Consider the following 112,195-nt stretch of genomic DNA (forward strand, 5'->3'; position numbering starts at 1 on the left):
CGTCGCGCACCGGGTTTATCCGGTCACCGTCGCGCACAAAAGCGCCGGCCTTGGCAACGACGACGTCACCTTGCTGCAGTCCCGACTTCACCTCGATGAACGCGCCGTCCTGGATGCCGGTCTCGATTTTGATCTGCTTGATCACGTTGTCCGTGACCAGGCGCGTCGTCGTGCCTTGCTTGTCGGTCGTGATCGCCGACAGAGGCAGTGCGACGCCCTGGGCTTCCGCGATTATGATCTCCGCACTCGCGTACATGCCGGCGCGGGCGCCCTCGTCATCGTCGATGGCGATGTGCACCGCACCGAGACGTGTCTGCGGGTCAATCACCGGCGAAATTAGTCGGATGGAACCACCCAGCGTGGCAGCGCCGCCGGCAAGGTTGATCTTCGCCTTCTGCCCGACCCGTATCTTCAGGATGTCAGTTTCCGATACGTCTGCCACCAGTTCGATCTCGCCGTCGCGGATAATCGTGAACATTGTCTGCCCGCCGCCGCTGGCGATTGCGCCGACCTTGGCGTTGCGGGCCGCAATCAGGCCCGCGACGGGTGACTTCACATCGGTACGGGCCAGCTTAAGGTCAATGTCGGCAAGCTGGCTCTCGACCACCTTGATATCGGCTTCGGCGATGGCGATGGCCTGCACCGTGCTGTCAACCTTGGCTGTGGCGCTGGTCGCCGCTGTTTCGGCCTGTTCGACCGACGCCCTGGACAGCGTCCCGGACTTTGCAAGGGTTTCTGCGCGCTTGAACTGGCGCTGGGCCTCTGCGGCCCCGGACTTCGCGTCCTCGAGTTGAACCTTGTATTGGGCGAGCGAGGCTTCCGCCTTGGCCCTCGTTGCCACGAGCTGGCTCTTTTGCAGAAGCAGTGCGTCGTCGTTCAGCTGCGCCACCACCGTTTCCGCGGCGATCCGATCGCCGACATCGGCATTGAGGGAGCGGATCGACAAGCCCTCGACTTGTGGCTGGACATAGACCTCCTCGGTTGCCCGAATCGTTCCCGTCGCGACAATACGGTCGACGAGGCTGCGCGTGGTCGCCTCGGTCACGACGATGGACGGCAAGGATTGCGTCGACTGATCCGCCGGCGCGTCTTCGGCGGCGGCAGCAAGCGGGGATATCGCAATGGACAGAGCGATCAATCCGGCAGTGACGATCGTAAAGCGAACCATGTATCTCTTCCGAGGTTTCTGGATAGACTATCGAAAACAACAAAATGCAAGGCAGCGCGGCAAAAAGCATCCGCAACCTGCTCAGGTTGGCCGGTATAGCGCCTTTGCAACCGAACGACAATTCTGTGGTTCGTATCGGCTGGGACTTTAGTTGGTATCGGCGCGGTTTGTTACAAGTCCCAAGTGCGGATCTGAAGCGTTCTATTTTTAAGCTGCCGCGCCGCACAAATCAATGCGGCACGGCGCGCAACAATGCGCGATCCTCTCGGCAGCTTTCTAAATCGATACCCTGCGGCGTGTGATGTCAGGAAAACAAGAGGCGCCCGGACCGGGATCCGGGCGCCTCCGTTTCGAACCAGTGACCCGTTCTACTTGAGGGCTTCGTTGGTGATGTCGAGCGTGTAGGCGCCTTCCGGCTCCTTGGTGATGACCGGGTCGGAACCGCCGCCGAGAAGGGTCGCGACCGTGCGTTTGTAGTCGGCCTCGTCGAGCGCGCCGTTCGAGCCGGCGGTCAGCTTGGCCACTTCGCCCATCATGCGCTTCTGGTGGACTTCCGTCTGGGCGCCGGAGGCATCGTTCTCGAGCACGATTTCGGCTGCATCATCCGGGTTCTCTTCTGCCCACTTCCAGCCCTTCATCGAAGCGCGAACGAACTTGACCATCTTTTCCTTGAAGGCCGGGTCGTTCAACTTGTCCTCAAGAACGTAGAGACCGTCTTCCAGGGTGGCCACACCTTCCTTCTCATACTGGAAGGTCACAAGCTCGTCTTCCTTGATGCCGGCATCGATGACCTGCCAATACTCGTTGTAGGTCATGGTCGAGATGCAGGCGGCCTGCTTCTGCAGCAGCGGGTCGACGTTGAAGCCCTGCTTCAGCACGGTCACGCCTCCGTCTGAGCCATCCGTCTTGATGCCGAGCGTGCTCATCCAGGAGAGGAACGGATATTCGTTGCCGAAGAACCAGACGCCGAGCGTCTTGCCCTTGAAATCTTCCGGCTTGGTGATGCCGGTTTCCTTGAGGCAGGTCAGCATCATGCCCGACGCCTTGAACGGCTGGGCGATGTTGACGAGCGGCACGCCCTTTTCGCGGGTGGCGAGGGCAGACGGCATCCAGTCGACGATCACGTCGGCGCCGCCGCCGACGAGAACCTGCGGGGGAGCGATGTCGGGACCACCCGGCTTGATTTCGACGTCGAGGCCTTCTTCCTCGTAGAAGCCCTTGTCCTTGGCGACATAGTAGCCGGCGAACTGGGCCTGGGTGACCCACTTCAACTGCAGCGTCACCTTGTCGGCAGCGGCCGCCTGCATGGCCGTCAACGACACGGCGCCTGCCAGCAGCAGGGATGCGAGTTTCAATGTCATTTTCTGTTCCCTCTTTCTTGTTTACGCCTGTCCACCACGGACAGACGGATGCCAGAAGGTGACCGCGCGTTCTGCGAGTGCCACCAACCCGTAGAAGACCGAGCCGGCGAGCGCGGCAACCGCGATCTCGGCCCAGACCATATCGACATTGCTGCGCCCCACTTCCGTGGAGATGCGGAACCCCATGCCAACGATCGGAGTGCCGAAGAACTCTGCCACGATGGCACCGATCAGGGCCAGCGTGGAATTGATCTTCAGGGCGTTGAAGATGAACGGCCAGGCGGCCGGCAGGCGTAGCTTTACCAGCGTCTGCCACCAGGATGCCGCATAGGTGCGCATCAGGTCGCGCTCCATGTGGCTCGCGGCCGACAGTCCCTGCACGGTGTTCACCAGCATGGGGAAGAAGGTCATGATGACGACGACGGCGACCTTGGACTGCCAGTCGAAGCCGAACCACATGACCATGATCGGCGCGACGCCGACCATCGGCAGGGCCGAGACGAAATTGCCGATCGGCAGCAGGCCCTTCTGCAGGAAGGGCGAGCGGTCGACGAGGATGGCAACGGCAAAGCCGAGGCCGCAGCCGAGCGCATAGCCGGTCAGCACTGATTTCAGGAACGTCTGCTGGAAGTCGGCCCAGAGTGTCGGCACCGAACTGGTCAGGCGGGCCCAGATCATCGACGGCGCCGGCAAGAGGATGGAGGGAATACTGAAGCCATGCACCAGGCATTCCCAGATGACCAGCAGGGTTACGCCGAAGATCAGCGGCACGGCGATGTTGACGATGCGGCGCACCGCGCGGTCCTTGAAGGTCTGGCGCACCAGCCATTCGTTGAGGCCCCAGGCGGAAAGCCAGAAGACGAGGGCGAAGACGAGATAGCTGTTCATGGCTTGACCCCCATGCGGTTCAGCACGCGGGCGTGGGCGGCGCCGACGATAGAGACCAGTATGGCGGCAAGGCCGGCGGCCATGAACAGCGCCGCCCAGATCTGGATGGTCTGGCCGTAGTAGGAACCGGACAGGAGGCGGGCGCCGAGACCCGCGACCGCGCCGGTCGGCAGTTCGGCGACGATGGCGCCGAGCAGCGAGATGGCGATCGCCACCTTCAGCGAGGTGAACAGATAAGGCATGGACGCCGGCCAGCGCAGCTTCCAGAAGGTCTGGGAGGGGCTCGCATGATAAGTGTGCATCAGGTCAAGCAGGATGGTGTCGGGGCTGCGAAGCCCCTTCACCATGCCGACGACGATCGGGAAGAACGAAAGGTAAGTAGAAATCAGCGCCTTGGGCAGGATGCCCGAAATGCCGACCGAGTTCAAAACCACGATGACCATGGGCGCGATGGCGAGGATCGGAATGGTCTGGCTGGCGATTACCCAGGGCATCAGCGAGCGGTCCATCGCCCGGTTGTGGACGATGCCGACGGCGAGCAGGATGCCGAGCACGGTGCCGATGGCAAAGCCGAGCAGGGTCGTCGAAAGGGTAATCCAGGCGTGGTAGACGAGGCTTCGCTTGGAGGTCACCGCCTTGTTGACCGTGGTATCCCAGAGTTCGGCGAAGATCTGGTGCGGCGCGGGCAGCACCGGCCGCTCCTGGGCAAAGCTGCGCTCCACCACCTGGCCAAACGTAATGGTTTCATTCGCCCGCGCCGCCTGGTCGCGCACGAAGGGCGCGTTGAGATAGACGACGAAGACGTGCCAGACGACGAGAATGGCAACGACGACGGTGAGGATCGGCAGGATGCGGTCGCGGAAGAGGGAGGGGGAGGTCATGCCTGGTCCCCTTGCGAAGTCAGAAACTCCTCCAAGCTCTTCTCGAGACTGACGGCGACATAATCGGGGTTGTCGTTGACCTGATCATTGTCGAATCGAAGAACCGTGAAGCCTTGCTTGCGGAGGAAATCGTCTCTGCGCACATCATGGGCGCGGCCGTGGTCCGTCTCATGACTGTCGCCATCGACTTCCACGATCACGCGGGCGGACAGCCAGGCAAAGTCGGCGATGTATGGTCCAATGGGTGTTTCCCGGCGGAACCGAGCGCCACGGGGTCTCAGATCTCGCAAGAGATCCCACATCTCTCGCTCGGCCTTGGTCAATTCGCCTCGGAGCGTTCTGGCGCGCTTTCGAGTCTTCGGATCGATATTGGAATGCGGTATAGGACACTCCATCGAGAACGGTGGTTCCGGATTGCGAACCCCCTCTGGCCTGCCGGCCATCTCCCCCACAAGGGGGGAGAAGACTCGCGGCAGCGCCTTGCCCCAGACTGAGCGTTGGAGGTGCGCAGCCGAGCCCCTCCCCCTTGTGGGGAGGGGTTGGGGAGGGGTCTTTCCATTCAACGAAACACTATTCCTCATAGCTATGCCCCGCCTTCAGGCCCTCGCGGACGCGGTGGGCGATTGCGAGGAATTCCGGTGTTTCGCGGATCTCCAGCGGGCGTTCCCTGGGCAGGGTCGATTCGATGATGTCGGTGACGCGGCCGGGGCGGGGGCTCATGACGACGATCTTGGTCGAGAGATAGACCGCTTCGGGAATGGAATGGGTGACGAAGCAGATCGTCTTGTCAGTGCGGTCCCAGAGCTTCAGCAGTTCGGAATTGAGGTGGTCGCGGACGATTTCGTCGAGCGCACCGAAGGGCTCGTCCATCAACAGAAGGTCAGCGTCGAAGGCGAGCGCCCGGGCGATTGAGGCGCGCTGCTGCATGCCGCCCGATAGCTGCCAGGGGAATTTCTTGCCAAAGCCAGTGAGGTTGACCAGTTCCAGCGTCTGCTCGACCCGCTTCTTCTGTTCCTCCCTGGAGAAGCCCATGATCTCGAGCGGCAGGGCGATGTTCTTCTCGATCGTGCGCCAGGGATAGAGCGCCGCCGCCTGGAAGACATAGCCGTAGGAACGATCCTTGCGGGCGTTTTCGGGCGTCATGCCGTTGACGGTGATCGTGCCCGAGGTGTGTTTTTCGAGATCGGCGATGACGCGCAGGAAGGTGGTCTTGCCGCAGCCGGAGGGACCGATGAAGGAGACGAAGTCACCCTTCTTCACCTCGAGGTCGACATTGGACAGTGCATGGACCGGCCCGTCTCCCGTCTGGAAGGTGAGACAGAGGTCCTTGGCGGACACGACGGAGAAGGGAGCGGTCATCGATGGGAACCTATGGGCTTTCTTGCAAAGGCGCCAAGCCTCTTGCACACTGTCAATACATGGCAGGCGCGGGCCGGCCTATCGGACTTTACGGGAATTTCGGAGATCGAGGAGGAGTGCCAGAATGGATACGTCATCGAAACCCACCTGCCGGATCGTTCGGCCCGGAAGCACCTATGACGGCAAGCAGGGCCTGAGCTATTTTGCCGGCATTTCGGCGGAGACGGTCGGCTCGAAGGGCATCTGCATGCACCTCCTGACCATGCCGCCGGGTGCGAGGGCCAAGGCCCATCTGCACGAGAACCACGAGACGGCGATCTACTGCCTGTCGGGCCAGGCGCATACCTGGTACGGCGACCGGCTGGAAAACCATGTGATCCTGCATGCCGGGGAACTGATGTACATCCCGGCCGGCGTGCCGCATCTGCCGGCCAACCTCTCCAACGCGCCCTGCACGGCGCTGATCGCCCGGACAGATCCCAACGAGCAGGAAAGCGTCGTGCTTCTGCCGGAGCTGGACGGGCTGGTGGAGGTTTGAACCTCCCCTTCTCCTCAGCGGGGAGAAGGCGGCCCGCAGGGCCGGATGAGGGGGAGCGGAGCTGCATTGGGCTTGGCGCACTTGGCCCCCTCATCGCCTCGCTGCGCTCGGCACTTCTCCCCGCTGGGGAGAAGAGGGTTTCGGCTGTGGGCGCTTTACCCCCCTCTGTCCTGCCGGACATCTCCCCCTCAAGGGGGGAGATCGGATCACGCCAGCCGTTTGCCGAATGGCCAAGATGGGGCACCATGCGCGTGGTGACTGAAATTGCCGGCGATCTCGTATCTCGTTCGAGCGCATGGCTGGCGGTCAATGGGCGGGTTTCGCCAATCACGGTTCCTTCCGGCGGTCGAGCGGCCAGCCGCACCCGATCTCCCCCCTTGAGGGGGAGATGCCCGGCAGGGCAGAGGGGGGTGGATCGCACAGAGAACGCCATCCTTCGACTTACACCCCCGTCGCTGGAATTCCGGTGCGTTCCACCTTGCGCGGCGCGACCAGTTCCTTCCAGGTGGACAGCGCCTTGTTGACGGCCGGGAAGGGCTCTCGGCTGACGAACTGGCCGTGGCCTTCCTCGGTCTTCACCGTCGCTTCCTCGATCACCACCTTGCCGCGCGACAGGGTGAAGCGCGGCAGGCCGGTCACCTGCTTGCCCTCGAAGACGTTGTAGTCGATCGCCGATTGCTGGCTTTTGGCCGAAATCGTCTTGGAGCGCTTCGGATCCCACACCACGAGGTCGGCATCCGCGCCGACGAGGACGGCACCCTTCTTCGGATAGATGTTGAGGATCTTGGCGATGTTGGTCGAGGTGACGGCGACGAATTCGTTCATCGTCAGGCGGCCGGTCGCCACCCCATAGGTCCACAGCATCGGCATGCGGTCTTCGAGACCGCCGGTGCCGTTCGGGATCTTGGCGAAGTTGCCGACGCCGAAACGCTTCTGCTCGGTGGTAAAGGCGCAGTGGTCGGTGGCGACGCAGGAGAGCGAGCCCGACTGCAGGCCGGCCCACAGCAAATCCTGGTGCTGCTTGTTGCGGAAGGGGGGCGACATGACGCGGCGGGCGGCATGGTCCCAGTCCCTGTCGAAATATTCGCTCTCGTCGAGCGTCAGGTGCTGGATCAGCGGCTCGCCATAGACGCGCATGCCCTTCTGCCGCGCGCGGCGGATGGCTTCATGGGCCTGTTCGCACGACGTGTGCACCACATAGAGCGGCACGCCCGCCATGTCGGCCAGCATGATGGCGCGGTTGGTCGCCTCGCCTTCCACTTCGGCGGGCCGCGAATAGGCGTGCGCCTCCGGGCCGTTGTTGCCCTCGGCCAGCAGCTTCGCGGTCATCGCCGCCACCACGTCGCCGTTCTCGGCATGGACGAGCGGCAGCGCGCCCAGTTCGGCGCAGCGCGAGAAGGAGGCGAACATCTCGTCGTCGTTCACCATCAGCGCGCCCTTGTAGGCCATGAAGTGCTTGAAGGTGTTGATGCCCTTGTCCTGGACCACGGTCTTCATCTCGTCGAAGACGCGCTCGTTCCAGCCGGTGATCGCCATGTGGAAGGAATAGTCGGCATTGGCGCGGCTGGTCTTGTTGTGCCACATCGAGAGCGCGTCGAGCAGCGACTGGTCCGGCGCCGGCAGACAGAAGTCGACCACCATGGTGGTGCCGCCGGCAAGGCCCGCGCGCGTGCCGCTTTCGAAGTCGTCGGCGGAATAGGTGCCCATGAAGGGCATTTCGAGATGCACATGCGGATCGATGCCGCCCGGCATGATGTAGCAGCCGGTGGCGTCCAGCGTTTCGTCGCCCGAAAGGTTCGGCCCGATCTCGACGATCACGCCGCCGTCGATCTTCACGTCGGCCTTGTAGGTGAGATCGGCGGTGACGATGGTGCCGCCCTTGATGACCTTCGACATGATGCACTCCCTCTGATCGATTTATGTTGTTCTTACAAAACCTTGGTCATGAACAGGCTGTAGGGGTTGTCGGGATAGTCCGCGAAGGGACCGCACTCGACGAACCCGAACCGCCGATACATGGCGACCGCCTCCCTATTGAGTGGTCCGGTCTCGAGATAGAGGCGATGAAGCCGCCGCTCCACCGCCATCGACACCAGCCGCTCCATGAGCGACCGCCCTATTCCCTTTCCGCGCCCTGCCTCCGGAACGAAAATCCGCTTCAATTCACCCGTGCCGTCTTCAAACCACTTGATGGCGCCGCACCCCGCGACGACGCCTGCCCAACGTGCCACCAGAAAGGTGATATCCGGCTGGCAGAGTCCGGCGACATCGGTTCCAAAATTCCCTTCTGAGGGATATAGCGCCGCTGCATAGGCGTCCGAGGCTTCGATCAGCGCGATTACATCCGGTTGATCGGGGCTCTCGCACGCGATCTCAAGCATCACGCCACAATCTCCGCCGTCTCCAGCACGGCCTGCAGCAGCACGTCGGCGCCGGCGGTAGCCCAGTCCTTGGAGATGTCCTCGGCCTCGTTGTGCGACAGGCCGCCGACGCAGGGGCACATGATCATGGTGGCGGGCGCCACCTTGGCGGCCCAGCAGGCGTCGTGGCCGGCGCCGGAGATCAGGTTCATGTGGCTGTAGCCGAGCCGCTCGGCGGCGTTGCGCACCGTTTCCACCAGCTTCGGGTCGAAGGTGACCGGGTCGAAATGGCCGACGGCCTCGACCGAACAGCCGACGCCGAGCGTTTCGCAGATCGCGGCCGCTTCCTTCTCGATGCGGGCGCGCATGGCGTTGAGCTTGGCGAGATCCGGCGTGCGGATATCGACGGTGAAGATCACCGTCCCGGGCAGCACATTGCGGGAATTGGGCGAGAACTTCACCTGGCCGACGCCGCCGACCGCACCCGGCTGGTTGTCCATGGCCACCGTCTGGACCATTTCCATGATGCGGGCCATGGCAAGGCCGGCATTGACGCGCAGATTCATCGGCGTCGAGCCGGTATGCGCCTCGCGGCCGGTCAGCGTGAATTCCAGCCACCACAGGCCCTGACAGTGGGTGACGACGCCGATCTGCTTGTCCTCGGCCTCGAGGATCGGACCCTGCTCGATGTGATATTCGTAATAGGCGTGCATCTTCCGCGCGCCGACCTCTTCGTCGCCCAGCCAGCCGATGCGCTTCAGCTCGTCGCCATAGGTCTTGCCGTCCGGATCCTGGCGGCCATAGGCATAGTCGAGCGAATGGATGCCGGCAAAGACGCCCGAGGCGAGCATGGCCGGGGCAAAGCGCGCGCCTTCCTCGTTGGCCCAGTTGGTGACGACGATCGGGTGCTTCGTCCGGATGCCGAGATCGTTCATCGAGCGGACGATTTCGAGCGCGGCCAGAACGCCGAGCACGCCGTCATACTTGCCGCCGGTCGGCTGGGTGTCGAGATGCGAGCCGACATAGACCGGAAGGGCGTCGGGATCGGTGCCGGGACGGGTCATGAACATGGTGCCCATCTTGTCGACGCCCATGGTCATGCCGGCCTCTTCGCACCATGTCTGGAAGAGCTTGCGGCCCTCGGCGTCGGCGTCGGTCAGCGTCTGGCGATTGTTGCCGCCGGCTATGCCGGGGCCGATCTTCGCCATGTCCATCAGCATGTCCCAAAGGCGGTCGCCATTCACGCGCAAGTTTGCGCCGGGTTGAACCGTCATTTTGATATCCTCACCTGTTCTTCGAGGGGTCATGCAAGAGGCATGCCCGGTAGTTCCCGTTTTCGTTACCAGCCGATCTTTTTGCTTTTCTGACTGGCGAATTGGCCGGTTGTCTTTATTTGACGTCTGTCGGATAATTTGACCGGCTGGTAAACATTACAACTTCCGCCGCGGCACTCAAGACGCAAAGACGAAAAAACCAAGACAAAATAGCGGGCATTTGCCCGGAAAAGATGCAGCGATAAAAATGATGAAGATCAAGCCGTTAGGCTTGTCGGGTGAGGATGGGCACGCGCGAATGGCAATACCGAGAGCGGCGCAGACGCAAAGGCGGACGCGGATCCAGGAAGAGAAGGAGGAGGTTATCCTCGAGGCGGCACTCGACGTGTTCTCGCTGCGCGGTTTCCGAGGCTCGACCATCGACCAGATCGCCGAGGGGGCCGGCATGTCGAAGCCGAACCTGCTTTACTATTTCCGCACCAAGGAGGGCATGCATCGGGCGCTGATCGACCGCGTGCTGGAGAATTGGCTGGAGCCGTTGAAAGCCTTCGATGCCGACGGTGATCCGGAAGAGGAGCTGCGCTCCTATATCCGTCGCAAGCTGGAAATGGCGCGCGACTTTCCCCGCGAGAGCCGGCTGTTTGCCAATGAGATTTTGCAGGGGGCACCGCATATCGAAGACATGCTGAAAGGACAGCTGAAGGAGCTGGTCGACGAGAAGGTCGAGGTCATCCGTTCCTGGATCCGGGTCGGCAAGGTGCACGAGTGTGACCCCTATCACCTGATCTTCTCGATCTGGTCGACCACGCAGCACTATGCCGATTTCGACGTGCAGGTGCGGGCGGTGCTGGGCGACGGCAAAAGCACGTCACGATTCGAGGATGCGGGGCGCTATCTGGAAGAGCTGTTCGTGCGCGGCCTTATTCCGCGAGGAACCGCCGGCGCTTGATCAGTCCGGCAAAAATGCCATTACCAGCAGGCCGCAGGCCGTCACGAGTGCGCCGAGGAAGACGGCGGCGGAGGCCCAGCCGTGGCCGATCAGCCCTTCAATGACGATGATGAAAGTCGGCGTCAGGTAGCCGTAGGCGAGCACCTTGGGCGCCGGCAGCCGAACCGAGGCATATTGCAGCAGGAAGAAGGTCACGGCCGTGGCGATGACCGAAAGATAGAGCACGGCGATCCACACGAGCGGTGGAAGGTTCAGGTAGTCTACCGTGACAAGGCGCGGCGCCGCCGGCACCAGGATGAAGAAGAAGGTTGCGATCGCTGCCCAGAAGACGAAGGCAAGCGGCGCCTCTTTTCGATTGAACAGCCTGAGCAGCGGCACATAGGCGGCATGGCAGAGAACGCCGACGAAAAAGATCATCTCGCCCCGGCCGACGTCGAAGGCGAGAAGCGCATCGAGATCGCCGCGAAAGATCACCCAGATCGCCCCGCTTGCGGCGATCAGCAGGCTGACAAGCACACCCGGGCGGGTATGCTGGCGCATCAGGAACCATGCGAAGACGGCACTCAAGAGCGGCATGAGGGTGAAGACCGCGCCGGTCGCCACAGGCTTGGTGTACTGAAGCGCCACGAACATGGTGCTCATGTAGACCGCCATCAGCAGGCCGAGCACACCAAAGCGCCAGGGTTCCTTCGGCCATTTCAGCGAAATTCCCATCTTCAGGCAGAGGAGGGCGATCAGCACCACAGTCAGTGCGTAGCGCAGCGCCTGCAGGGCGAGAGGGTCGATCAGTTGCGTGGCGATGCCGCCGAAAGAAAAGGAGCCTGAGATGAGCAGAGCGAAGAGCAGGACCGCGAGATGGGCCTTGAGCTTTTCCCTCCCCCTGGCATGCGTATTGTGGCGGGTTCTGTCGGTCGCTTGCTCGGTCACTGGATGCTTCGGCTGGCTCGATGGACGCCGGCTTGCGGCATGGGTTCTGCCTAGCATGGCCGCAACGGCGAAGGAAAGGCGCAAGAGAGCCTGGTGTGAGATCTCAGCCTGTTTCGGCGGGCCTGTGCTGCATCCAAGAGCGCCCGCGGGCGAAGTCGATGAGGGCATTGCCGTCCATCGGCCGGGCGAGCGCATAGCCTTGCAGCGTCTGGCAGCCGAGGTCGCGCAGAATTGCGGCGTGGTGCATGGTCTCGACGCCTTCGGCGACGATCTCGATGCCGAGCGAGCGGCCGATGTCGACGATCGAGCTGATCAGGCGGCGCTGGGCGGCTGAGACAATGATCGGGGCGGTCAGTTGGCGGTCGATCTTCAGGCGCCGCGGGGACAGTTTCAGAAGGCTGAGGATCGAGGCATAGCCGGTGCCGAAATCGTCGATCTCGATATCGATGCCGTGGGCCTTGATCCGTTCGATACTGTCTGTGACGGCGGCGCCCTTGTCGTCGAAGGAGATGGACTCCAGCAGTTCGAACGACAGGCTGCCGGGTACGATGTCGAGCTGTTCCAGCCGCTGAAGCAGGCTTTCGTCAAACAGCCGCTGGGCGGAAATGTTGACGGAGACCCGGTCGATGGCCAGGTCATTCGCCTGCCAGCGGATGCGTTGCAGCAGCGCCTGTTCGAGGATCGCAGCGTCGATCTGGGACACGACATTCAGGCTCTCGGCGATCACCAGGAAGCGGTCGGGAGTAAGGATGCCATCCTCCGGATGTTGCCAACGTGCCAGCGCCTCGACGCCATTGATCTCCAGCGTATGGGCGTCGAACTGTGGCTGGAAGTAGGCGACGAAGTCGTTCTGCTCCAGGGAACGCAGGATCGCGTCAGCGGTCTTCTTGGTGTTGATCGTCAGGGACTTCAGTTGGTCGGTGAAGCGCTCGACACGATTCCTGCCGTGCCGCTTCGCCTCGTAAAGCGCGATGTCGGCGTTGACCAGCAGCTGCTCGGCCCTGACATCGGCCTTTTCCCGCATGGCTATGCCGATGGAGGCGCCGACCCGGCATTCGTGCCCGGCATAGGTGATCGGCGTATTGACGGCGTCGATCAATCGACGGGCAAGCTCGCCATACTCGCTCTCGGTCATGCTGTCGGCACAGACGACGACGAATTCGTCGCCGCCGATGCGGGCGACAAAGTCCTCGATGCGGGTATTCTCGCGCAGTTTGGCTGCGACATGCCTGAGGATGGCGTCGCCGGCACCATGGCCGAGCGTATCGTTGATGTCCTTGAACCGGTCGAGATCGATATGCAGCACGGTTGCGCTGGAATTCGTCGCGGCCGCGGTGTCGAGCCGCATCAGGTGCTGGTCGAGATATCGGCGGTTCGGCAGATTGGTCAGCGCATCATGCAGCGAATTATGCTCCATGTGCTGGCGGGCTTCTTCCAGCTCCAGGTTCTGCAGTTCGGCTTGCAGCTTGGCCTCGCGCAGTTCCTGCTGAAGGCGAACATCGGCGGTGACGTTCCAGTTGACCCCGACCAGCTTCTTGCGGAAACGCGAATCGCGGTAGGTCGTGCCGAAGGCGCGGATGTGGCGCACCTCGCCGTCACGCATCACGATCCGGAATTCTGTGACGTAGTCCTTGCCGGACTCGATCGCCCTGTTGAAGATCTGTTCCGCTTCTACGAGATCGTCGGGATGGAGGGTCTCGCGCCAGGTCTGGTAGCTGTAGTGACCCGCGGTTTCGACGCCATAGAGCTGCTGCATGCGGGTGTCCCAATGCAGTTCACCGCTCCCGATGTCGAGTTCCCAGACACCGATGCGGGAGGCCTCCAGCGCGATTTCCAGCCGATGCGAAATGGCGCGCAGTTCCTCTTCCTGTTGGCGAAGGGCGGCAATGTTGGCCTGTCGTTCGCTCAGCAGCCGCGCGATCCAGGCAACGGGAGCGACGATCATGGCGCCGACCAGAAGCATCAGGATGCGGGAGACCCAGAGATCCGGCGCCGGTTGGTTCCAACCTCCCTTCGGCGCCGCGGCGATTTCCCAGCTCTCGGCGCCAAAATTGATCGGCATGGCGACGGGCGATCCCTCAAAGATCGCGGCATCGCCGAAGAACGGTTTGCCGAGGCTACCGTCCCGTTGCTTGCTGGCGATCGACACGTCGATGCCGAGACCGTCCGAATTAAGGCCGCCATATTCATAGAGCTTGTCGATGTCGATGACGGCGGCGATCAGGCCCCAGAAGGTTCGGCCCGCCTTGCCGTTGGCGATAACCACCGGATAGCGGGCGATAAGGCCGCGTCCGCCCTGGACGAGGTCGACCGGTCCGGTGACCACAATTCGCCCGGTTTCCCGGACGAGGAGGGCGGCTTCCCGCTGTGCTTCGCTGCCGCGGTAGTCGAAGCCGATCAGTTGCTCATTGCCGCTCAACGGATATGCGAGGCGTATGACCAGATTCGGAGCGGCGGCAAGGTTGCGCAATTGATGGGGCGTGTTGAAGATGCGCCGTGCGAGGGTGGAAAACCGCTCCTGGGTAATGTTCGGCTCGGTCTCGATGACCGCGACCATACCCTGCACCAGCTGGATATTGGCGTTGATGCCGCCCTCGAGGCGGGCCCGGATCAGTCCGAGATCTTCCGTAACGCGGTTGCGGAGGTTTTCCTGATGGATGCGGTTTTTCTGGTGATCCGCATAAACGATGGCGATACCGATGGCGACGACAACGATCAGGGCGGGAAAATAGTACTGAAGAGCCAGAACGAGCGCTCGCCACCCATCTTTCCCGCTGTTTCCTGTCATGCCCCGCTCTCCATCGTCGGCTGAAACAATTTTGGGTTGTGTTTCGGGCCGCACCAAATCAGAACCTTTTCATGAAACCCTTGAAAATTGTTAAATCAGCGTTCGATAGTCTCGTTGGCCGTCTTCCTGGCTCATTCCTCCAGTCGTAGCTGTTAGCAAAAAAAAGCCCCCTTTCGGGGGCTGCTGGAGGAAAGCTGTGGCCGATTTATTCGGCGGCCTGGACCGCGGTCGGATTGTTCGGATGGGTCGTCCAGTTGGCGTATCTCGGATCGACCGGCTTGCCGGTGCGCTGGTCGAGCGTTCCGGGTTCGAGGCCAACCATGGTGATGCAGTTCTCGACCGGACAGACGTTGACGCAGAGATTGCAGCCGACGCACTCGTCCTCCATCACCTCGAAATGGCGCAGACCGTTGACTTCTGCCGTGATCGCCTGGTGTGAGGTGTCCTCACAGGCAATGTGACAGCGGCCGCACTTGATGCAGGCATCCTGGTCGATGCGCGCCTTGGCGATGTAGTTGAGGTTCAGGTATTTCCAGTCGGTGACATTGGGCACGGCGCGGCCGGTGATGTCGTCGAGGTCACGGTGACCCTTGGCGTCCATCCAGTCGGACAAGCCGGTGATCATCTCCTCGACGATCTTGAAGCCGTAGGTCATGGCGGCGGTGCAGACCTGCACATTGCCGGCGCCCAGCACCATGAATTCGGCGGCGTCCCGCCAGGTGGTGACACCGCCGATGCCGGAGATCGGCAGCCCGTAGGTTTCCGGGTCGCGGGCGATCTCGGCGACCATGTTGAGGGCGATTGGCTTCACCGCCGGGCCGCAATAGCCGCCGTGCGTGCCTTTGCCGTTGATCGAGGGTTCCGGCGAGAAGGAGTCGAGATCGACCGAGGTGATCGAATTGATCGTGTTGATCAGCGAGACGGCATCGGTGCCGCCGGCCTTGGCGGCGCGGGCCGGCTTGCGGATGTCGGCGATGTTCGGCGTCAGCTTGGTGATAACCGGCATGCGGCTATACTGCTTGCACCAGCGCACGACCATTTCGATATATTCCGGCACCTGGCCGACGGCGGCGCCCATGCCGCGCTCCGACATGCCGTGCGGACAGCCGAAGTTGAGCTCGATGCCGTCGGCGCCGGTCTCTTCCACGAGCGGCAGGATCGCCTTCCACTCTTCCTCGACGCACGGGACCATGATCGAGGCGATCAGCGCCCGGTCCGGCCAGTTCATCTTGACCTGCTTCATTTCCTGAAGATTGACCTGAAGCGGGCGGTCGGTGATCAGCTCGATGTTGTTCAGACCCAGCAGTCTGCGGTCGGCGCCCCAGATCGCGCCGTAGCGCGGGCCGTTGACGTTGACGACCGGCGGGCCTTCCGAGCCCAGCGTCTTCCACACCACGCCGCCCCAGCCCGCCTTGAAGGCGCGCTCGACGTTGTAGGCCTTGTCGGTCGGTGGCGCGGAGGCGAGCCAAAACGGGTTGGGCGACTTGATGCCGACGAAATTGTTGCGAAGATCAGCCATTGTCTTGTCCTCTCGAGAGCGCTTACGCGACGGCGGTCAGTCCCGCCGCAGACGCGGCGAGAGAACGGTTGATGCTTTCGGCCGCATCGCGGCCCATGGCGACGGCGGAGACGGTGAGGTCCTGGCCACCAAGCGCGCAGTCGCCGCCGGCCCAGATGCCGGGAACGGTGGTGCGGCCTTCGGCGTCGATGGCGATCTTGCCGGCCTGGAGCTGCATCTGCTCGATGCCAAGAAGATCAAGCTTCTGGCCAATGGCGACGAGGATCTGGTCGGCCTTGATCTCGGTCTTGTGGCCGGTGCCCTTCATCATGCCGTCTTCGACATGGGTGTATTCGAGGGTTATCGCCGAGACGTGGCCATGGTGATGCGCCACTTCCTTCGGCTGCAGCCAGTGGCGGATGTGGACGCCCTTGGAGGCCGCGAGGTCCTGCTCGAACTCGGAAGCGTTCATGTGCTCCTTGCCACGGCGGTAGCAGATCGTGACATTCTCGGCACCCAAGAGCTTGGCCTGCACGGCGGCGTCGATCGCCGTCATGCCGCCGCCGATGACGACGACATCACGACCGACCGGCACGTCGCCCTTGTTGGTAGCCTCGCGCAGGTTGGCAATGAACTCGACGGCATCGAGAACTCCATTGATGTCGGCGCCGGGAACGTTGAGCGCATTGACATTGCCAAGCCCGGTGCCGAGGAACACGGCGTCACACTTCGACTGGAGATCGGCGAGCGTGAAATCGCGACCGAGCATTTCGCCGTTGATCACGTCGATGCCGCCGATCGACAGGATGTAGTCGACCTCCTGCTGGGCGAAGTCGTTGGTCGTCTTGTAGGCGGCGATGCCGTATTCATTGAGGCCGCCGGCCTTCTCGCGAACGTCATAAATGGTGACGCGATGCCCGTAGATGGCGAGCCGATGGGCGCAGGCGAGGCCGGCAGGCCCGGCGCCGACCACGGCAACCGACTTCCCGCTGCTTGGCGCCGGCGTGTAGAACTGCCGTCCCTGTTCGATGGCAATGTCGGTCGCGTAGCGCTGCAGTCGGCCGATCTCGACAGGGCGCTCTTCCGCGGTATTGCGCACGCAGGCTTCTTCGCACAGCGTTTCGGTCGGACAGACGCGGGCGCACATGCCGCCGAGGATGTTCTGGTCGAAGATGGTCTTGGCCGAGCCGATCGGATTGCCGGTCGAGATCTGGCGGATGAACAGCGGTATGTCGATCGAGGTCGGACAGGCCGTCATGCACGGCGCGTCATGACAGAAGTAGCAGCGGTCGGAGGCCACCAGTGCCTCGTGCTGATCGAGGCGCGGATGCAGGTCGGAGAAATTCTTCAAATATTCGGCAGCGTCCAGCCGCCCGGCCTTCAGGCCCGGTTCCAGTCGTCGCATCGTGGTTCCCCTTTTTTATCGAGCGATTGGGAACAGGCTAACCCAGGAAAAAAAATTTATCAAACGGTAAAATTTCGCCTTGGGGAGCCGGCAGAAGGCATACAGGGCAGGGGCTCTAGCTTTCCAGAAGGGCCTTCTCCCGCTCCCGGTACTGCCTCGGCGGCAGACCTGCGTTCTGCGTGAAGAACCGGCTGAAGTAGGCCTGGTCCTCGAAGCCGAGCCGTAGGGCGATCTGCTGGATAGACAAGGCGCTGAACACGAGGTCGCGCTTGGCTTCCAGCACGATGCGCTCGGCGATCAGGCGGCTCACCGGCTTGCCGACAAGCGCGCGCGTGATGCGGTTGAGGTGGGTCGCCGATATACCGAGGCGCCGGGCATATTGCTCGACAGGCAGGCGGGTCCTGAAATCCTCGCCGATCATGCGCGTCAGTTCCGCCAGCCGTTCCTGGTCGCGGTCGGCCTCGCCTTGCCCTCGTTCGGCGCCGGCAAGGCGCAGCGTCAGAAGCAGCGCCGTGCGTAGCAAAGGCTCGACGAGTGGGGTTGGCCGGGCCCCGCCCTGCACGATCTCCTGCTCGGCGCGATCGAGGGTCTCGCTCAGATACCGGCTGTCTGGATGTTCGTCCAGCATCGGGGTGATGCTCGGTTGCCGAAGCCATTCCGCAAGGCCCGCATGGCCCTGCAGTTCGGCCGAGAAGCGCTTGGCGACCAGGGTGATGACGGCGCCATCGACGTCGCGGGAGAAGCGGAAGCCATGGTTGTGGCGCTCCGGCATGGCAATCACCATGCGGGGACCGAAGGGACGCCAGCGGCCGTCGAACAAGGCCTCGCCGTGACCGCTGCGAATGTGCAGAATTTGAAACAGACGCTCGTGTCGGTGCGGCCTAATCTCCCAGCTGTGCAGCGAGCTGCGGCTGTAGATCGTTTCGGCATGGGCCCAGAACTCAGTGTGTTCGGTCGGCTTCTCGCCATAGAGGCTGTAGATCGGAACGGGTCGGGTCACCTGCTTGGCATGCCTCCATGTTCGAATTGTCCAAGAGTGTGCCGGAATCTTCCATTGCCGGCAAGGTTCTGTGGCTTATCATTCCGCAAGAATTCAGGGAGGATTTCCATGCGCACCCAGGTCGCCATCATCGGTTCCGGGCCTTCGGGCCTTTTGCTCGGCCAATTGCTCAGCAAGGCCGGCATCGACAATGTCATCATCGATCGCGTCGATCGCGATTATATCCTCGGCCGCATCCGCGCCGGGGTGCTCGAAGTGGGCGCCGTGGGCATGATGGACCGCGTCGGTGCCGGAGAAAGGATGCACCAGGAGGGCCTGGTCCATGACGGGTTCTCGCTGTCCTTCGCCGGCCGCCGCCATCGCATCCAATTGAAGGGGCTGACCGGCACCTCGGTCATGGTCTATGGCCAGACGGAACTGACGCGGGACCTCATGGACCACCGCGAGGCCGATGGTGGCAAGACCATCTACAACGCCGCCAATGTGACGCCGCATGATTTCGACGGCGAAAGCCCCTACGTTACCTATGACAAGGACGGGGTCAGCCACCGCATCGACTGCGACTTCATTGCCGGCTGCGACGGCTATCATGGCCCCAGCCGTGCCGCCGTCGAGGGTCGGGGGCTCAAGACCTACGAGAAAGTCTATCCGTTCGGCTGGCTCGGCATCCTGGCCGACGTGCCGCCGGTCGATCACGAACTGATCTATGCGAACCATGCGCGCGGCTTTGCGCTGTGTTCGCAGCGCTCGCTCACCCGCTCGCGCTATTATGTCCAGGTGCCGCTCTCCGACAAGGTCGAGCAATGGTCGGACGACGCCTTCTGGGACGAGATCCGCCGTCGCCTGCCGGCAGACGTGGCGGAAGCCATGGTCACCGGCCCGTCGATCGAGAAGTTGATCGCCCCGCTGCGGTCCTTCGTCGCCGAGCCACTCCGATTCGGGCGGCTGTTCCTGGTCGGCGATGCCGGCCATATCGTGCCCCCGACCGGCGCCAAGGGGCTGAACCTGGCGGCCTCCGACGTGCATTACCTGTTCGATGGCCTGCAGGAATTCTACGGCGACAAATCGAAAGCCGGCGTCGACGTCTATTCGTCTCGCGCCCTGTCGCGCATCTGGAAGGCGGAGCGATTCTCCTGGTCGATGACCATGCTGTTGCATCGCTTTCCCGAGGAGGGCGATTTCGGTCAGAAGGTGCAGGAGGCCGAGCTCGACTATCTCTCGGGCTCGACGGCCGCGCAGACCGCCATGGCCGAGAATTACATCGGTCTGCCCTACTGATCTTTCGGCATACAGCTTTACAAACGATACGGCCGGCTGCCACGCAGCCGGCCGTATTTGCGTTGCGTCAAAATATGACGCCAATTCTCATGTTTTAATCTTTACCAGGAAAATCAAGTTTACTATGGTCGTGCTTACACGAGGACGCACCCGCATCCAGGCGGTGCCGAGAGTTGAGGAACGGACATGGCGAAAAAGGGCAAGAAGCAGGCGGCGCACAAGCAAGCCGCGAAGGCGGATCAGGGTGCTGCCACTGCTGCCACCGCTGCCACTGCCAGGGCGACGATCAACGTTCGCAGCTTCCTCTATGTCGGCGGGCGCGACTGCCAGGTCGCGCATCTGCGCCAGATCGCCAGCAATCATGGTGCCGAACTGATCCACCATGACGGCGGTTTGCGTGAAGCGGTGTCCCGCATCGACACGGTTCTGCCCTCCGTCGACTGCGTCTTCTGCCCCATCGACTGTATCAGCCATGACGCGTGTCTGAGGGTGAAGAACGGCTGCAAGAAATTCGGCAAGACCTTCGTTCCTCTGCGCAATGGCTCGAAGTCCAGTCTCGACCGGGCGTTGCAGACCCTGAACGATAGGAATGACAATCCATGAGCCATGATGATTTTGACCCGAGCCTGCTGATCGGCCTGCACAAACTGGCCGCGCAGAACGGCGAGTGGCTGGCGCCGGCCCTATACGAGCGGATCAGCGACCACGAGGCGAGCCTGGAGATGATCGCCGAGGTCATTCCCTTGCCGGGGTTGCACCAGCGAAGCAAGACGTCGGCCTATCCGCAGGGCCGGATGGCCGTCGTCATCGATTTCCCTCAGCCGCGCTGGCACAGGAACGCACGACGCCGCGGCTAGCGGCGCGGCGGAAAAAGGGCGCCCGCGCCTGCCAGCAGCCAGCCGGCCATCATCAGCATACCGCCGCTCGGCGCGGCCATGGGGAAGAGACCGCTGCCCAGGAATTGTTTGGCGGCGAGATCGCCGGCGAACAACAGGACGCCGATCACCATGGCGAGCGCCGACAGGCTCGATGTGCGGATTTTGTCGCCGCAAGCGTAAAGCGCCAGCAGCGCCGGCGCGTGGGCGAGGCACATGGCCGAGGCCGGGCCAAGCAGCGCGCCGCCCATGTGGGTTGCTGCGGCCGCCATGGCGACGCCGGCGGCGCCGATCACGCCGGTGAGCAGGAGAATGGCCGGTCGCAGGCGATCGAGGCTTTGCATCGGGCTCATTCCTTGTTCTGCATGTGATAGCCGAGCTTTTCGATCGGCGCCCAGATGATCTCGCGCAGTTTTTCGTGATGGACGGTTTCATCGAGCGCCTGACGGAAGCACAGGAACCATTCGTCGCGCTCTTCCGGCCCGATCTCGGCGACCATGTGGCGGCGGCGCAGCATCGGGTGTCCGCGCTTTTGCATGTAGATCGGCGGACCGCCGAGATAGCCGGTCAGGTAGTCGTAGAGCTTTTCTTCGCTCTCGCGGAGGTCGGCCGGATGGATGGCGCGGCAGCGCGCCGCTTCCGGCAGCGTGTCCATCAGTTCGTAGAAGCGGTGGGTCAGCGCCCGCACTGTGGCGTCTCCGCCGATCGCTTCGTATAAGGTGATCGTCTCTTCAGTCACGTCGGCAGCCTCGGTTTCCTCATCCCCTTTTGCCGCCTTGGCGGCTTTCGGGCAAGGTGGCTTCGCGCTCTCGGCTGCGACAAATGGGTTCGGTGGCGTGTCCGCTCGCCGGCAATCGGACCGCACTGAACGGGGCCGCTCAGGCCGCGAGCGCGATCTCGCCCAGCGGGGTCAGGCGCTCGAAGCTCGGCCGGGCCAGATAGTAGCCCTGGATCAGCGTGACCCCGGTGTCGCGGATCGCCTTCAGCTCGTCTGCGGTCTCGATCCCCTCGCAAATCACGGTCACGGACAAATCGTCCAACATGGCGACGACATGCCTGAGGATCACCTGCTTCGCCCTGTCGGTGTCGATGCCGCGGATCAGCTCCATGTCGATCTTGACGATGTCCGGCCGCATCTTTGCCAGCAGATTGAGTCCGGAATGGCCGGCGCCGAAATCGTCGATCGCCGTCAGGAAGCCGATTTCCCGGTAGGTGGTCAGAATGTTCTCCAGATGCGCCACGTCCAGCGCCTCGCCCTCGGTAAATTCGAAGATGATGCGCTCAGCCGGGAGGCCGAAGGTCTTGCACGCGGCCAGCGTGGCGCGGATGCAGGCGCGCGGCTCGTAGACGGCGTTGGGCATGAAATTGATCGACAGCCGCGCATCGCCGGCGGTCAGGTCCAGGCGCGAGGCAAGCTCGATAGCCTTGACCCGGCACTGCTGGTCGAAGGCGTAGCGATTGGTCTCGTCGACGGTCGAGAGTACGCCGCCGGCGCTTTCGCCCCTGGGCCCACGCACAAGTGCTTCATGGGCAAAGACCTGTCGCCGCTCGACATCGACGATCGGCTGAAAGGCCATGGAGAACGGATATTGAAAGGCCTTGCCGTCGCGGCAACCGGCGCATGATGGATTCATGACGAGACTCCTGCTGTCTCTTCCTTATCGCGCCAATTGGTTACGATTGCCTGATGCAGAGGGCGGTTCGGGTCGGTTCGCGCCATCGCCTGACGCGGATGGTTGGAAACCCGCGCGCGGCGGGTTTCCATATCTTGGCCACGCCTCGGTCAGTCGAGGCACTTGGCGTCCGCGACGTGCGCCAGCAGGAGGTTGGTATCCGCGGTGAAGAGCGGGCCGTTCTCGTCCTCGGTATTGCCCTTGAGGTGGTGCGAGTTCAGGCTGATGACCCGGTTTTCGCCAGCGCCGCCGCCGACCTTGAAGTCGGTGAACCAGGCGCCGCCGCTATTGCCCGAGCGCATCGGATTGCCCTTCATGGTGACGACCCCGCCCGAGACGGCAGCCCATTCGCCGTCGACCTTGTAGAGGAATTGGCTGTTGCCGAAGTTGGCCGGATAGCCGATGGCGGTCAGCGCCGTACTCGCGGGCGTGCCGGTGGTCATCGCCAGCGGCTTTTCGTCGTCCTTGCCGTCGGCCAGGATGAAGGCATAGTCGTAGGCGTAATTCGGCGCCGGGGTATGAAAGGCGTCGAATAGCGAAACGCAGCGCCAGCCGACCGTCTGGGCCGTCTCACCGTCATTGTAGGCGCGCTGGAAGACGAAGTTGGAGAACCATTTGCCGGTCTTTTCGTCCATGACGCAATGGGCCGCTGTGAGGATGACCGAGGCGCTTTCGACGAACTGGGCGGAGCAGGCGGAGGGAACGCCGTCGCTGTCGCGAAAGGTCAGGCGGCCGGTACTCCAGTAGGGTGCGGCAGCGGACGGATCGTCCACCTTTTCCGGCACACCCTTGACAAGGCTGCCCTGTTTGTCGGGGCCGGCCTGGAGGTCGAGTATGTTCGGATTGAGCGCCCGGAAGCGCTGCTGCATCTCCTGCAGTTCTTCCGGAGAGACTTCTTTGCCCGGCATCGGTCTTGCCGATTCGAGCTCCGCCTCACTGAGCGGCGCTCGTCCTTCTGTGGTATTCTTCAGGTTCTCGATCGTGAGATTGGCCGCCGATGCGCCGGAGGCGGCAAAACCCAAGGCAAGCAGGGCCACTGCGGCACGGTACGGCGCGGAATGAAGTCTCGTCATTGTCTTGATCCTTCTTCAAATCGGACGCGACGACAAGGCGCGCATCCAGGGCGGAGCCGGCCCTTGCGTCGCTGCCCACGGTTATCTGGAGATTGCGGTAGCCGGAGGCGTCCGGCCACCGCGATTGTCTTTGGGTTCAGAGCAGTAGCGGTGTGCGCAGTTCGATCATTCCACGCTCGATCAGGCCCTCGGACTTGACGTCCGGGACGAAGACGCCGCGGTTCGGATCGTATTTCAGCGTGATGTCGGTGATGCCGCCGCCGAAGCGGGCGACCGCATTGTTGCCGATGATCTTGGTGATGATCGTCTCGCTGGCGAACTGGCTCTGCAGCCAGACATAGACATTGGTGAAGGGCGTCATCTGGATCTGCTGCTGCGACAGCACCGACTGGGCCGATATCGGCTTGCGCTCGGCGAGTTTCTTGCTGACCATGGCCGACTGCGACAGGCCGAAGGTCAATGCGGGATACTGCGCATAGGGCATCATGTTTTCGGCGGCAAAGGTGCCGCTGGGAATGGCCGGCGTGTTCTGGAACACGCCGAAGGTCGCGGCTGGCGTGAACGGATAGTAGCCGGCGTCGAGCGCCGGCCCGGGGGTGACTTCCGAGAGCTTGGAAATGTTGTTTCCCTGGCTCACTTCGGTGGTCGATGCGAAGATCCAATATTCCTCCGACCATTCGACGGTAGTCGACTGGAACGGGTCGATCGACAGCCAGATGACGTTCGGGTCACCGCTACCGACAGGCTTGGCGAGGGTCAGCCGCTGGCCGGCTGCCTTGATGACGTTGAGGTCGCTGGGATCGATGTTGAGGGTCAGCGTATAGTCCGCCATGGCAGTATTCCTTCCTTCTCAAGGGTTGATCGGATTGCCGCAGCGCGCATCCTGCGTCGCTAAAGCGTTCCCATTTGCACAACCCTGACGGCCAGAGTTTCAACCCGTAGGTGTTGGTGGTTTCACTCTTTCGCTGGAAGCGGCCCTCGTCTGTATTGGCCATGAGTCGCTGAATTCTCGGGCTTTTCGCCAGTGATCGCCTTCTCACGGTATGTTTACCTATGCGTGTATAAATAGATTGACAATAATCTGTGGCTGTGCTCAAAAGGGAACGGTTATGATACAGTCAGCCAGCCTCGAAAACCCTTCTGGCGCCGGCGATGCGGATGCGAGTGACGATGCGAATTGGCTATGCCCGTGTGTCCACCCATGACCAGAATATCGAAATGCAGCTCAAGGCGCTTGAAGGTGCCGGTTGTGAGCGCACCTTCACCGATCACGGCCTGTCCGGCGCGTCGCGGACGCGGCCAGGCCTGACACAGGCAATCGACTGTCTTTCGGCCGGAGACACGCTGGTCATCTGGCGGCTTGACCGCTTGGGTCGCTCACTCTCGCATCTGATCGAGGTGGTGGCCGAAATGGGGCAGCGCGAGATCGGGCTCTATTCCATCACCGAATCGATCGACACCGGATCTGCCGGCGGATTGCTCATCTTTCACATCATGGGGGCGCTTGCCGAATTCGAGCGGGCGTTGATCTCGGAACGCACCAAGGCCGGCATGTGGGCGGCAAGGGCGCGCGGCAGCGCGATCGGCCGCCCGGTCAAGCTGATGCAGGACGAGATCGACGCTGCCCTGGAGGCAATGGAGCGGGGCGTGTCGCTCGCTGCCGCGGCACGGCACCTCGGAGTCAGCCGCTCGACCCTCTATCGAAGGGTGCGCCGGGTGGCCGGCGGGGGAGGGGCCGGTACGATAGAGCCAAAATTACCGTCCCAGGGAACAAAGTGCCGACTGGCGCGCTAATGGCAACGGGTCCGGTCTCGGCAATTCCAGAATGACGCGGCAGGCGGGGCGAGTGACAGATCTAGGCCCGGTCCAGCACGAGTGCCTGCCAACCGGCCGTCCATCAACCCGGCGTCTTACTTTGCCGGATCTTTGCTAAAGGCGTGACATGAGCCAGACCATTGCCCTGATCGGTTCGGGGCCAACCGCGATCTACAGCCTTCGCAGACTTCTCTCCTCCGCGCGGCCGCTGGAGATCACGGTATTCGAGAAGGAGGCCGTTGCCGGCCGGGGCATGCCTTATCATCCCGCGGTCAACGACCGTGCCATGCTCGCGAATATCGCCAGCATCGAAATTCCCCCAATTTGCGAAACGCTCGTCGAGTGGCTGGCGCGCCAGCCGCCGGAAGAGCTCGACCGCCTGCGGGTGCAACCGGCCCAGATCAATGATCGCGAGTTCCTTCCGCGCGTGGTCCTCGGCGAATATTTCAAGGCGCAGTTCGATCGTGTCGTCGCAACCGGCCGGGCGGCAGGTCACACCGTCACGATCAAGGCCGGCCACGAGGTCACCGATGTCGCGCTTCAGCGGGACGAGATCCGGGTGACTGTGTCGCGCCCCGATCTGCCGCCCGAACACCATGCCTTCGGTCATGTCATCATGGCGACAGGGCACAGCTTTCCCGACCTGACAGAGGTGAAGCCGGGCTATTTTGCCTCGCCTTGGCCAGCGCCCTTGCTCAAGCGAATACCAGCCGGAGATGTCGGCATTCTCGGAACGTCGCTGAGCGGGATCGACGCCATGGTGACGATCGCGACCAGCCATGGCAGCTTCTATCATGATGAAGCCGGCTTGCTTGAGTACCACCCGGCTTCCGCAAGCGAGGGACTTCGGATCTCCCTGATGTCGCGCAAGGGCATGCTGCCCGAGGCCGATTTCTATTTCCCCATTCCCTATGATCCGCTCTTGATATGCACCGATGAGGCGGTCGATGCGCTCGTTGCTTCGGGCCGCGACGACTTGCTGGACGCCGTCTTCGGCCTCTTTTGCAAGGAACTGGCCGCCGCGGATCCGGATTATGCAGCAAAGATCGGCTTGGCTAGTCTGACTGTCGAGACGATCGAAGCCGCCTATTTCGCCGGTCGCGAAAAGAACGATCCCTTCCTGTGGGCTGCACTCAACCTCGCCGAGGCCAAGCAAAACTATGAGACCCGAACGACCGTGGGCTGGCGCTATGCGATCCTGCGCATGCACGAGGTCGTGGCCCGCGTCGTGCCGCACCTCAACGCCCGCGACCTGAAGCGCTTCCACAGCCACTTCAAGAGCTTGTTTGTCGACGACTATGCGACCGTGCCGCACGCCTCGATCGAGCGCGTGCTGGCCCTGCGCCGCGCCGGCGTGCTCGACATCGTCAAGCTCGACAATGACTACGAACTCGACATCGACACGCCTGCGCGCGGCGCGATCATCTGCCGCCCGGAGGGGACCTTGGTTTTCGATACGCTTGTCGATGCGACCGGGCAGGGGAGCCTTTCCGCAGACGAGATCCCCTTTCCGAGCCTGCGAAAGCAGGGGGCCGTCACCAAGGCGAGTGCGCGCAGCGAAGGCCAGGTGCAGATCGGCAATCAGCCGGCGCTCGAACAGGAAACCGGCGGGGTCGCCCTCGATTCCAGCTTCCGGTTCGTGGTCGATGCGCCGCTCAGCAATCAGCTCTATTGCCTGGCACTGCCCTTCCTGCTGCACCAGTTTCCCTTCGTCCAGGGCATCACCAGCTCATACGAGCTTGGGGAGACGGTTGCTGCAGCCATCCTCGCGAGCGATGATAAAAACTTGGGGCAGATGCCGCAGGTGGCCGGCGCAAGCGAAAGCGAACAGGGGCTGGAACTTTTCGTCCCATAGGGAGCAGTGCGGGACAAGCCAACGGCGTCTTCCCCGGCTGGGCTGAGGCCCGGTCTAGGCGTGCGGTTCCTTTGCGCCTGCGCCCCAGGCGATGAAAAATGGGTTGGCGAAATCCGTGTCGCCGGCCTGCATTGTCTTGCCATAGGAGAGCGCTTTGCCGTCCAGGCACAAGGTTGCGCCCCCGGCGGCACGCAATATGGCGTCGCCTGCCGCTGTATCCCATTCCATGGTCCGGCTGAAGCGGGGATAGACGTCCGCCTCGCCTTCGGCCAGAAGGCAGAACTTCAGCGACGATCCGATAGACCTGTATTCGGTGATGCCCTTCGCCCTCAGGAATTCTTCCGTTTCGGCGGTGTTGTGGACTCGGCTGGCCAGGGCCACCGGCGGCTCGCGGCGGAGGCGGACAGCGATAGGCTTCCGGTCAGCGACGGTGAAATCCGGATTGACCGTCAGTTTCCAGGCGCCGGTCCCTGAACCTACATAGGCCACACCCAGCGCGGGCGCGTAGACGACGCCAGCCACCGGATTGCCGTTCTCGATCCGTGCGATGTTGACAGTGAATTCCGGCCGGCGGCTGATGAATTCCTTCGTGCCGTCGAGAGGGTCGACGAGAATGAAGCTGCGGCCCTCGACGTTGGGAACCTTCCCGGCCGCGACAGCCTCCTCGGCGACGACCGGGACGCTCGGCATAGCTTCGGCGAGAACGGAGAGAATCACCGCCTCGGCACGCTCGTCGGCTTCGGTCACCGGCGATGCGTCCGATTTCAGCGTCACATGGGGGCCCGTCTTGTAGACCTCGAGGATGGCCCGGCCGGCGGCCAGTGCTGCTTGTTCAAACGTCTCGATCACGCGAAGTCTCTCCCATCCTCTGGTGCCTCAGCAGTGCTTCGATCTGCGTCGCCAGGCACATCGGGCCCATGCCGCCTGTCCGCAGGTCGAACTAATGCCGATGGAGCTCTTGATTTCGCCATTCATTGTTTTGCTGTGCAGGTGTTCCGACTCGGAGTGGCACATTCTTCGATCGGCGTATCGATGAATATTCAGGTAACCGCGATTCTCGTCGACTGACAATGGTGGCGTGCCGCGAACTCCGGTTCGGGCCTCTTGCCACCCGAGGCACACGATCGGTTCTGCTTGGCCTCGCTGACGCTCAGGGGGCTCCGCACAAAGGCCCTGGCGAGCAGGTCTTGCGACCAATCACGGCAAGATGGGGCGCTACCGTTGCCCTCAATTGAGCGTCGGGCAGGAGCTTGGCGTTTCTGGGTAAGACTTTGGTCTTACGACCAATCGTGGGCTTGGCACTTTCAATGCCGCGTCTAGTCTGCTCGCACTACGTGGAGGAATCTGAATTACTGGTGAGCGTCCAAGATCGGCGGCAATGTGCGGCCGATCGATGTCGCGCCGGAATTTGGGCGTAGCTGAGGAGTTCGGGCGTCCTTTGATGCCTGAAACGAGAGAGGGAGAACCACTCATGACGGACAAGTCGTCCAATGCCTATTGGGCAGCAAATATTCGCATTATCTACATATGTTTGGCCATCTGGGCGATCGTATCTTACGGATTCGGCATTCTGCTGCGTCCCATGCTTTCCGGCATTCCTGTCGGTGGCACTGACCTTGGTTTCTGGTTCGCCCAGCAAGGTTCGATCATCGTCTTTATCGCGCTGATTTTCTATTACGCGATGTACATGAACAAGATCGACCGCGAATTCGGCGTCGACGAGCAGTAAGGCGGACATTTCATATGGACCAGTATACCCTTAATCTGCTGATCGTGGGCGCGTCGTTCGCGGTCTACATCGGTATTGCAATCTGGAGCCGAGCCGGTTCCACCGCTGAATTCTACGCCGCCAACCGCGGCGTTCATCCCGTGCTGAACGGCATGGCGACCGCTGCGGACTGGATGTCTGCGGCTTCGTTCATCTCCATGGCCGGCCTGATCGCCGGCGTTGGCTATGCAAACTCCACCTACCTCATGGGCTGGACCGGCGGCTACGTGCTGCTCGCGCTGCTGCTCGCGCCTTACCTGCGCAAGTTCGGTAAATATACCGTGCCGCAGTTCATCGGCGACCGCTTCTACAGCCAGGGCGCGCGCCTTGTCGCGGTCATCTGCCTGATCATCATCTCGGTCACCTACGTTATCGGCCAGATGACCGGCGCGGGCGTTGCATTCTCGCGCTTCCTTGAAGTCGAAGTCTCGACCGGTCTGTGGATCGCGTCGGCAGTCGTCTTCGCCTATGCGGTTCTCGGCGGCATGAAGGGCATCACCTACACGCAGGTTGCCCAGTATGTGGTTCTGATTATCGCCTACACGATCCCGGCGATCTTCATCTCGATGCAGCTGACCGGCAATCCGCTGCCGTGGCTCGGCCTGTTCTCGACGCATACGGAATCGGGCCTGCCGCTGTTGGTGAAGCTTGACCAGGTCGTTACCGACCTTGGCTTCAACGCCTATACCGCACAGGGCTCCATGCTCAACATGACCCTGTTCACCCTGTCGCTGATGATCGGTACCGCGGGTCTGCCGCACGTCATCATCCGCTTCTTCACCGTTCCCAAGGTCTCCGACGCACGTTGGTCGGCGGGCTGGGCGCTGGTCTTCATCGCGCTGCTCTACCTGACGGCTCCGGCTGTCGGTGCCATGGCACGCCTGAACATCATCGACACCATCTTCCCCAATGGTCCGCAGGCTGAGGCTGTCCTCTATGAAGAACGCCCCGACTGGATGAGGACCTGGGAAGTCACCGGTCTGCTGAAGTTCGAAGACAAGAACGGCGACGGTCGCATCCAGTACTACAACGACGCGGCTGCAGGCTTCACTGAAACCGCAACGCAGCGTGGCTGGACTGGCAATGAGTTGACGATCAACAACGACATCCTGGTTCTTGCTAACCCGGAAATCGCGCAGCTTCCGGGCTGGGTTATCGGCCTCATCGCAGCTGGCGGTCTTGCCGCGGCTCTTTCAACGGCAGCCGGTCTTCTTCTGGCCATCTCGTCGTCGATCAGCCACGACCTGATCAAGGACTGGCTCGTTCCGGGGATCTCGGAAAAGAACGAGCTTCTTGTTGCTCGTATCTCCATGGCTGGCGCGATCCTGGTCGCTACCATCCTGGGCCTCAACCCACCGGGCTTTGCTGCCCAGACCGTGGCACTGGCCTTCGGCCTTGCTGCAGCCAGCATCTTCCCGGTCCTGATGATGGGCATCTTCTCGAAGCGCGTCAATTCGACCGGTGCGACCGTCGGCATGCTCGTCGGTCTGATCGTGACCTGCCTCTACCTCTTCACCTATCTCGGCTGGTTCTTCATCCCCGGCACGAACATGCTGGAGAACGTTCCCGCCAACTACCTGTTCGGCATCCCGCCGGCAGCCTTCGGTCCGATCGGTGCACTGCTGAACTTTGCGGCAGCCTACATCGTGTCGATGGTGACCGCACCGCCGCCGGCCCACGTACAGGAACTGGTGGAATCGATCCGCGTGCCGCGTGGCGCGGCTGGGGCAGTCGCTCACTGAGAACGCACAGACACATGAGCGGGCGGCGAAAGCCGCCCGTTCACTTTCCTCAACCATATTTCGACCGCACAAGCGGTCCGTTGGGGTCATGATGGCTGCAGCCACCTCCGATATCCTGAAGTTTCTCGAGACCGTTCATCCCTATGACAGCCTGCCGCGTGCAGAACTGGAGCGTGTCGCCGAATCCTTTAGCTGCATGAAACTGATGGCCGGTGCCGACGTCTATGGCCATGGCGATCACCTGCCGGGCCTTTTCCTGATTATGGACGGTAGTGTGGAGGTGAGAGACTCCTCCGGTACCGTCATCTCGCAGCTTTCCCCCCGCAATTCCTTCGGCGAGCGTGGCCTGATGGTCGATGGGCTCGCCGTGACCAGCGCACGGGCGCTGACAGACCTTCTTCTGCTGATGCTGCCAGCGCACGAATTCAAGCGCCTTGTGAGCGAGCAACCGGTCTATGCCCGCTTCTTCACGCGCGGCCGCGTCACCGATATCCGGCGCTCGGAAATGTCGCTGCGCAAGATCGGCGACCTGATGTCGAAGCCTGCCTTCGTCTGCGCCCCTGATGACAAGGTCCGTCAAGCCGCCGAGCTCATGCGCGACCGGAAGGTTTCGAGCCTCGGAGTGGTGGAGAAGGAACGTTTTGTCGGCCTCATCACCACCCGCGATCTCGCCTCGCGGGTTGTTGCCGAGGGGCTTGATCCGGCCACGACACCGGTCTCGACGGTCATGACGCGAGAGCCACTCGGGCTGACAGAAGATGCGCTCGGTTCGGATGTGCTCAATTTCATGCTGGAGCATGGCGTCGGGCACCTACCCGTGGTCGACGGCGACCGTCTGGTCGGGATCGTCACCCAGACGGACCTGACGCGCTTTCAGGCGACCAGCTCGGCTCTGATGATCGGCGAGATCGCCGCCGCCGAACACGTGTCCGAACTGCGGCAGATCACTGCCCGCATTCCGCAATTGCTGGTGCAGTTGGTCGCCGGCAACCAGGCGCATGAGGTGGTGACACGCCTGATCACCGATGTAGCGGATGCGGTGACCCGTCGACTGATCGTGCTCGCCGAGGGCGAACTCGGTCCGCCGCCGGTGCCCTATCTCTGGCTTGCCTGCGGCAGCCAGGGGCGGCAGGAGCAGACGGGCGTCAGCGACCAGGACAATTGTATCTTCATCGATGACAGCTTCGTCGAGAGTCAGAGGCCATGGTTCGAACAGCTTGCGCGCCGGGTCAGTGATGGTCTCGATGCCTGTGGGTATATCTATTGCCCCGGCGACATGATGGCGACCAATCCGCGCTGGTGCCAGCCGGTCCATGTATGGCGTGGCTATTTCCACGACTGGGTCACAGCCCCGGAACCGATGGCGCAGATGCTCGCCAGCGTCATGTTCGACCTCAGGCCGATTGCCGGGACGGGAGCGCTGTTCCACGACTTGCAGGCGGAGGTGCTCGAAAGGGCCAGCCGCAATTCGATTTTCGTGGCCCATATGGTCAGCAATTCGCTCAAGCATGCGCCGCCGCTCGGCCTCCTGCGCGGCTTCGCGACGATCCGCAGTGGAGAGCATCGCAACCATATCGACATGAAGCACAACGGGGTCGTACCGGTGGTCGATCTGGGGCGTGTCTACAGCCTGATGGGGCGGCTGGCGCCGGTCAACACGCGCGCCAGACTGCTTGCGGCCGAGGCGAGCGGCGTCATCTCCAGCGCTGGTGCGCGCGACCTGATCGCGGCCTATGATCTGATTGCCGAGATGCGACTGCGCAACCAGAAGAACCAGGTCAAGGCGGGGCTCAAGCCGGACAATTATCTCGCCCCTTACGATTACGGAGATTTCGAGCGGTCCCATTTGCGGGATGCGTTCGTCGTTGTCAGGACAATGCAATCGGCGCTCGCCAACAGCGGAAGAGCGCCCGCATAGAGGATTATATGTAATGTTTTTCGAGTTGATTGCGGCTGTCGTGGCAGGTGTTGCCGTGGCCGGTATTGCAATGGGGTTGCGATGGATCAGCCGTGGCTTCCTGCCGAAATGGATCGTGCCCGCAGCGGCGGGTCTCGGCATGCTCAGCTTTGCGATCTGGAGCGAGTACAGCTGGTTCGAACGCAATGTGGCAACGCAACCGACCGGGGTGATTGTGGCCTGGAACAACGAGCAGCGCTCCTTCTTGAGGCCGTGGTCCTACTATCAGTCGGTGGTGACCCGATACACCGCTGTCGACACGAGAACGGTGCAACGCCATCCCAACTTGCCCGATCAGGTGATCGTCGATCTTGTGCTGGCGGCCCGCTGGCAACGGACGGCGCGGGTCAAGGTCCTGTTTGATTGTGCCGCAGGACGGCGCGCGGACCTCATGGGCAAGGATGTCAAGGTTGCCGAGGATGGCGCGATCACCGGAGCGACCTGGACGGACCTTTCACCTGGCGATCGCCTGCTCGAGATCGCCTGCAAAGGGAGTTGATACGGCAGTGATTATGAGAATAGGACTGCGGGGCCGCATTCTTCTCTTCTTCGTCGCGATTGCCCTCGGGTCGATCGTGGCGCTCGGGATGGGCCTGTGGTTCGGATACCATAGGCAAGGCAGCCCCGACATGCTGAATGCCTTTGTCCAGGGCGCTGTGGCTGCCGGATTTGGCATCCTCGCGCTCGTTGCCGGCGTGTGGTTCCTGTTCGATACCCATCTGGCGCGTCCCATGGAGCAACTGGCCTCGGCCCTGCGTGTGCGGACGCATGCGGATGTTGCGGAGGATATCGATGCGGCTCAGGCACGCTATCTGGGTGACCTGGCCGAGGCTGCGGCCTCGGCTACGGCGACGCTTTCGAAAAGCCGCAATTCACTCGCCGAGACCGTGGCGCGGGAGACGGCCCGACTTGCATCGGACAAGAACAAGCTCGAACACCTTCTATCCGATGTGCCGCCCGCCGTGCTGTTGTGCACCGGCCGGCATCATATCGTCTTCTATAACAGCGTAGCCCATCGCATGCTGTCGGGGCAGAAATCCCCCGTCTGTCTTGGAAAGAACCTGTTCGACTATCTGAACGATGGCGCGATCCGCCAGGTGCATCAACGCCTGCTCGAGTCGGCCCTTCCTGGTTCCATCGTTGAATTCGTCTGCAACAGCCCCTGTGGCTCCAAGCGTCTGGCCGGGCGGATGCGGCTTGCCCGCGACAATGGCGGGGATGGCGCGGCTTATGTCATGACGCTGCGCGACGTGACGGGGGAGGTCGAAGCCTATGCGCGGCGTGACGTTCTGCTGAGCGAGATCTTCGAGCGCGTTCGTCCGACCGTCGGTGCGCTTGCAGCGCGCATTGGAGAGGATGAAGACCGGGAGGGGACGCTCTCGCTGGCGGCGGTGAAGGATGAAGTAGAGCAGCTCGACGCGATCCTTGGCGATCTCGCGACCCGCTTCGAGGGCTGTCGTGCCGACGGCTGGCCGATGGCGCCGGTCGATGCCCGGGAACTGGCGGCGAGCCTTCAGAGGCTGCTGGCGTCTGAGAGCATCCCGCTCGATGTTGATGCGAGCGCGCTTGCGATCCGCTGCAACGCCTTCGACATCGTCTCGCTGCTTGGCCATGTGGCGCAGAGAGTGGGGACCGGAACCGATGCGGCGGATCTTCGACTGACGATCCGCGAGACTGGCGATGCGGCCGAGATCCGTCTTGGCTGGCGGGGTCGGGCGCTGACCGAGAGCGAACTGAAGCTCTGGCTGGCCGAACCGATGGACGGCAATCCGGGCGGGCTCTCGGCAAATGCGATCCTTGCTGCGCACGCAACAGCGCTTGTGCACGAGGGGGATGAGGGAACTGCCTCGGTCGGCGTCTTTCTGCGGCCCATCCAGCAACTCGACGCAGCCCCTGCCGACACGGCTTTCTCGGTGGTCTATGATTTCGACCTGCTGTCGCGCGCCCAGTCGGAACGGATGGCCGAATCACGCCTCGACGATCTGGCCTATGTGGTCTTCGATACCGAGACGACCGGCCTTTTCCCGGAGCGCGGCGATGAGATCGTCCAGATTGCAGCCGTGCGGATCGTCAACGGCAAACGCGTGCCTGGCGAGACCCTTGATCTGCTCGTCAACCCCGGACGCTCAATCCCGCGCGCGTCCTCGGCCATTCATGGCGTGACCGATGCCATGGTCGCCGACGCCATCAGCGTTCAGGAAGCGGTCGAGCGATTTCACACCTTTGCCAGCGGTGCTGTGATCGTTGCCCACAACGCGCCGTTTGACATGACCTTCCTGTGGCGCCGGGAAGCCGAGCTCGGCATACGGTTTGTCAATCCGATCCTCGACACGGTCTTGCTCTCCGCGGCTGTCTTCGGTCTCACCGAGACCCATACGCTCGACGATCTCGTAATCCGGCTCGGGGTCGATCTTCCCGCGAGCCAGCGCCATACGGCGATGGGCGACACCTTGGCCACGGCCGAGGTTTTCCTCAAGCTCAAGCAGGTCCTCCAGGCCCGGGGCATCGAGCGTCTCAACGAGGTCCTGACGGAAGTGAAGCGCTACGACAGACTGTTGCAGGATATCAATCAGAGGCCCGAGACCGCCGAAACCGGCTGAACTCGACCATTGGCCGGCGCGTGCTGTCCGGTGCCCTGCGCGTTCCAGCGACGCTCCCTTGCGATAATAAGCTCAGGCCCAAGCGGGTCAATCGTAGCGCCCGATCGCCAGATCCGTTGCGTCGATCTCCGGTGACCGCCCGCTGACGAGGTCCGCGACAATGCGGGCAGAGCCTGAACTCATGGTCCAGCCGAGCGTGCCGTGACCGGTGTTGAGGAAGAGGCCGGCGATGCTGGTCGGGCCGATGACCGGCGTGCCATCGGGCGTCATGGGCCGCAATCCCGACCAGAAGGAGGCCTTGGAGACGTCGCCGCCTGGGAAAAGGTCGGTCACCGAATGCTCCAGGGTTCGGCGGCGGGCCTCAGCGAGATCATTGGTATACCCCGAGATTTCGGCCATGCCGCCGACGCGGATACGGTCGCCGAGGCGGGTAATGGCGATCTTGAAGGTCTCATCCATCACCGTCGATTCCGGTGCGCGCGACGCATCATCGATGTCGATGGTCAGCGAATAGCCTTTCACGGGATAGACCGGCAGCCGGATGCCGAAAGGCTTCAGCAGCAGCGGCGAATAGCTGCCGAGCGCCACGACGACGGCATCGGCCGTCATCCGTTCGCGGTCCGTCACGACAGCGCGCACGCGACCGCCCTCGACATCCAGTCCCTTGACCGTGGTGCCATAGGCAAAGCGCACGCCGAGCGCGGACGCCCGTTCCGCCAGCGCATTGGTGAACTTGAAGCAGTCGCCGGTCTCGTCCTTCGGCGTCAGGAGACCGCCGACGAATTTCTCGCGCACATGGATCAGCGCGGGTTCGACGCGGACACAGCCGTCGCGGTCGAGGATCTCATAGGGAATGCCGTCGGCAGCCAGCGCCTTTACGTCCTTGGCCGACGCGTCGAGTTGCTGCTGGGTGCGGAAAAGTTGCAGCGTGCCCTGCATGCGCTCATCATAGGCAATGCTGGTCTCGGCGCGCAGTGAGGCGAGCGAGGTACGGCTGTAATCGGCGAGGCGCAGCATGCGGCTCTTATTAATCGCATAGCGCCCGGACGTGCAGTTTGAGAGCATCTTCACCATCCACGAGAGCATCGCGGCGTCGATTTTGGGGCGCAGGATCAGTGGGGCATGTTCCATGAACAGCCATTTCATCGCTTTCATGGGAATGCCGGGTGCCGCCCAGGGCGAGCAGTAGCCGAAGGAGACCTCACCCGCATTGGCAAAGCTCGTTTCGAGCGCCGGCCCTTCCTGCCGGTCGACCACGGTGACATCGTGGCCTGCCTTTGCGAGCTGGTAGGCTGAGGTGACGCCGATGATGCCGGCTCCGAGCACGATGACTTTCATGATTCCCTCAAGGACTGGATGGACTGCTCTCAGCAGTATTGGCGGTGATAACGGTGGCCGAGGCGCGTCAGGATCTCATAGGAAATCGTTCCGGCATCGCGCGCGACATCTTCCAGGCTCTGGTTGGGTCCGAGTACCTCAACCAGTGTGCCAAGTTGTAGTGCGCCGTCGGGAAGCGCCGTGACATCGATGATGATGCTGTCCATCGACACGCGGCCGACGATCGGCAGGCGAATGCCCTTGTAATAGACGGCGCCGCGTTGGCTCAGGCTGCGCGGCAGACCATCGGCATAGCCCGCGGCAATCGTGGCCAGGTGCATCTCATCTTCGGCGATCTGCGCCCCGCCATAGCCGATGCGCGTGCCGGGCGGCACCGTCCGGGTCTGGATGACGGCGACATCGAGCCGCACCACGGGGTCTATGGGCTGTCTTGCTCCGGTGGTGGGCTGGCCGCCATAAAGAGCAAGGCCGGGACGGGCCAGCACGCCATGGAATGCGTCATCAAGGAAGATGCCACCGGAATTGGCAAGGCAGACGTCCAGACCGCGAAATTCTTTGGCGATGCGGGTCATTTCCCCACGCTGATCGTCGTTCTGCTGGCTCTGCGTTTCGTCGGCGCAGGCCAAGTGGCTCATGACGAACAGGATCTCGATCTCTGCGGCATCCTCCAGCACTGCCGCAAGCGACGCCCGCTCCTGTGGCGGAAAGCCGAGGCGCGACATGCCGGTGTCGAATTGCAGCACCGCCGGCAGCGTCCGCTGCATGGCGCGGGCGGCAGTTTGCCAGCGCGTCAGTTGGTCGAGGGAATTCAGCACCGGCACGATGCCGCTCTTGGCGCAGGCAATCTCGGCGCCGGGTTGCAGGCCGTTGAGCACGTAGACCTGTGCATCACGGGGCAGGGCCGGGCGAAGCGCATCCGCCTCGATGAACTGAGCGACGAAGAAGTCCCGGCAACCTTCATCGTAGAGCGTCCGCGACACCCTTTCGGCGCCCAGCCCATAGGCATCCGCCTTGACGACGGCCGCTGCGCGGGAGGGAGCGATCCTCTGCGACAGACTTCGATAGTTGCGCCGCAGCGCACTGAGATCAATGGTCAGCACGCCCGAAGCGCCGTCAGCGCCGCTCGGTCGTTGCTGTCCTGCGCAAGAAATTCCGCTATCCATGCCTGCTCCTCGTCCTCGTCAGACAGGATATTGAAACGATCCGGGAAATTCCGTGCAATTATCGATTGTTCGTTGCGTCGATTGATGCTTTTTGATGAATTCAGCGAATATATGGAACGATCGTCAATGCAGGCTCTTGATGCAATCGACCGCAATATCCTTCGTCTTCTGAGGCTGGATGCGCGCATGAGCAATGTGAAGCTCGCGGCGGAAGTGGGGCTTTCGCCGTCGGCCTGTCTGCGACGGATCAAGCTGATGGAGTCCGCAGGCGTCATCCGCGGATATACCGCGCTGGTCGACACCGCGAACACGGGCGCGACGATTGCGGTTCTCATCAACATTACACTCGAACGGCAGACCGAAGACCATCTGGACCGGTTCGAGGCCGCGGTGCGCAGGCACCCGGAGATCCGGGAATGCTTCCTGATGACCGGCGGCTCCGATTATTTTCTGCGCGTCGAAGTGGAGAATGCCGGGGAATTCGAGCGCATTCACAAGGAAATCCTGGCGAAGCTGCCAGGCGTCCTGCGGATACACTCCAGCTTTTCCATCCGCAATGTCCTGGCGACGCGGGCACGACCGTCGCGTTGATTGTCGTCGTTCCGCAAGGGTACTCCGCTCGGTCCGCGTGACCTACGCCTCCTGGCGACCCGTGGTCTCACGATCGCGCTCATATCGTCTCTTGAGCGGAAACGGGGGCAACCAGGACTCGCGGCGGATGGTCCAGAGTTCGTAGGTTGGCATCAACTGGTCTGGGGCGTCCAGGGATCCGAGGTTCACCTCGATCTCGTCGTCGGTTCGTCCGAAGACGGTCGAGCCGCAACGGGGACAGAAATGCCGCCCGGCATAATCGCGTGTTTCGCCGTCGATCGTCACCGCGTCCTGAGGGAAGATCGCGGACGCATGAAAAAGGGCTCCGTGATGCTTGCGGCAGTCGAGACAGTGACAAAGGCCGACCCGGTAAGGACGTCCCGCCGCCACAAATCGGACATTTCCGCACAGGCAACCACCGGCAAACCGCTCCATGTTCGCCTCCTTGAAAAGCAAGCAGGTGCTATGCTTACAATAAACGGTACTGTCCCTGCAATTGCCCGCCGCGGGCGCGGATGCGGCGTCCCGGTGGCGGGCGATCGTGATTGGGGAAAATGGCGCACCCGACAGGATTCGAACCTGTGACCTTTGGAATCGGAATCCAACACTCTATCCAGCTGAGCTACGGGTGCATCCGTCGGCGGGTCTTCGTGACTCGCCGTCAAACCAGTTTCGCGGTCATACCCCAGACTTCCGTTTGCATCAATGCGGAAAATGCTCAAATCTGCGGACCTCTCGTCGATATGACGACGGGAAGCCGTGGCGTTGGAGGAGCGCTTCAAAGGCCTCATTTCTGCAAAGGCCTGCCGGGTGCTTGCCGTGGCTTTGGCCGGCATCCCGTGAAATCGGTCGAGATTTTCCGGGCTGCGCCGGCAAACCCTTGTGCGGCCAATGCAATGCTATAGAATTATCATTGAATTTCCAGATATTAGGCAGCTTTCCCGTTGCCTTTGCCTGGGAGGGGGGAGCAAGAGCAAGAATGGCGACCGCATGACGGACGATCGGGCTGACAACGCGGCGCGGCGCGGCGCCGGGATAGATTATTCGATGATGGAGCACGCCGTCGGCTACCGGCTGCGCCGCGCACAGCTCGCCGTCTTTCAGGATTTCAACGAAGCCTTTTCGGCCAAGGGGTTGCGGCCGACCGACTTCGCGGTGCTCCTGCTCCTGACGCGCAACCAGGGTGCCAAGCAGAGCGAGGTGGCCGAGGCGCTGGGCATCCAGCGGGCCAATTTCGTCGCCATCGTCGACGGGCTGGAGAACAAGGGTTTCGTCGTCCGGCGGAAATCGGAAATCGACCGGCGCGTCCAGTCGCTCCACATCACCGAGGCCGGGCTTGCCTATCTCGACGAGCTGCTGCCGATCTGGGACGAGCACGAGGAACGGCTTCTCGCCCAGCTCGGCGGCAAGCAGGCGCGCGACCAACTGATCGGGCTTTTGAAGCGGCTCTACGACTAGAAGGCAGGGGGTCGATAGGGTCAGGCAAGCGCGAGCCTGCGGATCGCTTCGTCGACCAACAGGTTGGCGATTTTCATGCGCGTGGTGGCCTGATGGCGGAAATCCGGATGGTGACTGTCGGGATGGTTGAGGCGGGCAAAGGCGCGGCGCTTTTCAGCGAGCGCATCCCGGCCGTGGTCGGGCTTCAAGTCAAGATCTTCGGCGATCTCTTCGATGCTCAGCCGCGTCAGATGCTGCGGAATGACCGGCGCCATTTCAGCCTCAGGCGCCGCAGCCGGCGTCGGTTCGGGCATGAGGGCGAGATAGGCGTCGAGGCGAAAGGCCTCGGCCGGCGCGTGGTGCACGCTTTCGGCGACGAAACCGGACGACAGGCCGGTCACCCGGTAGGCCGAAACCACGGGTGACGGATCCGCCTCCGCCGCCTCTTCGGCGAGCCGCTCGACCACCGACTGAAAGAGCGATTTTCCAAACAGCATCCGCGGCCTCTCCTCTGGCTGGCGCGGAAGAAAGCACGGCAAGGTGGCGCCGGGCTTGCGGCGCCCGGGCGGGACAGCGGCCGAGAGACGGCCGGATGTCAGTTCTGGCTCTGGCTCTGGCTCTGGCTTTGCCCCTTCGACTCGACCACGACGGTGACCTCGAGATCCTCGCCGGCCGGCCCGACGCGCATGCCCGAGACCGGGGCGGCGTCGGCGTAGCAAAGGCCGGTCGCCAGCCGCACATAGCGCGCATCCGGGCAGTGGTTGTTGGCCGCGTCGAAGCCGACCCAGCCGAGGCCGGCGAGGTGGACTTCCGCCCAGGCATGGGTCGCTGCCTGCTGGATGGTGTCGTCCATCTTCAGGTAGCCCGAGATATAGCGTGCCGGGAGGCCCATGCTGCGGGCGGCGGCAATCATCACATGGGCATGGTCCTGGCAGACGCCCTGGCCGGATTCCAGCGCCTGTTCGGCCGTCGTCTCGCTGTCGGTGCGCCCGGGTAGATAGGCGACCGCAGTGTGGATCGCTTCCATCAGGTCGTGCATCATGGCCAGCGGCTCGCCAGCCGAAAGGCTCTTGACCAGGTCGCGGGTCAGCTTTCCGGCCTTGGTGCGCGGCGTGTCGCGCAGGAAGAGCCACAGCGGGCAATAGCCGACATGCGGGCCGAATACGCCGGCATGATCCTCGGTCACCACCTCGCCGCAAGCCTCGATGCGGACCTCGTGGGCTTCGCCCTGGGTCGAGACGAGATGCACGTGATTGCCGAACTGATCGTTGTAGCCCGCCTCGACGGTCGCGCCATCGACGGTGATGTGCCAGCTCTCCACCCGCTGGCCGGAGCAACTCGGCGGCGTCAGCCTGAGCCGCTGCAGCGAATATTGCACTGGCGCCTCGTAGCGATAGTGGGTGGTATGGGTGATCTTCAAACGCATGATCTCTTGTCCATTCCCGGCTGCCTCAGCTGTAGAAGCGGTAGCCCTCGGTGATTTCCTGGCCCAGCCGGTTGTTGCGCGAGATGAAGCTGTCGAGGAATTCGTGCAGGCCTTGGTCGATGATCTCGCCGATCGTGGTGGAGCGCAATGTCGCGCGCACCTTCTCGGCCGTGTCGTGGGCGTCCAGACGCTCCCCGTAATCCTTGGCGATATAGCCGAGATTGCGGACGATCTTCTCGTAGGAATAGGCGAGCGAGCGGGGCATCTGGCCGTTGAGGATCAGGAAGTCGGCAATGTTGGCCGCCTTGTATTCGCCGTCATAGACCCAGCGGTAGGAGCGGTGGGCCGAGACCGAGCGCAGGATCGATTCCCACTGCATGTTGTCGAGCGAGGAGCCGACATGGGTGATCGCCGGCAGGAGTACGTAATACTTGACGTCGAGGATGCGGCTGGTGTTGTCGGCGCGTTCGATGAAGGTCCCGATGCGGGCGAAATTGTAGATCTCGTTTCGCAGCATCGAGCCGTGGAAGGCGCCGCGGATCAGGCCCGCGCGGCGCTTTACCTTATCGATCACCTCTGGCAGGTCCGAGGATTTCAGCTTGCGGGCGAGCATCTGCTTGAGGTCAATCCAGCACTCGTTGGTCGCTTCCCAGGTCTCGCGGGTGAGCGCGGTGCGCACCATGCGTGCATTGTTGCGGGCAGCCTCGACACAGGACAGCACGCTCGAGGGGTTGGCAAGATCGCGCAGCAGAAAGTCGATCGCGTCCGAGGCGGTCACCTTGGCGTGGCTTGCGTCGAAACCCTCGCGCACGTCGGCGCTGAGCAGAACCGCCGCCCAGTCGTCATCGGTCGTGTCGCTACGCGTCAGCGACATTCTCAGGCCCGCATCGACCAGGCGGGCGATGTTCTCGGCCCGCTCAATATAGCGGAACATCCAGTAGAGGCCGTTGGCGGTACTTCCGAGCATGACCATGTCAGTCCTCCAGAACCCAGGTATCCTTGGTGCCGCCGCCCTGGCTGGAATTGACCACGAGTGACCCCTGCTTGAGGGCCACGCGCGTCAAGCCGCCGGGGATGATCCGCACCTTGTCGGAAACGAGGACGTAGGGACGAAGATCCACGTGGCGTGGCGCAATCCCCTTGTTGACCAGCACCGGTACGGTCGAGAGGGAAAGCGTCGGCTGGGCGATGTAGTTGCCGGGCCGGGCTTTCAGCTTTTCGGCGAAGGCCGCGCGTTCCTTCTTCGATGCGGTCGGGCCGACCAACATGCCGTAGCCGCCCGAGCCGTGAACTTCCTTGACGACCAGATCCTCGAGATTGTCCAGGACATATTTCAGGCTGTCGGCTTCCGAACAGCGCCAGGTCGGCACATTTTCGAGCAGCGCCTTGCGGCCGGTGTAGAACTCGACGATCTCCGGCATGTAGGAATAGATCGCCTTGTCGTCGGAAATGCCGGTGCCCGGCGCGTTGGCGATGGTGATGTTGCCGGCGCGGTAGACGTCCATGATGCCCGGAACGCCGAGGCAACTGTCGGGCCGGAAGGTCAAGGGGTCGAGGTAGTCGTCGTCGACGCGGCGATAGAGCACGTCGATCGCCTCGTAGCCGCGCGTCGTGCGCATCTTCACCTTGCCGTCGATGACGCGCAGGTCGGAGCCCTCGACCAGTTCGACGCCCATCATGTCGGCGAGGAAGGAATGCTCGTAATAGGCCGAATTGTGAATGCCGGGGGTGAGCACCGCGACGCGCGGCTTGCCCTTGCAGCCGGGAGGCGCCAGCGAGGCCAGCGACTGTCGCAGCAGATAGGGATAGTCCTCGACCCGCTGCACCTTGTTTTCCTGGAACAGTTCCGGGAACATCTGCATCATGGTCTCGCGGTTTTCCAGCATGTAGCTGACGCCCGACGGCGTGCGGGCATTGTCCTCCAGCACGTAGAACTGGTCCTCGCCGGTGCGCACGATGTCGGTGCCGACGATATGCGTGTAGACGCCGCCCGGTGGCCGGAAACCGATCATTTCGGGCAGGAAGGCGTCGTTCTTCTCGATCAGCTGGCGCGGAATGCGGCCCGCCCTGATGATCTCCTGCTTGTGGTAGATGTCGTCGAGGAAGGCGTTGAGGGCGAGCACCCTCTGTTCGATTCCCTGGGCAAGACGACGCCATTCGCTGCCGGAAATGATGCGCGGGATGATGTCGAAGGGAATGAGCTTCTCGGCGGAATCCGCGTGCCCGTAGACCGCGAACGTGATGCCCGTCTTTCGGAAGATGTTTTCCGCGTCTCGCGACTTGGCGATCAGGCGGGCCGGATCCTGATGGGAGTACCAGTCGTGGTAGTTCTTGTAGGCCGGTCGCGGACTGTTGTCCGCATTTATCATTTCATCAAATGCCAACGGCGCCGTCCCCCTTTTTTGTCATTTGAGTACAACCCATTTGCCAATGCAAGAAGCGTGCACGGTGGGCATGACGAATCTGCGCAGCGCGAAGAACAGGCAAAAGCCTCAATTTCCATCAATTGCCTCGCACTATCGCCGGCGCTGCGGCCTTTTGCGCCGGTAATCTTGACGAATGCTTGATTTGAGGCCTGGCGCCTATTCGCATTTCGCCCGAAAAATAATCACCTCTGGTTGCGAAAAAATTTCGAGCCCCATGGTTCAGCGGAATTGAACGACCGCGGGAGGAAATCTCCTTTGACCTGTGTCTGCGACCCGGCTAGTCACCATCCGGCCGGGAGACCTCGAGGCACTCCGGCTGCCTCGGAATCCCTTCGGAGACCGCTCATGACCTTCAGCCTTTTCGCGCCGGCGCTCTTCGTGCTCTTGTGGTCGACGGGATGGGTGGTGGCGAAATATGCCGGCTTGTACGCCGATCCGTTGACCTTCCTGGTGCTGCGCTACAGCGTCGCCGTGGTGTTGTTCTATCTGGTATGCCGGTTCGCCGGCGTGATCTGGCCGAAAAGCCGCCGGGCCATCCTCCACGCCATCGTTTCCGGCATGTTCCTGCATGGCCTCTATCTCGGCATGATCTGGTGGGCGATCGGACAGGGCGTGCCGGCAGCACTTTCTGGTATCATCGCCGGCCTTCAACCGCTGATGACCGGGCTTGCCGCCGCATACCTGATCGGCGAGAGGCTGTCGCTTAGCCAGAGGATAGGCCTTTTTATCGGCTTTTGTGGCATTGCCATCGCCGTCCTGCCCAAGGTGTTCTCGCTCGATGCGGACGTCATCCCCGCCTATGCGGTAGCGGTCAACGTGCTGGGCATGGCCTGCGTGACCATCGGCACGATCTACCAGAAACGCTATCTGCGCGAAGGTGACCTCAGGGCGGTGGCGACACTGCAATATGTCGGCGCACTGATCGTCACCATCCCGGCGGCCCTGCTGCTGGAGGACCTGCGAGTGGATTGGGGCGTGGAGCTGTTTGCCGCGCTTGCCTGGTCGGTGCTCGGAATTTCAATGGGGGCGGTGGCCCTGCTGCTCTACCTGATCCGGCGCGGCGACGTGTCCAAGGCTGCGTCGCTGATCTATCTGGTGCCGCCGCTCGCCGCCATCGAGGCGGCCATCGTCTTCGGCGAGACGCTGACGCTGCCGATGGTCGTCGGCACGGGCGTCGTGGTGGCCGGAGTCTATCTCACCAATCGCAAGCCCGCCCTGCCATCCGCCTGATACGGTTCCGGGACGAAAAATGGCGCGGCCGAGGCCGCGCCAGATCAATGGTCAGTCAGTCAAGCCGGAAAGGCTCACGCCTCGCGGCGACGGGTCCGCTGCTGGCCGCCGGGGCCGCTCGGGCGACCGGAGGCCGGCTTGCCGTGGGCCGCAGCCGGACGGCCTGCGCCGCCACTGCCACCCTTGCGCTGGCCGGGCTTGCCGGCGGGACGGCCTTCGCCGTCATGCTTCGGACGGCCCTGGCCCTGATGGTTGCGGTTGTTGCCGCCGGGAGCGCCGCCACCGCCGCCACGACGCTGCGGGCGGGCCGGACGGCTTAGATTGGTCGGCGCTTCGCCGCTGGCGACCGGAATGTCGATGCCCATCAGGCGCTCGATGTCGCGCAGCAGGCGGCCTTCGTCGGGCGCGCAGAAGGCGACCGCGATGCCGTCACGGCCGGCACGGGCGGTTCGGCCGATGCGGTGAATGTAGGCGTCCGGCACTTCCGGCAGGTCGTAGTTGAAGACGTGGCTGACGGCCGGGATGTCGATGCCGCGGGCGGCGACGTCGGTGGCGATCAGCGTACGGATCTCGCCGTCGCGGAAGCCCTTGAGTGCCCGTTCGCGCTGGCCCTGGCTCTTGTTGCCGTGGATCGAGGCGACCGAGAAGCCGACGATCTCGAGGTGCTTCATCAGCTTTTCCGCGCCATGCTTGGTGCGCAGGAAGACGATGGAGCGGCCGTCCGGATTGTCGGTGAGGATCTTCTTCAGCATCTCCGTCTTGGCGTTCTGCCCGGCAACGAAGTGCACGTGCTGCTCGACCTTGTCGGCGGCCTTGCCCGGAGGCGAGACTTCGACCTTGGCCGGGTTGTTGAGGAAGGTCGCGGCCAGATCGGCAATGGTCTTCGGCATGGTGGCCGAGAACAGCAGGGTCTGGCGCTTGACCGGAACCATCTTGGAGATCTTGCGCAGGTCGTGGATGAAGCCGAGGTCGAGCATCTGGTCGGCTTCGTCGAGCACCAGATAGGTGACGGCGCGCAGCGAAATGGCGTTACGCGAGATCAGGTCGAGCAGGCGGCCCGGGGTGGCGACGAGGATGTCGGTGCCCTTCTCCAGCTGTAGCTGCTGCTTGCCGATCGAGGCGCCGCCGACGACCTGGTTGATCCTCAGCGGGGTCTTCTTGAGGAATGAGCGCAGGCTGTCGGCGATCTGGTTCACCAGTTCGCGGGTCGGCGCGAGAATAAGCGTACGGGTCGTCCGGTTGTCCGGACGGGTCGGCTTGGCGAGCAGCATTTCGATCAGCGGCAGGCCGAAGGCCGCCGTCTTGCCGGTGCCGGTCTGGGCCAGACCGATCAGGTCGCGGCCTTCCAGCACGATCGGGATCGCCTTCAGCTGGATCGGGGTCGGCGTGTCGTAGCCGAGGCCGGTAACCGTGGCGGCAATGTTCTGCGACAGGCCAAGCTCAAGAAAGTTGGTCAATTCTAATACCTTTTCGGGGCGCCACGCGACATCGGGCGAAATCGCTGTGTGCGATCGTGCCTGTCTCGTAGCGTCAAGAACCCCGCGTGAATTGGGAACTTGTAAGTTGGAAAAAACTTTCCAGCGCGTTCGGTTGCATCGAGCAACTATTTGTCGTGCGCTTTGGATCCTTCTTCGCGTCTAGGGTAGATCGCGGGCCGCTCACGCGGCGGCCGGAAGGTGAAAGCTGACCTGCAAATGGGCCTTTCGGCTTGGAAAGTCAAGGAAATGTTTTTGCGTTGCGGCAAAAGCGAGGAGCCGGGATGGTTCCTTCGAAGTGCTCTCTGCGGTTCAGATCCTCAGCGGCTGGCTGTAGAGCAGAGACGAATCCTTGCTGAAGAAGGATGCGGTTCCGCCCCCCGGCTCCAGGCTGACCAGCAGGAAGCCGGGGGTCGGCGAGGCAAACAGGCTTTTCGCGTGCGGCCGGGGCGGACGGCTGCGGCTGCCGCTGCCCGACACGAAATAGCTGACCCGTTCCGAGCGCAGGGCCTCCAGGTGGTGGTCGTGGCCGCACAGATACATGCTGACGCCGTGGCGGTCGAGGATCGGCTTCAGGCGTTCGCCCAACAGTTTGCTGTCGCCGTGGCGGCCGCCGGAAAAGACGGGATGATGGCCGACGACGATCTTCCACGACGCCTGGCTAGCGGCAAGCGACTGATCGAGCCACGAAAGCTGTCTTTCTGCGTCCTGATGCAGCAGGATTTCGAGGAGGTTGTCACCCTTAATTCTCTGTGTGTCGAGGAAGAAAAAATCCGCCTTCGAGCCGGCAAAATCGCGTGTGACCGCGAAATTGTGGCCTGGCATGGTCCAGCGCTGGCTTTTCTTTGAATAGTCGATCTGCGCCTGGGCGCTGCCGCCGTAGTCGTGATTGCCAAGCACCGCGTACCAGGGAACCTGCAGCGATGGCGCGCTGTAGATGTCCTCGAAGCTCGTCCGCCACTTCTTGTCCACGGTGCTGTCGACACCGCTTTCATAGAAGTTGTCGCCGGTGGAAATGACGAAGGAGATCGCGTTCCGCTGGCCGATCACGCCCATGGCCTCGGCGACGGCGCCTGCAGTTGCACGCGACTGGCCATCCCCCCAATCGCCGACCACCAGGAAGGAGAGCGCCTTTGAGGCCTTGCCCGCGGTCTTGCCAGCTGCATGGGCGACGCCACCAAGAGCCAGCGAGGCGAGGGCTCCCTGGATGAAGCTGCGGCGGGTATGAGACATGCACTTGTCCTTCATGATCGTATCTGCGGCGGGTCTTGGCTTGCCGCAGTCCATGCAGCCTGAAAGGCTCGGGCAAGGCAAGAGGACTATTGTCACATATTGAGACCCTCGCTTTCCTGCGCAAGGGTCGATCATTGTTCCGTGGTTACCTCGCATTTACCATTCGAGAGCATTTTCTGGGCAGGAGTGCAGTTCTTGAACATGGGTGGCGATTTGCTCAACATAGCCTGCGAGAAGATCGCCGAACTGGAGGCTCCAGCCTTCATCAAGGACAGCGAGCTGCGCTATGTGACCGTCAACGATGCCTATGCGCGGTTCTTCCGGGAAGAGCCCGAGGCTTTCGCCGGCAAGACCGACCGCGAGTTGTTCGGCCACCTCGATGACGGCGCGCGCGACGATCGCGAGCGTCAGGTCGTCGTCTTCGGCGACGAGCAAACGACACTTGTCTTCGACCCGCTTGGCCATGGCCGCTATCCGTTGCGTATCGAACGCTTTTTCGGTGACGACAATTCCATTTATGTGTTCGGCATGTTCGAGGAGGTCCCATCCTCCGAAACGCCGACGGAGCGGCGCGAAGAAAAGCCGACTGCGGCAAGGCTGTCGGCCGAGGCCATGGCCACCACCCACGACAGCGACGAACTCTTCCTGGCCACGCTGGAGGACCTGCCGGTCGCAACCTATGTGCGCGACGCCCGGCATAGGATGGTCTTCGTCAACGCCGCCTTCGTCGACATGGTCGGCTTGCCGAAGGAACGTCTTCTCGGCAAGACCGAGCACGAGTGCTTTCCCGAACGAGGCGATGAATTTCATGCTGCCAACCGTCTGACACTCGAGGAAGGCGTGACCTTCGAGGCGGAGGATGTATTCCATCGCCCCGATGGCATAGTCGTGCCGGTAATTGCGCGCGCCAGCCGCATCGTGACGCCGAGCGGCAGGCGCTACATGGTCGGTTCGATCACCGATATATCGACCTTGAAAACGCGCGAGACCCAGTTGATCGAGGCACAGGACGAGGCCGAGGGCCTGCATCGCCACGTGGAAAGTCTGCTCAGATCGATGCCGGTGGGCGTGTTGATCCTCGCTGTGGACTACACCATCGACTACGCCAACGACGCCTTCTACGACATGCTCGAAGCGGAGACGCCGGTCGACATGGCCGGATGGCACTATCGGGATTTTCTGGCCTACAATCTCCGCCGTATCGGATCGAAGAACGTCGAAGCCGATCTCGATCGGGTTTTCGAGAAACGTATGACGCAGTTCAGCGAGGCGGAGAGCGTCGGCACGACCCGTGCCGAAACGCTGGGTGGCCGGATCCTGGCAATTCGCAGCAAGCGCCTGGCCAGCGGCAAGATCCTGATCACCTATTCCGACATCACCGCGCTGCATCAGCGGGAGCAGGAGAGCGTGCTCTATCGCACAGCGATCGAGCAGTTGCCGGTTCCGGTGTTCATCCGTGACGGCGAACGCAGGCTGATCTTTGCCAATTCCGCCTATGCGGCACTGCAGGGTGGAGAACACGGCGAATTCTACGGGCTCAACGAGGAACAGATGTTCCCGCAATTGGGGCAGCAGTTGCGCGAGGAAAATTTGCACCTGCTTGAAACCGGCGAGGCGATCGAGCGCGCCCAGGAACTGCCGATGGCCGACGGCCGCACTCTCTCTGTCATCACACGCGTCAATCGCATCGCCACTCCCGATCAACAGCCCTACCTTGTCGGTTCGATCACGGATGTATCAATTCTGAAGGCGCGGGAACGGGAGTTGATGCAGGCGCAGGCGCGCGCGGAAAAGCTCTATGGCGACATCGAGAACATTCTGCGGATCATGCCGGTCGGGGTGATCATCCTCAACGAGGATCTGGTCATCGAATTCGCGAATTCCAAGAGCCGGGAGATCTGGGATTGGCCGGACGATCGGTTGATCGAGGGGACGACCTTCCGGGATTATGCCAGGACCAACCAGGACCGTGGCTGGGTCTGGGAAGGGGGCAAGGAATTCGAGGCCGGGCTCGAGGAGCGCGTCGCCGAGCTGCGTGCGCTCGATGGTACGATCCAGCGCGAACTCGTCTATCCTGACGGCAAGCAGGTGCTGATCACCACCACGTCCCTTGTCGACCGGAAGTTCCTTGTCACCTATTCGGACTTCACGGAGGTGCGGCGCCAGGAGCGGGAGTTCAGCGAGGCGCGCGAACAGCTCGAACGGCTCGGACAGTTCATGCAGGATGCAACGCGCGTCATGGCGCAGGGCTTGGCCTTCGTCGAGGACGGCGTCATCATCCAGTCGAACGAGGCGCTGGCGAACATCCTTAGCGTTCCGCAGATGTATCTCGAGCCGGGGCAGAGTTGGCACGCCTGTTTCGCCTATTGCGCCAGACGGGGCGACTTCGGTGACGAGCCCATGGCCAAGCTGAAGAGATGGCAGGAGAAGATCCACTCCCACCAGTCCTTCTCCGAGGTGTTTCTTGCCGATGGCAAGACGTGGGTGCAGCTTGATGCGACGGTCAGCCGGCGCGGTCACTGGATGCTGCTCTATTCCGACATCACCGACATCAAGACCCGTGAGGCGGAACTCACCGTTCTGCTCGCCCGCAGCGAAGCCGCCGACAAGGCCAAGTCCGAATTCCTCGCCAACATGAGCCATGAGATTCGCACCCCGATGAACGGCGTGCTTGGCATGGCGGAACTCCTGGCGAAATCGGCACTCGATACCCGCCAGAAGACCTTCGTCGACATCATCGTCAAATCAGGCAATGCGCTTCTGACTATCATCAACGACATCCTCGATTTCTCCAAGATCGATGCGGGACAGCTCAAGCTGCGCAAGGTGTCGTTCGATCCCGTCGAAGCGATCGAGGACGTGGCGACGCTGTTGTCAGCTTCGGCCGCGGAGAAGGACATCGAACTCATCGTCAAGGGCGATGTGACCGTCCGCCACATGGTTTCCGGCGACCCGGGCAGGTTCCGCCAGATCGTCACCAATCTGGTCGGCAATGCGATCAAGTTTACCGAAAAGGGTCATGTCCTGATCGAACTGTCCAGCACACCCTCCGACGGTTCGGAAGTCATGCTGACGATGCGGATCGAGGATACCGGCATCGGTATCCCAGAGGACAAGCGCGCCTCGATTTTCGACAAATTCTCCCAGGTCGACACGTCCTCGACGCGGCGGCACGAGGGAACCGGGCTTGGTCTTGCCATTACCGCTGGCCTGGTCGACCTGTTCGGCGGCTATATCGATGTGGATAGCAGGGTCGGCGAGGGCTCCGTTTTCACTGTGCGCTTGCCGTTTGCGGTCTCCCAAGAACGCCAGAAGCAGCATCCCCTGCCGGTGAATGTCGGTGGCGCGCGTGTACTGGTGATCGACGACAATGATATCAATCGCCGTATTATCACCGAGCAACTGGCGCTCTGGGGCTTCGATGGTGTCGCCGTTGAAAGCGGCCACGCAGCGATGGCGGTTCTCGAGGAGGCCTATCACCTTGGCGTGTCGATCGACGCCCTGATCATCGATTACCAGATGCCGGTGATGAACGGGCTGGACGTCGCCCGAATGATCCGTGCGGACAAGCGCTTCGCGACGATCGCGATGATCTTCCTGACGTCGATGGATATGGTCGGCGACGAGCGGATCTTCCAGCAACTGAACGTCCAGGCGCATCTGATGAAGCCGGCGCGCGCCAATCTCTTGCGCAGCGCCATCGTTGATGTCGTCCGTGCTGCGCGGCTGGGGAACCCGGCCGGTGTCCAGCAGCGCGCAAAGCAGCCTGCGCGCGTGGCCCCGACGCCGGCGAGCAATGGGACGCGACCGTCTGCGGCGGAGGGCGTCTACGCACCGCGAAGTGTCCCGCTCGCAGAACAGCCCGGGCGAGCGACACCGTCGCGGACCGGCTACGACCTCCTGATCGCCGAGGACAACGAAGTCAACCAGATTGTCTTCCGGCAGATCCTGCAGGCGGCCGGTCTGTCACTTCACGTCGTCGGCAACGGCCGCGAGGCCGTCGAAGCCTGGCGGGCAGACAAGCCGCGGTTGATCGTCATGGACGTCTCGATGCCGATCCTCAACGGCCATCAGGCGGCGCGTACCATTCGCGAGGCGGAGAAGGCGGAGGGCGAGGGGCGCCACGTGCCGATCATCGGCGTCACAGCCCATGCGCTCGACAGCGACCGGGAAGCCTGCCTTGCCGCCGGCATGGACGACTATCTGTCCAAGCCGATCAGCCCGGAACTGCTCGAGGCGAAGATCGAGCGCTGGCTCGGTCATTCCTTGCGCGACGGATCAGGCCTGCTCGATTCCGGCAATTGACGCGGGCTTCACGCCGCAGAGCATTTCCCGTTTTCCGGCAAACCCCTTGCGCCGCTCCACGGCGTAGCCGGCGGCAATCAGATTGCGGCGGACGAAGCCGGCAGCCGCATAGGTGGCGAAGCTGCCGCCCGGTACTGTGTGGCCGTAGACTTCGCCCATCAGTTCCGGCGACCACATCGCGGCGTTGCGGGCGGGGGCAAAGCCGTCCAGGTACCAGGCGTCGAAGCAAAGCGGGCAGGTGCCAAGGCTCGCGAGCGCGTCGCCGCACAGCACGGTCAGCTGCGTCTGTTCGTCGAGCGCTATGTCGACCGCACCGGCTGGATTTTCCGGCCAGCGTGCGACGAGCGCTTGCCGCTCGGCGTCGATTTCCGGCCAGCGCGACAATGCCCGCGACAAGTCTTCGGCGCGCATCGGATAGAGCTCGAACGAGACGAAATGCAGGCGGCCCCCCTCTTGTCGCGTGGCCTTCCATTGTCGCCATGTCTCGCAGGCGTTGAGGCCGGTGCCGAAGCCCAACTCACCGATGCGGAATGTGCCGGACAGAACCCAGCGCTCGGGCAGGCTGTTGCCGGCGAGGAAGACGTGGCCGCATTCGAGGCGCCCGTCCGTCTGGCAATAAAAATGGTCGTCAAAGCCGGTTGAATAAGGCATATCGCCATCGTGCCAGGCGAGTTCCTGGGCGGCCGGCGCGGTCGGTAATGTCGAGGTGGAATGAGCCATGACCATAGCGGATAATGCCAGCGGGCTTGCCGGTCAATCGCGCGTCGCATTGCTGATCGTCGGCGGCGGGATCATGGGTCTCTGGGCGGCGCTCAAGGCTGATCGGCTGGGCATCGATACGCTCCTCGTTGACAAGGGGCCTCTTGCTCTGGGCGCGAGCGGCGGACTGCTCGGCGCCCTGATGTCGCACATGCCGGACAGGTGGAGCGACAAGAAGCAGTTTCAGTTCGACGCATTGTTGTCGCTGGAAGGTGAGGTGCGCGCGCTCGAGGCCGAGACGGGCCTTTCTGCGGGTTATCGCCGTTGCGGTCGTCTGATCCCTCTGGGCAAACCGCATCTGAGAACGATCGCCGAGCGCCATGAGAAGGAGGCGAGGGTCAACTGGCAGGCCGGGGACCGGTCCTTCCAGTGGAACACCAGCGATGCATCGCTGTTCTGCCCGGATTGGCCCAACCCCGACCTCTGTGGCGCGGGGATTGTCCACGACACCTTTGCGGCGCGGGTTTCTCCGCGCGGACTGACCGCCATGCTGGTCGAGCGCCTGCGCCGGGCGCGCCATGTGCGGATCGTCGAGGGATGCGGCGTCGCGGCGGTCGAGGGAGATGCGGCGCGGTTGGCGGATGGCACCACGGTCGGCTTCGGGCATTGCATCGTTGCGGCCGGGCACGAAGCCTTCCCCCTGCTCGAAACGCTCGGCCCGCCGCTGCCACGCCCCCTTGGCCGGCCGGTGAAGGGGCAGGCTGCCATGCTGAAGGGCGACATTGATCCGGGCTTGCCCTTGCTCTATCTCGACGGGCTCTATGTCGTGCCGCACGAGGGCGGAATGGCCGCCATCGGCAGCACCAGCGAGGAGCAGTTCGACCAGCCTTTCTCGACGGACGAACAGCTCGAAGACCTGATCGAGCGCGGTCGCGCGCTGGCGCCGGTGCTGAAATCGGCCGTGATCGTGGAACGATGGGCCGGGCTGCGGCCGAAGGCGGTCGACCGGGATCCAATGGTCGGGCCGCATCCGGACACGCCAAACGTCATCGCGCTCGCAGGCGGCTTCAAGGTCAGCTTTGGCCTGGCGCATAGACTCGCTGACGCGGCGCTTGCGGCGGTCGAGGCGCAGCCGATGCTCATGCCGGACAGCTTTCAACTGGCAAGCCACATCGGTGTTGCTACACGCAAGGCGTGAGCCTTTCCCTTGTTTCCCTTCGTCATACTGTCACGCAAATCACCTAACTGCTCTGGTATAACGTCGATTGCTAAAATGGACGTCCCCCGGAAACGAGGTGTCGCATGCGGTATGCTATCTATTTCACCCCGTCCTACAGCGATCCGCTGACGCTCGCGGCTGCGAGCTGGCTCGGGCGCAGTATCTATTCCGGCGAACCGGTCGAGCATCCGGCGGTTCGCGGCCTGGGCATTCACGAGATCGCCTTTCACACCGCGCTGCCGCGCCGCTACGGATTCCATGCGACGCTGAAAGCGCCGTTCCACCTTCGCGGGGACTGCACGGAGGCCGCCCTTTTGCGCGAGCTAATGCGCTTTGCCGGGACGCTCGAGCCGTTCGAGCTTCCGCGGCTGGTGGTCGGGCGTCTCGGAGACTTCTACGGTCTCCTGCCGGAGGCGCCCTGCGCCGCGCTCGATTATCTTGCCGCTGCCGTGGTGCAGCAATTCGACGGCTATCGCGCCCCGCTCAGCGAGGCGGAGATCGAGCGGCGCAATCCCGATGGCCTGTCTGCGTCGCAATTTTCCAACCTGAATCGCTGGGGTCATCCTTATGTGATGGACGAATTCCGCTTCCACATGACGCTGACCGGGCCGCTGCTCGCTCGCGATTTCGACCGGATCGAAAAGGCGCTGGTCGGACATTTCGAGCCGTTGCTTGCGCAGCCGGTCGAGATCGCCAATCTGGCGCTGTTCGTCGAGAAGGAGCCCGGCGCGCCGTTCCTCGTGCATTCGCTGCATCCGATGGGACGAGTTGCCGCCCGGAAGATCGCCTAAGCGCCAGAGAAGACCGCTGCCGGAAAGGCAGCGGCCCGCGCATTCGTTTGCTCTCGACATCGGGCGCTGGCCTGCTTACCGTCTGGCGTCCGATTTCAGGGTGATTTGATGCACGACGCCAACTATCCCCGCGACCTTGTCGGCTATGGTCGCACTCCTCCCGATCCGCAATGGCCGGGCGATGCCCGCATCGCCGTGCAGTTCGTCGTCAACTATGAGGAGGGCGGCGAAAGCTCGATCCTCGACGGCGACCCGGCCTCCGAAAGCCTGCTGTCCGAGATCGTCGGCGCGCAGCCGTGGCCCGGCCAGCGCAACCTCAACATGGAATCGATCTACGAATACGGTTCCCGCGCCGGCTTCTGGCGGCTGTGGCGGATGTTCACCGAGCGCAAGGTGCCCGTCACCGTCTACGGCGTGACACTCGCCATGGCCCGCAATCGGGAGGCCGTCGCGGCGATGAAGGATGCCGGCTGGGAGATCGCCAGCCACGGCTACCGCTGGCTGGAATACAAGGATGTCCCGGAAGATCTCGAACGCCAACACATTCTCGAAGCGGTTCGCCTGCACAAGGAACTGACCGGTTCGCATCCGCTCGGCATGTACCAGGGCAAGCCGTCGAACAACACGCTGAAGCTGGTGATGGAGGAGGGCGGTTTCCTTTACTCTTCCGACAGTTACGCCGACGATCTGCCTTATTGGGTGGATGGCGTGGACGGCAAGCCGTTCCTCATCATCCCCTATACGCTGGAAGCCAATGACATGCGTTTCGCCACGCCGCAGGGCTTCAATTCCGGCGAACAGTTCTTCGCCTATCTCAAGGACACGTTCGACGTGCTCTATGCGGAAGGCAAGGCGGGCAGCGCGAAGATGATGTCGGTCGGCCTCCACTGCCGCCTCGTCGGCCGCCCCGGCCGGGCGGCGGCCCTTGCCCGCTTCATCGACTACGTGACGAGCCACGAAAAGGTGTGGATCCCGAAACGAATCGAGATCGCCGAGCACTGGCACAAGCACCACCGACCGGACGGGACGTAAGATGATTGCAAGAGACGACTTCACTTCCCGCTTCGGCGGTGTGTTCGAACACTCGCCTTTTATCGCCGAACGGGCTCATGACGCCGGTCTGGTCGTCGAGCCGCTGACGGCATCCGGCGTGCATGCGGCGCTCGTCGACAAGTTCCGGGCTGCCTCCCACGAGGAACGCCTCGGCGTGCTGCGCGCCCATCCGGATCTGGCCGGCAAGCTGGCGATCGCCGGCGAACTCACCGAGGACAGCGCTAAGGAGCAGGCGGGTGCCGGGCTCGACCGGCTTTCGCCCGAGGAACATGCCCGCTTCACCGCGCTCAACACCGCCTATACGACCAAATTCGGCTTTCCCTTCATCATCGCTGTGAAGGGGCTGACGAAGGACGATATTCTTGCCGCCTTCGAGACGCGGATCGACAACGGCCGCGAGACGGAATTCGCCACGGCCTGTGCGCAGGTCGAGAAAATTGCCCGGCTTCGCCTCGAAAGCCTCTTTCCGGAGAAGAACTGACATGCCCGAAATCTCGACCGTGGTGCTGCCCGACTTTGCCGCAGGCGCCGTCAATCTCGCCTCGGCCCGCCTCGGCGCCCAGGGCATCTTCTCGACCGACGAGTTCTTCGCGCCGCTGTCGCGCATGCTGAACGACGCGCCGGCCGAATTCGATCCGGATCGCTACGATGACAACGGCAAGTACATGGACGGCTGGGAAAGCCGGCGCAAGCGGGTGCCCGGCCACGACTGGTCGGTGATCCGCCTGGCGATGCCCGGCCGCATCTTCGGCTTCGACGTCGACACCCGCTTCTTCACCGGCAACTACCCGCCGCATTGCTCGATCGAGGCGGCCTATGTCGCTAAGGGCGATCCGACCGAGGCCACCGTGTGGACCGAACTCCTGGCCAAGTCGCCGCTCGGTCCGGGCGCCCAGCATTTCTTCGAGAATGCCGATCGCGACAAGGTCTGGACCCATCTGCGGCTGCACATCTATCCGGATGGCGGCGTGGCGCGGCTGCGCGTCTACGGGGCGGCGCATTTCGATTGGTCGAAGGTCAGCGCGGATCAGGAACTCGATCTCGCTTATGTCTTCCACGGCGCCAAGGCGCTCGCCTGGTCGGACGCCCACTATGGCCACCCCGACAAGATGCTCGGACCGGGACGCGGCCTCAACATGGGCGACGGCTGGGAAACCAAGCGCCGGCGCGGGCCGGGCCATGACTGGGCGATCATCCGCCTCGGCCATGCCGGCCTGATCAGGCGCATCATCGTCGATACGCATTTCTTCAAGGGAAATTATCCGGACACCTGCGAACTGCTGGGCGCCTATCTGCCGGAGGCCGGCGACAGTTGGAGCGAGGCGGATATTGCCGCGTCGGAAGGCTGGAAGCCGATTCTTGGCCGGCAGAAACTGGAGATGGACCGCGAACACGAATTTTCCGGGTCGCTCATCGCCGATATCGGGCCGGTGACCCATGTGCGCTTCGCCATGCATCCGGATGGCGGCGTCATGCGCCTGCGCCTGTTCGGCACCAAGGCCTGAGGCCGGAACCTTGAGGGGCGCCCTACTGCTTGGGCGCCTCTTCCATCTCGCGGATCGCTTCCTGGTGATACCAGTTGCCGCACTCGACGATGACCGGGCGTGCGCGGCCCTCGCGCTCCCGCATTTCCCTCAGCTTCTGAATGTTTCGAACCGGGAACTCTAAGATCTTCGCCGATTCCCGAACCATGTTCGTCGTCATGCTACTGCCCTCGTTGTTCATCGAGAACGATGCCCGATGGCTGAGTCTACCAGAGTTTTCACGCCTACGCACACAGAAAGTGCAAGATGCCTAATATGTAGGCATAATATGCGGCGCGCTGGCGATGATCGCGATTTCATCATTTCGCTGCGTGCGATCCGTCGTGCCGGGAAACACGCCATGGCTACGGAAGTTCCCACAAATTAGGCAAAAGGACCATCGATGGCGGCGGCGCGCGGCCGCCAATTCTGGCGGAGACGCTAAAAAATAGGTCCATTGGCGCGTGTTTCAGCGAAACTGGCACGCTTCATGCTTTCTTAATCGGGACTCGCCGGCGCGCCGGAGAATCAGCCCTCTGTTGCGCTCTTGGGCGAGCGCTTGACTGAAGAGAGACGAAGAATGACCAAGTTTAAGCTCGAGTATATCTGGCTGGATGGCTACACGCCGGTTCCGAACCTTCGCGGCAAGACACAGATCAAGGAGTTCGACAGCTTCCCGACACTGGAGCAGCTTCCGCTCTGGGGCTTCGACGGCTCCTCGACCCTGCAGGCCGAAGGCCGCAGCTCCGATTGCGTGCTGAAGCCCGTCGCCATCTATCCGGATCCGGCCCGTACCAATGGCGCGCTGGTCATGTGCGAAGTCATGATGCCGGACGGCGTCACCCCGCATCCGTCGAACGCCCGCGCCACGATCCTCGACGACGAGGATGCCTGGTTCGGCTTCGAGCAGGAATATTTCTTCTACAAGGACGGCCGCCCGCTCGGCTTCCCGGAACACGGTTTCCCAGCGCCGCAGGGCCCCTACTACACCGGCGTCGGCTACAAGAACGTCGGTGACGTCGCCCGCCAGATCGTCGAGGAGCATCTCGACCTCTGCCTTGAAGCCGGCATCAACCACGAAGGCATCAATGCCGAAGTGGCCAAGGGCCAGTGGGAGTTCCAGGTGTTCGGCAAGGGCTCCAAGCGCGCCGCCGACCAGATCTGGATCGCCCGCTACCTGCTGCTGCGGCTGTGCGAAGGTTACGGCATCGACATCGAGTTCCATTGCAAGCCGCTCGGCGACACCGACTGGAACGGTTCGGGCATGCACTGCAATTTCTCGACCAAGTACATGCGCGAGGTCGGCGGCAAGGAGTATTTCGAAGCCCTGATGGCTGCGTTCGGCCGCAACTGGAAAGAGCATATCGACGTCTACGGTCCGGACAACCACATGCGACTGACCGGCAAGCACGAGACGGCGCCGTGGGACAAGTTCTCCTATGGCGTGGCCGATCGTGGCGCCTCGATCCGCGTTCCGCATTCCTTCGTCAACAACGGCTACAAGGGCTATCTTGAAGACCGTCGTCCGAACTCGCAAGGCTGCCCCTACCAGATCGCTTCGCAGGTGCTGAAGACGATCTCGGAAGTGGCAACCGCCGACTACGGCCGCAGCGCCGCCTGATCGGGTCTATTTCCCAAGACGATGACGACGACGCCGGCGAAAGCCGGCGTCGTTTGCGTTTGGGGATCAGCCCCTTGCGCTGTGTGGCGCTTCCCTCGGTCGGGCCGCTCGCCTATAGTGGCCCCACAGGAGATGACCGATGAAGCCGTCCGAAGTGCTGGAGCAGAACCGTCAGGCGATCCGCGAGGCGGCGAAACGCTTCAACGCGGAAAACCCGCGCGTCTTCGGTTCGGTGGCGCGTGGCGAGGACCGAGCCGACAGCGATCTCGACATTCTGGTCGACGCCTTGCCGGGAATGACATTGTTCGATCTGGGCGGGTTGCAGTCCGAAATGGAGCGGCTGTTGTCGTGCAAGGTGGATGTGGTGACGTCGGGTGGCCTGAAGCCCCGGATGCGTGAGCGGATTCTCGCCGAGGCGACCGCGATATGACCCCGGAGCAACGGTTTCTCGACAGTCTCCTCGACATGCAGGAGGCAGCCTCGGAGGCGATCAGTTTCATCAGCGGGTCGACACTGGAGGCCTTCGAGCGGGATATCCTGACCCAGCGCGCGGTCGCGATGACGTTCGTGCTGATCGCCGCCGCCGCATCGAGGATCCTCAGCCGTTTTCCGGACGTGGCGTCCGAACACCCGGACATTGCCTGGTCGAAGATCAAGGGGTTGCGGAACGTGGTCGTCCACGAATATGAAACGCTCGATTGGCGGCTGGTCTGGGAGACAGTTCAGAAAGACCTGCCGGCACTCGTCGCTCAGCTCGATCAGTTGCGCCATCCGCATATCCAGGGAGAATGACCCCGCTTGACCGATCTCCTCGCCATCCAGCCCCTCACCGCCGAGGCCTTTGCCCCCTTCGGCGAGGTGATCGAGACCGATCCGTCCACCATGCGCCTCATCAACGGCGGCACGACCGAGCGGTTTCACGCGCTGTTTGTGCCCGAGGCTGCGGGCGAAGGGGCACGGGTGATCGTCAACATCTTCCGCGGCCAGCCACGCAACTTTCCTTACGAGATCGGCATGATGGAGCGCCATCCCTTCGGCAGCCAGAGCTTTTCGCCGCTGTCGGGGCGGTCGTTCCTGGTGGCCGTGTCGCCGGACGAGGGAGGGGCGCCCGGCCGGCCGCGTGTTTTCCTGGCGCGTCCCGACCAGGGGGTGAACTATCGCCGCGACGTCTGGCACCATCCACTGATGGCAATCGGTGCAGTATCGGATTTTCTGGTTGTCGATCGCGACGGTCCGGGCAACAATCTCGAAGAACATTTCTTTGCAACGCCTTACCGCATTCTGGAGCCCCATCTATGACCGGTCTCACCACCCATGTCCTCGATACAGCGCTTGGCAGGCCCGCCGAGGGGCTGAAGATCCAGCTGATGCGGATGAACGGGGAGGAGGCCGAACTGATCACCACGGTCTTCACCAATGCCGACGGACGGATCGACGGCGGGCCGCTGCTCAAGGATACCGATTTTCAGGCCGGACAGTACGAGCTGTTGTTCCATGCCGGAGACTATCTGAAGGCGAGCGGTCTTTCCTTGACCGAGCCGCCCTTCCTCGACGTCATCCCGATCCGCTTCGGCATTTCCGACACGGCTGCGCACTATCATGTGCCGCTGCTGCTTTCGCCCTACGGCTATTCGACCTATCGGGGCAGCTGATGATCTTTGCCGCCATTGCCGATGTGCACGGCAACCACCTGGCGCTGGAGGCCGTGCTCGAGGATATCCGCCGGCAGGGGATCACCGAGATCGTCAATCTCGGCGATTGCTTTTCCGGCCCGCTCGAGGCGGGGCTCACCGCCGAGCTGCTGATGCCGCTCGATGCGCTGACCGTGTGCGGCAATCACGACCGGGCGCTGGTCGACCGGCCCTTTGAGGAAATGGGCGACTGGGAGCGGCCGTCCTATGCGCAGCTCACGGAAGCCCAGCTCGACTGGATCCGCGCGCTACCCTTCAGCGCAATCTATCGCAATGAGGTCTATCTCTGTCACGCCACACCCCGGGACGACAGCACCTATTGGATGGAAACGCTGAGCGAGCAGGGCATCTTTCACCTGAAGCCGCTTGACGAGATCGAGGCGCTGGCTGACGGCATCGAGCAGCCGCTGATGCTGTGCGGCCACAGCCATATCGCCCGCTCCGTGCAGCTCTCAGACGGGCGCCTGATCGTCAATCCGGGCAGCGTCGGCTGCCCGGGCTTCGATTACGTCAAGCCGTTCTACCACAAGGCTCAGGCCGGAGCCCCTTTTGCCACTTACGCCGTCCTGGAAAAGACCGGGCGCGGCTGGCAGCCGGCGTTCCGGCAGGTGCGCTATGACAACATCGCCGCCGCCGAACTGGCAAAGGCACATGGCATGGCCGACTGGATCAGCGCACTTTCGACCGGCTGGGTCGCCTGAGGCCGCAAAGGCGTAGTTGACCGCGCCTCCATCTACTCCAGCGTTCAAGCCTGGAACGGGTTCTCGGCGATGATGTCGCCGTCAATTTCCGCGATGCCGCGTTTGCCGCACAGTGCCATGGTCGTGTCCATTTCCTTGGCGATGATTTCCAGCGCCTTGGTGACGCCCGGCTTGCCCATGGCGCCGAGGCCATAGAGGAAAGGGCGGCCGATATAGGTACCCTTGGCGCCGAGCGCCAAGGCTTTCAGCACGTCCTGCCCTGAGCGGATGCCGCCGTCGAGATGCACCTCGATCCTGTCGCCGACCGCATCGACGATCCGCGGCAGCATGGCGATCGAGGAATGGGCACCGTCGAGCTGGCGGCCGCCGTGGTTGGAGACGACGATCGCGTCGGCGCCGGTTTCGGCCGCCATTTTCGCATCCTCGACGTCGAGGATGCCCTTGATGATCAGCTTGCCGCCCCAGCGCTCCTTGATCCACGCGACGTCCTTCCACGACAGCTGCGGGTCGAACTGCTCGACCGTCCAGGCGTTGAGCGAGGCGAGGTCGGTGACGCTTTTCGCGTGGCCTTGTATGTTGCGGAAGGTACGCTTGTCGGTCTTCAGCATGTTCCAGCACCAGCGCGGGCGGGTCGCCATCTGGAAGAGGTGCTTGGGCGTTAGCCTCGGCGGGGCGGACAGCCCGTTGCGCAGGTCCTTGTGGCGCTGGCCGAGGATCTGCAGGTCGGCGGTCAGCACCAGGGCCGAGCATTTCGCCGCCTTGGCCCGCTCGATCAGGTTCAGCACGAAATCGCGGTCGCGCATGACGTAGAGCTGGAACCAGAAGGGTTTCGTGGTGACCGAGGCGACGTCCTCGATCGAGCATATGCTCATGGTCGAGAGCGTAAACGGCACGCCGAACTCTTCTGCGGCTCTTGCCGCCAGCATCTCGCCGTCGGCATGCTGCATGCCGGTCAGCCCCGTCGGCGCAAGCGCCACCGGCATCTTGACCTTCTCGCCGATCATGGTGGTTTCGAGCGAGCGGCCGCTCATGTCAACCAGCACCCGCTGGCGCAGCTTGATCTTCGAGAAGTCGCTCTCGTTGGCGCGGTAGGTGCTTTCGGTGTAGGCGCCGCTGTCGGCATAGTCGAAGAACAGTTTCGGTACGCGACGCTTGGCCAGCCGCTTCAGGTCGGCGATCTCGAGAATGGGGGACACGGGGAATTACCTCTTTGGAATTGGGCGACAGAGTGCCATCAGAAATGTTCGCCGGGGCGGAAGGGGCCGACACGCATGCCCGCGGCCACGAGATAGGCTGTCGACCAGCCAATCATCAGCAGGCCGCTCACGCCTTCGATCGCGGCGAGCACGCGCCAGTCGTGATCTGGAACAAGGTCGCCATACCCCACCGTTGAGAAGGTGGACGCCGAGAAATAGAGTGCGGTCGTGAGGTCTTCGAACGAGCCGAGCAAGAGGTAGCAGAACGCCCAGAGCCAGATTTCGGCGCTAAGGACGGCAAAGACACCGATGACCACCGTGTTCATCGCCAGCAGGCGGCTGCGGTGCCCCTGCAGTCGGATCACGTCGGTCACCCGACTCATCACATGGGTGACCGCCATCAGTCCAAACGTATGGATCACGACCATCATCGAAATCATCAGTAGGCCGAGGGCGAGATTGGCGAAGAGCTGCAGCAAAACGAGTTCGAGTCCGTACCGCTAGAGTGTCATGAGGCCGGTCGCGCGGCCCGCCCGGCGACATAGGTTTCCACGACCGACCGATCGTCGCCCAAGGTTTGCAGCAGAAACAGTTCCTCAGCAAGGGATTTGACGGTCTCCATCCGAAGCGCCATGGCCGGGGTGGCGGCTGCGTTCAAGACGACGAAATCGGCGTCCGTGCCGGGCTCCAGCGTGCCGATACGGTCTTCGAGCGACAGCGCCTCGGCATTGCCGAGCGTCATCATGTGAAAGCTCTCCAGCGGATTGAGGCGCTCGCCGAGCAATTGCTGGATCTTGTAGGCCTCGTCCATGGTCTTCAGCATGGAATAGCTCGATCCGCCGCCGATGTCGGTGGCGACGGCGATGCGGAGCTTCCTGTCGCGCCGCTGGTATTTGCGCAGGGGGAAGAGGCCGGAGCCGAGGAAGAGGTTGGAGGTCGGGCAATGGACGGCGACCGCGCCTGCCTCGCCCATGGCATCCGCCTCGCGGTCCGACAGGTGGATCGCATGGCCGAACAGGCTCTTGCGCCCCAATAGGCCATAGTGTGCGTAGATGTCGGTGTAGTCCTTGGCGTCGGGAAAAAGCTCGCAGGTATAGCGAATCTCGTCGTGGTTCTCCGACAGATGCGTCTGGATGTGCAGGTCGGGGAATTCCTCGGCCAGCGCCCGCACACGCTCCATCTGCTGTGGCGTCGAGGTGATGGCGAAGCGCGGGGTGATGGCGACGTGGTTGCGGCCGCGCCCATGCCAGTCGGCGATCACCTGGCGCGTCTCGTCATAGCCGGTCTCCGGCGTGTCGAGCAGGCCCTGCGGCGCGTTGCGGTCCATCAACACCTTGCCGCCGATCATCAGGCTGCCGCGGCGCAAGCTCTCGGCGAAATAGGCGTCGACCGAGGCCTTGTGCACCGAGCAGTAGGCGACGGCAGTCGTCGTGCCGTTGCGGAAGAACTCGTCGAAGAAGGCCTTGGCGATGCGGTCCGCATGGGCGCTTTCGACGAAGCGGCACTCCTCCGGGAAGGTGTAGGTATTGAGCCATTCGAGCAGGTTGGCCGCGTAAGAAGCGATCACCTGCATCTGCGGGAAATGCACATGGGTGTCGATCAGGCCGGGCAGGATCAGGTGCGGGCGATGGTCGTGCACGACTGTTCCATCCGGCGCGGCGGCGCTAACGGTAGCAAAGTCGCCCATGGCGAGGATACGTCCGTCCTCGACCAGCAGCGCGCCGTCGCTCTCGTAGCGATAGCTGCCGGTATCGTCGATGTGTTCCGGCGCGCGGGTGAAGCTCAGCGTTCGGCCGCGATAGAGGGTGGCGCTCATGGCTGATTGCTTCCCGATACCGCGCTCTCGAACCAGGCGACCAGCAAGGCGCGCTCTTCGGTCGAGACTTCGGTGATGTTGCCCGGCGGCATGGCATGGCTGCGGCCAGCCTGGATGTAGATTTCGCGCGCATGGGCGGCGATCTCGGCATCGGTCTCCAGCTTCACGTCCTTCGGCGGACGCACGATGCCCTCCCAGACGGGCTCGGCGGCATGGCACATCGAACAGCGCGACATCACGACGTCGCGGGCCGCCTCGTAATGGGCGTTCTCGACGAAGCGCAGGTGGACCGGCGCGACCGAAACCTCTTCCTCGACCGGGGCCTTCTGAACGGTCGAGAGCCACATGATGGCGATGAAGATCAACAGGGTCGCAAGCCAGGTCCAGGTCGGGCGGCCCTTGCGGGCATGGGTGGTGTTGAACCAGTGGCGGATCGTGACGCCCATGAGGAAGACGAGCGCCGCGATCACCCAGTTATAGGCCGTGCCGAAGGCCAGCGGATAATGGTTCGACAGCATGAAGAAGATGACGGGCAGCGTCAGGTAGTTGTTGTGCAGCGAGCGCTGCTTGGCGATCACACCGTATTTCGGGTCGGGCGTGCGCCCGGCGATCAGGTCGGCGACGACGATCTTCTGGTTCGGGATGATGATCAGGAAGACGTTGGCCGACATGATGGTGGCGGTAAACGCGCCGAGATGCAGGAAGGCGGCCCGGCCGGTGAAAACCTGGGTATAGCCCCAGGCCATGGCGATCAGCGCGACATAGAGCACGCCCATCAGCACCCAGATATTCTTGCCGAGCGGCGACTTGCACAGCTGATCGTATATCACCCAGCCGACGGCGAGCGAGGCGACGGAGAGAGCGATCGCCTGCCATTGGCTGAGGTCGAGCACGTGCCGGTCGATCAGGAAGAGGTCGGCCCCGCCGTAATAGACAACGGCGAGCATGGCAAAGCCCGACAGCCAGGTGACATAGCTTTCCCATTTGAACCAGGTCAGTTGCTCCGGCATGGTCGCGGGCGCGACGAGATATTTCTGGATGTGGTAGAAACCGCCGCCATGCACCTGCCATTCCTCGCCATAGGCGCCGACCGGCAGATGGTCGCGCTTCACCAGGCCGAGATCGAGCGCGATGAAATAGAAGGACGAGCCGATCCAGGCGATCGCGGTGATGACGTGCAGCCAGCGCACGGCAAAGGAGAGCCATTCCCAGGCAATGGCGTATTCGTACATCAGAAGTTCCCTTTCTTCCCCCCGGCCTTTCAGTCTCGGAAATTATCAGCGGCAAGGGAAGCCCCGCAGGTCGGATCGCGGGCCAATCCAGAGAATTTCTTTGATTGAGGTCCGCGCGCGCTATTGCGCTTCAAGGCCCATGGCGGCTCGTTCCGGTGCCAGTGTGGCCTCCAGCCATTCGCGGAATTTGCGTATCTTGGGCAGGTTGCGCCGGCTTTCCGGATAGACCAGCCAATAGCTGTTGTCGTCCAGCCAGTTGAGTTCGAACGGCTGTATGAGCCGCCCGGACGCCAGTTCGTCCTGAAGGAAGAAAGGGCTCAGCATGGCGACGCCATGACTGGCCATCGCGGCTCCGGTTTCAAGATCGAGCACGCCGCCTGCGTCGAACGTCCGTGCGGTGTGCTCCGCGGCATCGAGGCCCGCCAGCGTGAACCAGCGGGTCCAGCGTCCGTCGTCGTCGGTGATCCACGGCAGCTTCAGCAAATCGGCCGGCTCCTTCATGCCGCCGATGCTCTCGGCCAGCCTGGGGCTCAGGATCGGCGAATAGCTCAGCCGAAGGAGAGGGTGGACCGCGAGGCCGGGCCACGGACCCCGGCCGATGCGGATGGCGAGGTCGGCGCTTTCCCGGTTGAAGTCGGTCAGCACGGAGCCGCGAAGCAGCCGGACTGCAATATTGGGATGGGCGAGCTGGAAGGTCCCGAGATGCCGGGCCAGCCAGTGGGAGGCGAATGTCGGCGTGGAGTGGATTTCGAGGATCTCGTCGGCATCCTGACGCGCGGTGGCGATCGCTTCGCGCAGGACGGCGAAGGCATCCGTCACCTTCGGCAGCATGCGCTCGGCCGTTTCCGTCAGCGCTATCTGGCGCGGCTTCCTGAGAAACAGCGGCTCGCCGATATTGTCCTCCAGCAGCTTGACCTGATAGCTCACCGCCGTCTGGGTCATGCCCAGCTCCTCGGCGGCCTTGGTGAAGCTCATATGCCGGGCCGCCGCCTCGAAGACGCGCAGGGCATTGAGCGGGAACTGTCTCGACAGTTTCATGGATAAGCTCTCTTGATGCATGCCTACTGTATTCGAATTGGAAACCGGCGGCAATCCGGCTCATCTCTTGGTCCATCCGGTGATTTTTGCCCATGGAGAGGAGACGAAGATGTTGCAAGCGACAAAACGCTGGTGGGCTCCGGTGCGCACGACTCCCGGAGGCACGTTCCGGCCGTTGCGCCGCTTCCTCGAGCGGCTGTTCCGCCCAGAGCGCATTCCCACCGAGGATCTGCCGCCGGACGTGAAGAAGGATCTCGGCCTTCTCGACGGCGGCCCGTCGCGGAACCGCACGGAGGCCTATTTCTCCGACCCCAGGCGCCACGGCGACTGGCTGCGCTCCGGCCCGCTCTGAGGGATTGCCTTGCCGGATCAAGACGATGCGCCGGCAAGCTGACGAACTGATTCCGCCGCTTCATGCGGTGATTTAGGTGGGCCACCGCTCGTTCGGCCAGTCGCGCGCGGTGTGGATGACCCGCAGGATGTAGATGATCTCTCCGTCGCCTCTGTCACTGACGTTATAGGCCATCACATAGGGCAGGCCGACCACGCGTTTCTCCGAGGTCCCGGAGACGCGTCCGGGCCTGCCGACAGCCCTCTCTCCAAGCGCGAGTGCGGTCTCGTTGATCCTCGCCGCGACCTTCCTGGCTGCCTCGGGATTGTTGATTGCGATAAAGGCTATTTGCTCTTTGAGATCGTCCAGGGCTGCGCGTGACCACCGGACGGGTCGTGTCACGACTGGCGCGCCTCGGCGGCATCGATCACGGCGTGGAGTTCCGCCATGGCGGCGTCATGGTCGACGACATGGCCAGCTGCCACGTCACGCAGTCCCTTCTCGATATTGTCGATGGTCCGCTGCTCCTGCTCGACAAAGGCCGAGACGGCCTCCGTCGCCAGATGCTCCTTGCTGCGGCTGGTGCGCTCGGCGAGACGCAAGAGCTTGGTCTCGACTTCGGCGCTCACATGGATGGTCATGATCTTGTCGGCGGACATGTCAGGCTCCTGGTCCGGGTTGCGGCAGAATAGTGCAATCGGGTCTCCGTTGCCAGCGGCGCGGCGTCCGTCAGCCGAGCAGCACGGTCAGCAGTTCGGCCGCGACCAGGGCGGCGATCACCGGGGGGCGCTTGTCGCGCAGCGTGCTGCCGCCGATCGGCAGGACGAGCCTGTCGAGCATGGACGGATCGCCGCCCTCGCGGTCCAGCCAGCGGGCAAAGGTGGCGCGCTTGGTGGCCGAGCCGATCATACCGACATAGGCGAGATCGGGACGCGCCAGTGCATGCTGAGCGATCAGGAAATCGAGGGCATGGTCGTGGGTGAGGATGACGGCCGCGCCGCCCGGCCGGATCATGGCCACCTCGGCTTCCGGCACCGCGACGCGGCGCAACGCGACGCTTTGCGGCAAGCCGTTGTCGGCAAGGTCGCGCGTCTCGACCAGCGTAACGGTGAGGGGCAGGGGGGCAAGGGCGATCGCCAGCGCCTGCCCGACATGGCCGGCGCCGAAGAGGAATACGTCGGGATAGGCGGTCTCCAGCTTTGCCTGCCGCTCGATCAGCGCCTGCTGCGAAGCTGCGTCGAGGCGGGTAAAGACGAGCCGGGTGCGCCCGCCGCAGCACTGGCCGATCTCGGGCCCAAGCGGCACGTCGAGGGACGAGTTTGGCTCGCCGCTGGCCAGCAGCGTGCGGGCATGGTCGATGGCGAGAAATTCCAGCTGCCCGCCGCCGATCGTGCCGAACAGCGCGTCGGGCGCGACCACCATGAAGGCACCCGCCTCGCGCGGCGTCGAGCCCTTGGCCTCGGCGACTTCGACGAGCACGTCGTCGGGATGGGCGGTGAGGAAGGCGGGGAGGGCCGTCATTGCAGCGCCCCCTCTGGCCTGCGGGCCATCTTCCCCACAAGGGGGGAGAGGACCAGCGGTGGCGTCCCGCCCGCCTTGCAGGTCGAAGAAGTACCCGCGTCTTCAGGAACTCCAAATATGACACCAGGCCGGGTATTGGCGATAAAGATGGATAGGCGGCTGATTGCGCCCAGGGGCCGTGTTTCGAACGCTCTATGGGGGCGGAAACGATGCCCCGGGTTGTCTCCCCCCTTGTGGGGGAGATGGCCGGCAGGCCAGAGGGGGCTGATCGTGTGCGCAGTTGACGAAGGGGCGTTCTCTTGTCCCCCAAGGGGAGACGTGCCGAGACAGCGCGGTGCAATGACGAACTGGCGGGATAGCTTGTGGTGGCTCGCGCCCCCCTCATCCGGCGCTGCGCGCCAGCTTCTCCCCGTCGGGGAGAAGAGGTCCGCCATCGTTGCCATCACATCCCTTTCAGCCGCTCGACGGCCATCAGCACGCGCTCCGGCGTGGCGGGCGCGTCGAGGTGGGGGCAATGGCGGTAGTCGGCGACCGAGGCGACGGCCATGGAAAGCGCTTCCAGCACCGAGATCGCCAGCATCAGCGGCGGCTCGCCGACGGCCTTGGAGCGGCCGATCGTCGGCTCGGCATTTTCAGACCATTCGGCCAGCCGGGTATTGAAGATTTTTGGCCGATCGGAGGCGAGCGGGATCTTGTAGGTCGACGGTGCATGGGTGCGAAGCCTTCCCTTGCCGTCCCACCACAGTTCTTCGGTCGTCAGCCAGCCCATGCCCTGGACGAAGCCGCCCTCGATCTGGCCGATGTCGATCGCCGGATTGAGCGATTTTCCGACGTCGTGCAGGATGTCGGTGCGATCCATCAGATATTCGCCGGTCAGCGTGTCGATCGACACTTCCGAACAGGCGGCGCCATAGGCGAAATAGTAGAAGGGCGTGCCGCGGCCGGCGGCGCGGTCCCAGTGGATTTTCGGAGTCTTGTAGAAGCCGGCGGCGGAAAGCTGGACGCGGGCGAAATAGGCCTGTCGGACAAAGTCGGGGAAGGGGATTTCCTTCGATCCGACCCGCACCCGGTTCGGCAGAAACTCGACTTCATCGGGCGGAACCTGGAAATGCTCGACGGCGAAGGCGACGAGGCGTTCCTTGATCTGCCGGGCGGCATCATAGGCGGCCATGCCGTTGAGATCGGTGCCGGAGGAGGCGGCGGTCGCCGAGGTGTTGGGCACCTTGCCGGTGGTGGTCGCGGTGATCTTGACGCGCTCGACATCGACCTGGAAGCACTCGGCGATGACCTGGGCGACCTTGGTGTAAAGGCCCTGGCCCATTTCGGTGCCGCCGTGGTTGAGGTGGATCGAGCCGTCCTGGTAGACGTGCACGAGCGCGCCGGCCTGGTTGAAGGCGGTCATGGTAAACGAGATGCCGAACTTCACCGGGGTGAGCGCGATGCCCTTCTTGATGATCGGGCTCGTCCTGTTGAATTCGATGATCGCCCGGCGCCGCGCCTGGTAGTCGCACGAGGTCTCCAGTTCCTCGACCACGCGGGCAATCACATTGTCCTCGATCGTCTGGTGATAGGGCGTGACATTGCGGCCGGAGCCGACATCGCCGTAAAAATTCGCCTTGCGGATCGCGAGCGGATCCTTGCCCAGCTGGTAGGCGATCTCCTCAATGATGCGCTCGCCGCCGAGCATGCCCTGCGGGCCGCCGAAGCCGCGAAACGCGGTGTTGGAAACCGTATGGGTCTTCAAGGGTTGCGAGGTCAGCTTCACATGCGGGTAGAAATAGCTCGAATCCGCGTGAAAGAGGGCGCGGTCGGTGACCGGGCCGGACAGATCGGCCGAATAGCCGCAGCGCGCAGCGAAATTGGCGGTCATCGCGTGGATGCGGCCGTCGCCGTTGAAGGCAACGTCGAAGTCCATGCGGAAGTCGTGGCGCTTGCCGGTCAGCGCCATGTCCTCGTCGCGGTCCGGGCGGAACTTGATCGCCCGGTTGAGCTTCTTGGCGGCGAGGGCTGCCAGGGCGGCAAACTGGTTGCCCTGCGTCTCCTTGCCGCCGAAGCCGCCGCCCATGCGCCGCACGTTGACGGTGATCGCGTGGCTCGGAATGTCGAGCACATGGCCGACGATATGCTGGATTTCCGAAGGATGCTGGGTGGAGGACCAGACTGCCACCTCGTCGTCCTCGCCGGGAATGGCGAGCGCGATGTGGCTTTCGAGATAGAAGTGCTCCTGCCCGCCGATCCGCATCGTGCCCTTGAGGCGTTGCTCGGCGTTGTCGAGTTCGGCCTCCGGCTCGCCGCGTTTGAGTACCATGCCGGGGGTGACGAGCGGCGCGTCGTTTTCAAGCGCCGCATCGACATCCGTCCAGAAGGGCAGGTCGCGGTATTCGATCTTGGCCAGCCGCGCGGCGCGGCGGGCGGCGTCGCGGGTTTCGGCGATCACGGCAAAGACCGGCTGGCCGTGGAACTCGACCTTGTCTTCGGCCAGCAGCGGCTCGTCATGGCGGCTGCCGGAGGACACGTCGTTGACGCCCGGCACGTCCTTGACCGTCAAGACGCAAACGACGCCGGGATAGGTCTTCACCGCGGACAGGTCGACCGAGAGGATCTCGGCATGCGCCCGGTCGGACATGCCGAGCGCGCCGTGCAGGAGGCCGGCCGGTTCGGGAATATCGTCGATATATTCGGCACTTCCGGCGACATGCTTGTGCGCCGAATCATGGCGCAGCGACTGGTGCATCGGGCCGTTGATCAGTTTGTAGGTCTCGAAGGTCGGCTTATGCATGGGGAAGGCCTCCGTGCGGGGCTACCTTCTCCGCCGCAAAGCGCTTGAGTTCCTGCGGGGCGCCCGTCGTTTCGAGGAAGAAGCGGGTCAGCAAGTTCTTTGCGGTCAGCTGGCGATATTCGGCGGTGGCGCGCCAGTCGGTGAGCGGCTTGTAGTCCTGATCGAAGGCATCGCGGGCGCCCGCGATCGTCGCCTCGCTCCACGGCTTGCCGAACAGAGCAGCTTCCACTGCGCAGGCCCGCTTCGGGGTGGCGGCCATGCCGCCGAAAGCGATGCGGATGTGGGAAACCGTGCCGTCCTCGCCAAGCGCCAGATGGAAGGCGCCGCACAGCGCCGAGATGTCTTCGTCGCGCCGCTTGGAGATCTTGTGGACGGCATAGTGGCTGCCGGCCTCGGGGCGGGGCACGCGGATGCTCTCGACGAATTCGCCCGGCCGGCGGTCCTGCTTGCCGTAGTCGATGAAGAAGTCCTCGAGCGGCAGTTCGCGGCCGCCTGACGCCGAGCGCAGCCGGACGGATGCGCCAAGCGCGATCAGGGCCGGCGGCATGTCGCCGATCGGCGAGCCGTTGGCGATGTTGCCGCCGATCGTGCCCATGTTGCGGACCTGCTGGCCGCCGATGCGCTCGATCAGCCTGCCGAGCGCCGGGATTTCGGCCTTGAGCGTCTCGAAGGCGCGGGAATAGCTGACGCCGGCACCGAGGGTGATGGCGCGGTCGTCCATCGCTATCGCCTGCAGGTCGGTCAGGTGGTTGATGAAGATCACCGGGTTGAGGTCGCGCATCTGCTTGGTGACCCAGAGCCCGACATCGGTCGCGCCGGCAACGATGGTGGCATCGGGCTGTTGCGCCAGCAGGTCGGCCAGGGCCGCGACAGAGCCCGGCACGATCAGCCGGCGGTCGTTCCTGACCACGGTGATGGTGTCGCCGCCCTGCAGGTTCCACAGCCGCGCCATGATGTTGGCCCGCTCGCGCTCCAGCGGGTCGAACAGCGCGCTCGGGCGGGTGCGCGAGACCTGTTCGGCGGCCTTGACGATCGGTTCGTAGCCGGTGCAGCGACAGAGATTGCCCTGCAGCGCCCGTTCGATCTCGGCGCGCGACGGATTGTCGTTGGAAAGCCAGAGGCCGTAGAGCGACATGACGAAACCCGGCGTGCAGAAGCCGCATTGCGCGCCGTGACAGTCGACCATGGCCTGCTGCACCGGATGGAGCATGCCGTTCTCGGCGGCCAAATGCTCGACGGTCACCACATGGGTACCGTTCAGGGAGCCTAAGAAGCGGATGCAGGCATTGACGGTCTCATATGTGAGCCGCCCGCCGTCGAGTCGGCCGACGAGAACCGTGCAGGCGCCACAGTCGCCCTCGGCGCAGCCTTCCTTCGTGCCGGTCAGCCGGTGCTTCAGCCTGAGAAAGTCGAGCAGCGTCTCGGTCGGCTCGAAGTCGGTGAGGGCGACATCCTCGCCGTTCAGGATGAAACGGATGCAATCACTCATGCTTTGTTTTCTCGTTGGCCCATCGGCCGATGTTATTGCGCGGTCCAGCCGCCGTCTATCGAGATATGCGTGCCGGTGATCTGGCGCGCCGCGTCGCTGGCGAGAAAGATCGCGACCGCCGCCACTTCCTCGACGGCGACGAATTCCTTGGTCGGCTGGAACTTCAGCATCACGTCGGATTTCACCTCAGCCTCGGAAATGCCGCGTGCCTTGGCCGTGTCGGGGATCTGCTTTTCGACCAAGGGCGTCAGCACATAGCCCGGGCAGATGGCGTTCACCGTCACGCCGAATTCGGCAAGCTCCAGCGCCACGCTCTTGGTCAGTCCCATGATGCCGTGCTTGGCGGCGACATAGGCCGATTTGAAGGGGGAGGCGATCAGGCCGTGGGCCGAGGCGACATTGATGATGCGGCCCGCCTTCTTTTGCTTCATCGCGGGGACGGCTGCGCGAATGGTATGGAAGGAGCTGGACAGATTGATGGCGATGATCTGGTCCCATTTCTCCGGCGGGAAGTCCTCGACCGGGGAGACATGCTGAATGCCGGCATTGTTGACCAGCACATCGACCATGCCGAATTCATGCGCGGCAGTCGCCATCAGGTCGTCGATCTCGGACGGCTTCGACATGTCGGCGCCATGGTAGATCGCCCGGCCGCCGACCACCTCGAGGCTCTGGCGGATTGCCTCGATCTCGCCTGCATCGCCAAAGCCATTGATGACGACGTTGTCGCCATGGGCGGCGAATGCCCGCGCAATGGCCAAGCCGATGCCGCTGGTCGATCCGGTGACGACGACGGTTCTGTTCATGTCTCGAATTCTCCCGAAAGCCTGCAATATTGTGCTGCGCCGCAGTGGATCGCGAAGGTTATGCGCAAATCGCTTGGGCTGGCAATTGACTTTTTGATGCTTGCAGCCCCAACTTTGTGGTGGCCAGAGCGGTCGCCGGGAGAATGGGACGGCGCCAGATTGCCCGGGAAAAGATAAATCGCGACAGCCGCTTGGCCGCAAAGCTTGCGATTCAGAGTCCGAATCAAGTCGACGGGTGGCGCTCCCCGTCACGCCTCGGCCAGACGCTCCGGGCCGGTCTCCTGCCAGCGTTTCGCGCAGCCTCGTGCCCGACTGCCAAAATGATTGCGTTTGTCGTGCCAAGCTATTGAGAACAGCGACATCGCCGGCACCAACGTGCAGGCGGTGAACGCTGTGTGCGGCAAATGCGGTTTGCCGGCGGGGCGGTGCGCAGCTATCTGTTTCAAAAGCGCAACAGGAAGAAACAGATGGAACTCGGCCTATACACTTTCGCGGATGTCGATCCGAACGCGGCCAACAAGGGCGCGGAGGCGAAGCGCCGTCTCGATGACCTGCTCGAGGAAATCCGGCTTGCCGACGCCGTGGGGCTTGACGTGTTCGGGCTGGGCGAACATCACCGCCCCGACTACATGGCGTCTTCGCCGGCGACCATTCTCGCCGCAGCGGCGGTGAAGACCAAGAACATCCGGCTGTCGAGCGCCGTAACCGTGCTCTCCTCCGAGGATCCTGTGCGCGTGTTCCAGCAATATGCGACCGTCGATCTGCTGTCGAACGGCCGGGTCGAGATCATGGCCGGGCGCGGCTCCTTCATCGAGAGCTTTCCGCTGTTCGGCTATGAGCTTGAGGACTACGACCTGCTGTTTGCCGAAAAGCTGCAGCTACTGATGGAGATCCGCGAGAACGAAATGGTGACCTGGGAAGGTCAGACCCGCAAGCCCATCGCCGGGCGCGGTGTCTATCCGCGACCCTTGCAGGATCCGCTTCCGCTCTGGATCGCGATAGGCGGCACGCCGCAGTCGGCGGCGCGTGCCGGCTATCTCGGCCTGCCGCTGGCGCTCGCGATCATCGGCGGCGAGCCGCACCGCTTTGCCCCGCTGTTCGATCTCTACCGCCAGAGCGGCGCCAAGGCCGGCGTTGATCCGAAGGCATTGAAGACATCGATCAACGTGCACGGCTTCATCCACGATACCAACGAGAGCGCCGCCGATATCTTCTACGAGCCGCAAGCGACCGTGATGAACCGTATCGGCCGCGAGCGCGGCTGGGGGCCGACCAATCGCGGCCATTTCGACGCGTCGCGGGGTCCCGGCGGCGCGCTCTTCGTCGGCGATCCGGAAACCGTGGCGGAAAAGATCGTCGCCAACCACAAGATCTTCCGCAATGACCGCTTCCTCTTGCAGATGGCGATCGGCCCGATGCCGCACCGCGACATCATGCGCGGCATCGAGCTCTACGGCACAAAAGTCGCGCCGCTGGTCAGAAAGGCGTTGACCCCGTCGGAAGCGGGGGCGTAAGCACCCGCCATCCCAAGGTTACAAAGAGCGGGCGCAAAGCCCGGATGACGAACAATGATTGTTTCCAGCGAAGACGACCTCAACGGCCTGAAAGACATCGGCCGGATCTGCGCAAGCGCGGTTAAGATCATGGCGGCTGCGCTGGAACCGGGCATCACCACCCGCGAACTCGACCAGATCGGCCGAAAGGTGCTGGAAGATGCGGGCGCCCAGTCGGCGCCGGAATTCTGCTATGAATTCCCGGGCGCCACCTGCATCAGCGTCAATGAGGAAATCGCCCACGGCATTCCCGGCGACCGCAAGATTTTGGCCGGCGATCTCGTCAACATCGACGTGTCGGGGGTGAAGAACGGCTTGTTCGGCGATACCGGCTCTTCCTTCATCGTGCCGCCGGCCAAGCCGAAGATCGAAAAGCTCTGCCGCGACGGCAAGCGGGCGCTGTGGGTCGGCCTCAACCAGGTGCGCACCGGCCAGCCGATGGTCAATATCGGCAATGCGATCGGGGCCTTCGCCAGGAAGAACCGCTATACGCTGATCCAGAACCTGGCGAGCCACGGCATCGGCCATTCGCTGCATGAGGAGCCGAAGGAGCTGTCCACCTGGCCCGACCCGGACGAGACGCGAATCATGGAGGAGGGGCTGGTCTTCACCATCGAACCCTTCCTGTCGCTCGGCGGCCTGTGGGCCGAGGACGGCGACGATCCCTGGACGCTCTACAGCGACCCGAAGGCGCCGACCGTGCAGTTCGAGCACACCATTGTCGTCACCAGGAACGGCCCGATCATCCTGACGCTCGTCGACTGACGCCACGAGGCTCTCTGCCAGAATTTGACCTCCACCCCGTTCAGGGGTAGTTTGTATTACAAATGGAGGTAAAAATCGATGTCCATCAAGCGCGAGCTGTCCGATCCGATCGCGATTCGCCTGCCGGTGGACGTGCTGTCGGAGATCGAGGACGTGGCACGGACCTGCGAGCGAAGCCGCAGCTGGGTGATCGTGCGGGCGCTGAAATCCTATCTTGCCGGCGAGGGGCGGGAAGTCCTCGAACTGGCAAGGGCGCGCCAGGCGGTCGATGCCGGCGAGGTCCACGATCTGGATGAGGTGCTCGAAGAGGTGGAGTCGATCACCGAGGGAGCCGCCGCTTGAAGGTGCTGCTCTCTGCAGAGGCCAGGAACTACCTCGTATCCGAGGCGCGCTATCTCCAGGCCCGCAGTCCGTAGGCGGCACGCCAATTCACCGACAGTCTGAAGCAACTCAAGGAGCACCTGTCGCACTTTCCCCGCATGGGAAGGCGGTCGGACGACATACCGGTGCCCGGCGTGCTTCGATTCGTCATGGGTGCCTATCTGGTCGACTACGAAATCCGATCCGGCGTCGTCGTCATCCTCGCCATTCGCCATGGCCAACAAAGGCCGCCCGGCATTCCGCTCGAGGACGACTTCGATTTCGAGGCGCCCTGACCAAAGAGCGCCAGCCGTCCGATCTCAGACGGAGAAGGCGACGGCGACGCCCTTCTTCTTGAAGTAGGACTGCATGATCTTGCGGCCCTGGCGGTTGGACTGGGCGAGCTTGGCCGTCTCGAACACCGCTTCCTTGACGCCCTCGCGCGCCATCGCCGACTTCAGTGCCGCAATGTGGAGGTCGATCTCCTCGTTGTCGTTGTTGATCGAGGTGTAGATGTTGTCGATGGCCTGGCTCAGGGTGAGATCGCTCATGGGGGCACTCCTTGAATTTGTTGCTCCTCCACTAGCGATTTTTGCCGCCGGGGCAAGCTGAAGGTTTGTGAGCCAGCCGTTCAAGATGTCCCGCCGGATAGGGAAATCGATCTCAACCGGTTACGTCGGTGATCATTATTTGTGGTTTGTGGGCGGTTTCCCGCAATGCGATAAGCGCAGCCATGACGACAGCCTCGACCGACCGCCGCCTTCTCCCGTTCACCGCTATCGCCGGCGCTCTCGCCATGGCGTCGGCCATGGGCTTCGGCCGGTTCTCCCTCACGCCGATCCTGCCCGGCATGATTGTCGATCTCGGGTTATCCTCGACCGAGGCCGGGGTGATCGCAGCGGCCAATTTCACCGGCTATCTCGTCGGCGCTGTCGGCGGTGCCTTTGGCTGGGCTGCCGGACGCGAACGCCTGATTGGACTTGCGGCGCTTTTTCTGACCGCCGTTCTTCTCGCTGGCATGGGCGTTGCCGATTCGGTTGCCGCCTTCATTGTGCTGCGTTTTCTCTCCGGCGTCGCGAGCGCACTGGCCATGATCTTCATAACCTCGATCGTGCTCGGCCACGCTGCGCGGGCCGGCAGCGAGGCGGTGCAGTCGGCGCATTTTGCCGGGGTGGGCCTCGGCATTGCCGCCTCGTCGCTGATGGTCACGCTGGTCGGGCTTTCCGGGTTCGGCTGGCGGGCGGACTGGCTGGCGGGCGCGGCGATTGCGTTCGCTGTCTTCATCGTCGTGGCCCGGCTCTTGCCGCGCTCCCCCTTCCACTCCTCGCAGGTCCCGCGCGAGCCGCCGATCGTCTGGAGCCCGGCGATCATCCTGACGACGCTCTCCTACGGCCTGTTCGGCTTCGGCTATGTGGTGACTGCGACCTTCATCGTCACAATGGCCCGTATGGGCAATACGGGCACGATGGTGGAATTCCTCACCTGGTTCGTCACCGGCCTTGCGGCTGCCGCCTCGCTCTTCCTGTGGCGCCCGGTGATGCTGAGGATCGGCCTTGGCGGCGCCTATCTGGCCGGGCTGCTGATCGAGGCTATCGGCGTGCTCGCCTCCGTTGCGCTGCCATTGCCGGCCGCGCCGCTTGTCGGCGGGGCGCTGCTGGGGGCGACCTTCATGATCATCACCGCCTACGGGTTGCGGCTCGGACGGGCGCTTTCCCCAGCCAGCCAGCGCCGGGCGCTCGCCTTCATGACCGCCGCCTTCGGCATCGGCCAGATCCTCGGCCCGCTTGTCGCCGGCTGGCTTGCGGAGCGGACGGGGAGTTTCTCTGCGCCGAGCCTGGTCGCCGCTGCGGTGCTTCTGGTCTCGTCCGCACTGGTCCTGCCGGTGCTGCGCCGTTTGCCGTGAATTGACAGGTTTGTCATGAGCCGACGTGAAACTGTGAATTGGCGGCGGCCAATTCCGTCACAATCGGTTGATGGCATTGCTGGCCACTTTTTTCTGCCCTAGTTTCGCGCAAAAGACCGGGTTTCTGAAGGCCCTCCGTCGCCCCCCGCCGAGAAAGCAGCTGTCCCCGTGTTCAAATCTTATTTTCCTCAACCGCGCCAGTTTTTCGCATCCGCCGCACTCTGGTCACTGGTCGCGATCCTGCTCTGGTATTCATATGGGAGCGATTGGGGTGCCCTGATCGGCCTGCCGCCGCTTGCCGAGGGACAGGAGGCGCCAATCGGCGTCTCGGTCTTCTGGTCGACGCCCTTCCTGTGGTTCTACATCTACTACACGGTCGTCGTCCTGCTTTTTGCCGCCTTCTGGTTCCTGGTCAGCCCGCACCGCTGGCAGATGTGGTCGGTTCTCGGCAGCGCTCTGATCATCTTTACCACCTACTTCTCGGTCCAGGTCTCGGTCGCCATCAATGCCTGGTATGGCCCGTTCTACGATATGATCCAGAAGGCCCTGTCGGAGGCCGGATCGGTGACGGCGGCGGATCTTTACCTCGGCATGCTCGGCTTTGCCGGCATCGCATTCGTCGCGATTACCGTCGGCGTGCTCAGCCGCTTCTTCGTCAGCCACTGGATCTTCCGCTGGCGTTGGGCGATGAACGAATATTACATGAGCCATTGGCCGAAACTGCGCTTCATCGAGGGCGCCTCGCAGCGTGTCCAGGAAGATACCATGCGTTTTTCCTCGACGGTCGAGGCGCTCGGGGTCAATCTCGTCAGTTCGGTCATGACGCTGATCGCGTTCCTGCCGGTGCTTTTCAGGCTCGGAGCGGACATTACCGAGTTGCCGCTGATCGGTCATATCCCCCATGCGCTCGTCTGGGCGGCGATCTTCTGGTCGGTGTTCGGCACCGTCTTCCTTGCCGCTGTCGGCATCAAGCTGCCGGGGCTGGAGTTTCGCAACCAGCGCGTCGAGGCCTCCTATCGCAAGGAACTGGTCTATGGCGAGGACGATCCGAACCGCGCCAAGCCACTGACGGTGGCGGAACTGTTCGAGAATGTAAGGCGCAATTATTTCCGCCTCTATTTCCACTACATGTATTTCAACGTTGCCCGCATCTTCTACCTGCAGGCCGACAATCTGTTCAGCCTGATCGTGCTGGTTCCGTCGATTGTCGCGGGCAAGCTCACGCTCGGTCTGCTCACCCAGATCAACAACGTCTTCGACCAGGTGCGCAACTCGTTCCAGTATCTGGTGAACTCCTGGACAACGATTGTGGAGCTGATGTCGGTCTACAAGCGCCTGCGCGCCTTTGAGGCTGCGATCCACAACGAGCCTCTGCCGGATATCGACCAGGAATTCCTGATCCACAATATCGAGACGCCTCCCGGAGAGTGAGCGGCACGCGAACCGCGCGCCTTTGGCCGCGCCGGAGCGATCCGGCGCGGTTCTGCATTTCGGGAGGAGGGCAGGCGGGGTTGAAACTGGGGATTGGTATCAGGCTTTCCGCCTGCCCCGATCGTACCGGCTGCCTTGGAGGTCTTGCGGGGTCATCGTTGTTTCCGCCAAACCCAAGCCGTCACGACCGTCATCGGCACCGAGCCTCGAAGAGGATGGAGAAGCCGGTTCGCGACCCGGTGCCCCGTCCGATGACCCTTGCAGGATAGATCGGCCTCAATCGACGGGGACAATTGCATGCGGGCCAAGGCGCTATGTACCTGATCGAATGGAATAAATTCTGCAAAGCAAGGAAAAATCTTCCCCGCCGGCAAAATCACGAGCGCGGGCTTACGGGTTGCTGCGCCAGAAGGTCGATCGCTGCGGAATAACTGACACAGGCGACGTCCTCGCGTCGGCAGACATCGGTCACCAGCCGTTCCATTGCCCGCCAATAGGCGCCTGCGTTCATCTCGACGAAATGGAAGCCCAGTTGCAGCGGGATACGCTCGCCTTCGTACTCCTTGTCGAAGGCGGCCTTGAAGGCCGTGTAGGTGCGGGCTTCGAACTCGTCGGAGCGCGAAGGATTGTCCATGCCCGCGGAATGGCGGACGAAGAGATTATAATCCATGCCAATGATGTTGCGGCTCTGCGGTCCTTCCGGGATCAGCGGTAGACCGAAGCGGATGAGCGAGCCGTCCTCGTCGGGCAGCATCGCCCCCTTGGTGACGAGGCTTGCATCATAGGCAAAGCCGAATTCCTTTTGCGCCTCGAACAGACTGTCCGGCGCCGAAAGATAGGGGGCGCGGAAGCCGCGAATGCCGGTGCGGGCAAAGGTCGCCCAGCCCTCGGGCTCCTTGTCGGCCAAACCGTTCGCCTTCCACGCATCGATGACAACGCTGCGGAAGGTGGCGAATTCCGAGAGCCAATCGGCCTTGCTCCAGTCCTTGCCGTCGAAATGGCCACAGGCATGGCTGGCGATTTCGTGGCCTTCCTGGCGGGCGTTCCAGACGTGGTCGAGCCGGGCGGCGACGTCCTCGACCGTCGGCGCGAAACCGATATTCGACCTGCCGGCCTTCATGCCCGGCGCCTTGTAGCCCTTTGATTCGCCGCGCGGGATGAGTGTCGTACAGGAGAGAAAGTAGGTGAAATGGGCGTTGGCGCGCCTGGCGATGTCGCGGCTCTTCACCCACAGGGCGTTGTCATGGGCCCCGTCGAAGGAAATCAGCAGGAGCTGCTTCGGCCGGGCCGCCGGTTGTGGCGATTCCGGTTCGGCCACGGCGGGCTGGGCGAGCAGGGCGCAGAGACAAGCGGCAAGAACAAGACGGGACATCGAAAAACCTGGAAAAAATCAAGGCGGCTTTCTGTCAGCCAAATGCGGCGAAGCTTTGAACAGGCTGGAATTTCCGGTCCGGGACCTTTATGCCATGGATACGAAAGTTCAATTGGGGTTTAAACGATGACAGTCCTGATCCTTGGGATCATTCTCTTTCTCGGCACGCACATGATCCGCATCGTGGCGCCCGGTTTCCGTCACGCCATGGTACAAAAGCTCGGTGAGAACGGCTGGAAGGGCGTGCATGGCCTCGCCGGCATCGTCTCGCTCGTCGTGTTGGTCCTGGGCTGGCAGCAGGCGCCCGTTGTCAACTTGTGGTTTCCGCCCACTGGCATGACGCATCTGACGCTGACGCTGATGCTGTTCGCCATGATAAGTCTCGTCGCGGGCTTGCTGCCGGCCGGTCATATCGCCACCAAGGCAAAGCACCCGATGGTGCTGTCGGTGAAGATCTGGGCGCTTGCGCACCTTCTATCCAACGGCGATCTCGCTTCGGTTCTGCTGTTCGGCTCCTTCCTCGCCTGGGGCGTGATCATGCGCATCGCGCTGAAACGCCGCCAGCGCGCCGGTGAGGTTACTCTGCGTCCATTCGTATCAGCCAAGTGGGACTTCATTGCCGTTCTGCTCGGCGCCGTCGTCTACGGCCTGTTCGTCTGGAAGCTGCACCTGCTGCTGTTCGGCGTTGCACCGCTTCCCATGTGAGGCATCATGCCCGCCAACCGGCCTATCTGCCGTTTTCCGCTTACAAGTGCGGAAAAATCGGTTAGAAGGCCGCTCACGTATCAAGACGCATCGAAAGGCCGGCCGGTCCGGGAGCATTCATGGTTGACAACAACGACAGCTTTATCCGCGAAGTCAATGAGGAGCTGCGCTCCGACCAGTTCCGCAGTGCCTGGAAGAACTACGGCCGTATTATCATCGCTCTTGCCATTTTGATCGTGGTCGGCACCGCGGGCTATCGCGGTTACGAATACTGGGACGAAAGGCAGTCGTCGGATGCCGGCGACAGGTTTCTTGAGGCTCTGACTCTCGCGAACGAAGGCAAGGCGGACGAGGCGAAGGCCGCGCTCGCCGCGCTGGAGGCGGATGGCTATGGCGCCTATTCCGTGCTGGCGCGCATGCGTTCTGCCACGGTCGAGGCGGAAAAGGGCGACCCGACCGCTGCGATCGTCGCATTCTCGGCAATCGGCAAGGACACCTCCGTTCCGGCCGTCATCCGCGACGTCGCCCGGATGCGGGCGGCTTGGCTGCTGATCGACGCCGGCACCTATGAACAGGTCTCGGCCGAGGTCGAAACAATGGCGACACCGCGCGATGCGATGCGACACTCGGCGCGCGAGGCGCTTGGCCTTTCGGCCTACAGGGCCGGCGACATGGCCAAGGCGCGCGAGTGGTTCACGCAGATCGTCGAGGATGTCGAGGCTCCGCGCAATGTCGCCAGCCGGTCGCAGATGATGCTCGACAATATCAAGGCTTCCGGCAAGGCGCCGTAAGTCGACAAGGCGGAAACGCCGGAAGGACACGACCAGTCATGAGCTTTACCGTCGCCATCGTCGGGCGTCCGAATGTCGGCAAGTCCACCTTGTTCAACCGCTTGGTGGGCAAGAAGCTGGCGCTTGTCGACGATACGCCGGGTGTTACCCGTGACCGTCGCCCGGGCGACGCCAAGCTGATCGACCTGCGTTTCACCATCATCGATACCGCTGGTCTCGAGGAGACCGGACCCGATACGCTCGAGGGTCGCATGCGCGCCCAGACCGAGTTGGCGATCGATGAGGCCGACCTGACGCTTTTCGTCGTCGATGCCAAGGCGGGCCTTACCCCGCTCGACAAGACCTTCGGCGAACTTTTGCGTCGCAGTGGCAAGCCGGTGGTGCTGGTTGCCAACAAGTCCGAGGCCAAGGGGTCCGACGGCGGTTTCTACGATGCCTTCACGCTGGGGCTCGGCGAGCCGGTGCCGATCTCGGCCGAGCACGGCCAGGGCATGATCGACCTGCGCGATGCCATTGTTGCGGCGATCGGCGAGGAGACGGCTTTTCCGGAGGAGGTCGATGAGGCGGAAACGGACGTTCGGGTTTCGGCCGACGAAGTCGGCGGCGAGGCCGGCGAGGAGATCGAACCCGAATACGACGAGACCAGGCCGCTGCGCGTCGCTATCGTTGGCCGCCCGAATGCCGGCAAGTCGACGCTGATCAACCGCTTCCTCGGTGAGGACAGGCTTTTGACCGGCCCGGAGGCCGGCATTACGCGCGATTCGATTTCGGTCGAATGGGACTGGCGCGGCCGTACCATCAAGATGTTCGACACCGCAGGCATGCGCCGCAAGGCGCGCGTGCAGGAGAAGCTGGAAAAGCTCTCGGTTGCCGATGCGCTGCGCGCGATCCGCTTTGCCGAGATCGTCGTGATTGTCTTCGATGCCACCATTCCGTTCGAAAAACAGGATCTGCAGATCGTCGATCTGGTGCTGCGCGAAGGCCGCGCCGCGGTGATTGCCTTCAATAAATGGGATCTGGTCGAGGACACGCAGGCGGTGCTCGCCGAACTGCGCGAAAAGACCGACAGACTGCTGCCGCAGGCGCGCGGCATCCGCGCGGTGCCGATGGCGGGGCAGACCGGCTATGGCCTCGACAAGCTGATGCAGGCGATCATCGATACCGACCGCATCTGGAACAAGCGCATTTCGACCGCCAAGCTCAACCGCTGGCTCGAACATACCCAGGTCCAGCATCCGCCACCGGCCGTGTCGGGCCGGCGCATCAAGCTCAAGTACATGACCCAGGTGAAGGCGCGCCCGCCGGCCTTCATGATTTCGTGCACGCGCGCCGATGCGCTGCCGGAGAGCTATGTGCGTTATCTGACGAACGGCCTGCGCGCCGATTTCGATATGCCGGGCGTGCCGATCCGTATCCACTTCAAGGCGGCGGAAAACCCGTTCGAGAACCGTCGCAAGAAGCGCTGACGCGTTTTTTGCCGGATTCAGGCGTCCGCCGGCGGGCTCTCTTGTCGTAACTGCAACCGCTGCCGCTTGGCTTGGGTTTTTGCCTCGATCACATTGTCGAGAAACTGTCTTGTTGCGGCCTGCCAGGTGTAGCCCTCGGCCAGGTGCCGGGCCTCCTCGGTTGATCGTTCCAGCGCGGCAAGGCAGGCCGTGCGCAGGTCGTCATCAAGTGCGCCGGCGCCGCTGCCAGCCGGTATGATATCGGCGGGGCCGGTGACCGGATAGGCCGCGACCGGAACGCCGGAGGCGAGTGCCTCCAGGATGGTGTTGCCGAAGGTGTCGGTCTTCGACGGGAAGACGAAGACATCGGCCTCCGCGTAAGCCTGCGCCAGATCGTCGCCGAATTTCATGCCGGTGAAATGTACATTCGGATAACGCGCCTGAAGCTCCGGGCGGGCCGGGCCGTCGCCAACCACGATCTTCGAACCGGGCAGGTCCAGATCGAGAAAGGCGGGCAGGTTCTTCTCCACCGCGACGCGGCCGACCGTCATGAAGATCGGCCGGGGCAGGCCGAACGGCTTCTCGCTTTGCGGGCGGGGCCGGAAGAGGGAGAGGTCGATGCCGCGGCCCCACAGGCGGAGATTGGCAAGGCCTTTCGCCGCCAGTTCGCGTCGCAGGCTCTCGGTCGCCACCATGCAGACGCCGCCGCGATTGTGGAACCAGCGGACATAGGCATAGAGCCAGGAGAGCGGCACGGGCACACGGGTGCGCACATATTCCGGGAAGCGGGTGTGGTAGCTGGTCGAGAACGGCATGTGCCTCTTCAGGCACCAGCGCCGCGCCATCAGGCCTAGCGGGCCTTCGGTGGCGATGTGCATGAAGTCCGGCTTTTCCTCTTCGATCCTGCGGGCGATCTGGCCGTAGGTCGCCAGCGACAGGCGGATTTCCGGATAGGTCGGCATGGGAATGCTGCGAAACGGCTTGGGGGTGATCATCGCCACGTCGTAGCCTTGGGCAGCCAGTTCGCGATTGGTCGTCTCGATCGAGCGGACGACGCCGTTCACCTGCGGGTGCCAGGCATCGGTGACGATCATGATCTTGGGCATGGTGCGATCGCTGTTCTCTCGGTGGCCGGCCGTCGGCGCAGGGGCCGCTCGTCCGCGTCGTGTCCCTTCGACGCCCGCAAGCACGGGAAGGGCTCGGGACTCAAAGGTGCCCTCGTCGTTCAGGAGCCTTATGGGCGGGCAATGTTACAATTGCATGTCAGGGACATGACGCAACTTGCGCCGGGCTTGTTCAGTCGCAGTCTCGTCAATCCTGCTGTTGCTGTGTGCTTTCGGCACTCGCCTCCGGCGCACCATGGCCTATATTCGCAGGCGCACCCACTTCTTTCATCATCCCCACAGGAGCGCGCATGACAAAGAGCCCGGCCAAGGCCAAGCCCCAGAAGAGCCCTGCCGACTGGTGGCGTGGTGCCGTCATCTACCAGGTCTATCCGCGCTCGTTCCAGGACACGGATGGCGACGGGATCGGCGACCTCAAGGGGGTGACGGAACGGCTGCCCTATATTGCCTCGCTGGGGGTCGATGCCATCTGGCTTTCGCCCTTCTTCACCTCGCCCATGGCAGACATGGGCTATGACGTGTCCGACTATTGCGACGTCGATCCGATGTTCGGCACGCTTGCCGATTTCGATGCTCTGATGACGGAGGCCCATGCGCTGGGCTTGAAGGTTATCATCGATCAGGTGCTGTCGCATACTTCCGATCAACACCCCTGGTTCAAGGAGAGCCGGGCGAGCCGCGACAATGCCAAGGCCGATTGGTATGTCTGGGCGGCTGCCAAGCCAGACGGCACGGCCCCGAACAACTGGCTTTCGGTGTTCGGCGGTCCTGCCTGGGAGTGGGACGGGGTGCGCAAACAATATTACATGCACAATTTCCTCACCTCCCAGCCGGACCTCAACTTCCACAATCGCGAGGTGCAGGAGGCGCTGCTGGATGCGGTCAGGTTCTGGCTGGAGCGCGGCGTCGACGGGTTCCGGCTCGATACGGTGAACTACTATTTCCACGACAGGGAATTACGCGACAACCCGGCCCACATGCCCGACAGCGAAGAGGCCGGGCTCGACGCTCCGGACGTCAACCCTTATGGCATGCAGAGCCATCTCTACGACAAGACCCAACCGGAAAACATCGGGTTTCTGAAGCGCTTCCGCATGCTGCTCGACCAGTATGACGGGCGCACCTCGGTCGGCGAAGTGGGCGACGGGGCGCGCTCTCTGAAGACGGTCGCGGCCTATACCGCCGGCGGCGACAAGCTGCACATGTGCTACACCTTCGATCTCCTCAGCCCGGATTTCACGCCGAACCACATCCGCCATTGCGTCGACGCCTTTCACAATTCCGTCGCCGACGGCTGGGTGTGCTGGGCCTTTTCCAACCATGACGTCCACCGCCATGTCAGCCGCTTCGCACAGAATGAGGACGAGCGCGAGGCAGTGGCGAAGCTCGCGATCAGCGTGCTCGCCACGCTGCGCGGTTCTATCTGCCTCTACCAGGGCGAGGAACTGGGACTGCCGGAGGCGGAACTGCAATTCGAGGACCTGACCGACCCCTACGGCATCCGCTTCTGGCCGGCCTTCAAGGGCCGTGACGGATGCCGCACGCCGATGCCCTGGGTTTCGGCCAAGGACCATGCCGGCTTCACCAGGGCGGGCAGGCCCTGGCTGCGGGTTCCTGCCGAACACTACGCGCTTGCGGTCGACATCCAGGACGGTAAGACCGGCGCGGTGCTCGAGCACTACCGGCAGACGCTCTCCTTCCGCAAGGCCCATGCCGCGCTGATCGACGGCGACATGGAATTCCTCGATCTCGACGAGGACGTGCTCGCCTTCACCCGCAAGAAGGGCGAGGACCGGCTGCTCTTCGTGTTCAATCTCAGAGGGGGGCCGCAGGAGGTGAAGCTGCCGCAGCGCATCGCGATCAAGGAGTTGGTTGGCATGCCCGGCCTGTCCGGCAGCCTGGTCGAGGGCACAGTGCTGGTTGAGGCGCTGGATGGTTTTTGCGCGCGGATATGAGTACAGGATATGCCATGAAGATCACACCGGCTACGGCTGCGCATCGGGACGTCTGGCGGGGTCTCCGCCACCAGCTCTGGCCGGAGAACGCGCCAGAGGAACTTGGTACCGAAATCGACGCGGCGCTGACGACGGACAAGCAGACCGCATTTCTGGCATTCGATGACAAGGACAGGGCTGTAGGGTTTCTCGAGGCGAGCCTGCGCTTTGATCACGTCAATGGCTGCGAGGGCTCGCCGGTCGCATTTCTCGAGGGCATTTTCGTTGTGGCGGGTTGTCGCCGTCAAGGTGTCGCGCGCGCCCTGATCGCAGCCTTCGAGGAATGGGCCCGGGAAAAGGGTGTCCGCGAGATGGCATCCGACGCCGACATTGGCAACGTGGTCTCTCACGCGATGCATGAAGCGCTTGGTTTTGCCGAGACCGAGCGGGTTGTCTATTTCCGCAAGCCTGTCGCCTGAACGGATAGCCTTACAGCCCCTCGTCGGGAATGTTGAGGACACGACCGCAGGCCTTGCAATGCACGGCATCCGCATCATGCCGCTGCAGGCCGCATTCCGGGCAAGGGAAAGTGACCTTGTAGGGCCGAACGATCGACTGGGCGAGACGCACGAAAAGCGAAATGCCGATGATCATTGTGACGATCGAAGTCAGCTTGCCGAAGTTGCCGGGCAGGGTGATGTCGCCGAAGCCGGTGGTCGTCACCGTCGCCACGGTGAAATAGAAGGCGTCGACGAAACCGGTGCCGGGATCCTGATTGTAGAAGAAGAAGGTGTAGACGAAGCCTGTCACGAGCAGCAGAAAGACGAACAGATTGATGAAGGCCGTGGCGACGTCGATCTGCTGCTTCAGCCCGAGTTTGTGCAGCATCAGCCGGAAGATCGGCCGTTGCGCCACCGCCCAGATGCGCGCCACCCGCAGGAAGGCGAAATTGAACAGCCATTGCGGGAAGAGAAGCGTGCACAGCACGAAGAGATCGACCCAGGTAATCGGTTTCATGAACACGCGCCGCAGGGACGATGACGCGGACCATTGGGCCGCCAGTTCCAATGCGATCCAGGCCGCAATCGCATAGTCCAGTATCAGGTAGCTGGGACGATCGCGGATATACGGCCCGGCAAGGAAGAAGCCGATGATGGCGATGTCGACGATCATCAGCGCGAACTGGAAGCGGATTGCGGCCGTGTCATAGCCGAAATAGAGCCGGGCGAGGCGCTGGCGGAGGGGTCTTGATGCTTCCCGATCCTTTGTCATGCGAGGGGCATCGGTCTATTCCGCTGCCATGGACACTGGTCGCGTCTGGTCACCACGACCAGCCAATAGTCCCGCGACCGAGATGTCTTCATCCAAGCCAGCCCAATGAATGCCGGTCGGGCTCAATTCATATCGTTGCAGGTCGGCCGGGGCAGCCGCCAGGAGTCTGGGAAACCAGGCCAAAGGCACCCCGAGAATACGACCATCGGTGAGGCTGACCCACATGGTCGCATCATCGAACCGCACCTCAGTCGCCGAAATGCTCATGCCATGCCCTTTCGATTTCGGAGCGATGCTCCTGCACCAAGGTGACGATATCAGAGAGTTCCCAACTCTTGAACCCATAGCTCTCAGCGAGGGCAACCTGCGGCTCCAGCCAAATCCTGGCGATATCTCCGCCACGGCCAACATGAACATGCAACGGTTCGCGGGGGGAACCTTCGTTGGAGAAGAAGAAAAATCGATATCCGTTGCTGCTGAAGACGACCGGCATAGATCTGCTCCCATTGGGTGACCGGGCTCGATTCTGAGGTGTCTGGCAGGGTGTTCAGTGCGATGGGATGAAATCTGGACCAATATTCTCTCAGTCCTCCAGGTCGTCAAAGTCTGTGACCCGTTTCCTCCCGATAGACAGAACGGGGCCTGTGGATAATGGGCCGAATTGAATCGTTTGCCGAGTTTGCACTGAACTGGTGTATTGACAGGCCACTCAGCCGATCAGGCAGAACTTGTCGACGTCGACCATGCCCTTGTCGGAGATCTTCAGGTGCGGGATGACCGGCAGCGGCAGGAAGGCGACCTGGAGGAAGGGTTCGGTCAGCGTGGTGCCGAGGGCGTAGGCCGCCTTGCGCAGCTCGTGCAGCGTGTCGCGCACCGTCTCGAAGGGTTCGAGGCTCATCAGGCCGGCGACGGGCAGGGCGATCTCACCGGTGACCTTGCCGTCTTCCACCACGACGAAGCCGCCCTTGATCTCGCCCAGGCGATTGGCGGCGAGCGCCATGTCGTCCTCGGAGACGCCGACCACGCAGATATTGTGGCTGTCATGGCCGACGGTCGAGGCGATGGCGCCCTTCTTCAGGCCGAAACCCTGGACGAAGCCGTTGGCATGGTTGCCGTTCTTGCCGTGGCGTTCGATGACGGCGACCTTGATGATGTCGCGGTCGAGGTCGACGGTGGTCTGGTTACCGTTCGAGGGCAGGCGGAAGCGCCGGTATTCGGTGATGATCTTGCCGGGCAGCACGCCCATGACCGGGGTTTCGCCCTCGGTGACCGGCACGCCGAAATCGGCGGCCTTGACGATGCGGGCTTTGACGCTGTCGAGGCCGACGGGGGCGACGGCTTCGCGGGTGGCGAACAGGGCGTCGGTGATGCGGCGGCCGGCACAGAAGACCATCTGCGCCTTGCAGCTTTCGAGGCTGTCGATCACCACCAGATCGGCCCGCCAGCCGGGGGCCACCAGTCCGCGGTCGCGCAGGCCGAAGGCGCGGGCCGCCGAGATCGAGGCGGCGCGGTAGACAGCGATCGGCTCGACGCCGTTCGCAATCGCCGTGCGGATCATGTAGTCGAGATGGCCTTCCTCGGCGATGTCGAGCGGGTTGCGGTCGTCGGTGCAGAGCGCCAGAAAGGGCGAGAGCCGTTCGGTCAGGAGCGGCATCAGCGCGTGCAGATCCTTCGACACCGAGCCCTCGCGCACCAGGATATGCATGCCCTTGCGGATCTTCTCCATGGCTTCCGGCACATTGGTGCATTCGTGGTCGGTGCGGATGCGGGCCGAGAGATAGCCGTTGAGGTCGCGGCCGGACAGAAGCGGCGAATGGCCGTCAATATGGCCGTCCTGGAAAGCCTCGAGCTTGGCCATCGCGATCGGATCCTTGTGGATCACGCCGGGGAAGTTCATGAATTCGGCAAGGCCGATGACCTTCGGGTGATGGCGGAAGGGCAGGAGCCGCTCGATCGGCAGATCGGCGCCAGAGGTTTCGAGATGGGTGGCCGGTACACAGGAGGACAGCTGGACGCGGATGTCCATGATCGTCCGCTCGGACGAGTCGAGGAAGAACTGGATGCCTTCCGTGCCCAGCACGTTGGCGATCTCGTGCGGATCGCAGATCACGGTGGTCACGCCATAGGGCAGAACGCAGCGGTCGAATTCGTGGGGCGTGACCAGCGAGCTTTCGATATGCAGATGGGTGTCGATGAAACCCGGCACGACGATCTTGCCCGAGATGTCGATCTCCTCGCGGCCCTCGTAGGCCTCGCATGTGCCGACGATGGTGTCGCCGCAGATGGCGATGTCGGATGAGACGAGCTCGCCGGTGACGAGATCGAAGTAGCGGCCGTTCTTCAGCACGATGTCGGCGGGGGTGCGCCCCACGCCCTGGTCGATGCGGTTTTCCAAGGTGCTCATGCGCAGTCACTCCGATTCCGGTTCAGGGGGAGTGTAGCGGTGAGGGGTGGGGCGGGGGAAGGGGGCCCAAGGCCCTCTGTCCGTTCAGGTAATAGAAAAGCAGCCGTCGCCGGCTGCTTTCCCTGTTGGTGTCCAGTCGTGGTGTAGACCTTACTCAACGGCGACGATCTTGCCGTCTTCCCACTTGAACAGCGAGAAGCTCTGCGAGGTGAGGTCGCCGGTTTCTCCGTAGGTGACGGCGCCGATGGCGGTGGCGATCGGTTCGCCGGTCTTCAACGCGGCGGCAACGGCTGCTGCGTCTTCGGCGCTGCCTGCCTTCTCTATGCCGGCCTTGATCACTTCGACGGCGGCATAGGCGTTCAGCGTGAAGGCTTCGGGCGGAATGTTCTTGGCGGCCAGTGCGTCGGCGGCGGCCTTGGAGTCCGGGTTCTTCAGCGCGTCGGAGGCATTGGTGAAGATCGAGCCGTTCGCGGAGTCGCCGCCGATCGAGGCGAATTCGCTGTTCGACAGGCCGTCGCCGCCGATGATCGTAGCCTTGACACCGAGGTCGGCGAGCTGACGGGCGAGCAGGCCGCCTTCCGGGTGATAGCCGCCGAAATAGACGACCTCGACATTCTCGGACTTGAGGCGGGTGGTGAGCGCGCTGAAGTCCCGATCACCGGGGGTGAGCGCATCGTTGAAGACTTCGGTCACGCCGCCTTCGTTCAGCGTCTTCTTGAAGGCGTCGGCGAGACCTTTGCCGTACTGGCCCTTGTCGTTGATGATCCCGACCTTCTTGTCCTTGAAATTGGCGAGAACGTAATTGGCGGCGACTTCGGCCTGCTGGTCGTCGCGACCGCAGGTGCGCAGCACGGTGGTCAGGCCGCGATTGGTCAGATCCGGCGCGGTTGCGGTTGGGGTGACCATCAGCACGCCGTTTTCGGCAAGCACGTCAGAGGCCGGAATGGCAACGCCGGACGTCACCGGGCCGACGACGAAGCGGACGCCGTCGCCCACCAACTGGTTGGCGGCCGAGACGCCCTGTTTTGGTTCGCCGGCGTCGTCAGCCAGCTTCAGCACCACGGTTTCGCCGAGGATGCCGCCGGCCTTGTTGATTTCCTCGACGGCGACTTCGGCGCCGTTCTTGACCTGCTCGCCATAGGCCGCGACAGGCCCGGTGAGCGGCGCCATCAGGCCGATGACGATTTCGGCCCGGGCCGAGGTGGCGAAGGCAAGGGTGGTGGCGACCAGTGCGGTGCTCGTTAGCAATTTCAGGTTCATGTCTTCTCTCCTTGGATGGCGATTTTTTCGGCTGCTCCCGAACAGCGTTTTTCTCCGCCGGTCTTGGCCGGTCGGTTGAAGGCGCTCTTTAGCCTTCACTCATTAGACACTGGGACGGGCGACCTGACCAGTCGGAATTTGAGGAGTATGCGACTTATTCTTACGGGTCAGCCTTGCGGATTTCGCAAGCCGGCCTGCATTCTTGACAAACTCATAACCGAAGAGTTATTGAATTTATCGATAGCCACAGAGTTATGAATTCCATGAGTGATGCACCTGGCCTGCTTTTCTCGGCCCTCGCCGATCCGACGCGCCGGGCGATCTTCGAACGGCTCTGCCGCCGGGGAGAGCAGACGGTCGGGGCGCTTACGGCGCAGGCCGGGGTCTCGCAGCCGGCGGTGTCGAAGCATCTCGGCGTGTTGAAACGGGCGGGGCTGGTGAGCGACCGGCACGCGGGGCGCCAGACGCATTACAGCGCAAGGCTGGAGGCGCTGGCGCCGCTCAGCGAGTGGACGAAACAGATGACCGGCTTCTGGGAAGGCCGGTTCGACGATCTCGAAGACCTGCTCAGGAGGATGGATCAATGACCGCTACTGCTACGAAAACGCTTTCCGTCGTCGTCGAACGGGAATTGCCGCATCCGCCAGAAAAGATCTGGCGCGCGCTCACCCAGCCGCAATTGATCGAGGAGTGGCTGATGAAAAACGAGTTCAAGCCGAGTGTCGGCCATGCCTTCACCCTTGAGGCCGACTGGGGCACCGTGGAATGCAGCGTGCGCACCGTCGAGGAGAACAGGAGCCTGTCCTACACCTGGGATGCGAAGCCGCTGGAAAGCATTGTCACCTGGACTTTGACGCCGACGGAAAAAGGCACGGTGCTGCGGATGGAGCAGACCGGCTTCAAGGCCGACCAGCCGATGTTCTACGGCGGCGCCAAGCAGGGCTGGCCGAGATTTCTCGACAGCCTGGAAGATGTGCTGGCGCGCATGGGCTGAGGCTTTCGACAGGATCAACACAGGGAGCGCTTCGCTCGACCCGCAACCAGAAGGAGTACGTCATGCACGGGAACAAATGGATCAGGCAAATTCACCGTTGGCTGTCGATTGCCTTCACGCTTGCCGTCATTGCCAATATCGCAGCGATGGGCATGGCCGAACCCGCCGTCTGGATCGGCCTGCTGGCGCTGGTGCCTCTCATTCCGTTGCTTGTCACAGGGCTTTACCTGTTTGCGCAGCCATATGTCGCAAGGCGGGGCAGCCCAGACGCCTGACACGATGGCAGCGGATGCGATCTACATCGACGAAAAAAGCGGCCGTCTCCGGCCGCTTCCAATTCGGACTGAGCCCGATGCTTAGATATTGTTCATCAGCACCTTGCGGAGCTTGTCGAACAGTTCGTCGATCTCGTCCTTCGAGATGATCAGCGGCGGCGAGAGCGCGATTATGTCGCCGGTGGTGCGGATCAGAAGACCTGAATTCATAAGCCTTGAGGAAGGCGTTGAAGGCGCGCTTGGTCGGCTCGCCGGCGATCGGGGCGAAGCTCGATGGCGCCGATCAGGCCGATGTTGCGGATGTCGATGACGTTCGGGCAATCGGCCAGCGAATGCAGCTTCTCTTCCCAGTAAGGCGCAAGCTCGGCGGCGCGTGTGAGCAGCCCCTCTTCCTTGTAGGTGTCGAGCGTGCCGAGACCGGCGGCCGAGGCGATCGGGTTGCCGGAATAGGTGTAGCCGTGCATGAACTCGATCATGTGCTCCGGACCGGTCATGAAGGCATCATGGATCTCGGAGGTCACGAAGACCGCGCCCATCGGGATGACGCCGTTGGTCAGGCCCTTGGCGGTGGTGATGATGTCCGGCTTGACGTCGAAGAACTGGGTGGCGAAGGGGGCGCCGAGGCGGCCGAAACCGGTGATGACTTCATCGAAGATCAAAAGGATGCCGTGCTTGGTGCAGATCTCGCGCAGGCGCTGCAGATAGCCCTTCGGCGGGATGAGAACGCCGGTCGAGCCCGCGACCGGCTCGACGATGACGGCGGCAATCGTCGAGGCGTCGTGCAGGGCGACGATGCGCTCCAGCTCGTCGGCAAGTTCGGCGCCGTGTTCCGGCTGGCCCTTGGTAAAGGCGTTCTTGGCCGGCAGGTGGGTGTGCGGCATGTGGTCGACGCCGGTCAAAAGCGTGCCGAACATCTTGCGGTTGGAGACGATGCCGCCGACCGACATGCCGCCGAAGTTGATGCCGTGGTAGCCGCGTTCGCGGCCGATCAGGCGGAAGCGGGAGCCTTCACCCTTCACGCGCTGGTAGGCGAGCGCGATCTTGAGTGCGGTGTCGACCGATTCGGAGCCGGAATTGGTGTAGAAGACATGGTTCATGCCTTCCGGCGCGATGTCGACCAGGCGGTTGGCGAGCTCGAAGGCCTTGGGGTGGCCGAGCTGGAAGGCCGGGGCATAGTCGAGTTCACCGGCCTGCTCGCGGATCGCCTCGGTGATCTTCGGACGGCAGTGGCCGGCATTCACGCACCAGAGACCGGCGGTGCCGTCGAGCACCTGGCGGCCGTCATGGGTCGTGTAGTACATATCCTTGGCGCCGACGAAGAGGCGCGGTTCCTTCTTGAACTGGCGGTTTGCCGTAAACGGCATCCAGAAGGCGCGCAGGTCGTTGGGCGTAGTATTCAAGCGGTTGGACATCTTGTTCTCCATGGCCGTTCTCTCGGGCGGGCGGCCATTTCCCCAGTTGCCGGCCAGAGGGCCGGATTTCTTGATTGCCCGGTCAAGTTACCAGCGGGCTGATGGCCGTCAACCCGGCATCAACAAACGTCATGAGTGGTGTGGGTTCCGGTTATGTCCGCGCGCCGTGCCGCGGTCAATTGAACGTCGTGATCGCGTTACAGTAAAAAACCGGCGGATCGAAGATCGGCCGGTCAAACTTATGGTTGCGTCATGAAAAGTTGCTGCGTTGGTGAGCGACCGGAGAAGAAATCGATCGCCTTGCCGCCGCTGCTTCGTCAGGCGGCCGTCTTATTGGCGTTGCTCGAGCAATAGATGTCCTGCAGCGTGCCGAGGATCTTGATGACCGATTCCGACGTGCTGGAATAATAAATCGTTTGCGCGTCGCGGCGTGTCTTGACCAGCTTCTGGGCGCGCAATTTCGAAAGATGCTGCGACAGTGCCGACTGGCTCAGGCCGACTTGTGTGGCGAGTGCACCGACGGCGACTTCACCTTCGACGAGGCTGCAGAAAATCATCAGACGCTTGGGATTTGCCATGGCCGAAAGAAGGCCAGCGGCGGCTGTGGATTGTTCTGACAATGCCTTGGTGTTCATTCGATCAACTTTCGTTTTCCGGGCCTCGCGGGCGAAGGCTGCGGTTTGCAATCCATCAAATTGGTTATGTTGGAACTCTAACAATGCCCAAAAAATTGTATATGCCTAAATTTAAGGTATCCGGTTTACTGTATTAGACAGTTCCAAATAGAGTTCTGTTCGCGAGTCTACATGACACGCAAAATCGTATCTAACCAGTAAATCGCCACAAATCAGATCTAATCCCGCCCTATCTACGCCACAAAATGCCCACTTTCCGGGTTTTTGTCCACATCGGCTTGTCGCCAACTCTTGGGCGAGTTCAGGTTTTGTGCTCACTAATTCTTGCAGTACCTCGACCTCTCTTCCCGACAGGTCGCCGGCTGACGCGGGGGCGATTCGGAAATCTTCGCCGGGCAGCAGATAGGCGCGACCGAAGCCGCCGTTGAGGCTCGCCGATTGCGGAACGAGCCGGAAAAAGCGGAAATCGGGGAAATCGATATAAAGCTTGGCCTTAGGGTGGCGGGCGATGAAGCGCGCCCGCAAACGATCATGGACTGCACTTTCGCGCTCGACCGGTTCGGCCAGGCAGTAGAGGGTGAGGCGCGGATGGGCGAGGGGGTCGCCCTTGCCGGGCTCGCCGGCAAGCAGGGATACCCGCTGGTCGACATGGAGCGCCTTGGTATGGGCAGACAGGGCGGAAACGAGAATGACCGCGCTGCCGTCGGTATCGGTTGCGAGCAGGACCCGGCTGACCGAGGGATATCCGTTCTGCGGGTCGATCACGGCGAGTGCCACATAGCGGGCCGACCGCAGAAGACGGCGGGCAAGCGCGCGCGCCTCGTCGTCCGTTTCGCGTATCACCGATGGCTTATCTGTCACGAACGACTCCGTTCAGTCCCTGCGCCGGTGCAGAGTAAGCCCGGCGACGACATCCTGGGCCGAGATCGTCCCGATGATCGCTCCGTTGTCAACCACGCCGATTGTCCCTGGCTGGCGCGTCAGCGCGTCCAGGATTTCGACGAGCGGCGTCTCGGCCTTGGCTGTGCCGGCGACGGTTCCTTCTGAGGCGGTGCTAGCGATGCCGTGATGCATCACGTCGCGGGCCGTCAACATGTTGATCGGGTTCATGTTCTGTACGAACTCGGCGACGTACTGGTCGGCCGGGTTGCGGACGATTTCCTGTGGTGTCCCGCACTGGATGATCCGCCCGCTCTCCATGATGGCGATGCGGTTGCCGATGCGGAAGGCCTCGTCGAGATCGTGGCTGACGAAGAGGATGGTCTTCTTGAGGCGCGACTGCAACTCGAGGAGCTCGTCCTGCAAGTGGGTGCGGATCAGCGGATCGAGCGCCGAAAACGGCTCGTCCATCAGCAGGATCGGTGCGCCGGTGGCGAAGGCGCGGGCGAGTCCGACGCGCTGCTGCATGCCGCCCGAAAGCTCGTTGACCTTGCGGTCCGCCCAGCCAGCGAGATTGATCAGTTCCAGTTGTTCCTCGATTCGCCGTTTGCGTTCGGCTTCCGGGACACCCGCCAGTTCGAGTCCGAAGCCGATATTCTCGGCGACCGTACGCCAGGGGAGAAGCGCGAACTGCTGGAACACCATGGAGACGGTGCGCATGCGAAGATCGCGCAACGCCTTCGCACCCGCGGTATAGGGATTGACGGGGCCGGATTGCGAATTGACCGTCACGGTTCCGCGAACCACGGGGGCCAGGCCGTTTACGGCGCGCAGAAGCGTCGACTTTCCCGATCCGGAAAGACCCATCAGTACGAGGATCTCGCCTTCCTTGACGGTCAGCGTGGCGTCGGCCACGCCGAGCACCAGGCCGGTTGCCTTGCCGATTTCGTCGCGGCTCATGCCCGCATCGAGCAAAGGAAGCGCCTTTTCCGGCTGGTTACCGAACACGATGTCGATCTGCTCGAAGATCACGGCGTTGCTCATATCTTGTCTCCCTCGTCCGTGGTCCGGAACATCCGGTCCAGGATGATCGCGAGGATGACGATGCAAAGGCCGGCTTCGAAGCCCTTTGCTATGTTCACCGTGTTGAGCGCCCGTACCACAGGTACACCGAGGCCGCTTGCGCCGACCAGGGCCGCGATGACGACCATGGACAGCGACAGCATGATGGTCTGGGTAAGGCCCGCCATGATCTGTGGCATGGCGAAGGGCAGTTCGACCTTGCGCAGCACCTGCGTCGGCGTCGCGCCGAAGGCCACCGCCGCCTCGACCAGAGCGGGTGGCGTCGAGATGATGCCGAGGCGCGTCAGGCGGATGGGCGCCGGGATGGCGAAGATGACCGTGGCGATCAGTCCCGGAACCATGCCGAGGCCGAACAGGATCAGGGCAGGAATGAGGTAAACGAAGGTCGGGATGGTCTGCATCAGGTCGAGCACAGGCCGCATGGCGGAATAGACCCAGGGACGGCGGGCGGCGGCGATACCGAGCGGTACGCCGAACGCCATGCTGACGGCGGTCGAGGCCAGCACCAGAGCCAACGTCTCCGTCGTCTCCTTGAAGTAGCCCTGGTTTACGATCAGCAGCAAGCCGGCGGCGGTGAAGGCCGCGATCGCGACGGAGCGGCGCAGCAGGTAGGCGATCACGGTGATCGCCAGAATGACGACGAATGGGTGCGGGGCCTGCAAGACGAACAGCATGGCCTTGATGATCTGCGAGATGATGAAGGCAAGCTGATCGAAGAACCACTCGCCGTTCGTCGTCAGCCAGTCGACGAAGGTCTTCGACTGTCTGCCAAGCGCGATCTTGCCATCTGGCTCAAACAGCCAGGGGACATTATGCGCCAGCCACAGGCGAGACGTTTCGAACCATGGACCGATCGACGCTGTGACGAACGGGAAGGAGTTCTCGGAAAACACGTAAAGCGGCCCCCGCCGTTGATGTCAGCCTAGGAAAGAGGGCGGGGTGCCAAAGCACCCCGCCAACGCTTAGTTATATCAGAGGCCGAGTGCGGACTTCACCGCTGCAAGGCCATCGCCGCCATCCTTGGTGGTGACGCCCGCAAGCCACGGCTCGACAGTTGCGCCATTGGCCTTGATCCACTCCGTTGCAGCCACTTCGGGTTCCTGAGCATCGTTCAGGATCTTGGCCATGATTTCGTTTTCCATGGCGAGCGAGAACTTGAGGTTTTTCAGAAGCGCTCCGACATTCGGGCATTCTTGGGTGTAGCCGGCCCGGACATTGGTATAGACGGTCGCGCCGCCGAAATCGGGGCCGAAGACGTCATCGCCGCCGGAAAGATAGGTCAATTTGAAATTCGCGTTCATCGGATGGGGCTCCCAGCCGAGGAACACGATCGGCTTGCCGTCCTTTTCTGCACGGGCTACCTGGGCAAGCATGCCCTGCTCGGACAATTCAACAACGTCGAAGCCTTTCAGTCCGAAGGTGTCCTTGTCGACCATGTCAATGATCAGGCGGTTGCCGTCATTGCCCGGCTCGATGCCGTATACCTTGCCTTCCAGTGCATCCTTGTGGGTTGCGATGTCCTTGAAGTCCTTGATGCCGAGTTCGGCGCCCTTGGCATTCGTCGCCAGGGTGTACTTTGCGCCTTCGAGGTTTTCACGGACCGTTTCGACCGACTTGTCTTCACGGTAGGGCGCAATGTCGGCCTCCATGGTCGGCATCCAGTTGCCGAGGAAAACGTCGATATCTTTGTTCTTCAGCGAAGTGTAGGTCACCGGCACGGAGAGGACGGTCACGGTGGTGTCGTAACCGAGCGACTTGAGGATGACTGAAGCGGTCGCAGTAGTTGCGGTGATGTCGGTCCAGCCGACATCGGAAAAGCGTACGGTGGAGCAGCTCTCGGCTTCGGCCGCCATGGCGGGGGCGGTACTAAGCGCCAGCATGGCGGCGGCTCCGGCAATCGCAAGGCGAGGAAAATTGTTCATGGTCATTGAGGCACTCCCATTTTTTTTAATGTTCCCAAGTCAACAATCTAAACACCACAAAAGCAAGCACGCGTGCGCATTTGCGCCCTATTCCGGTTCCTGTTTGCGACGCGCAACCCTCTCCAGATCAATTCTTAAGTCGAGGTTGACCCGGCGGAACCCGTGATAAGACTGAGGTGGCGTGACACTTTCCTGAGGCGCGGCATTGCGTCCTGTGGAAATTGGCGCATGGTTGGTCTAGAGTGTTTAGCAGAGGAGCCGCATTCGCGTGGCGCGCTACGACTTTCAAAGGGAGAGTTCATGAAAATTCGCTGTCTGATCCTGGCCGCTTCGCTGGCAATTCCCGCGGGCGCGGCCCTTGCCGACGGTGACGCCGTCGCCGGTGCGAAGGTGTTCAAGCAATGCCAGGCCTGCCACTCGGCCACCGATGACAAGAACAAGGTTGGCCCCACGTTGATGGGCGTCATCGATCGTCCGGTCGCCACCGTCGAAGGCTTCAAGTATTCGAAGGCCATGCAGGAGTTCGGCGCGGACGGCAAGGTCTGGTCCGAGGAACTGCTGGAGGAATATCTTCCCAAGCCGCGCGATCTGGTCAAGGGGACCACGATGACTTATGCCGGGCTGAAGAAGGAGGATGATATCAAGAATGTCATCGCCTACCTGAAGGATCCGACCGCCGTCAAGTAAGCAGGCACGTCCATCGACTTTCCAATTACGGGCAGTGGCGCGCAAGCGTCCGCTGCCCGTTTTTGTTTGCCCGCACTTGCGGGCGCAGCGTCAGCCTCCATATCTGGCCTGTAAATTTCTTTCCGCCGTGCGCCGCGGCAGTTCTAATATCATTGATTTGTTATAAGGTTGCGGTGACATGCCGCTTGGGCCGGGCAAGATCCGGCGACAGTTCAGGGAGACGATCGCATGGCCTCGCTACAGTCCTTCGACAGCGAAATCGAGAAAACCCGCACCATCGTCAACGAAGTCAGGGGCAAGATGGAGCAGTCGAGCGTCGTGCTCGACCAGTTCGCCAAGGCCGATACCAAAATCGGCGACGTCAATTTCGACATCGAGAATGCGCGCATCGAGGATGTGATCAAGCAGCAGAAGGTGATGGAGGCGAATATCGCCGACCTGATCATCGGGCTCGAAGATGCGACCAACGTGTTCGGCGCCGAATTCGAGAGCATGAAGAGCTATTCGGGCTACGAGAAGTTCATCGGCATATTCTCCAAGCAGAGGGCGCAGCGCATGCGCACCGAGCGGGTGCGCAACATGTCGCTCGCCGGCAACCTGCAGGAACTGCTGGCGAAGTCTGACAGCATTGTCGGCATCCTGAAGGAACAGCGCAGCGTGCTCGACCAGCGCTACAAGAGCTCGGAAGCGAGCCTGATCCAGGTGATCGAGCGGCGCAAGATGACGATCGCCAACCTGGAGACGACGCAGAAGCGCATCGAGGAACTGAACCCGATGCTGCTCGACATCGAGAACAGGATTGCCGCCTCGACCGACCAGTCGGCGCGTACCGAACTGGAAGGCGAACGCTCGAAGCTGGCGACCGAATACAATCAGGCGCAGGCGAAGGAACAGGAACTGCTGGCCGAGAGCCAGACGCTTGAGCGCTATACCTCGATGTTCCAAACTTTCGTCGACAGCCTCAACAATCAGATCGCGGCGCAGAACACGCTGATCAACAAGCTGACCATCGATACGGAGCAGCGCATCGTGCTCTACAAGGCGCTGGAAAACTCGCTGAAGACGGCCGCCCAGCAGGACGTGGCACACAAGATCAACACGCTCGGCAGCCAGGTGGACACGGCCGCGGAAGAGACCATGGCCGGCGTGGGCGCTGCCGCCCAGAAGCATATCGGCGACCTCCTGGAGCTGCACGAGAAGAACATGCTGGCGACCCAGGACATCCAGCGCCGCAAGAAGCTGGCCGACGAAGCCTTCGCGCGACGCTTCCAGGCGGTTCTCGACAAGCATAATGCGGCCAATTACGTGAAGTCGTGATGGTCACCTCAACCGCCACCAATCACACCGTCGGGGCGCTCTCGTCATGCTGAACGCTGTCGATGGGCCGGTCGCTCAGTATTTCAACGCCATCCGCGCTGCGCTCGGCGGACTGGAGACCTATCTTTCCGATCCGGATCTCGCGCTGTTGGGAAGCGGGTTCGCCGGTCAGTTGCTGCAGCCCTACGTCGAGCGGCTGAAGAATTCCTTTGCTTGTTGGGAGAACCGCATCGGCTTTACCGAGCAGTTCCGCATCTCCCGTGCCGAGAGCGGCTTTCCCGTGTTCCAGAATGTGCTGGAGCTCGAAAACGATCGGCTGACTGCCGAAAAGCGGCTCGCCAATCTGCCGGACGCTCAGGCGATCCGGGCCGAGATGGGCGATTTCATTCTGCGCACGAAGGCCTTTCCGGGCGCGCTGCAGTCTCAGATGGCCGAGCGCATCTATCTCGAACAGATCGGCAAGGGCGACATCTTCTCGCCCTATGTGCTGCCCGAGACGGTGCGCGTGACGGTCAGCGAGAAATCAGGCCGTCCCTATTACGTGGTAACCTGGGCAGTTTTCGACGGCTCGAGCACGCTGCCGATGATCTATGTCGCGGGCCTCGAGGATTCCTCTGACAACGTTCGGGAGCTGTTGGTCGGCAAGGATGGCAAGCTCAATCCGGATGTCGATGTCCCGCTGCCGGTCGGCGGCCTGCTCAATCCGCAGCTCGCCGCGCAGTTTGACGATTTTGCCGGCAAAAACGGCGCCTATTCGCTGACGCCGGCGACGATCGCGACCAACATGGACAAGGATTTCCCGACGCTGCATCCCAAGCAGTTGAGGCGCATCGTGCTCGGGCCGTTCTATACGGCAGGGATCACCGAGAACAATGCGCGGATCAACGAGATCCTGTCGCGGGTGAGGAAGTCCGAGAATGCCTGGCTTTTGACCTGGACCATGCAGGAGGTGTTCTCCAAGGCCGAGAGGCCGGCGCAGAAGGGCTTCTTTTCCTCGACACCTGCGAGCCAGGAATTCCACATCGAAACCAACGACCTTGAGGCCGCCCGCATGGGTGTCTCGGCCTACGAAAAGCATGCGCTGGTGCCGCACGACGCTTATCAGGCGCTCTATGCCTCGGGCGAGGCCAATGCGATCTTCGGCAATTACAAGGTCCATGTCATTTCCGGGAACAATGTCGTCAGCGAGGTCTGAGAGATGAGTAACGGGTTGAACGCTGGCCTCACCACTATTCGTGAAGACGAGATCGCCAAGCATCTGGCCGTGGCGCAGGCGCTGGTGACGCGGTTCGTGGCGCTCGATCCGGGCGAGGGGGCGTCGGGGACGGCGCTGGCCGGCACCGGGCGGCGTTTCGTCTCGACGGTTTCGACCGGCGGTGTCAGACGCACCCGCGAGGTGGAGCTTGCCAAGACCATCCAGTCGTCAGGCAGCAGCGATCCGCTTTTGTCGCCGACGCAGCATGGCGTGCTCTACCGGGTCAGGCGTGGCATTCAGGTGGCGCTGGCGATCGGCGAGGTCTTTGGCCGGCAGACCGATCTGGAGCAATTGCAGGCGCGCAACGTCACTGCCCCCTTGCAGGGCGAGGAGGCGAGCCGGTTCAAGGGCCTTCTGTCGGCTTCGGCCTATGTCGCCGCCTTTTCACTCGCTGCATATCTGCTGTCGACACTTGCCGGGGAGGGTGAGCCCGTCAACGACACGCCGGAGCCGGACTTCCTGTTCGACACGCCGCAGGATGCGCTGAAGAGCATGGTGGCGGGGCTTGATGGAGTTCTCAAGGGCGCTGCCGACGACGCGACGCTCGGGCAGCGGGCGCGGGCCTTTGCGCGTACGGCGATCGATGGGCTTCTCAGCCGCAAGGGCCGCTTCACCGGGCTTGCCTCCTTTGAAAACACGCATATCCGCATCGATCAGGACGATTTCACCCTAGATGGTTTCGACGTGGCGCCCGGACGCCGGCGCAAACCGCTGGTTATGACATTCAAGAAGCCGGAGGAGATCGTCGGCAACCACATCGCCAAGTTCCAGGCGATGAAGTTGGCCAAGATGCTGATGGCCTACGACTTCGACCGGCAGATGAACCCCTTCGTCGAGCTTGGCGGCTTTCTCTTCACCTTCATCGGCGATGGCCTGCCCGGGACCGGCAAGACGATCCTGATCCAGATGCTCGCCGGCCTGGTGAACGACTATTGCCAGGTTGCCGGTTATGCCTTCCACTACGAGAACCTCGGCGTCGACCAGATCTCCTCCTACCAGGGCAAGTCTGGACAGAATGCCAAGGCTTTCGTCGACAATGTGGTCAATCCACGGGTCATCGGCTTCGGCACGATCGACGACGTCGACCAGGTGACGGCCAAGCGCTCCGACGACCGGGCATCCGCCGGGCAGCATGAGGTGACTGCAGTTCTGATGGAGGCCTTTGCTGGGGCGTCGACAGTGGTGCGCGGCAATTGCACCTTCGGGATGTTTTCCAACTATCCGGAGAATGTCGATGACGCGTTGAGGCAGCGTGCCGGCGCCCGCTGGCTGGTCGACGGGCCGCAGACGGAAGAGGACTATATCGACATCTTCGCGCTGCTGATCGGCAAGAACCACACGATCCCGCTCGGCGATCACCAGTTGTTTGCCAACCAGGAGATCAAGCGGGCGGTCGGCGTTTCCTATGAAAAGCACGGACGGCCGGAAGAGGAGGGCCTCGTTGCGGTCTGGGAGCGGTTCGAGAAGGAACGCGGCCGGATCGAAACGCTCGCCGACATCGGCGCCTATCTGCACGCGATCAAGCTTTCCGAGCCGCGGTTCACTGGCAGAGCGATCAAGAACATCACCGATGCCGTGAAAATGCGGGTGATGGACGTGGAGCTTCCGGACGACTGGTTTGCAACGCCCGAGGCCTTCATGCACAAGGGCTACGACGAGAAGAAGGCGATGATCGCGGAACTGCGCGGCCCGATCTCGATGGAGATGATCCTGCAGGAGATCAATCGCTATGCCGACAGCGAATTCCGCTATGCCGACAAGTCGGACGAGGCGGCCGTCACCGAGATCATCCGCCGCGAACGGCAGAGGGAACGGGCGATCGGCGAGATCGAGGCGATGAAGCGTGAGGGCAGGTGGTCGGCATGAACCGTCTTCTCGAAGCCGAACTGATCTACGGCCGGCTGCTCGCAGTCACCGAGCCGCATCTCGTGGCGCGCTATAACAAGGCGCTTTCGGGCTTCGGGTTGAAGCCGACGGCGCTTGCCGAATTCGACATCGACATGACCGGCTTTTCACCGCAGATTGCCGCCGAGCTGGGTGACAAGGATTATCTGGATCCAAACCGCGTGAACCGACGTTTCGTCATCCTGACGCCGGAGCAGGAGAGTCTGCCGGTCGTTCACACGAGTTTTTCCAACACCGCCGGCCTGATGCACGAGTTTTACACTGCCAATGCGCGGGCGATCAACGCGGTGACGATCAAGGACGCGCTCTACGGCGAGATCGAGGATTCGGTCGCGACGGTCGAGAGCCTGGAAGACCTGCTGTCGATCAACGAGGTGCAGTTCAAGGTGCTCTCGGCCGAGGATCTGCTGGGCAAGGCGGCCGAGCTTCGCCGGCTGTCCGACCGTTTGCAGAGCGATCCCGATGCCTGGCGTGACGACGCGCTTCTCAATCGCATGGTCGAGCTTGCCAAGCTGACCGGCGACATCCGCCAGAACGTGCTGGTGCCCGACAAGCTGGTGTTCCGCCACGATGCCTTCTGGGCCAATCATTTCGGCGGCACCTATGTCTTCGTCGACGACAAGATCACCACGGTGATCTGCGATCCGTCGGCACCGGGCTTCCGCCGCTCGCGGCCCTGGCAGGTCAGCTATATCTCGATCAAGGACCCGGCGCAGATCTTCGATTTCCTCGCCAAGACGGGTCGGGTCGAGTTGCCACGGGCAAGCTGGGTCGAAAGTTCAGGGCTTCTCGCCCACCGCGCCGAGACGGCGGCGCTCGGTGTCGCCTACGCGGCCGATCCGACGATGGATTTCTCCAAGGTCGACGCCGTGTGGCTGCAGACCTTCATCCACCGCAATGCCGAGCGCGTGGCGCGCGAGGGGACCTATCCGTTCCTGCAGGAGATGATCCGGGCGATCGGTGTTTCCGGCAGCATCCGCATTGAGGATGTCGAGGCAGCCCGACGTTTCCTGCTGGTCAGGGCAAGGCCCGACCATCCCGACCAGTGGCTTGTCAATCGCCTGATTTCGCAAATGACTCCGATGGACTTCGTATCGCGGTTCATTTTCGACAAGCAGGGCTTTTATGATGCTTACGAAGAGTTTAGCGATGGCTTCCGGGAATTCGTTGTATCCCGCCTGTCGCAGACTTACCTGAAAGACAAGGCGGGTTTCCGCAAACGCCTCTACGGCATAGGAGAAGACGACAATGCTTGATCCGGTCATCGCGTTCTTCCAACGCGTCTTCGCCGCCATCGGCCGCGGCATCGGAATGGTGGTGGCTGCGATCTTCTGGCCGTTCCTGGCGGCGCACAGCTGGTATCAGCGGCGCAACTGGCTGATCAAGATCCCGGTTCTGCTGTTCGTACTCGTGATGATCGGGTTCTACGGCCAGTTCATCTGGCGCACCCAGGTCTGGTATGGCTTCGATCCGGAATTCGTCCAGACCTACAACTTCCAGGCTCGCCAGACCGCGGCCGGCCAGCAGGATGCCGCCAAGCCGGGCTCCTGCCAGAATTCCGCGATCGTGACCGTGGTCGCCGACCTTACAGATACGAACGTCAACCAGAATATCTGGATCTCTTCGTCGCTGATCTACAAGCTCGGCCTTTTCGGCGTGGATTGGGACCATACGCCGTTCTTCGACAACAAGGCCTCGTTCCAGCGCGGCGTCAACCAGGTTGCGCGTCGTCTGGCGATCGAGCTTGCCGACAACCTCGGCCGCGTGCGCGGCACATCCGGCATCAACAGCGACCTGCAAAATGCCCGTGGGAATATTCAATTCGACGAGGGCACCTGGTACTTCGGCACCGATCCGCTCGGCTTCAAGACGCCGACGCCGAACTATTACCGCTCGGCCGTCGATAGCTGGCGCAAGTTCAACACCTCGCTTGAGACCTGCGCCGCGGTTTTTGATGCGCGCGCCGACAATCTCGTGCAATTGCTCGACCGCATGGCGAGCGACCTCGGCAATACGTCCGATATCCTTCGCCGGCGCTCGGAAGAATTCAATGCCGGCTGGTTCGATACGCGCGCCGACGACCGCTTCTGGTTCGCCTATGGTCAACTCTATGCGCAATATGCGCTGCTACAGGCAACCAAGGCTGACTTTGTCAACGTGATCCGCGAGCGCAACCTCACGGCCATCTGGACCGAGATGGAAAAGCAATTGCAGAGTGCACTGCGCATCCAGCCGGCGATCATCTCCAACGGGTCTGAAGACGGCTGGATCATGCCAACCCATCTGGCGACCATGGGTTTCTATATTCTCAGGGTGCGCTCGAACATGGTGGAACTGCGCTCGGTGCTCGACCGTTAGCGCGATGGCCGGCCCGCCTTTGGCGGGTCGGTTTCAAACCGTTTGTTCGTTGACTTAGAAGCGCGCTCGGTCAAGGCGTCGCTTGGGCCGCATTGGAACGCCATAAGGTCAAACCTCGTGGAGAGCAGGAGGCAAGATAGACCCTCTTCCCCCCGAGCGCCGAATTGCCCGCAGTTCCCGGAAATCAGTTGATCAGCTTCAGCCGTATTGCCTTGGCAACCAATTGCGTCCTGTTCACGCAGTCCAGCTTCTTGATCGCATTGGTCATGTAGGCGTTGACCGTGTGATCCGACAGCGAGAGGATACGGCCGATCTCGATCGAAGTCTTGCCTTGGGCCGTCCAGCGCAACACTTCGAGTTCGCGGGCAGACAGGATGTTCGGTGCGGCGGTTTCCGCGCGCCGCATCCGGTCGTAGACGTCGAAGGCGTGCAGCGAGATCATGCCCAGTTCATTCAACTCGATCTGGTGCAGCGGCTCGCGCCGTCCGTCGTAGCGCAGGAGATAGCGCCCGCCATCGACCGAATTCATCGGGAAGATCATGCCCATCAGCAGGCCGAAGCGGCTCATCAACTCGTGCATCTTGTCCGGGCATTCGAAGCTCGACGAGAGCCCGTTGTCGCCGAGGTGCCAGGTCTGGGGCAGTATCGAATTCTTGAATTTCGGCAGGATGGGGCAATGGCGCAGGAACTGGTTCTTGTCGAATTCGCGGGAAAACTGCTGGGGAAGCGTGCTCTCCAGCACCAGTGGCATGATCGCCAGATCGTTCGGTGTCGGGGCAACCATGATCGTCACGTGATCGAGGCAGAATTCGCCGACGATCCGTTCCATGATGCTCATCAACTGAACACGTGTCTGGCTGCTCGCTATTTCACCGCTCAGCAGTGATTGGCGTTCTGCGGTAATCATGCGTCAATTCAAACGTTGAGAGGTGTATGTTATGGTTAACGAAGGCATTCGTCGCCCCGAAAAGCCAGTGCTTTTTTAACTGGGTTCGGGGTAAAGTCCACGTACAAAATAGAAAAATCGGGAGCCTTGGTAAACAAAGGTTGGGTTCCCAGCCTGATCGGGCACTAGACCGGCAGCGCAGATCCCGTCTTCACCTCCTCCATTACGGCATAAGTGTGCGTTTCGCGTACGCCGGGAAGTGAAAGGATGACCTCAGAGAGGAACTGGCGATAGGCTTCCATTCCGGCGACCCGGGCCTTGACCAGATAATCGAAACCGCCCGCCACCATGTGGCACTCCATCACGTCGTCCGAGCGCTTGACTGCTGCCGCGAAGGCGTCGAAAACATCGGGCGTCGTTCGGTCGAGCTTGACCTCGATGAAAACCAGCAGGTTGCGCCCGAGCTTTTCCGGCGACAGAATGGCCATGTAACCGGTGATGATACCGTCGCGCGTCAGCCGGCGAACCCGCTCGGCGGTCGCCGTTGGCGAGAGGCTCACCCGCTCGGCGAGCTCGATATTGGTGAGCCGGCCCTCTTTCTGCAGTGTTCGGAGGATCTTCCGGTCGAGCTTGTCCAGTTCTTTCATTCTTCGCTATCCTCTGGCGATTTTATGGTTGTTTTCGCGGATTATACCGTAAAAATCCGCGATTAAAATCACCAATGTGTGGATACGTTGCCGATATCACGGAGGTAACGATGAGCAAGAGCGCCATGCCCGAATTCCCGCTTTTTTCCGCCCCCTATGCCGGCGATGACGACGAGTTAATGGGCGCGTTTGCGGCCAGTCTGTCGCTCAGCGCGCAGCAGAATGCCGCGATCGACGCGCGCGCCACGCGTTTCATCGAGGCGATCCGCAACAATTCCGGCTCGATCGGCGGCGTCGAGGACTTTCTTCGGGAATACGGCCTGTCGACCCGTGAAGGCCTGGCGCTGATGGTTCTCGCCGAAGCGCTGCTGCGCGTGCCCGATGCGTTGACCCAGGATCGACTGATCGAGGACAAGCTGAAAGAGGGCGGGTGGAGCGAGCACGAGGCGCATGGCGACAGCTGGTTTGTGTCGGCCTCTGCCTGGGCGCTCGGCCTCTCTGCCCGCGTCATCCGTCCCGGCGAGACGCCTGAGGGCGTGATGCGCGGTCTGGTCAAGCGGCTCGGCCTGCCGACCGTGCGCTCGGCCACCAAGCAGGCCATGCGTTTCCTCGGCCATCACTTCGTGCTCGGCGAAACGATGAAGGATGCCCTCGGTCGCGCCGCCAAGAGCGAAGAGAAGGGCTATCGCCATTCCTTTGACATGCTGGGCGAGGGCGCCCGCACGGCGGAAGACGCCAAGCGCTATTTCAAATCCTATGCCGATTCGATCGACTCGATCGGCGCCTTCATGGCCAAGCACGGCAAGGGCAGCCAGCTGCCGGACCGCATGGGCATTTCGGTAAAGCTCTCGGCGCTGCATCCGCGCTATCTCGCCACCCATCATGAGCGGGTGATGCGCGAACTGGTGCCGGATCTCCTGAAGCTCGCCCAGATGGCCAAGGCGCACCAGCTGAACTTCACCGTCGACGCCGAGGAGGCCGACCGGCTCGAACTCTCGCTCGACGTCATCGGCGCCGTGTTCTCCGATCCGTCGCTGGCCGGCTGGGACGGTTTTGGTCTCGCCATCCAGGCCTACCAGAAGCGCGCGCCGCAGGTGATCGACTATATCGACGAACTGTGCCGACGGAACGGCCGGCGCATGATGGTGCGCCTTGTCAAGGGCGCCTATTGGGATACCGAGGTGAAGCGGGCGCAGGAACGCGGCCTTAACGACTATCCGGTCTGGACCCGCAAGCCGGCGACCGATCTCGCCTATCTCGCCTGCGCCGCGAAGATGCTGGCCAAGCGCGAACGGATCTTCCCGCAGTTCGCCACCCATAATGCGCTGACGGTGGCGATGATCCTGGAACTGGCCGGCGCCGATCGCACCGGCTTCGAGTTCCAGCGCCTGCACGGCATGGGCGAGGCGCTCTACAACAACCTGCTGTCGGGCAATGAGCGGATCGCCTGCCGCATCTATGCGCCGGTCGGCGGCTATCGCGACCTGCTCGCCTATCTCGTCCGTCGCCTGCTGGAAAACGGTGCGAACTCGTCCTTCGTCGCGGTTGCCGGCGACAAGAACGTGCCGATCGCCAACCTGCTGGAGCGGCCGGTCGAACGGCTGGGCATCGACAAGGGCAAGAGCGTGCGCCACAACCAGATCCCCATGCCGCTCGGGCTCTACCCGGATCGCAAGAATAGCGCCGGATTCGAATTCGGCCACCGCGAGAGCCTGCAAGGGCTGATGGCATCGCTTTCGCGCCAGACGGCCAAGGTCGATGCCGGTCCGCTGGTGCCCGGCGCCACAGGCCAGGCGGAGGCCGTGCCGGTCCTGTCGCCGGCGGATCGCAGCCGCGTTGTCGGCTCGGTGCGCAATGCCGCCGTGGCCGATGTCGATCGCGCCTTTATCGCGGGCCGCAAGGGTTTTGCCGTGTGGTCGAAGACACCGGTCGAGGAGCGCGCCGCCTGCCTCGAGAAGGCGGCCGATCTGCTCGAGGCCAATCGCGACCGGCTGCTGGCCCTGCTTTCGGCCGAAGCCGGCAAGACGCTGGACGACGGCATTGCCGAAATTCGCGAGGCGGTCGATTTCTGCCGCTATTATGCCGTCCAGGCGCGAAAACTGTTCGGCGAGGCCGAGGCCATGCCGGGCCCGACCGGCGAGAGCAACCGGCTCCTGTGGCGCGGCCGCGGCGTCTTTGCCTGCATCTCGCCGTGGAATTTTCCGCTGGCGATCTTCCTCGGTCAGGTCTCGGCAGCGCTCGTCGTCGGCAATGCCGTCGTCGCCAAGCCGGCGCCGCAGACGCCGCTGATCGCCTTTGAGGCGGTCAGGCTGATGCATGAGGCCGGTGTTCCGGCCGATGTGCTGATGCTTCTGCCGGGTGGTCCGGAGATCGGCGCCGCCATTTCCGCCCATCCGCAGCTTGGCGGCCTTGCCTTTACCGGCTCGACCGGAACGGCGCAGGCGATCAACCGCACGCTTGCCGCCAAGAACGGCCCGATCGTGCCGCTGATCGCCGAGACCGGCGGCATCAACGCGATGATCGTCGATGCGACCGCGCTTGCCGAACAGGTGGCCGACGACGTCGTCATGTCGGCCTTCCGCTCGGCCGGCCAGCGCTGCTCAGCGCTCAGGATCCTCTATCTGCAGGAAGACATTGCCGACGGCATGCTGGAGATGATCGAGGGGGCGGCCCGTGAGCTCAATCTCGGCGACCCGGCGCTGACCACGACCGATGTCGGGCCGGTGATCGACGAGAAGCAGAAGGCGATGCTGGAAGGCCATGTGGCCGAGATGCGCAAGGGCCAGAAGATCCGCTATGCCGGATCGGTGCCGAATACCGGCAATTTCTTCGCGCCGCATATCATCGAGCTCGACCGGCCCGAGGCGCTGACGAAGGAAGTGTTCGGTCCGGTGCTGCATGTGGTGCGGTGGAAGGCGAAGGATTTGGCCAAGGTGATCGAATCGATCAATGCCACCGGCTATGGCCTGACGCTCGGGGTGCACAGCCGCATCGAGGCGACCATCCGCACCGTCACCGAGGCGCTCGACACCGGCAATGTCTACATCAACCGCAACATGATCGGCGCGGTCGTCGGCACCCAGCCGTTCGGCGGGTCGGGCCTGTCGGGCACCGGTTTCAAGGCCGGCGGTCCGGCCTATCTGATGCGCTTTGCAGTGGAACAGGTGATCTCGGTCAATACGGCCGCCGCCGGCGGCAATGCCAGCCTGATCGCCATCGGCGAGGGCTGATCCGCAGAAGCGCGACGGGAGGCGAAAGCCTCTCGTCCGTTCATCTCTTGTCGTCCAGCGGCGCCGTCGGCCCAGGAGGCCGCATTCATTTCCTTTTTCGTCGCCGTCGGATAAATCGGAGGCCAGCGTGGTCTCGCCTTGAAGGCGGTTCTGCGGTTTATTGGTACGGCAGCGGCTTGAAGAGCCGAAGCGGGGCAAGGGGAGTTTGTAGTCCATGGGTGAATTCAAGTCCGATATCGAGATCGCTCGTGCGGCGACCAAGAAGCCGATCCAGGACATCGGCGCAAAACTCGGTATTCCCGTCGAACAGCTCGTGCCCTACGGCCACGAGAAGGCGAAGGTGTCCGCCGAATTCATCCGCTCTCTGGACGGGCGCCCCGAGGGCAAGCTGATCCTGGTGACGGCGATCAATCCGACGCCGGCGGGTGAGGGCAAGACGACGACGACCGTCGGCCTGGTCGACGGGCTGAACCGCATCGGCAAAAAGGCCATGGTCTGCATCCGAGAACCCTCGCTTGGGCCGTGTTTCGGCGTCAAGGGCGGGGCGGCCGGCGGCGGCCATGCGCAGGTCGTGCCGATGGAAGACATCAACCTGCACTTCACCGGCGATTTCCATGCCATCACCTCGGCCCACAACCTGCTCGCGGCCATGGTCGACAACCACATCTACTGGGGCAATGCGCTCGACATCGATGTGCGCCGCATCACCTGGCGGCGGGCGATGGACATGAACGACCGGGCGCTTCGCCAGATGGTCGGTTCGCTGGGCGGTGTCGCCAACGGGTTCCCGCGGGAATGCGGCTTCGACATCACGGTGGCCTCGGAAGTCATGGCGATCCTCTGTCTCGCCGCGGATCTTGCAGACCTGGAACGGCGGCTCGGCGACATCATCGTCGGCTACCGGCGCGACAAGAGCCCGGTCTTTGCCCGCGACCTCAAGGCCGACGGGGCGATGACCGTGCTTCTGAAGGACGCGATGCAGCCCAACCTGGTGCAGACGCTGGAGAACAACCCGGCCTTCGTGCATGGCGGGCCGTTCGCCAATATCGCCCATGGCTGCAATTCGGTAATCGCCACGAAGACGGCGCTGAAGCTCGCCGACTATGTCGTGACGGAAGCCGGTTTCGGTGCTGATCTCGGGGCGGAAAAGTTCTTCGACATCAAGTGCCGCAAGGCGGGGCTTGAACCCGCCGCGGCGGTGATCGTCGCGACGGTCCGGGCGTTGAAGA

Annotated in this window: 106 protein-coding genes, 1 tRNA gene and 2 pseudogenes (2 of these 109 only partly in view); 50 read left to right on the plus strand and 59 right to left on the minus strand. The window is 62.7% G+C overall.

The annotated features are described in order from the left end of the window. From ACWPVA_RS02955 to ACWPVA_RS02980, 6 genes are all read right to left on the minus strand, one after another. Window positions 1-1,168, minus strand: the 5' portion of a protein-coding gene (locus ACWPVA_RS02955) for an efflux RND transporter periplasmic adaptor subunit (RefSeq protein ID WP_454286247.1). 20 nt of this gene lie to the left of the window's left edge; only the first 1,168 of its 1,188 coding nucleotides appear in the window; it begins with the start codon at window positions 1,166-1,168; its stop codon lies off the left edge, out of view. A gap of 368 nt (window positions 1,169-1,536) precedes the next feature. Further along, entirely contained in the window at window positions 1,537-2,529 is a 993-nt protein-coding gene (locus ACWPVA_RS02960; RefSeq protein WP_454286248.1) for an ABC transporter substrate-binding protein, read from the minus strand. Window positions 2,530-2,550: 21 nt separating this feature from the next. Beyond that, window positions 2,551-3,417, minus strand: coding sequence for an ABC transporter permease (locus tag ACWPVA_RS02965; protein ID WP_454286249.1), 867 nt, complete (start codon window positions 3,415-3,417; stop codon window positions 2,551-2,553). Further along, window positions 3,414-4,298, minus strand: coding sequence for an ABC transporter permease (locus ACWPVA_RS02970; RefSeq protein ID WP_454286250.1), 885 nt, complete (start codon window positions 4,296-4,298; stop codon window positions 3,414-3,416). The genes ACWPVA_RS02965 and ACWPVA_RS02970 overlap by 4 nt, the downstream gene beginning before the upstream one ends. After that, window positions 4,295-4,741 carry an endonuclease domain-containing protein gene (locus ACWPVA_RS02975; protein WP_454286251.1) on the minus strand — a complete coding sequence of 149 codons (447 nt, stop codon included), beginning with the start codon at window positions 4,739-4,741 and terminating at the stop codon, window positions 4,295-4,297. The genes ACWPVA_RS02970 and ACWPVA_RS02975 overlap by 4 nt, the downstream gene beginning before the upstream one ends. A 127-nt stretch (window positions 4,742-4,868) precedes the next feature. Then, window positions 4,869-5,657: an ABC transporter ATP-binding protein gene (locus ACWPVA_RS02980; RefSeq protein WP_454286252.1), complete on the minus strand. Its 789-nt coding sequence runs from the start codon at window positions 5,655-5,657 to the stop codon at window positions 4,869-4,871. Window positions 5,658-5,781: 124 nt separating this feature from the next. On the opposite strand from ACWPVA_RS02980, the gene ACWPVA_RS02985 reads away from it, so the two are divergent. Next, window positions 5,782-6,195, plus strand: coding sequence for a cupin domain-containing protein (locus ACWPVA_RS02985; protein WP_454286253.1), 414 nt, complete (start codon window positions 5,782-5,784; stop codon window positions 6,193-6,195). 441 nt (window positions 6,196-6,636) lie between these two features. Here the strand turns inward: ACWPVA_RS02985 and hydA are convergent, their stop codons facing one another. Genes hydA through ACWPVA_RS03000 form a run of 3 tightly spaced genes read right to left on the minus strand, consistent with a single transcriptional unit; the run spans window position 6,637 to window position 9,829 of the window. Beyond that, entirely contained in the window at window positions 6,637-8,091 is a 1,455-nt protein-coding gene (hydA, locus tag ACWPVA_RS02990) for a dihydropyrimidinase (RefSeq protein ID WP_454286254.1), read from the minus strand. Between the two features lie 32 nt (window positions 8,092-8,123). Beyond that, window positions 8,124-8,576: a GNAT family N-acetyltransferase gene (locus ACWPVA_RS02995; protein ID WP_454286255.1), complete on the minus strand. Its 453-nt coding sequence runs from the start codon at window positions 8,574-8,576 to the stop codon at window positions 8,124-8,126. Then, a complete protein-coding gene (locus ACWPVA_RS03000) occupies window positions 8,576-9,829 on the minus strand; it encodes a Zn-dependent hydrolase (RefSeq protein WP_454286256.1) in 1,254 nt (417 codons plus the stop codon). Before ACWPVA_RS03000 ends, ACWPVA_RS02995 begins: the two co-directional genes overlap by 1 nt. 298 nt (window positions 9,830-10,127) lie before the next feature. Here ACWPVA_RS03000 and ACWPVA_RS03005 point away from each other — a divergent pair, with 298 nt between their 5' ends. Continuing rightward, entirely contained in the window at window positions 10,128-10,778 is a 651-nt protein-coding gene (locus ACWPVA_RS03005) for a TetR family transcriptional regulator C-terminal domain-containing protein (RefSeq protein WP_454286257.1), read from the plus strand. Here ACWPVA_RS03005 and ACWPVA_RS03010 read toward each other — a convergent pair whose 3' ends face one another. From ACWPVA_RS03010 to ACWPVA_RS03030, 5 genes are all read right to left on the minus strand, one after another. After that, window positions 10,779-11,705 carry a DMT family transporter gene (locus ACWPVA_RS03010; protein WP_454286258.1) on the minus strand — a complete coding sequence of 309 codons (927 nt, stop codon included), beginning with the start codon at window positions 11,703-11,705 and terminating at the stop codon, window positions 10,779-10,781. It lies immediately after the preceding gene. 103 nt (window positions 11,706-11,808) lie between these two features. Then, a complete protein-coding gene (locus ACWPVA_RS03015; protein ID WP_454286259.1) occupies window positions 11,809-14,493 on the minus strand; it encodes a bifunctional diguanylate cyclase/phosphodiesterase in 2,685 nt (894 codons plus the stop codon). A gap of 205 nt (window positions 14,494-14,698) precedes the next feature. Next, window positions 14,699-16,012 carry an NAD-dependent dihydropyrimidine dehydrogenase subunit PreA gene (gene preA, locus ACWPVA_RS03020; protein WP_454286260.1) on the minus strand — a complete coding sequence of 438 codons (1,314 nt, stop codon included), beginning with the start codon at window positions 16,010-16,012 and terminating at the stop codon, window positions 14,699-14,701. A 22-nt stretch (window positions 16,013-16,034) separates the two neighbouring features. Continuing rightward, window positions 16,035-17,396 carry an NAD(P)-dependent oxidoreductase gene (locus tag ACWPVA_RS03025; RefSeq protein WP_454286261.1) on the minus strand — a complete coding sequence of 454 codons (1,362 nt, stop codon included), beginning with the start codon at window positions 17,394-17,396 and terminating at the stop codon, window positions 16,035-16,037. A gap of 115 nt (window positions 17,397-17,511) precedes the next feature. Then, window positions 17,512-18,396 (minus strand): helix-turn-helix domain-containing protein, encoded by an 885-nt coding sequence (locus ACWPVA_RS03030; protein ID WP_454286262.1) that lies wholly within the window; start codon window positions 18,394-18,396, stop codon window positions 17,512-17,514. Between the two features lie 108 nt (window positions 18,397-18,504). Between ACWPVA_RS03030 and pobA the strand changes: the two genes are divergently transcribed. The 3 genes from pobA to ACWPVA_RS03045 all read left to right on the plus strand — a co-directional run bounded on the left by pobA (window position 18,505) and on the right by ACWPVA_RS03045 (window position 20,531). Continuing rightward, window positions 18,505-19,674 (plus strand): 4-hydroxybenzoate 3-monooxygenase, encoded by a 1,170-nt coding sequence (gene pobA / locus ACWPVA_RS03035; protein WP_454286263.1) that lies wholly within the window; start codon window positions 18,505-18,507, stop codon window positions 19,672-19,674. Between the two features lie 186 nt (window positions 19,675-19,860). After that, on the plus strand, window positions 19,861-20,277 hold the full coding sequence (locus ACWPVA_RS03040) for a DUF2325 domain-containing protein (protein ID WP_454286264.1): 417 nt from the start codon (window positions 19,861-19,863) through the stop codon (window positions 20,275-20,277). Next, window positions 20,274-20,531: a hypothetical protein gene (locus ACWPVA_RS03045; protein ID WP_454286265.1), complete on the plus strand. Its 258-nt coding sequence runs from the start codon at window positions 20,274-20,276 to the stop codon at window positions 20,529-20,531. Before ACWPVA_RS03040 ends, ACWPVA_RS03045 begins: the two co-directional genes overlap by 4 nt. Here ACWPVA_RS03045 and ACWPVA_RS03050 read toward each other — a convergent pair. The 5 genes from ACWPVA_RS03050 to ACWPVA_RS03070 all read right to left on the minus strand — a co-directional run bounded on the left by ACWPVA_RS03050 (window position 20,528) and on the right by ACWPVA_RS03070 (window position 24,127). Next, entirely contained in the window at window positions 20,528-20,893 is a 366-nt protein-coding gene (locus ACWPVA_RS03050) for a DUF423 domain-containing protein (protein WP_454286266.1), read from the minus strand. The two genes, ACWPVA_RS03045 and ACWPVA_RS03050, sit on opposite strands and share 4 nt — an antisense overlap. 5 nt (window positions 20,894-20,898) lie before the next feature. After that, on the minus strand, window positions 20,899-21,288 hold the full coding sequence (locus ACWPVA_RS03055; RefSeq protein WP_454286267.1) for a group II truncated hemoglobin: 390 nt from the start codon (window positions 21,286-21,288) through the stop codon (window positions 20,899-20,901). A 139-nt stretch (window positions 21,289-21,427) separates the two neighbouring features. Continuing rightward, window positions 21,428-22,183 carry an EAL domain-containing protein gene (locus tag ACWPVA_RS03060; RefSeq protein ID WP_454286268.1) on the minus strand — a complete coding sequence of 252 codons (756 nt, stop codon included), beginning with the start codon at window positions 22,181-22,183 and terminating at the stop codon, window positions 21,428-21,430. A gap of 149 nt (window positions 22,184-22,332) precedes the next feature. After that, a complete protein-coding gene (locus ACWPVA_RS03065) occupies window positions 22,333-23,295 on the minus strand; it encodes a trypsin-like serine peptidase (RefSeq protein WP_454286269.1) in 963 nt (320 codons plus the stop codon). Between the two features lie 136 nt (window positions 23,296-23,431). Continuing rightward, on the minus strand, window positions 23,432-24,127 hold the full coding sequence (locus ACWPVA_RS03070) for a hypothetical protein (protein ID WP_454286270.1): 696 nt from the start codon (window positions 24,125-24,127) through the stop codon (window positions 23,432-23,434). A gap of 338 nt (window positions 24,128-24,465) precedes the next feature. Between ACWPVA_RS03070 and ACWPVA_RS03075 the strand changes: the two genes are divergently transcribed. Next, window positions 24,466-25,089, plus strand: coding sequence for a recombinase family protein (locus tag ACWPVA_RS03075; RefSeq protein ID WP_454289515.1), 624 nt, complete (start codon window positions 24,466-24,468; stop codon window positions 25,087-25,089). 148 nt (window positions 25,090-25,237) lie between these two features. After that, on the plus strand, window positions 25,238-26,965 hold the full coding sequence (locus ACWPVA_RS03080; protein WP_454286271.1) for an FAD/NAD(P)-binding protein: 1,728 nt from the start codon (window positions 25,238-25,240) through the stop codon (window positions 26,963-26,965). A gap of 54 nt (window positions 26,966-27,019) precedes the next feature. Here the strand turns inward: ACWPVA_RS03080 and cysQ are convergent, their stop codons facing one another. Then, window positions 27,020-27,814 carry a 3'(2'),5'-bisphosphate nucleotidase CysQ gene (cysQ, locus tag ACWPVA_RS03085; protein ID WP_454286272.1) on the minus strand — a complete coding sequence of 265 codons (795 nt, stop codon included), beginning with the start codon at window positions 27,812-27,814 and terminating at the stop codon, window positions 27,020-27,022. A 622-nt stretch (window positions 27,815-28,436) separates the two neighbouring features. Between cysQ and ACWPVA_RS03090 the strand changes: the two genes are divergently transcribed. The 5 genes from ACWPVA_RS03090 (at window position 28,437) to ACWPVA_RS03110 (ending at window position 35,032) form a co-directional block, all read left to right on the plus strand. Continuing rightward, window positions 28,437-28,694 (plus strand): DUF4212 domain-containing protein, encoded by a 258-nt coding sequence (locus tag ACWPVA_RS03090; protein ID WP_454286273.1) that lies wholly within the window; start codon window positions 28,437-28,439, stop codon window positions 28,692-28,694. Window positions 28,695-28,708: 14 nt separating this feature from the next. Further along, window positions 28,709-30,475, plus strand: a complete 1,767-nt coding sequence (locus tag ACWPVA_RS03095) for a sodium:solute symporter family protein (protein WP_454286274.1) — start codon at window positions 28,709-28,711, stop codon at window positions 30,473-30,475. Window positions 30,476-30,566: 91 nt separating this feature from the next. Further along, window positions 30,567-32,393, plus strand: coding sequence for a DUF294 nucleotidyltransferase-like domain-containing protein (locus ACWPVA_RS03100; RefSeq protein WP_454286275.1), 1,827 nt, complete (start codon window positions 30,567-30,569; stop codon window positions 32,391-32,393). A gap of 13 nt (window positions 32,394-32,406) precedes the next feature. Continuing rightward, the gene (locus ACWPVA_RS03105; protein WP_454286276.1) at window positions 32,407-32,931 is read left to right on the plus strand and encodes a hypothetical protein; all 525 of its coding nucleotides are present in this window, start codon (window positions 32,407-32,409) and stop codon (window positions 32,929-32,931) included. A 13-nt stretch (window positions 32,932-32,944) separates the two neighbouring features. Continuing rightward, the gene (locus ACWPVA_RS03110; RefSeq protein WP_454286277.1) at window positions 32,945-35,032 is read left to right on the plus strand and encodes an exonuclease domain-containing protein; all 2,088 of its coding nucleotides are present in this window, start codon (window positions 32,945-32,947) and stop codon (window positions 35,030-35,032) included. An 87-nt stretch (window positions 35,033-35,119) separates the two neighbouring features. On the opposite strand, the gene ACWPVA_RS03115 is transcribed toward ACWPVA_RS03110, so the two are convergent. Beyond that, on the minus strand, window positions 35,120-36,370 hold the full coding sequence (locus ACWPVA_RS03115) for a D-amino acid dehydrogenase (RefSeq protein ID WP_454286278.1): 1,251 nt from the start codon (window positions 36,368-36,370) through the stop codon (window positions 35,120-35,122). Between the two features lie 29 nt (window positions 36,371-36,399). Continuing rightward, complete coding sequence (gene alr / locus ACWPVA_RS03120; RefSeq protein WP_454286279.1) at window positions 36,400-37,533, minus strand: alanine racemase; 1,134 nt, start codon at window positions 37,531-37,533, stop codon at window positions 36,400-36,402. Window positions 37,534-37,659: 126 nt separating this feature from the next. Between alr and ACWPVA_RS03125 the strand changes: the two genes are divergently transcribed. After that, the gene (locus tag ACWPVA_RS03125; protein WP_454286280.1) at window positions 37,660-38,124 is read left to right on the plus strand and encodes an Lrp/AsnC family transcriptional regulator; all 465 of its coding nucleotides are present in this window, start codon (window positions 37,660-37,662) and stop codon (window positions 38,122-38,124) included. A gap of 42 nt (window positions 38,125-38,166) precedes the next feature. Here ACWPVA_RS03125 and ACWPVA_RS03130 read toward each other — a convergent pair whose 3' ends face one another. Both ACWPVA_RS03130 and ACWPVA_RS03135 read right to left on the minus strand, forming a co-directional pair. After that, complete coding sequence (locus ACWPVA_RS03130; protein ID WP_454286281.1) at window positions 38,167-38,559, minus strand: GFA family protein; 393 nt, start codon at window positions 38,557-38,559, stop codon at window positions 38,167-38,169. Between the two features lie 120 nt (window positions 38,560-38,679). Then, window positions 38,680-38,756, minus strand: a tRNA-Arg gene (locus ACWPVA_RS03135). A gap of 358 nt (window positions 38,757-39,114) precedes the next feature. On the opposite strand from ACWPVA_RS03135, the gene ACWPVA_RS03140 reads away from it, so the two are divergent. After that, window positions 39,115-39,582: a MarR family winged helix-turn-helix transcriptional regulator gene (locus ACWPVA_RS03140; RefSeq protein WP_454286282.1), complete on the plus strand. Its 468-nt coding sequence runs from the start codon at window positions 39,115-39,117 to the stop codon at window positions 39,580-39,582. A 20-nt stretch (window positions 39,583-39,602) separates the two neighbouring features. On the opposite strand, the gene ACWPVA_RS03145 is transcribed toward ACWPVA_RS03140, so the two are convergent. The 4 genes from ACWPVA_RS03145 to ACWPVA_RS03160 all read right to left on the minus strand — a co-directional run bounded on the left by ACWPVA_RS03145 (window position 39,603) and on the right by ACWPVA_RS03160 (window position 43,371). Next, a complete protein-coding gene (locus ACWPVA_RS03145; RefSeq protein WP_454286283.1) occupies window positions 39,603-40,058 on the minus strand; it encodes a hypothetical protein in 456 nt (151 codons plus the stop codon). 98 nt (window positions 40,059-40,156) lie between these two features. Then, window positions 40,157-40,987, minus strand: a complete 831-nt coding sequence (locus ACWPVA_RS03150; RefSeq protein ID WP_454286284.1) for a transglutaminase family protein — start codon at window positions 40,985-40,987, stop codon at window positions 40,157-40,159. A 25-nt stretch (window positions 40,988-41,012) separates the two neighbouring features. After that, the gene (locus ACWPVA_RS03155; protein WP_454289516.1) at window positions 41,013-41,954 is read right to left on the minus strand and encodes an alpha-E domain-containing protein; all 942 of its coding nucleotides are present in this window, start codon (window positions 41,952-41,954) and stop codon (window positions 41,013-41,015) included. Between the two features lie 7 nt (window positions 41,955-41,961). Beyond that, entirely contained in the window at window positions 41,962-43,371 is a 1,410-nt protein-coding gene (locus tag ACWPVA_RS03160) for a circularly permuted type 2 ATP-grasp protein (protein WP_454286285.1), read from the minus strand. Window positions 43,372-43,758: 387 nt separating this feature from the next. Between ACWPVA_RS03160 and ACWPVA_RS03165 the strand changes: the two genes are divergently transcribed. Then, on the plus strand, window positions 43,759-44,643 hold the full coding sequence (locus ACWPVA_RS03165; protein WP_454286286.1) for a DMT family transporter: 885 nt from the start codon (window positions 43,759-43,761) through the stop codon (window positions 44,641-44,643). A gap of 74 nt (window positions 44,644-44,717) precedes the next feature. On the opposite strand, the gene ACWPVA_RS03170 is transcribed toward ACWPVA_RS03165, so the two are convergent. Both ACWPVA_RS03170 and ACWPVA_RS03175 read right to left on the minus strand, forming a co-directional pair. Further along, window positions 44,718-46,100 carry a DEAD/DEAH box helicase gene (locus ACWPVA_RS03170; RefSeq protein WP_454286287.1) on the minus strand — a complete coding sequence of 461 codons (1,383 nt, stop codon included), beginning with the start codon at window positions 46,098-46,100 and terminating at the stop codon, window positions 44,718-44,720. 330 nt (window positions 46,101-46,430) lie between these two features. After that, entirely contained in the window at window positions 46,431-47,351 is a 921-nt protein-coding gene (locus tag ACWPVA_RS03175; protein WP_454286288.1) for a purple acid phosphatase family protein, read from the minus strand. A 201-nt stretch (window positions 47,352-47,552) separates the two neighbouring features. Between ACWPVA_RS03175 and ACWPVA_RS03180 the strand changes: the two genes are divergently transcribed. After that, window positions 47,553-51,656 carry a PAS domain-containing protein gene (locus ACWPVA_RS03180; RefSeq protein ID WP_454289517.1) on the plus strand — a complete coding sequence of 1,368 codons (4,104 nt, stop codon included), beginning with the start codon at window positions 47,553-47,555 and terminating at the stop codon, window positions 51,654-51,656. On the opposite strand, the gene mnmD is transcribed toward ACWPVA_RS03180, so the two are convergent. Next, the gene (gene mnmD / locus ACWPVA_RS03185; RefSeq protein WP_454286289.1) at window positions 51,630-52,376 is read right to left on the minus strand and encodes a tRNA (5-methylaminomethyl-2-thiouridine)(34)-methyltransferase MnmD; all 747 of its coding nucleotides are present in this window, start codon (window positions 52,374-52,376) and stop codon (window positions 51,630-51,632) included. The two genes, ACWPVA_RS03180 and mnmD, sit on opposite strands and share 27 nt — an antisense overlap. Between mnmD and ACWPVA_RS03190 the strand changes: the two genes are divergently transcribed. From ACWPVA_RS03190 to alc, 5 genes are all read left to right on the plus strand, one after another. Then, the gene (locus ACWPVA_RS03190; protein ID WP_454286290.1) at window positions 52,375-53,553 is read left to right on the plus strand and encodes an NAD(P)/FAD-dependent oxidoreductase; all 1,179 of its coding nucleotides are present in this window, start codon (window positions 52,375-52,377) and stop codon (window positions 53,551-53,553) included. The genes mnmD and ACWPVA_RS03190 overlap by 2 nt on opposite strands. Before the next feature lie 104 nt (window positions 53,554-53,657). Beyond that, a complete protein-coding gene (locus ACWPVA_RS03195) occupies window positions 53,658-54,365 on the plus strand; it encodes a DUF1045 domain-containing protein (protein WP_454286291.1) in 708 nt (235 codons plus the stop codon). A gap of 108 nt (window positions 54,366-54,473) precedes the next feature. Continuing rightward, window positions 54,474-55,397, plus strand: coding sequence for an allantoinase PuuE (gene puuE / locus ACWPVA_RS03200; protein WP_454286292.1), 924 nt, complete (start codon window positions 54,474-54,476; stop codon window positions 55,395-55,397). A gap of 1 nt (window position 55,398) precedes the next feature. Beyond that, window positions 55,399-55,899 (plus strand): 2-oxo-4-hydroxy-4-carboxy-5-ureidoimidazoline decarboxylase, encoded by a 501-nt coding sequence (gene uraD, locus ACWPVA_RS03205; protein WP_454286293.1) that lies wholly within the window; start codon window positions 55,399-55,401, stop codon window positions 55,897-55,899. 1 nt (window position 55,900) lies between these two features. Then, the gene (alc, locus tag ACWPVA_RS03210) at window positions 55,901-56,923 is read left to right on the plus strand and encodes an allantoicase (RefSeq protein WP_454286294.1); all 1,023 of its coding nucleotides are present in this window, start codon (window positions 55,901-55,903) and stop codon (window positions 56,921-56,923) included. 22 nt (window positions 56,924-56,945) lie between these two features. On the opposite strand, the gene ACWPVA_RS03215 is transcribed toward alc, so the two are convergent. Further along, entirely contained in the window at window positions 56,946-57,122 is a 177-nt protein-coding gene (locus tag ACWPVA_RS03215; protein WP_454286295.1) for a DUF2735 domain-containing protein, read from the minus strand. Between the two features lie 399 nt (window positions 57,123-57,521). Here ACWPVA_RS03215 and ACWPVA_RS03220 point away from each other — a divergent pair, with 399 nt between their 5' ends. From ACWPVA_RS03220 to ACWPVA_RS03245, 6 genes are all read left to right on the plus strand, one after another. Continuing rightward, entirely contained in the window at window positions 57,522-58,562 is a 1,041-nt protein-coding gene (locus ACWPVA_RS03220) for a glutamine synthetase beta-grasp domain-containing protein (protein WP_454286296.1), read from the plus strand. A 139-nt stretch (window positions 58,563-58,701) separates the two neighbouring features. After that, a complete protein-coding gene (locus ACWPVA_RS03225; RefSeq protein WP_454286297.1) occupies window positions 58,702-58,992 on the plus strand; it encodes a nucleotidyltransferase family protein in 291 nt (96 codons plus the stop codon). Next, complete coding sequence (locus ACWPVA_RS03230) at window positions 58,989-59,354, plus strand: HepT-like ribonuclease domain-containing protein (RefSeq protein WP_454286298.1); 366 nt, start codon at window positions 58,989-58,991, stop codon at window positions 59,352-59,354. Before ACWPVA_RS03225 ends, ACWPVA_RS03230 begins: the two co-directional genes overlap by 4 nt. 6 nt (window positions 59,355-59,360) lie before the next feature. Then, complete coding sequence (locus ACWPVA_RS03235; protein ID WP_454286299.1) at window positions 59,361-59,861, plus strand: ureidoglycolate lyase; 501 nt, start codon at window positions 59,361-59,363, stop codon at window positions 59,859-59,861. Further along, window positions 59,858-60,214, plus strand: a complete 357-nt coding sequence (gene uraH / locus ACWPVA_RS03240) for a hydroxyisourate hydrolase (protein WP_454286300.1) — start codon at window positions 59,858-59,860, stop codon at window positions 60,212-60,214. The genes ACWPVA_RS03235 and uraH overlap by 4 nt, the downstream gene beginning before the upstream one ends. Continuing rightward, window positions 60,214-60,954 (plus strand): metallophosphoesterase family protein, encoded by a 741-nt coding sequence (locus tag ACWPVA_RS03245; protein ID WP_454286301.1) that lies wholly within the window; start codon window positions 60,214-60,216, stop codon window positions 60,952-60,954. Before uraH ends, ACWPVA_RS03245 begins: the two co-directional genes overlap by 1 nt. A 44-nt stretch (window positions 60,955-60,998) precedes the next feature. On the opposite strand, the gene ACWPVA_RS03250 is transcribed toward ACWPVA_RS03245, so the two are convergent. The 5 genes from ACWPVA_RS03250 to ACWPVA_RS03270 form a co-directional block, all read right to left on the minus strand. Next, window positions 60,999-62,150, minus strand: coding sequence for an alpha-hydroxy acid oxidase (locus ACWPVA_RS03250; protein ID WP_454286302.1), 1,152 nt, complete (start codon window positions 62,148-62,150; stop codon window positions 60,999-61,001). Between the two features lie 38 nt (window positions 62,151-62,188). Further along, on the minus strand, window positions 62,189-62,629 hold the full coding sequence (locus ACWPVA_RS03255; RefSeq protein ID WP_454286303.1) for a potassium channel family protein: 441 nt from the start codon (window positions 62,627-62,629) through the stop codon (window positions 62,189-62,191). 29 nt (window positions 62,630-62,658) lie between these two features. Next, a complete protein-coding gene (gene guaD / locus ACWPVA_RS03260) occupies window positions 62,659-63,966 on the minus strand; it encodes a guanine deaminase (protein WP_454286304.1) in 1,308 nt (435 codons plus the stop codon). Beyond that, on the minus strand, window positions 63,963-65,198 hold the full coding sequence (puuD, locus tag ACWPVA_RS03265; RefSeq protein ID WP_454286305.1) for a urate hydroxylase PuuD: 1,236 nt from the start codon (window positions 65,196-65,198) through the stop codon (window positions 63,963-63,965). Before puuD ends, guaD begins: the two co-directional genes overlap by 4 nt. A 120-nt stretch (window positions 65,199-65,318) precedes the next feature. Next, window positions 65,319-66,236 (minus strand): LysR substrate-binding domain-containing protein, encoded by a 918-nt coding sequence (locus tag ACWPVA_RS03270; protein WP_454286306.1) that lies wholly within the window; start codon window positions 66,234-66,236, stop codon window positions 65,319-65,321. A gap of 109 nt (window positions 66,237-66,345) precedes the next feature. On the opposite strand from ACWPVA_RS03270, the gene ACWPVA_RS03275 reads away from it, so the two are divergent. Continuing rightward, window positions 66,346-66,588 carry a hypothetical protein gene (locus ACWPVA_RS03275; RefSeq protein WP_454286307.1) on the plus strand — a complete coding sequence of 81 codons (243 nt, stop codon included), beginning with the start codon at window positions 66,346-66,348 and terminating at the stop codon, window positions 66,586-66,588. Window positions 66,589-66,660: 72 nt separating this feature from the next. Here the strand turns inward: ACWPVA_RS03275 and ACWPVA_RS03280 are convergent, their stop codons facing one another. The 6 genes from ACWPVA_RS03280 to ACWPVA_RS03305 form a co-directional block, all read right to left on the minus strand. Further along, a complete protein-coding gene (locus tag ACWPVA_RS03280) occupies window positions 66,661-66,969 on the minus strand; it encodes a type II toxin-antitoxin system RelE/ParE family toxin (protein ID WP_454286308.1) in 309 nt (102 codons plus the stop codon). Continuing rightward, window positions 66,966-67,226 carry a CopG family ribbon-helix-helix protein gene (locus tag ACWPVA_RS03285; protein ID WP_454286309.1) on the minus strand — a complete coding sequence of 87 codons (261 nt, stop codon included), beginning with the start codon at window positions 67,224-67,226 and terminating at the stop codon, window positions 66,966-66,968. Before ACWPVA_RS03285 ends, ACWPVA_RS03280 begins: the two co-directional genes overlap by 4 nt. 70 nt (window positions 67,227-67,296) lie before the next feature. Next, window positions 67,297-68,088, minus strand: coding sequence for a xanthine dehydrogenase accessory protein XdhC (xdhC, locus tag ACWPVA_RS03290; protein WP_454286310.1), 792 nt, complete (start codon window positions 68,086-68,088; stop codon window positions 67,297-67,299). Window positions 68,089-68,530: 442 nt separating this feature from the next. Beyond that, a complete protein-coding gene (gene xdhB, locus ACWPVA_RS03295) occupies window positions 68,531-70,867 on the minus strand; it encodes a xanthine dehydrogenase molybdopterin binding subunit (protein WP_454286311.1) in 2,337 nt (778 codons plus the stop codon). Continuing rightward, window positions 70,860-72,356: a xanthine dehydrogenase small subunit gene (gene xdhA / locus ACWPVA_RS03300; protein WP_454286312.1), complete on the minus strand. Its 1,497-nt coding sequence runs from the start codon at window positions 72,354-72,356 to the stop codon at window positions 70,860-70,862. The genes xdhB and xdhA overlap by 8 nt, the downstream gene beginning before the upstream one ends. 32 nt (window positions 72,357-72,388) lie before the next feature. Continuing rightward, on the minus strand, window positions 72,389-73,162 hold the full coding sequence (locus ACWPVA_RS03305; RefSeq protein WP_454286313.1) for a 3-hydroxybutyrate dehydrogenase: 774 nt from the start codon (window positions 73,160-73,162) through the stop codon (window positions 72,389-72,391). A 467-nt stretch (window positions 73,163-73,629) separates the two neighbouring features. Here ACWPVA_RS03305 and ACWPVA_RS03310 point away from each other — a divergent pair, with 467 nt between their 5' ends. The 4 genes and pseudogenes from ACWPVA_RS03310 to ACWPVA_RS03325 form a co-directional block, all read left to right on the plus strand. Then, on the plus strand, window positions 73,630-74,676 hold the full coding sequence (locus ACWPVA_RS03310) for an LLM class flavin-dependent oxidoreductase (RefSeq protein WP_454286314.1): 1,047 nt from the start codon (window positions 73,630-73,632) through the stop codon (window positions 74,674-74,676). A gap of 54 nt (window positions 74,677-74,730) precedes the next feature. Further along, window positions 74,731-75,480, plus strand: coding sequence for a type I methionyl aminopeptidase (gene map / locus ACWPVA_RS03315; RefSeq protein WP_454286315.1), 750 nt, complete (start codon window positions 74,731-74,733; stop codon window positions 75,478-75,480). A 78-nt stretch (window positions 75,481-75,558) separates the two neighbouring features. Next, window positions 75,559-75,822, plus strand: coding sequence for a CopG family ribbon-helix-helix protein (locus ACWPVA_RS03320; RefSeq protein WP_454286316.1), 264 nt, complete (start codon window positions 75,559-75,561; stop codon window positions 75,820-75,822). A gap of 86 nt (window positions 75,823-75,908) precedes the next feature. After that, a pseudogene (locus ACWPVA_RS03325) lies at window positions 75,909-76,136 on the plus strand (type II toxin-antitoxin system RelE/ParE family toxin); the annotation flags it as partial. 24 nt (window positions 76,137-76,160) lie between these two features. Here the strand turns inward: ACWPVA_RS03325 and ACWPVA_RS03330 are convergent. After that, window positions 76,161-76,391 (minus strand): hypothetical protein, encoded by a 231-nt coding sequence (locus ACWPVA_RS03330; RefSeq protein ID WP_454286317.1) that lies wholly within the window; start codon window positions 76,389-76,391, stop codon window positions 76,161-76,163. 182 nt (window positions 76,392-76,573) lie between these two features. Here ACWPVA_RS03330 and ACWPVA_RS03335 point away from each other — a divergent pair, with 182 nt between their 5' ends. Together ACWPVA_RS03335 and bacA are read left to right on the plus strand one after the other, a co-directional pair. Further along, window positions 76,574-77,743 (plus strand): YbfB/YjiJ family MFS transporter, encoded by a 1,170-nt coding sequence (locus ACWPVA_RS03335; protein ID WP_454286318.1) that lies wholly within the window; start codon window positions 76,574-76,576, stop codon window positions 77,741-77,743. 168 nt (window positions 77,744-77,911) lie between these two features. Beyond that, window positions 77,912-79,174 carry a bacteroid development protein BacA gene (gene bacA / locus ACWPVA_RS03340; RefSeq protein WP_454286319.1) on the plus strand — a complete coding sequence of 421 codons (1,263 nt, stop codon included), beginning with the start codon at window positions 77,912-77,914 and terminating at the stop codon, window positions 79,172-79,174. A gap of 376 nt (window positions 79,175-79,550) precedes the next feature. Here the strand turns inward: bacA and ACWPVA_RS03345 are convergent, their stop codons facing one another. Beyond that, on the minus strand, window positions 79,551-80,546 hold the full coding sequence (locus ACWPVA_RS03345; RefSeq protein WP_454286320.1) for a polysaccharide deacetylase: 996 nt from the start codon (window positions 80,544-80,546) through the stop codon (window positions 79,551-79,553). A gap of 126 nt (window positions 80,547-80,672) precedes the next feature. Between ACWPVA_RS03345 and ACWPVA_RS03350 the strand changes: the two genes are divergently transcribed. The 3 genes from ACWPVA_RS03350 to der all read left to right on the plus strand — a co-directional run bounded on the left by ACWPVA_RS03350 (window position 80,673) and on the right by der (window position 83,508). After that, window positions 80,673-81,251 carry an NnrU family protein gene (locus ACWPVA_RS03350; protein ID WP_454286321.1) on the plus strand — a complete coding sequence of 193 codons (579 nt, stop codon included), beginning with the start codon at window positions 80,673-80,675 and terminating at the stop codon, window positions 81,249-81,251. Window positions 81,252-81,370: 119 nt separating this feature from the next. Further along, window positions 81,371-82,042, plus strand: coding sequence for a tetratricopeptide repeat protein (locus ACWPVA_RS03355; protein ID WP_454286322.1), 672 nt, complete (start codon window positions 81,371-81,373; stop codon window positions 82,040-82,042). Window positions 82,043-82,080: 38 nt separating this feature from the next. Further along, a complete protein-coding gene (gene der / locus ACWPVA_RS03360; RefSeq protein WP_454286323.1) occupies window positions 82,081-83,508 on the plus strand; it encodes a ribosome biogenesis GTPase Der in 1,428 nt (475 codons plus the stop codon). Window positions 83,509-83,525: 17 nt separating this feature from the next. Here der and ACWPVA_RS03365 read toward each other — a convergent pair whose 3' ends face one another. Continuing rightward, a complete protein-coding gene (locus ACWPVA_RS03365; RefSeq protein WP_454286324.1) occupies window positions 83,526-84,593 on the minus strand; it encodes a glycosyltransferase family 4 protein in 1,068 nt (355 codons plus the stop codon). Between the two features lie 308 nt (window positions 84,594-84,901). On the opposite strand from ACWPVA_RS03365, the gene bglA reads away from it, so the two are divergent. Further along, the gene (gene bglA / locus ACWPVA_RS03370; RefSeq protein ID WP_454286325.1) at window positions 84,902-86,566 is read left to right on the plus strand and encodes a beta-galactosidase BglA; all 1,665 of its coding nucleotides are present in this window, start codon (window positions 84,902-84,904) and stop codon (window positions 86,564-86,566) included. Window positions 86,567-86,580: 14 nt separating this feature from the next. Next, window positions 86,581-87,024, plus strand: a complete 444-nt coding sequence (gene aac(6') / locus ACWPVA_RS03375; protein WP_454286326.1) for an aminoglycoside 6'-N-acetyltransferase — start codon at window positions 86,581-86,583, stop codon at window positions 87,022-87,024. A gap of 10 nt (window positions 87,025-87,034) precedes the next feature. Here the strand turns inward: aac(6') and ACWPVA_RS03380 are convergent, their stop codons facing one another. From ACWPVA_RS03380 to ACWPVA_RS03400, 5 genes are all read right to left on the minus strand, one after another. Further along, window positions 87,035-87,817, minus strand: a complete 783-nt coding sequence (locus ACWPVA_RS03380; protein ID WP_454286327.1) for a potassium channel family protein — start codon at window positions 87,815-87,817, stop codon at window positions 87,035-87,037. A gap of 15 nt (window positions 87,818-87,832) precedes the next feature. Beyond that, window positions 87,833-88,084: a DUF2442 domain-containing protein gene (locus ACWPVA_RS03385; RefSeq protein WP_454286328.1), complete on the minus strand. Its 252-nt coding sequence runs from the start codon at window positions 88,082-88,084 to the stop codon at window positions 87,833-87,835. Further along, window positions 88,065-88,310, minus strand: a complete 246-nt coding sequence (locus tag ACWPVA_RS03390) for a DUF4160 domain-containing protein (protein WP_454286329.1) — start codon at window positions 88,308-88,310, stop codon at window positions 88,065-88,067. Before ACWPVA_RS03390 ends, ACWPVA_RS03385 begins: the two co-directional genes overlap by 20 nt. A gap of 216 nt (window positions 88,311-88,526) precedes the next feature. Then, window positions 88,527-90,221, minus strand: coding sequence for an adenine deaminase (gene ade, locus ACWPVA_RS03395; RefSeq protein WP_454286330.1), 1,695 nt, complete (start codon window positions 90,219-90,221; stop codon window positions 88,527-88,529). 150 nt (window positions 90,222-90,371) lie between these two features. Next, window positions 90,372-91,481: a branched-chain amino acid ABC transporter substrate-binding protein gene (locus ACWPVA_RS03400; protein ID WP_454286331.1), complete on the minus strand. Its 1,110-nt coding sequence runs from the start codon at window positions 91,479-91,481 to the stop codon at window positions 90,372-90,374. Window positions 91,482-91,744: 263 nt separating this feature from the next. Between ACWPVA_RS03400 and ACWPVA_RS03405 the strand changes: the two genes are divergently transcribed. The 3 genes from ACWPVA_RS03405 (at window position 91,745) to ACWPVA_RS03415 (ending at window position 92,750) form a co-directional block, all read left to right on the plus strand. Then, window positions 91,745-92,068: an ArsR/SmtB family transcription factor gene (locus ACWPVA_RS03405; RefSeq protein WP_454286332.1), complete on the plus strand. Its 324-nt coding sequence runs from the start codon at window positions 91,745-91,747 to the stop codon at window positions 92,066-92,068. Further along, complete coding sequence (locus tag ACWPVA_RS03410) at window positions 92,065-92,475, plus strand: SRPBCC family protein (protein WP_454286333.1); 411 nt, start codon at window positions 92,065-92,067, stop codon at window positions 92,473-92,475. Before ACWPVA_RS03405 ends, ACWPVA_RS03410 begins: the two co-directional genes overlap by 4 nt. Window positions 92,476-92,537: 62 nt before the next feature. After that, window positions 92,538-92,750, plus strand: a complete 213-nt coding sequence (locus ACWPVA_RS03415) for a hypothetical protein (protein ID WP_454286334.1) — start codon at window positions 92,538-92,540, stop codon at window positions 92,748-92,750. An 81-nt stretch (window positions 92,751-92,831) separates the two neighbouring features. On the opposite strand, the pseudogene ACWPVA_RS03420 reads toward ACWPVA_RS03415, so the two are convergent. From ACWPVA_RS03420 to ACWPVA_RS03445, 6 genes and pseudogenes are all read right to left on the minus strand, one after another. Continuing rightward, window positions 92,832-94,162 (minus strand): annotated as a pseudogene (locus ACWPVA_RS03420) (aminotransferase class III-fold pyridoxal phosphate-dependent enzyme). A gap of 317 nt (window positions 94,163-94,479) precedes the next feature. Further along, the gene (locus ACWPVA_RS03425; RefSeq protein WP_454286335.1) at window positions 94,480-94,797 is read right to left on the minus strand and encodes an ArsR/SmtB family transcription factor; all 318 of its coding nucleotides are present in this window, start codon (window positions 94,795-94,797) and stop codon (window positions 94,480-94,482) included. A gap of 111 nt (window positions 94,798-94,908) precedes the next feature. Next, the gene (locus ACWPVA_RS03430) at window positions 94,909-95,658 is read right to left on the minus strand and encodes a HugZ family pyridoxamine 5'-phosphate oxidase (protein ID WP_454286336.1); all 750 of its coding nucleotides are present in this window, start codon (window positions 95,656-95,658) and stop codon (window positions 94,909-94,911) included. Window positions 95,659-95,670: 12 nt separating this feature from the next. Further along, window positions 95,671-96,720, minus strand: a complete 1,050-nt coding sequence (gene choV / locus ACWPVA_RS03435; RefSeq protein ID WP_454286337.1) for a choline ABC transporter ATP-binding protein — start codon at window positions 96,718-96,720, stop codon at window positions 95,671-95,673. Next, on the minus strand, window positions 96,717-97,559 hold the full coding sequence (choW, locus tag ACWPVA_RS03440; RefSeq protein ID WP_454289518.1) for a choline ABC transporter permease subunit: 843 nt from the start codon (window positions 97,557-97,559) through the stop codon (window positions 96,717-96,719). Before choW ends, choV begins: the two co-directional genes overlap by 4 nt. 171 nt (window positions 97,560-97,730) lie before the next feature. Further along, complete coding sequence (locus tag ACWPVA_RS03445; RefSeq protein WP_454289519.1) at window positions 97,731-98,639, minus strand: choline ABC transporter substrate-binding protein; 909 nt, start codon at window positions 98,637-98,639, stop codon at window positions 97,731-97,733. Window positions 98,640-98,981: 342 nt separating this feature from the next. On the opposite strand from ACWPVA_RS03445, the gene ACWPVA_RS03450 reads away from it, so the two are divergent. The 6 genes from ACWPVA_RS03450 (at window position 98,982) to ACWPVA_RS03475 (ending at window position 106,203) form a co-directional block, all read left to right on the plus strand. Beyond that, window positions 98,982-99,368, plus strand: coding sequence for a c-type cytochrome (locus ACWPVA_RS03450; protein ID WP_454286338.1), 387 nt, complete (start codon window positions 98,982-98,984; stop codon window positions 99,366-99,368). A gap of 228 nt (window positions 99,369-99,596) precedes the next feature. Next, window positions 99,597-100,685: a hypothetical protein gene (locus ACWPVA_RS03455; protein ID WP_454286339.1), complete on the plus strand. Its 1,089-nt coding sequence runs from the start codon at window positions 99,597-99,599 to the stop codon at window positions 100,683-100,685. Between the two features lie 46 nt (window positions 100,686-100,731). After that, entirely contained in the window at window positions 100,732-101,880 is a 1,149-nt protein-coding gene (locus ACWPVA_RS03460) for a hypothetical protein (protein ID WP_454286340.1), read from the plus strand. A 3-nt stretch (window positions 101,881-101,883) separates the two neighbouring features. Beyond that, window positions 101,884-103,806, plus strand: coding sequence for an AAA family ATPase (locus ACWPVA_RS03465; protein ID WP_454286341.1), 1,923 nt, complete (start codon window positions 101,884-101,886; stop codon window positions 103,804-103,806). Continuing rightward, window positions 103,803-105,101 carry a DUF6638 family protein gene (locus ACWPVA_RS03470; RefSeq protein ID WP_454286342.1) on the plus strand — a complete coding sequence of 433 codons (1,299 nt, stop codon included), beginning with the start codon at window positions 103,803-103,805 and terminating at the stop codon, window positions 105,099-105,101. The genes ACWPVA_RS03465 and ACWPVA_RS03470 overlap by 4 nt, the downstream gene beginning before the upstream one ends. Further along, complete coding sequence (locus tag ACWPVA_RS03475) at window positions 105,094-106,203, plus strand: DUF2333 family protein (protein ID WP_454286343.1); 1,110 nt, start codon at window positions 105,094-105,096, stop codon at window positions 106,201-106,203. The genes ACWPVA_RS03470 and ACWPVA_RS03475 overlap by 8 nt, the downstream gene beginning before the upstream one ends. A gap of 184 nt (window positions 106,204-106,387) precedes the next feature. Here ACWPVA_RS03475 and ACWPVA_RS03480 read toward each other — a convergent pair whose 3' ends face one another. Together ACWPVA_RS03480 and ACWPVA_RS03485 are read right to left on the minus strand one after the other, a co-directional pair. Continuing rightward, complete coding sequence (locus ACWPVA_RS03480; RefSeq protein WP_454286344.1) at window positions 106,388-107,110, minus strand: LuxR C-terminal-related transcriptional regulator; 723 nt, start codon at window positions 107,108-107,110, stop codon at window positions 106,388-106,390. Between the two features lie 164 nt (window positions 107,111-107,274). Then, window positions 107,275-107,736 carry an Lrp/AsnC ligand binding domain-containing protein gene (locus ACWPVA_RS03485; protein ID WP_454286345.1) on the minus strand — a complete coding sequence of 154 codons (462 nt, stop codon included), beginning with the start codon at window positions 107,734-107,736 and terminating at the stop codon, window positions 107,275-107,277. 110 nt (window positions 107,737-107,846) lie between these two features. On the opposite strand from ACWPVA_RS03485, the gene putA reads away from it, so the two are divergent. Both putA and ACWPVA_RS03495 read left to right on the plus strand, forming a co-directional pair. Further along, window positions 107,847-110,966, plus strand: a complete 3,120-nt coding sequence (gene putA, locus ACWPVA_RS03490) for a bifunctional proline dehydrogenase/L-glutamate gamma-semialdehyde dehydrogenase PutA (protein WP_454286346.1) — start codon at window positions 107,847-107,849, stop codon at window positions 110,964-110,966. A 214-nt stretch (window positions 110,967-111,180) separates the two neighbouring features. Next, window positions 111,181-112,195, plus strand: the 5' portion of a protein-coding gene (locus tag ACWPVA_RS03495) for a formate--tetrahydrofolate ligase (protein WP_454286347.1). 665 nt of this gene lie beyond the right edge of the window; 1,015 of the gene's 1,680 nt are visible here — the first part of the coding sequence; it begins with the start codon at window positions 111,181-111,183; its stop codon lies beyond the right edge, outside the window.

It is taken from the genome of Rhizobium arsenicireducens, from assembly GCF_964021225.1.

Coding starts and splice junctions, on each gene's coding strand:
- ACWPVA_RS02960 (WP_454286248.1), bottom strand. CDS start 2,529: ATGACATTGAAACTCGCATCCCTGCTGCTGGCAGGCGCCGTGTCGTTG.
- ACWPVA_RS02965 (WP_454286249.1), bottom strand. CDS start 3,417: ATGAACAGCTATCTCGTCTTCGCCCTCGTCTTCTGGCTTTCCGCCTGG.
- ACWPVA_RS02970 (WP_454286250.1), bottom strand. CDS start 4,298: ATGACCTCCCCCTCCCTCTTCCGCGACCGCATCCTGCCGATCCTCACC.
- ACWPVA_RS02975 (WP_454286251.1), bottom strand. CDS start 4,741: ATGGCCGGCAGGCCAGAGGGGGTTCGCAATCCGGAACCACCGTTCTCG.
- ACWPVA_RS02980 (WP_454286252.1), bottom strand. CDS start 5,657: ATGACCGCTCCCTTCTCCGTCGTGTCCGCCAAGGACCTCTGTCTCACC.
- ACWPVA_RS02985 (WP_454286253.1), top strand. CDS start 5,782: ATGGATACGTCATCGAAACCCACCTGCCGGATCGTTCGGCCCGGAAGC.
- hydA (WP_454286254.1), bottom strand. CDS start 8,091: ATGTCGAAGGTCATCAAGGGCGGCACCATCGTCACCGCCGATCTCACC.
- ACWPVA_RS02995 (WP_454286255.1), bottom strand. CDS start 8,576: ATGCTTGAGATCGCGTGCGAGAGCCCCGATCAACCGGATGTAATCGCG.
- ACWPVA_RS03000 (WP_454286256.1), bottom strand. CDS start 9,829: ATGACGGTTCAACCCGGCGCAAACTTGCGCGTGAATGGCGACCGCCTT.
- ACWPVA_RS03005 (WP_454286257.1), top strand. CDS start 10,128: ATGGCAATACCGAGAGCGGCGCAGACGCAAAGGCGGACGCGGATCCAG.
- ACWPVA_RS03015 (WP_454286259.1), bottom strand. CDS start 14,493: ATGACAGGAAACAGCGGGAAAGATGGGTGGCGAGCGCTCGTTCTGGCT.
- preA (WP_454286260.1), bottom strand. CDS start 16,012: ATGGCTGATCTTCGCAACAATTTCGTCGGCATCAAGTCGCCCAACCCG.
- ACWPVA_RS03025 (WP_454286261.1), bottom strand. CDS start 17,396: ATGCGACGACTGGAACCGGGCCTGAAGGCCGGGCGGCTGGACGCTGCC.
- pobA (WP_454286263.1), top strand. CDS start 18,505: ATGCGCACCCAGGTCGCCATCATCGGTTCCGGGCCTTCGGGCCTTTTG.
- ACWPVA_RS03040 (WP_454286264.1), top strand. CDS start 19,861: ATGGCGAAAAAGGGCAAGAAGCAGGCGGCGCACAAGCAAGCCGCGAAG.
- ACWPVA_RS03045 (WP_454286265.1), top strand. CDS start 20,274: ATGAGCCATGATGATTTTGACCCGAGCCTGCTGATCGGCCTGCACAAA.
- ACWPVA_RS03050 (WP_454286266.1), bottom strand. CDS start 20,893: ATGCAAAGCCTCGATCGCCTGCGACCGGCCATTCTCCTGCTCACCGGC.
- ACWPVA_RS03060 (WP_454286268.1), bottom strand. CDS start 22,183: ATGAATCCATCATGCGCCGGTTGCCGCGACGGCAAGGCCTTTCAATAT.
- ACWPVA_RS03065 (WP_454286269.1), bottom strand. CDS start 23,295: ATGACGAGACTTCATTCCGCGCCGTACCGTGCCGCAGTGGCCCTGCTT.
- ACWPVA_RS03070 (WP_454286270.1), bottom strand. CDS start 24,127: ATGGCGGACTATACGCTGACCCTCAACATCGATCCCAGCGACCTCAAC.
- ACWPVA_RS03075 (WP_454289515.1), top strand. CDS start 24,466: ATGCGAATTGGCTATGCCCGTGTGTCCACCCATGACCAGAATATCGAA.
- ACWPVA_RS03080 (WP_454286271.1), top strand. CDS start 25,238: ATGAGCCAGACCATTGCCCTGATCGGTTCGGGGCCAACCGCGATCTAC.
- ACWPVA_RS03090 (WP_454286273.1), top strand. CDS start 28,437: ATGACGGACAAGTCGTCCAATGCCTATTGGGCAGCAAATATTCGCATT.
- ACWPVA_RS03095 (WP_454286274.1), top strand. CDS start 28,709: ATGGACCAGTATACCCTTAATCTGCTGATCGTGGGCGCGTCGTTCGCG.
- ACWPVA_RS03100 (WP_454286275.1), top strand. CDS start 30,567: ATGGCTGCAGCCACCTCCGATATCCTGAAGTTTCTCGAGACCGTTCAT.
- ACWPVA_RS03105 (WP_454286276.1), top strand. CDS start 32,407: ATGTTTTTCGAGTTGATTGCGGCTGTCGTGGCAGGTGTTGCCGTGGCC.
- ACWPVA_RS03110 (WP_454286277.1), top strand. CDS start 32,945: ATGAGAATAGGACTGCGGGGCCGCATTCTTCTCTTCTTCGTCGCGATT.
- ACWPVA_RS03115 (WP_454286278.1), bottom strand. CDS start 36,370: ATGAAAGTCATCGTGCTCGGAGCCGGCATCATCGGCGTCACCTCAGCC.
- alr (WP_454286279.1), bottom strand. CDS start 37,533: ATGGATAGCGGAATTTCTTGCGCAGGACAGCAACGACCGAGCGGCGCT.
- ACWPVA_RS03125 (WP_454286280.1), top strand. CDS start 37,660: ATGCAGGCTCTTGATGCAATCGACCGCAATATCCTTCGTCTTCTGAGG.
- ACWPVA_RS03130 (WP_454286281.1), bottom strand. CDS start 38,559: ATGGAGCGGTTTGCCGGTGGTTGCCTGTGCGGAAATGTCCGATTTGTG.
- ACWPVA_RS03140 (WP_454286282.1), top strand. CDS start 39,115: ATGACGGACGATCGGGCTGACAACGCGGCGCGGCGCGGCGCCGGGATA.
- ACWPVA_RS03145 (WP_454286283.1), bottom strand. CDS start 40,058: ATGCTGTTTGGAAAATCGCTCTTTCAGTCGGTGGTCGAGCGGCTCGCC.
- ACWPVA_RS03150 (WP_454286284.1), bottom strand. CDS start 40,987: ATGCGTTTGAAGATCACCCATACCACCCACTATCGCTACGAGGCGCCA.
- ACWPVA_RS03155 (WP_454289516.1), bottom strand. CDS start 41,954: ATGCTCGGAAGTACCGCCAACGGCCTCTACTGGATGTTCCGCTATATT.
- ACWPVA_RS03165 (WP_454286286.1), top strand. CDS start 43,759: ATGACCTTCAGCCTTTTCGCGCCGGCGCTCTTCGTGCTCTTGTGGTCG.
- ACWPVA_RS03175 (WP_454286288.1), bottom strand. CDS start 47,351: ATGTCTCATACCCGCCGCAGCTTCATCCAGGGAGCCCTCGCCTCGCTG.
- ACWPVA_RS03180 (WP_454289517.1), top strand. CDS start 47,553: ATGGGTGGCGATTTGCTCAACATAGCCTGCGAGAAGATCGCCGAACTG.
- ACWPVA_RS03190 (WP_454286290.1), top strand. CDS start 52,375: ATGACCATAGCGGATAATGCCAGCGGGCTTGCCGGTCAATCGCGCGTC.
- mnmD (WP_454286289.1), bottom strand. CDS start 52,376: ATGGCTCATTCCACCTCGACATTACCGACCGCGCCGGCCGCCCAGGAA.
- ACWPVA_RS03195 (WP_454286291.1), top strand. CDS start 53,658: ATGCGGTATGCTATCTATTTCACCCCGTCCTACAGCGATCCGCTGACG.
- puuE (WP_454286292.1), top strand. CDS start 54,474: ATGCACGACGCCAACTATCCCCGCGACCTTGTCGGCTATGGTCGCACT.
- uraD (WP_454286293.1), top strand. CDS start 55,399: ATGATTGCAAGAGACGACTTCACTTCCCGCTTCGGCGGTGTGTTCGAA.
- alc (WP_454286294.1), top strand. CDS start 55,901: ATGCCCGAAATCTCGACCGTGGTGCTGCCCGACTTTGCCGCAGGCGCC.
- ACWPVA_RS03215 (WP_454286295.1), bottom strand. CDS start 57,122: ATGACGACGAACATGGTTCGGGAATCGGCGAAGATCTTAGAGTTCCCG.
- ACWPVA_RS03220 (WP_454286296.1), top strand. CDS start 57,522: ATGACCAAGTTTAAGCTCGAGTATATCTGGCTGGATGGCTACACGCCG.
- ACWPVA_RS03225 (WP_454286297.1), top strand. CDS start 58,702: ATGAAGCCGTCCGAAGTGCTGGAGCAGAACCGTCAGGCGATCCGCGAG.
- ACWPVA_RS03230 (WP_454286298.1), top strand. CDS start 58,989: ATGACCCCGGAGCAACGGTTTCTCGACAGTCTCCTCGACATGCAGGAG.
- uraH (WP_454286300.1), top strand. CDS start 59,858: ATGACCGGTCTCACCACCCATGTCCTCGATACAGCGCTTGGCAGGCCC.
- ACWPVA_RS03245 (WP_454286301.1), top strand. CDS start 60,214: ATGATCTTTGCCGCCATTGCCGATGTGCACGGCAACCACCTGGCGCTG.
- guaD (WP_454286304.1), bottom strand. CDS start 63,966: ATGAGCGCCACCCTCTATCGCGGCCGAACGCTGAGCTTCACCCGCGCG.
- puuD (WP_454286305.1), bottom strand. CDS start 65,198: ATGTACGAATACGCCATTGCCTGGGAATGGCTCTCCTTTGCCGTGCGC.
- ACWPVA_RS03270 (WP_454286306.1), bottom strand. CDS start 66,236: ATGAAACTGTCGAGACAGTTCCCGCTCAATGCCCTGCGCGTCTTCGAG.
- ACWPVA_RS03275 (WP_454286307.1), top strand. CDS start 66,346: ATGTTGCAAGCGACAAAACGCTGGTGGGCTCCGGTGCGCACGACTCCC.
- ACWPVA_RS03285 (WP_454286309.1), bottom strand. CDS start 67,226: ATGTCCGCCGACAAGATCATGACCATCCATGTGAGCGCCGAAGTCGAG.
- xdhC (WP_454286310.1), bottom strand. CDS start 68,088: ATGACGGCCCTCCCCGCCTTCCTCACCGCCCATCCCGACGACGTGCTC.
- xdhB (WP_454286311.1), bottom strand. CDS start 70,867: ATGCATAAGCCGACCTTCGAGACCTACAAACTGATCAACGGCCCGATG.
- xdhA (WP_454286312.1), bottom strand. CDS start 72,356: ATGAGTGATTGCATCCGTTTCATCCTGAACGGCGAGGATGTCGCCCTC.
- ACWPVA_RS03305 (WP_454286313.1), bottom strand. CDS start 73,162: ATGAACAGAACCGTCGTCGTCACCGGATCGACCAGCGGCATCGGCTTG.
- ACWPVA_RS03310 (WP_454286314.1), top strand. CDS start 73,630: ATGGAACTCGGCCTATACACTTTCGCGGATGTCGATCCGAACGCGGCC.
- map (WP_454286315.1), top strand. CDS start 74,731: ATGATTGTTTCCAGCGAAGACGACCTCAACGGCCTGAAAGACATCGGC.
- ACWPVA_RS03320 (WP_454286316.1), top strand. CDS start 75,559: ATGTCCATCAAGCGCGAGCTGTCCGATCCGATCGCGATTCGCCTGCCG.
- ACWPVA_RS03330 (WP_454286317.1), bottom strand. CDS start 76,391: ATGAGCGATCTCACCCTGAGCCAGGCCATCGACAACATCTACACCTCG.
- ACWPVA_RS03335 (WP_454286318.1), top strand. CDS start 76,574: ATGACGACAGCCTCGACCGACCGCCGCCTTCTCCCGTTCACCGCTATC.
- ACWPVA_RS03345 (WP_454286320.1), bottom strand. CDS start 80,546: ATGTCCCGTCTTGTTCTTGCCGCTTGTCTCTGCGCCCTGCTCGCCCAG.
- ACWPVA_RS03350 (WP_454286321.1), top strand. CDS start 80,673: ATGACAGTCCTGATCCTTGGGATCATTCTCTTTCTCGGCACGCACATG.
- ACWPVA_RS03355 (WP_454286322.1), top strand. CDS start 81,371: ATGGTTGACAACAACGACAGCTTTATCCGCGAAGTCAATGAGGAGCTG.
- der (WP_454286323.1), top strand. CDS start 82,081: ATGAGCTTTACCGTCGCCATCGTCGGGCGTCCGAATGTCGGCAAGTCC.
- ACWPVA_RS03365 (WP_454286324.1), bottom strand. CDS start 84,593: ATGCCCAAGATCATGATCGTCACCGATGCCTGGCACCCGCAGGTGAAC.
- bglA (WP_454286325.1), top strand. CDS start 84,902: ATGACAAAGAGCCCGGCCAAGGCCAAGCCCCAGAAGAGCCCTGCCGAC.
- ACWPVA_RS03380 (WP_454286327.1), bottom strand. CDS start 87,817: ATGACAAAGGATCGGGAAGCATCAAGACCCCTCCGCCAGCGCCTCGCC.
- ACWPVA_RS03385 (WP_454286328.1), bottom strand. CDS start 88,084: ATGAGCATTTCGGCGACTGAGGTGCGGTTCGATGATGCGACCATGTGG.
- ACWPVA_RS03390 (WP_454286329.1), bottom strand. CDS start 88,310: ATGCCGGTCGTCTTCAGCAGCAACGGATATCGATTTTTCTTCTTCTCC.
- ade (WP_454286330.1), bottom strand. CDS start 90,221: ATGAGCACCTTGGAAAACCGCATCGACCAGGGCGTGGGGCGCACCCCC.
- ACWPVA_RS03400 (WP_454286331.1), bottom strand. CDS start 91,481: ATGAACCTGAAATTGCTAACGAGCACCGCACTGGTCGCCACCACCCTT.
- ACWPVA_RS03405 (WP_454286332.1), top strand. CDS start 91,745: ATGAGTGATGCACCTGGCCTGCTTTTCTCGGCCCTCGCCGATCCGACG.
- ACWPVA_RS03410 (WP_454286333.1), top strand. CDS start 92,065: ATGACCGCTACTGCTACGAAAACGCTTTCCGTCGTCGTCGAACGGGAA.
- ACWPVA_RS03415 (WP_454286334.1), top strand. CDS start 92,538: ATGCACGGGAACAAATGGATCAGGCAAATTCACCGTTGGCTGTCGATT.
- ACWPVA_RS03425 (WP_454286335.1), bottom strand. CDS start 94,797: ATGAACACCAAGGCATTGTCAGAACAATCCACAGCCGCCGCTGGCCTT.
- choV (WP_454286337.1), bottom strand. CDS start 96,720: ATGAGCAACGCCGTGATCTTCGAGCAGATCGACATCGTGTTCGGTAAC.
- ACWPVA_RS03445 (WP_454289519.1), bottom strand. CDS start 98,639: ATGCTGGCGCTTAGTACCGCCCCCGCCATGGCGGCCGAAGCCGAGAGC.
- ACWPVA_RS03450 (WP_454286338.1), top strand. CDS start 98,982: ATGAAAATTCGCTGTCTGATCCTGGCCGCTTCGCTGGCAATTCCCGCG.
- ACWPVA_RS03455 (WP_454286339.1), top strand. CDS start 99,597: ATGGCCTCGCTACAGTCCTTCGACAGCGAAATCGAGAAAACCCGCACC.
- ACWPVA_RS03460 (WP_454286340.1), top strand. CDS start 100,732: ATGCTGAACGCTGTCGATGGGCCGGTCGCTCAGTATTTCAACGCCATC.
- ACWPVA_RS03465 (WP_454286341.1), top strand. CDS start 101,884: ATGAGTAACGGGTTGAACGCTGGCCTCACCACTATTCGTGAAGACGAG.
- ACWPVA_RS03470 (WP_454286342.1), top strand. CDS start 103,803: ATGAACCGTCTTCTCGAAGCCGAACTGATCTACGGCCGGCTGCTCGCA.
- ACWPVA_RS03475 (WP_454286343.1), top strand. CDS start 105,094: ATGCTTGATCCGGTCATCGCGTTCTTCCAACGCGTCTTCGCCGCCATC.
- ACWPVA_RS03480 (WP_454286344.1), bottom strand. CDS start 107,110: ATGATTACCGCAGAACGCCAATCACTGCTGAGCGGTGAAATAGCGAGC.
- ACWPVA_RS03485 (WP_454286345.1), bottom strand. CDS start 107,736: ATGAAAGAACTGGACAAGCTCGACCGGAAGATCCTCCGAACACTGCAG.
- putA (WP_454286346.1), top strand. CDS start 107,847: ATGAGCAAGAGCGCCATGCCCGAATTCCCGCTTTTTTCCGCCCCCTAT.